Origin of the sequence: Burkholderia sp. AU27893, from assembly GCF_002223205.1 — a bacterium.
Classification (GTDB): domain Bacteria; phylum Pseudomonadota; class Gammaproteobacteria; order Burkholderiales; family Burkholderiaceae; genus Burkholderia.
In genome coordinates, this window is record NZ_NKFD01000001.1 from 112,623 (window position 1) to 227,157 (window position 114,535).

97 protein-coding genes, 1 tRNA gene and 2 riboswitches (2 of these 100 only partly in view) are annotated in these 114,535 nt (G+C 68.1%); of the genes, 46 read left to right on the top strand and 52 right to left on the bottom strand.

Annotated features, from left to right (window positions below):
* From CFB47_RS00505 to CFB47_RS00590, 18 genes are all read left to right on the top strand, one after another.
* Positions 1-260, top strand: the 3' portion of a protein-coding gene (locus tag CFB47_RS00505; RefSeq protein WP_089460240.1) for a branched-chain amino acid ABC transporter permease. Its footprint begins 796 nt before the window's first position; only the last 260 of its 1,056 coding nucleotides appear in the window; its start codon lies beyond the left edge, outside the window; its stop codon occupies positions 258-260.
* 4 nt (positions 261-264) lie between these two features.
* Positions 265-2,049 (top strand): ATP-binding cassette domain-containing protein, encoded by a 1,785-nt coding sequence (locus CFB47_RS00510; RefSeq protein WP_089460241.1) that lies wholly within the window; start codon positions 265-267, stop codon positions 2,047-2,049.
* The gene (locus tag CFB47_RS00515) at positions 2,049-2,804 is read left to right on the top strand and encodes an ABC transporter ATP-binding protein (protein WP_089460242.1); all 756 of its coding nucleotides are present in this window, start codon (positions 2,049-2,051) and stop codon (positions 2,802-2,804) included. Before CFB47_RS00510 ends, CFB47_RS00515 begins: the two co-directional genes overlap by 1 nt.
* Before the next feature lie 591 nt (positions 2,805-3,395).
* A complete protein-coding gene (gene mnmG / locus CFB47_RS00520) occupies positions 3,396-5,366 on the top strand; it encodes a tRNA uridine-5-carboxymethylaminomethyl(34) synthesis enzyme MnmG (protein WP_089460243.1) in 1,971 nt (656 codons plus the stop codon).
* Positions 5,363-6,049 carry a 16S rRNA (guanine(527)-N(7))-methyltransferase RsmG gene (rsmG, locus tag CFB47_RS00525; RefSeq protein WP_089460244.1) on the top strand — a complete coding sequence of 229 codons (687 nt, stop codon included), beginning with the start codon at positions 5,363-5,365 and terminating at the stop codon, positions 6,047-6,049. Before mnmG ends, rsmG begins: the two co-directional genes overlap by 4 nt.
* Positions 6,050-6,105: 56 nt before the next feature.
* Positions 6,106-6,885 (top strand): ParA family protein, encoded by a 780-nt coding sequence (locus CFB47_RS00530; protein ID WP_089438916.1) that lies wholly within the window; start codon positions 6,106-6,108, stop codon positions 6,883-6,885.
* Between the two features lie 31 nt (positions 6,886-6,916).
* Positions 6,917-7,810 carry a ParB/RepB/Spo0J family partition protein gene (locus tag CFB47_RS00535; RefSeq protein ID WP_027788713.1) on the top strand — a complete coding sequence of 298 codons (894 nt, stop codon included), beginning with the start codon at positions 6,917-6,919 and terminating at the stop codon, positions 7,808-7,810.
* A gap of 10 nt (positions 7,811-7,820) precedes the next feature.
* A complete protein-coding gene (locus tag CFB47_RS00540) occupies positions 7,821-8,951 on the top strand; it encodes an SLC13 family permease (RefSeq protein ID WP_089455338.1) in 1,131 nt (376 codons plus the stop codon).
* Between the two features lie 563 nt (positions 8,952-9,514).
* The gene (locus CFB47_RS00545) at positions 9,515-10,039 is read left to right on the top strand and encodes an ATP synthase subunit I (RefSeq protein WP_089438918.1); all 525 of its coding nucleotides are present in this window, start codon (positions 9,515-9,517) and stop codon (positions 10,037-10,039) included.
* 109 nt (positions 10,040-10,148) lie between these two features.
* Positions 10,149-11,000: a F0F1 ATP synthase subunit A gene (gene atpB, locus CFB47_RS00550; RefSeq protein ID WP_089438919.1), complete on the top strand. Its 852-nt coding sequence runs from the start codon at positions 10,149-10,151 to the stop codon at positions 10,998-11,000.
* A gap of 75 nt (positions 11,001-11,075) precedes the next feature.
* Entirely contained in the window at positions 11,076-11,345 is a 270-nt protein-coding gene (gene atpE / locus CFB47_RS00555) for a F0F1 ATP synthase subunit C (protein WP_006482730.1), read from the top strand.
* 129 nt (positions 11,346-11,474) lie between these two features.
* Positions 11,475-11,945, top strand: coding sequence for a F0F1 ATP synthase subunit B (locus CFB47_RS00560; RefSeq protein ID WP_039351436.1), 471 nt, complete (start codon positions 11,475-11,477; stop codon positions 11,943-11,945).
* A 2-nt stretch (positions 11,946-11,947) separates the two neighbouring features.
* A complete protein-coding gene (locus CFB47_RS00565) occupies positions 11,948-12,487 on the top strand; it encodes a F0F1 ATP synthase subunit delta (RefSeq protein WP_011350524.1) in 540 nt (179 codons plus the stop codon).
* A 44-nt stretch (positions 12,488-12,531) separates the two neighbouring features.
* Positions 12,532-14,073: a F0F1 ATP synthase subunit alpha gene (gene atpA, locus CFB47_RS00570; protein ID WP_021160444.1), complete on the top strand. Its 1,542-nt coding sequence runs from the start codon at positions 12,532-12,534 to the stop codon at positions 14,071-14,073.
* A gap of 69 nt (positions 14,074-14,142) precedes the next feature.
* Positions 14,143-15,018, top strand: a complete 876-nt coding sequence (gene atpG / locus CFB47_RS00575; protein ID WP_089438921.1) for a F0F1 ATP synthase subunit gamma — start codon at positions 14,143-14,145, stop codon at positions 15,016-15,018.
* 66 nt (positions 15,019-15,084) lie between these two features.
* Entirely contained in the window at positions 15,085-16,479 is a 1,395-nt protein-coding gene (gene atpD, locus CFB47_RS00580) for a F0F1 ATP synthase subunit beta (RefSeq protein WP_011350527.1), read from the top strand.
* Positions 16,480-16,630: 151 nt separating this feature from the next.
* On the top strand, positions 16,631-17,056 hold the full coding sequence (locus tag CFB47_RS00585; RefSeq protein WP_006477288.1) for a F0F1 ATP synthase subunit epsilon: 426 nt from the start codon (positions 16,631-16,633) through the stop codon (positions 17,054-17,056).
* Positions 17,057-17,311: 255 nt separating this feature from the next.
* Positions 17,312-19,039, top strand: a complete 1,728-nt coding sequence (locus CFB47_RS00590; protein ID WP_089460245.1) for an AMP-binding protein — start codon at positions 17,312-17,314, stop codon at positions 19,037-19,039.
* Between the two features lie 721 nt (positions 19,040-19,760).
* On the opposite strand, the gene CFB47_RS00605 is transcribed toward CFB47_RS00590, so the two are convergent.
* On the bottom strand, positions 19,761-20,561 hold the full coding sequence (locus CFB47_RS00605; RefSeq protein WP_089460247.1) for a transporter substrate-binding domain-containing protein: 801 nt from the start codon (positions 20,559-20,561) through the stop codon (positions 19,761-19,763).
* A 149-nt stretch (positions 20,562-20,710) separates the two neighbouring features.
* Here CFB47_RS00605 and hemE point away from each other — a divergent pair, with 149 nt between their 5' ends.
* From hemE to CFB47_RS00625, 4 genes are all read left to right on the top strand, one after another.
* On the top strand, positions 20,711-21,805 hold the full coding sequence (hemE, locus tag CFB47_RS00610; RefSeq protein WP_278190121.1) for a uroporphyrinogen decarboxylase: 1,095 nt from the start codon (positions 20,711-20,713) through the stop codon (positions 21,803-21,805).
* A 454-nt stretch (positions 21,806-22,259) separates the two neighbouring features.
* Complete coding sequence (locus CFB47_RS00615; RefSeq protein WP_089460248.1) at positions 22,260-24,521, top strand: primosomal protein N'; 2,262 nt, start codon at positions 22,260-22,262, stop codon at positions 24,519-24,521.
* Between the two features lie 391 nt (positions 24,522-24,912).
* Entirely contained in the window at positions 24,913-28,845 is a 3,933-nt protein-coding gene (gene putA, locus CFB47_RS00620) for a trifunctional transcriptional regulator/proline dehydrogenase/L-glutamate gamma-semialdehyde dehydrogenase (RefSeq protein ID WP_089438927.1), read from the top strand.
* Between the two features lie 84 nt (positions 28,846-28,929).
* The gene (locus CFB47_RS00625) at positions 28,930-30,069 is read left to right on the top strand and encodes a branched-chain amino acid ABC transporter substrate-binding protein (protein ID WP_089438928.1); all 1,140 of its coding nucleotides are present in this window, start codon (positions 28,930-28,932) and stop codon (positions 30,067-30,069) included.
* Between the two features lie 109 nt (positions 30,070-30,178).
* Here CFB47_RS00625 and CFB47_RS00630 read toward each other — a convergent pair whose 3' ends face one another.
* The 3 genes from CFB47_RS00630 to CFB47_RS00640 all read right to left on the bottom strand — a co-directional run bounded on the left by CFB47_RS00630 (position 30,179) and on the right by CFB47_RS00640 (position 34,811).
* Entirely contained in the window at positions 30,179-31,444 is a 1,266-nt protein-coding gene (locus tag CFB47_RS00630) for a hypothetical protein (protein ID WP_089460249.1), read from the bottom strand.
* Positions 31,445-31,590: 146 nt separating this feature from the next.
* Positions 31,591-33,099, bottom strand: a complete 1,509-nt coding sequence (locus CFB47_RS00635) for a class I adenylate-forming enzyme family protein (protein ID WP_089460250.1) — start codon at positions 33,097-33,099, stop codon at positions 31,591-31,593.
* A 59-nt stretch (positions 33,100-33,158) separates the two neighbouring features.
* Positions 33,159-34,811: an acyl-CoA dehydrogenase family protein gene (locus CFB47_RS00640; protein WP_089460251.1), complete on the bottom strand. Its 1,653-nt coding sequence runs from the start codon at positions 34,809-34,811 to the stop codon at positions 33,159-33,161.
* A 120-nt stretch (positions 34,812-34,931) separates the two neighbouring features.
* Between CFB47_RS00640 and CFB47_RS00645 the strand changes: the two genes are divergently transcribed.
* From CFB47_RS00645 to CFB47_RS00660, 4 genes are all read left to right on the top strand, one after another.
* Positions 34,932-35,600, top strand: coding sequence for a TetR/AcrR family transcriptional regulator (locus tag CFB47_RS00645; protein ID WP_089460252.1), 669 nt, complete (start codon positions 34,932-34,934; stop codon positions 35,598-35,600).
* A 210-nt stretch (positions 35,601-35,810) separates the two neighbouring features.
* Positions 35,811-36,965 carry a pyridoxal phosphate-dependent aminotransferase gene (locus CFB47_RS00650; RefSeq protein ID WP_089438932.1) on the top strand — a complete coding sequence of 385 codons (1,155 nt, stop codon included), beginning with the start codon at positions 35,811-35,813 and terminating at the stop codon, positions 36,963-36,965.
* Positions 36,966-37,035: 70 nt separating this feature from the next.
* Entirely contained in the window at positions 37,036-37,824 is a 789-nt protein-coding gene (locus CFB47_RS00655) for an ABC transporter substrate-binding protein (protein WP_089460253.1), read from the top strand.
* Positions 37,825-37,839: 15 nt separating this feature from the next.
* Entirely contained in the window at positions 37,840-39,270 is a 1,431-nt protein-coding gene (locus CFB47_RS00660; RefSeq protein WP_089460254.1) for an FAD-binding oxidoreductase, read from the top strand.
* A 45-nt stretch (positions 39,271-39,315) separates the two neighbouring features.
* On the opposite strand, the gene CFB47_RS00665 is transcribed toward CFB47_RS00660, so the two are convergent.
* On the bottom strand, positions 39,316-39,888 hold the full coding sequence (locus CFB47_RS00665) for a PadR family transcriptional regulator (protein ID WP_089424169.1): 573 nt from the start codon (positions 39,886-39,888) through the stop codon (positions 39,316-39,318).
* A 68-nt stretch (positions 39,889-39,956) separates the two neighbouring features.
* Positions 39,957-40,388: a Cd(II)/Pb(II)-responsive transcriptional regulator gene (gene cadR, locus CFB47_RS00670; RefSeq protein WP_011350541.1), complete on the bottom strand. Its 432-nt coding sequence runs from the start codon at positions 40,386-40,388 to the stop codon at positions 39,957-39,959.
* Between the two features lie 81 nt (positions 40,389-40,469).
* Between cadR and CFB47_RS00675 the strand changes: the two genes are divergently transcribed.
* Positions 40,470-43,085: a heavy metal translocating P-type ATPase gene (locus tag CFB47_RS00675; RefSeq protein WP_089460255.1), complete on the top strand. Its 2,616-nt coding sequence runs from the start codon at positions 40,470-40,472 to the stop codon at positions 43,083-43,085.
* Positions 43,086-43,095: 10 nt separating this feature from the next.
* Positions 43,096-43,467, top strand: coding sequence for a zinc ribbon domain-containing protein (locus CFB47_RS00680; RefSeq protein WP_089460256.1), 372 nt, complete (start codon positions 43,096-43,098; stop codon positions 43,465-43,467).
* An 83-nt stretch (positions 43,468-43,550) separates the two neighbouring features.
* Here CFB47_RS00680 and CFB47_RS00685 read toward each other — a convergent pair whose 3' ends face one another.
* On the bottom strand, positions 43,551-44,429 hold the full coding sequence (locus CFB47_RS00685; RefSeq protein WP_089460257.1) for a GyrI-like domain-containing protein: 879 nt from the start codon (positions 44,427-44,429) through the stop codon (positions 43,551-43,553).
* 275 nt (positions 44,430-44,704) lie between these two features.
* On the opposite strand from CFB47_RS00685, the gene CFB47_RS00690 reads away from it, so the two are divergent.
* From CFB47_RS00690 to eutC, 4 genes are all read left to right on the top strand, one after another.
* Positions 44,705-46,168 carry a mechanosensitive ion channel gene (locus tag CFB47_RS00690; protein WP_089438938.1) on the top strand — a complete coding sequence of 488 codons (1,464 nt, stop codon included), beginning with the start codon at positions 44,705-44,707 and terminating at the stop codon, positions 46,166-46,168.
* Between the two features lie 331 nt (positions 46,169-46,499).
* Positions 46,500-47,912 carry an ethanolamine permease gene (gene eat / locus CFB47_RS00695; RefSeq protein WP_089438939.1) on the top strand — a complete coding sequence of 471 codons (1,413 nt, stop codon included), beginning with the start codon at positions 46,500-46,502 and terminating at the stop codon, positions 47,910-47,912.
* Between the two features lie 90 nt (positions 47,913-48,002).
* Positions 48,003-49,400 carry an ethanolamine ammonia-lyase subunit EutB gene (locus tag CFB47_RS00700; RefSeq protein ID WP_089460258.1) on the top strand — a complete coding sequence of 466 codons (1,398 nt, stop codon included), beginning with the start codon at positions 48,003-48,005 and terminating at the stop codon, positions 49,398-49,400.
* On the top strand, positions 49,397-50,191 hold the full coding sequence (gene eutC, locus CFB47_RS00705; RefSeq protein ID WP_089460259.1) for an ethanolamine ammonia-lyase subunit EutC: 795 nt from the start codon (positions 49,397-49,399) through the stop codon (positions 50,189-50,191). The genes CFB47_RS00700 and eutC overlap by 4 nt, the downstream gene beginning before the upstream one ends.
* 72 nt (positions 50,192-50,263) lie before the next feature.
* Here the strand turns inward: eutC and CFB47_RS00710 are convergent, their stop codons facing one another.
* Positions 50,264-51,148: a LysR family transcriptional regulator gene (locus CFB47_RS00710; RefSeq protein WP_039351377.1), complete on the bottom strand. Its 885-nt coding sequence runs from the start codon at positions 51,146-51,148 to the stop codon at positions 50,264-50,266.
* Positions 51,149-51,302: 154 nt separating this feature from the next.
* Between CFB47_RS00710 and CFB47_RS00715 the strand changes: the two genes are divergently transcribed.
* Positions 51,303-52,916, top strand: a complete 1,614-nt coding sequence (locus CFB47_RS00715) for an MFS transporter (protein ID WP_089460260.1) — start codon at positions 51,303-51,305, stop codon at positions 52,914-52,916.
* 99 nt (positions 52,917-53,015) lie between these two features.
* Here CFB47_RS00715 and CFB47_RS00720 read toward each other — a convergent pair whose 3' ends face one another.
* Positions 53,016-53,444: a pyridoxamine 5'-phosphate oxidase family protein gene (locus CFB47_RS00720; RefSeq protein WP_089460261.1), complete on the bottom strand. Its 429-nt coding sequence runs from the start codon at positions 53,442-53,444 to the stop codon at positions 53,016-53,018.
* Positions 53,445-53,766: 322 nt separating this feature from the next.
* Here CFB47_RS00720 and CFB47_RS00725 point away from each other — a divergent pair, with 322 nt between their 5' ends.
* The 3 genes from CFB47_RS00725 to CFB47_RS00735 all read left to right on the top strand — a co-directional run bounded on the left by CFB47_RS00725 (position 53,767) and on the right by CFB47_RS00735 (position 57,415).
* Entirely contained in the window at positions 53,767-55,293 is a 1,527-nt protein-coding gene (locus CFB47_RS00725) for an aldehyde dehydrogenase family protein (protein WP_059528018.1), read from the top strand.
* Positions 55,294-55,609: 316 nt separating this feature from the next.
* On the top strand, positions 55,610-56,164 hold the full coding sequence (locus tag CFB47_RS00730; protein ID WP_089460262.1) for a hypothetical protein: 555 nt from the start codon (positions 55,610-55,612) through the stop codon (positions 56,162-56,164).
* 216 nt (positions 56,165-56,380) lie between these two features.
* Complete coding sequence (locus CFB47_RS00735; protein WP_089460263.1) at positions 56,381-57,415, top strand: helix-turn-helix domain-containing protein; 1,035 nt, start codon at positions 56,381-56,383, stop codon at positions 57,413-57,415.
* 135 nt (positions 57,416-57,550) lie between these two features.
* Here CFB47_RS00735 and CFB47_RS00740 read toward each other — a convergent pair whose 3' ends face one another.
* A complete protein-coding gene (locus CFB47_RS00740; RefSeq protein ID WP_089460264.1) occupies positions 57,551-58,648 on the bottom strand; it encodes a glycosyltransferase family 9 protein in 1,098 nt (365 codons plus the stop codon).
* Complete coding sequence (locus CFB47_RS00745) at positions 58,645-60,348, bottom strand: thiamine pyrophosphate-binding protein (RefSeq protein ID WP_089460265.1); 1,704 nt, start codon at positions 60,346-60,348, stop codon at positions 58,645-58,647. The genes CFB47_RS00740 and CFB47_RS00745 overlap by 4 nt, the downstream gene beginning before the upstream one ends.
* A 345-nt stretch (positions 60,349-60,693) precedes the next feature.
* Here CFB47_RS00745 and vapB point away from each other — a divergent pair, with 345 nt between their 5' ends.
* Together vapB and CFB47_RS00755 are read left to right on the top strand one after the other, a co-directional pair.
* Positions 60,694-60,930, top strand: coding sequence for a type II toxin-antitoxin system VapB family antitoxin (vapB, locus tag CFB47_RS00750; protein ID WP_089438949.1), 237 nt, complete (start codon positions 60,694-60,696; stop codon positions 60,928-60,930).
* A complete protein-coding gene (locus tag CFB47_RS00755) occupies positions 60,930-61,331 on the top strand; it encodes a type II toxin-antitoxin system VapC family toxin (RefSeq protein WP_039351354.1) in 402 nt (133 codons plus the stop codon). Before vapB ends, CFB47_RS00755 begins: the two co-directional genes overlap by 1 nt.
* A 70-nt stretch (positions 61,332-61,401) precedes the next feature.
* Here the strand turns inward: CFB47_RS00755 and CFB47_RS00760 are convergent, their stop codons facing one another.
* The 8 genes from CFB47_RS00760 to CFB47_RS00795 form a co-directional block, all read right to left on the bottom strand.
* Entirely contained in the window at positions 61,402-62,790 is a 1,389-nt protein-coding gene (locus CFB47_RS00760) for an L-serine ammonia-lyase (protein ID WP_089455368.1), read from the bottom strand.
* A gap of 29 nt (positions 62,791-62,819) precedes the next feature.
* Positions 62,820-63,956, bottom strand: coding sequence for an alginate lyase family protein (locus CFB47_RS00765; protein WP_071335544.1), 1,137 nt, complete (start codon positions 63,954-63,956; stop codon positions 62,820-62,822).
* 150 nt (positions 63,957-64,106) lie between these two features.
* Positions 64,107-67,034 (bottom strand): aminomethyl-transferring glycine dehydrogenase, encoded by a 2,928-nt coding sequence (gene gcvP, locus CFB47_RS00770; protein ID WP_089460266.1) that lies wholly within the window; start codon positions 67,032-67,034, stop codon positions 64,107-64,109.
* 57 nt (positions 67,035-67,091) lie between these two features.
* Entirely contained in the window at positions 67,092-67,472 is a 381-nt protein-coding gene (gene gcvH, locus CFB47_RS00775) for a glycine cleavage system protein GcvH (protein ID WP_089430428.1), read from the bottom strand.
* Positions 67,473-67,590: 118 nt separating this feature from the next.
* Positions 67,591-68,709, bottom strand: a complete 1,119-nt coding sequence (gcvT, locus tag CFB47_RS00780; protein WP_089438953.1) for a glycine cleavage system aminomethyltransferase GcvT — start codon at positions 68,707-68,709, stop codon at positions 67,591-67,593.
* Between the two features lie 84 nt (positions 68,710-68,793).
* Positions 68,794-68,927, bottom strand: a riboswitch (glycine riboswitch).
* Positions 68,928-68,960: 33 nt separating this feature from the next.
* A riboswitch (glycine riboswitch) is annotated at positions 68,961-69,062 on the bottom strand.
* 113 nt (positions 69,063-69,175) lie between these two features.
* Positions 69,176-69,538, bottom strand: coding sequence for a hypothetical protein (locus CFB47_RS00785; RefSeq protein ID WP_039351336.1), 363 nt, complete (start codon positions 69,536-69,538; stop codon positions 69,176-69,178).
* 158 nt (positions 69,539-69,696) lie between these two features.
* The gene (locus tag CFB47_RS00790; protein ID WP_089460267.1) at positions 69,697-70,749 is read right to left on the bottom strand and encodes an oxidoreductase; all 1,053 of its coding nucleotides are present in this window, start codon (positions 70,747-70,749) and stop codon (positions 69,697-69,699) included.
* 236 nt (positions 70,750-70,985) lie between these two features.
* On the bottom strand, positions 70,986-71,693 hold the full coding sequence (locus CFB47_RS00795; protein WP_089460268.1) for an SGNH/GDSL hydrolase family protein: 708 nt from the start codon (positions 71,691-71,693) through the stop codon (positions 70,986-70,988).
* Positions 71,694-71,979: 286 nt separating this feature from the next.
* On the opposite strand from CFB47_RS00795, the gene CFB47_RS00800 reads away from it, so the two are divergent.
* Positions 71,980-74,067, top strand: coding sequence for a UvrD-helicase domain-containing protein (locus CFB47_RS00800; protein WP_071335374.1), 2,088 nt, complete (start codon positions 71,980-71,982; stop codon positions 74,065-74,067).
* A gap of 88 nt (positions 74,068-74,155) precedes the next feature.
* Here the strand turns inward: CFB47_RS00800 and CFB47_RS00805 are convergent, their stop codons facing one another.
* Positions 74,156-75,046 carry a cytochrome c5 family protein gene (locus CFB47_RS00805; protein WP_089460269.1) on the bottom strand — a complete coding sequence of 297 codons (891 nt, stop codon included), beginning with the start codon at positions 75,044-75,046 and terminating at the stop codon, positions 74,156-74,158.
* A gap of 251 nt (positions 75,047-75,297) precedes the next feature.
* Between CFB47_RS00805 and CFB47_RS00810 the strand changes: the two genes are divergently transcribed.
* Positions 75,298-75,373 (top strand) — tRNA-Arg (locus CFB47_RS00810).
* 15 nt (positions 75,374-75,388) lie between these two features.
* Here CFB47_RS00810 and CFB47_RS00815 read toward each other — a convergent pair.
* The 6 genes from CFB47_RS00815 to CFB47_RS00845 all read right to left on the bottom strand — a co-directional run bounded on the left by CFB47_RS00815 (position 75,389) and on the right by CFB47_RS00845 (position 81,099).
* Positions 75,389-76,459 carry a site-specific integrase gene (locus CFB47_RS00815; protein ID WP_256946682.1) on the bottom strand — a complete coding sequence of 357 codons (1,071 nt, stop codon included), beginning with the start codon at positions 76,457-76,459 and terminating at the stop codon, positions 75,389-75,391.
* Complete coding sequence (locus tag CFB47_RS41600; RefSeq protein ID WP_089430432.1) at positions 76,372-76,821, bottom strand: helix-turn-helix domain-containing protein; 450 nt, start codon at positions 76,819-76,821, stop codon at positions 76,372-76,374. The genes CFB47_RS00815 and CFB47_RS41600 overlap by 88 nt, the downstream gene beginning before the upstream one ends.
* Positions 76,822-77,198: 377 nt before the next feature.
* Positions 77,199-79,991, bottom strand: a complete 2,793-nt coding sequence (locus tag CFB47_RS00830; protein ID WP_089460272.1) for a toprim domain-containing protein — start codon at positions 79,989-79,991, stop codon at positions 77,199-77,201.
* A 7-nt stretch (positions 79,992-79,998) separates the two neighbouring features.
* Positions 79,999-80,265 (bottom strand): hypothetical protein, encoded by a 267-nt coding sequence (locus CFB47_RS00835; RefSeq protein WP_089460273.1) that lies wholly within the window; start codon positions 80,263-80,265, stop codon positions 79,999-80,001.
* Between the two features lie 189 nt (positions 80,266-80,454).
* Positions 80,455-80,703, bottom strand: a complete 249-nt coding sequence (locus CFB47_RS00840) for an ogr/Delta-like zinc finger family protein (protein ID WP_048251455.1) — start codon at positions 80,701-80,703, stop codon at positions 80,455-80,457.
* 180 nt (positions 80,704-80,883) lie between these two features.
* Positions 80,884-81,099, bottom strand: coding sequence for a hypothetical protein (locus tag CFB47_RS00845; protein WP_089460274.1), 216 nt, complete (start codon positions 81,097-81,099; stop codon positions 80,884-80,886).
* 90 nt (positions 81,100-81,189) lie between these two features.
* Here CFB47_RS00845 and CFB47_RS00850 point away from each other — a divergent pair, with 90 nt between their 5' ends.
* Both CFB47_RS00850 and CFB47_RS00855 read left to right on the top strand, forming a co-directional pair.
* Positions 81,190-81,681, top strand: a complete 492-nt coding sequence (locus CFB47_RS00850) for a helix-turn-helix transcriptional regulator (RefSeq protein WP_143330787.1) — start codon at positions 81,190-81,192, stop codon at positions 81,679-81,681.
* 282 nt (positions 81,682-81,963) lie between these two features.
* A complete protein-coding gene (locus CFB47_RS00855) occupies positions 81,964-82,260 on the top strand; it encodes a hypothetical protein (RefSeq protein WP_089460275.1) in 297 nt (98 codons plus the stop codon).
* Positions 82,261-82,433: 173 nt separating this feature from the next.
* On the opposite strand, the gene CFB47_RS00860 is transcribed toward CFB47_RS00855, so the two are convergent.
* The 20 genes from CFB47_RS00860 to CFB47_RS00955 form a co-directional block, all read right to left on the bottom strand.
* Positions 82,434-83,504, bottom strand: a complete 1,071-nt coding sequence (locus CFB47_RS00860; RefSeq protein ID WP_089460276.1) for a phage late control D family protein — start codon at positions 83,502-83,504, stop codon at positions 82,434-82,436.
* Positions 83,501-83,932: a phage tail protein gene (locus CFB47_RS00865; protein ID WP_069246823.1), complete on the bottom strand. Its 432-nt coding sequence runs from the start codon at positions 83,930-83,932 to the stop codon at positions 83,501-83,503. The genes CFB47_RS00860 and CFB47_RS00865 overlap by 4 nt, the downstream gene beginning before the upstream one ends.
* Before the next feature lie 24 nt (positions 83,933-83,956).
* Positions 83,957-86,518 carry a phage tail tape measure protein gene (locus CFB47_RS00870; protein WP_089460277.1) on the bottom strand — a complete coding sequence of 854 codons (2,562 nt, stop codon included), beginning with the start codon at positions 86,516-86,518 and terminating at the stop codon, positions 83,957-83,959.
* Between the two features lie 15 nt (positions 86,519-86,533).
* Complete coding sequence (locus CFB47_RS00875; protein WP_006484104.1) at positions 86,534-86,647, bottom strand: GpE family phage tail protein; 114 nt, start codon at positions 86,645-86,647, stop codon at positions 86,534-86,536.
* Positions 86,648-86,655: 8 nt separating this feature from the next.
* Entirely contained in the window at positions 86,656-87,024 is a 369-nt protein-coding gene (locus CFB47_RS00880; RefSeq protein ID WP_179258942.1) for a phage tail assembly protein, read from the bottom strand.
* Positions 87,025-87,106: 82 nt separating this feature from the next.
* On the bottom strand, positions 87,107-87,616 hold the full coding sequence (locus CFB47_RS00885) for a phage major tail tube protein (protein ID WP_048251463.1): 510 nt from the start codon (positions 87,614-87,616) through the stop codon (positions 87,107-87,109).
* A gap of 28 nt (positions 87,617-87,644) precedes the next feature.
* Positions 87,645-88,817 carry a phage tail sheath protein gene (locus CFB47_RS00890; RefSeq protein WP_089460279.1) on the bottom strand — a complete coding sequence of 391 codons (1,173 nt, stop codon included), beginning with the start codon at positions 88,815-88,817 and terminating at the stop codon, positions 87,645-87,647.
* Between the two features lie 60 nt (positions 88,818-88,877).
* Positions 88,878-89,558, bottom strand: a complete 681-nt coding sequence (locus CFB47_RS00895) for a tail fiber assembly protein (RefSeq protein ID WP_089460280.1) — start codon at positions 89,556-89,558, stop codon at positions 88,878-88,880.
* A gap of 15 nt (positions 89,559-89,573) precedes the next feature.
* Positions 89,574-92,240, bottom strand: a complete 2,667-nt coding sequence (locus CFB47_RS00900) for a phage tail protein (protein WP_089460281.1) — start codon at positions 92,238-92,240, stop codon at positions 89,574-89,576.
* A 6-nt stretch (positions 92,241-92,246) separates the two neighbouring features.
* Complete coding sequence (locus tag CFB47_RS00905; RefSeq protein WP_089424205.1) at positions 92,247-92,789, bottom strand: phage tail protein I; 543 nt, start codon at positions 92,787-92,789, stop codon at positions 92,247-92,249.
* Positions 92,782-93,696, bottom strand: a complete 915-nt coding sequence (locus CFB47_RS00910) for a baseplate J/gp47 family protein (RefSeq protein ID WP_089460282.1) — start codon at positions 93,694-93,696, stop codon at positions 92,782-92,784. Before CFB47_RS00910 ends, CFB47_RS00905 begins: the two co-directional genes overlap by 8 nt.
* Positions 93,693-94,055 carry a GPW/gp25 family protein gene (locus tag CFB47_RS00915; RefSeq protein ID WP_089460283.1) on the bottom strand — a complete coding sequence of 121 codons (363 nt, stop codon included), beginning with the start codon at positions 94,053-94,055 and terminating at the stop codon, positions 93,693-93,695. The genes CFB47_RS00910 and CFB47_RS00915 overlap by 4 nt, the downstream gene beginning before the upstream one ends.
* On the bottom strand, positions 94,052-94,738 hold the full coding sequence (locus CFB47_RS00920) for a phage baseplate assembly protein V (RefSeq protein WP_089460284.1): 687 nt from the start codon (positions 94,736-94,738) through the stop codon (positions 94,052-94,054). The genes CFB47_RS00915 and CFB47_RS00920 overlap by 4 nt, the downstream gene beginning before the upstream one ends.
* A gap of 665 nt (positions 94,739-95,403) precedes the next feature.
* The gene (locus tag CFB47_RS00925) at positions 95,404-95,853 is read right to left on the bottom strand and encodes a phage tail protein (RefSeq protein WP_089460285.1); all 450 of its coding nucleotides are present in this window, start codon (positions 95,851-95,853) and stop codon (positions 95,404-95,406) included.
* The gene (lysC, locus tag CFB47_RS41555; protein WP_226207559.1) at positions 95,846-96,082 is read right to left on the bottom strand and encodes an Rz1-like lysis system protein LysC; all 237 of its coding nucleotides are present in this window, start codon (positions 96,080-96,082) and stop codon (positions 95,846-95,848) included. Before lysC ends, CFB47_RS00925 begins: the two co-directional genes overlap by 8 nt.
* Positions 95,970-96,410: an Rz-like lysis system protein LysB gene (lysB, locus tag CFB47_RS41605; RefSeq protein WP_089460286.1), complete on the bottom strand. Its 441-nt coding sequence runs from the start codon at positions 96,408-96,410 to the stop codon at positions 95,970-95,972. Before lysB ends, lysC begins: the two co-directional genes overlap by 113 nt.
* Positions 96,407-97,252 (bottom strand): N-acetylmuramidase family protein, encoded by an 846-nt coding sequence (locus tag CFB47_RS00940; protein ID WP_089460287.1) that lies wholly within the window; start codon positions 97,250-97,252, stop codon positions 96,407-96,409. Before CFB47_RS00940 ends, lysB begins: the two co-directional genes overlap by 4 nt.
* A gap of 3 nt (positions 97,253-97,255) precedes the next feature.
* Positions 97,256-97,522: a phage holin family protein gene (locus CFB47_RS00945; protein ID WP_089460288.1), complete on the bottom strand. Its 267-nt coding sequence runs from the start codon at positions 97,520-97,522 to the stop codon at positions 97,256-97,258.
* Between the two features lies 1 nt (position 97,523).
* Positions 97,524-97,868 carry a putative holin gene (locus CFB47_RS00950; protein ID WP_069246837.1) on the bottom strand — a complete coding sequence of 115 codons (345 nt, stop codon included), beginning with the start codon at positions 97,866-97,868 and terminating at the stop codon, positions 97,524-97,526.
* Positions 97,869-97,884: 16 nt separating this feature from the next.
* Complete coding sequence (locus CFB47_RS00955) at positions 97,885-98,091, bottom strand: tail protein X (RefSeq protein ID WP_089460289.1); 207 nt, start codon at positions 98,089-98,091, stop codon at positions 97,885-97,887.
* A gap of 532 nt (positions 98,092-98,623) precedes the next feature.
* On the opposite strand from CFB47_RS00955, the gene CFB47_RS00960 reads away from it, so the two are divergent.
* On the top strand, positions 98,624-100,171 hold the full coding sequence (locus tag CFB47_RS00960) for a TIGR04222 domain-containing membrane protein (RefSeq protein ID WP_089460290.1): 1,548 nt from the start codon (positions 98,624-98,626) through the stop codon (positions 100,169-100,171).
* 70 nt (positions 100,172-100,241) lie between these two features.
* Here CFB47_RS00960 and CFB47_RS00965 read toward each other — a convergent pair whose 3' ends face one another.
* Genes CFB47_RS00965 through CFB47_RS00990 form a run of 6 tightly spaced genes read right to left on the bottom strand, consistent with a single transcriptional unit; the run spans position 100,242 to position 108,374 of the window.
* The gene (locus CFB47_RS00965; RefSeq protein ID WP_089460291.1) at positions 100,242-103,610 is read right to left on the bottom strand and encodes a glycosyltransferase; all 3,369 of its coding nucleotides are present in this window, start codon (positions 103,608-103,610) and stop codon (positions 100,242-100,244) included.
* Between the two features lie 2 nt (positions 103,611-103,612).
* Complete coding sequence (rffA, locus tag CFB47_RS00970) at positions 103,613-104,770, bottom strand: dTDP-4-amino-4,6-dideoxygalactose transaminase (protein WP_089460292.1); 1,158 nt, start codon at positions 104,768-104,770, stop codon at positions 103,613-103,615.
* Between the two features lie 59 nt (positions 104,771-104,829).
* On the bottom strand, positions 104,830-105,477 hold the full coding sequence (locus CFB47_RS00975; protein ID WP_089460293.1) for a class I SAM-dependent methyltransferase: 648 nt from the start codon (positions 105,475-105,477) through the stop codon (positions 104,830-104,832).
* A gap of 10 nt (positions 105,478-105,487) precedes the next feature.
* A complete protein-coding gene (locus CFB47_RS00980) occupies positions 105,488-106,210 on the bottom strand; it encodes a WbqC family protein (RefSeq protein ID WP_089460294.1) in 723 nt (240 codons plus the stop codon).
* On the bottom strand, positions 106,207-107,592 hold the full coding sequence (locus tag CFB47_RS00985) for an FAD-binding oxidoreductase (RefSeq protein ID WP_089460295.1): 1,386 nt from the start codon (positions 107,590-107,592) through the stop codon (positions 106,207-106,209). The genes CFB47_RS00980 and CFB47_RS00985 overlap by 4 nt, the downstream gene beginning before the upstream one ends.
* Complete coding sequence (locus CFB47_RS00990) at positions 107,589-108,374, bottom strand: class I SAM-dependent methyltransferase (protein WP_089460296.1); 786 nt, start codon at positions 108,372-108,374, stop codon at positions 107,589-107,591. Before CFB47_RS00990 ends, CFB47_RS00985 begins: the two co-directional genes overlap by 4 nt.
* A 409-nt stretch (positions 108,375-108,783) precedes the next feature.
* On the opposite strand from CFB47_RS00990, the gene CFB47_RS00995 reads away from it, so the two are divergent.
* The 3 genes from CFB47_RS00995 to CFB47_RS01005 form a co-directional block, all read left to right on the top strand.
* Positions 108,784-110,571, top strand: coding sequence for a tetratricopeptide repeat protein (locus tag CFB47_RS00995; RefSeq protein ID WP_089460297.1), 1,788 nt, complete (start codon positions 108,784-108,786; stop codon positions 110,569-110,571).
* A gap of 241 nt (positions 110,572-110,812) precedes the next feature.
* Positions 110,813-113,011, top strand: coding sequence for a glycosyltransferase family 41 protein (locus CFB47_RS01000; RefSeq protein WP_089460298.1), 2,199 nt, complete (start codon positions 110,813-110,815; stop codon positions 113,009-113,011).
* Positions 113,008-114,535: the 5' portion of a tetratricopeptide repeat protein gene (locus tag CFB47_RS01005; protein ID WP_089460299.1), read on the top strand. The gene runs 959 nt beyond the window's last position; 1,528 of the gene's 2,487 nt are visible here — the first part of the coding sequence; it begins with the start codon at positions 113,008-113,010; its stop codon lies off the right edge, out of view. Before CFB47_RS01000 ends, CFB47_RS01005 begins: the two co-directional genes overlap by 4 nt.

Below are 114,535 nucleotides of genomic sequence, written 5' to 3' on the forward strand. Positions count from 1 at the left end.
GGATCCTCGTCGGCCCGTTGACGACGATCTACTACGACTCGGGCTTCCTGATCGGCCTGAAGGGTTTCGTCGGCGCGATCATCGGCGGGCTCGTCAGCTATCCGCTCGCGGCCGCCGGCTCGCTGCTCGTCGGCGTGCTCGAATCGTATTCGTCGTTCTGGGCGAGCGCGTACAAGGAGGTGATCGTGTTCACCCTGATCATTCCGGTGCTGCTGTGGCGGAGCTTCGTCACGCCGCACGCGGAAGACGAAGAGGAGTGACACGATGAAGACGATGGTACGCAACAAGACCTTCTGGGTGTTTCTCGTGGTGCTGTTCGCGCTGCCGGTGCTGCCGGGCGCGCTGCAGGTGCCTGAATACTGGATCACGCTGCTGAACTACATCGGCCTCTACGCGATCGTCGCGATCGGGCTCGTGCTGCTCACGGGCGTCGGTGGGATGACGAGCTTCGGGCAGGCCGCGTTCGTCGGCATCGGCGCCTACGCGACCGCGTTCCTGACGACGCGCTACGGCGTGTCACCGTGGCTCGCGCTGATCGTCGGCGTCGTGCTGACGGCGCTCGTCGCGCTCGTGCTCGGTGCGGTCACGATGCGGCTGTCCGGCCACTTCCTGCCGCTCGGCACGATCGCGTGGGGCCTCGCGTTGTTCTACCTGTTCGGCAACCTCGAACTGCTCGGCAAGTACGACGGGATCAACGGGATTCCGGCGCTGAACCTGTTCGGCATCACGCTCGACAGCGGCCGCAGCCTGTATTTCCTGATCTGGGCCGTCGTGCTGGCCGCGATCGTGTCGGTGCAAAACCTGCTGAACAGCCGTCCGGGCCGCGCGATTCGTGCGCTGCGCGGCGGCGGCGTGATGGCCGAGGCGATGGGCGTGAACACCGCTTGGATGCGCGTCGTGATCTTCGTCTATGCGGCCGTGCTCGCGGCCATCTCGGGCTTCCTGTACGCACACCTGCAGCGTGCGGTGAACCCGACACCGTTCGGGCTGAACCACGGGATCGAGTTCCTGTTCATGGCCGTGGTCGGCGGCGTGTCGCACGTGTGGGGCGCCGTGCTCGGCGCGGCGATCCTGACCGTGCTGCAGGACTACCTGCAGACGCTGCTGCCGAAGCTGCTCGGTTCGGAAGGCAACTTCGAGATCATCGTGTTCGGCGTGCTGATGGTGCTGCTGCTGCAGTACGCGCGCCAGGGCGTGTGGCCGTTCGTCGCCAGGCTGTTCCCGCGCGGGCCGCGGGCGCATGTGCCCGAGCACGCCGACCCGTTGCCGCTACGCGCGAAGCCCGTGGCCGGCGAGCCGCTGCTCGTCGTCGACAACGCACGCAAGCAGTTCGGCGGGCTCGTGGCCGTCAACGACGTCAGCTTCGACGTGAAAGCGGGGCAGATCATCGGGCTGATCGGCCCGAACGGCGCGGGCAAGTCGACCACGTTCAACCTCGTGACGGGCGTGCTGAAGCCGACGGGCGGCACGATCACGTTCCGTGGCGAGCGCATCGACGGGCTCACCTCGCGCCAGATCGTCCGCCGCGGCATCGGTCGGACGTTCCAGCACGTGAAGCTGTTGCCGGCGATGACGGTGCTCGAGAACGTCGCGATCGGCGCGCACCTGCGTGGCCATACCGGCGTGTGGCGTAGCGTCGCGCGGCTCAATGCCCACGAGGAGGCGCAGCTGCTCGCCGAGGCCGCCCAGCAGATCCGCCGCGTCGGGCTAGAGAAGCACATGTACGACGAAGCGGGCAGCCTCGCGCTGGGCCAGCAGCGGATTCTCGAAATCGCGCGGGCGTTGTGCTGCGACCCGACGCTGCTGCTGCTCGACGAGCCGGCCGCCGGGCTGCGTTACCAGGAGAAGCAGCAACTCGCCGACCTGCTGCGGCGGCTGAAGGCGGAGGGCATGAGCGTGTTGCTCGTGGAACACGACATGGATTTCGTGATGAATCTCACCGACCGGCTGGTGGTGATGGAATTCGGCACACGGATCGCGGAAGGGCTGCCGCAGGACGTGCAGCAGGATCCGGCGGTGCTCGAAGCGTATCTGGGCGGGGTGGAGTGATGACAGACACGACGATGCCAATTCTCGACGTGCGCGGGCTGGCTGTCCGGTACGGGAAGGTGGAGGCGCTGCACGGCGCGGCGATCAAGGTTGGTGCGGGGCAGATTGTCAGCGTGATCGGGCCGAACGGAGCCGGCAAGTCGACGCTGCTGAACGCGATCATGGGCGCGCTGCCGGTGACCGGGCATGCGTCGGGCGCGATCGTGTATCGCGGTCACGATGTCGGTGCATTGCCGGTCGAGCAGCGCGTCGCACGCGGGATGTGCCTCGTGCCGGAAAAGCGTGAGCTGTTCAGCACGATGACGGTCGAAGACAACCTCGTGCTGGGCGCGTATCGGCGCAAGCTGGCAGGTGAAGCGAACTTCCTCGACCAGCTCGATCACGTGTTTGCGCTGTTTCCTCGGCTGAAGGAGCGGCGCAAGCAGGCGGCCGGCACGCTGTCCGGCGGGGAGCGGCAGATGCTCGCGGTTGGCCGGGCGCTGATGGGAAAGCCCGACCTGCTGATGCTCGACGAGCCGAGTCTCGGGCTGGCGCCGCTGATCGTGAAGGAGATCTTTCATATCATCAGCGCGTTGCGTGGGACGGGCGTGGCGACGCTGCTGATCGAGCAGAATGCGCGGGCAGCGCTGCAGATCTCCGACTACGGCTACGTGCTGGAGACGGGCGAGTTTGCGCTGGAGGGGCCAGCGGCCGACCTCGCACAGAATCCGCGCGTGATCGAAACCTACCTCGGGCTGGCGAAGAAAACGGCTTGATCGGTGGCTCGGTGGGAGGGAAACGGGCGGCGTGTTTCACGTGAAACACGCCGCTTTTGTTTTTGAGTCGAGATCCGACCTCCAATGCATCGGCGGTTAGCAATCAGGGGATAAGTACCGGAGGAACAATCAAAAGTGCTGTGCAGTGGCGGCAGGTGGAGGCATCCAGCGTGCAGATGGCGATCTGGTTTGTCGATCGGGGTAGGTTGCCACGCGTTCCACAGAACGATGATGTGCCGGGTCACAGGGGATAAGTGCCGAGCGAACCGATGGAAATTCTGTGAGGAAGAGGTGCAGGGTGTTTCGCCCGGGTGTTGGGCAGGACACAGGCCTCGAACGGGTTGTATGTTCCACGTGAAATTTCCCGACAAATGGATCTCTGCACAGGCGCAACGATGTGCGGTGGGAGGGCCCGGAAGCTTCGCAGGCATGGGCGCTGAACCACGGATTCATCGGTCCGACGTCGAAAAATCGACGAAATGCACAGACCCTACCATTCGGACGGCATTCGGGTGAAAAGCGAACCCGCTATAATTCGCCCCATACATTTCTCTGATAGGTTCGTGCGCAGCCCTGCGTACGGAATCCACCATGCTTTTTCCCACAGAATTTGACGTCATCGTCGTCGGTGGCGGTCATGCCGGTACCGAAGCTGCGCTGGCGTCCGCCCGCATGGGCGCAAAGACACTGCTGCTGACCCACAACATCGAAACGCTTGGGCAGATGAGCTGCAATCCGTCGATCGGCGGCATTGGCAAGGGCCATCTGGTCAAGGAAGTCGATGCGCTGGGCGGCGCAATGGCAGCCGCGACGGACGAGAGCGGCATTCAGTTCCGGATCCTCAATTCGTCGAAGGGTCCGGCGGTGCGCGCGACGCGTGCGCAGGCCGACCGTATCCTGTACAAGGCCGCGATCCGCCACCGGCTCGAGAACCAGCCGAATCTCTGGCTGTTCCAGCAGGCTGTCGACGACTTGATGGTCGAAGGCGACCGTGTGGTGGGCGCCGTCACGCAGATCGGCATCCGCTTCCGCGCCCGCGCGGTCGTGCTGACCGCCGGCACGTTCCTCGACGGCAAGATCCACGTCGGCCTGAACAACTACACGGGCGGCCGCGCGGGCGATCCGGCGGCTGTGTCGCTGTCGTCGCGCCTGAAGGAGCTGAAGCTGCCGCAGGGCCGCCTGAAGACCGGTACGCCGCCGCGTATCGATGGCCGCTCGATCGATTTCTCGCAGCTGACCGAACAGCCGGGCGATCTCGATCCGATCCCCGTCTTCTCGTTCCTGGGCCGCGCGGAGCAGCATCCGCAGCAGCTGCCGTGCTGGGTCACGCACACGAACGAGCGGACGCACGACATCATTCGCGGTGGTCTCGACCGTTCGCCTATGTATACAGGCGTGATCGAAGGCGTCGGGCCGCGCTATTGCCCGTCGATCGAGGACAAGATTCACCGGTTCGCGTCGAAGGAATCGCACCAGATCTTCCTGGAGCCGGAAGGGCTGACGACCAACGAGTTCTACCCGAACGGGATCTCGACGAGCCTGCCGTTCGATGTCCAGCTTGAGCTCGTGCATTCGATGCGCGGCCTCGAGAACGCGCATATCCTCCGCCCCGGCTACGCGATCGAGTACGACTACTTCGATCCGCGTGCGCTGAAGGCGTCGCTCGAGACGAAGGCGATCAACGGCCTGTTCTTTGCGGGCCAGATCAACGGGACGACCGGCTACGAAGAAGCGGCCGCGCAGGGCCTGCTGGCCGGCCTCAATGCAGGGCGCTACGTGCAAGAGAAGGACGCGTGGTGCCCGCGTCGTGACCAGGCCTACCTCGGCGTGCTGGTCGACGATCTCGTGACGCGTGGCGTGGCCGAGCCGTACCGGATGTTCACGAGCCGCGCCGAGTATCGCCTCAGCCTGCGTGAAGACAATGCCGACATGCGCCTGACCGAGATCGGCCGCGAACTGGGGCTCGTCGACGACGCGCGCTGGGACGCATTCAGCCGGAAGCGCGACGCTGTTTCACGTGAAACCGAACGCCTGAAGTCGACGTGGGTTACGCCCAAGACGTTGCCGCCGGAAGAGGCGACCGCGCTCCTCGGCAAGGCGATCGACCACGAATACAGCCTCGCCGAGCTGCTGCGCCGTCCGGGTATCAGCTACGACGGCGTGTGTGGCTTGAAGGGCGGCGAATGCGGCCCCGCAGAGCCGCTGGCCGACGATCCGGTGATGCTGGAGCAGATCAAGGAGCAGGTCGAGATCGGCATCAAGTATCAGGGCTATATCGAGCGTCAGGCCTCCGAGATCGAACGCAACGACGCGAACGAGAACACGCGCCTGCCGGACGGTATCGATTACCGCGAAGTTCGCGGCCTGTCGTTCGAGGTGAGCCAGAAGCTCAACGAGTTCCGGCCGGAAACGATCGGGCAGGCATCGCGCATCTCGGGCGTCACGCCGGCTGCGATCTCGCTGCTGATGGTGCACCTGAAGCGCCGCGGCCTGGGGCGCCGTAATGGCACTGCCGCAGAGGCAACGGAGCAGGGGGACGGCGCCGTCCCGACGCAACAATGACGGTGCGTCGCGCGCCGGCGGTTAATCGGGACGTACTGGAACAGATGCTCGTCGAAGGCACGACGGCGCTCGACCTCACGCTGACGGATGCACAGCTCAACCAGCTGCTCGACTACGTCGCGCTGCTCGGCAAGTGGAACGCGGTCTACAACCTGACTGCGATCCGCGACCCGAAGCAGATGCTGATCCAGCACATCCTCGATTCGCTTTCCATCGTCCCGCATCTGCGCGGCCGTGCATCGGCCCGCGTGCTCGACGTCGGTTCGGGCGGCGGGTTGCCGGGTATCGTGCTGGCGATCGTCGAGCCGGACTGGCAGGTCACGCTGAACGATATCGTGCAGAAGAAGTCTGCCTTCCAGACTCAGATGCGCGCGGAGTTGAAGCTCGCGAACCTGTCGGTGGTCACCGGCCGGGTCGAATCGCTGCAGCCGGGTGTCGAAGTGCCGGATAAATTCGACATGATCGTATCCCGCGCTTTCGCGGATCTATCCGACTTCGTTAAACTTGCTCGACATCTGGTCGCGCCGGGCGGATCGATCTGGGCGATGAAGGGCGTCCACCCGGACGACGAGATTGCGCGATTGCCGGAAGGCAGCCGCGTGAAGCAGACGATACGGCTGGCGGTGCCGATGCTCGATGCCGAACGGCATCTGATCGAAGTGGCCGTCGACGAAGCGAATTGAAGGGCAGGCGCGCAGTAGCGCGCCGTTTGTTTGAAGGTAAAGGGAACACACCAACGATGGCAAAGATCTTCTGCGTTGCGAACCAGAAGGGGGGCGTCGGCAAGACGACGACATCGGTCAATCTCGCCGCAAGCCTTGCAGCGCAGGAGCAACGAGTCCTGCTGATCGATCTCGACCCGCAGGGTAATGCGACGATGGGCAGCGGGATCGACAAGGCTGCTTGCGAAGCGACCGTGTACGAGGTGCTGGTCGACGGCGTGTCGGTGACCGACGCGCGCATCCGTCCGGACGGCGTCACGTATGACGTGCTGCCCGCGAATCGCGAGCTGTCCGGCGCCGAGATCGAACTGATCAGCATCGACAACCGCGAGCGCCGGCTGAAGGCTGCGCTCGAGCACGTGTCCGACGACTACGACTTCGTGTTGATCGATTGTCCGCCGACGCTGTCGCTGCTGACGCTGAACGGACTGTGCGCGGCGCACGGCGTCGTGATCCCGATGCAGTGCGAGTACTTCGCGCTGGAAGGGTTGTCGGACCTCGTCAACACGATCAAGCAGGTTCACGCGAACATGAACCGCGACCTGAAGATCATCGGCTTGCTGCGCGTGATGTTCGATCCGCGCATCACGCTGCAGCAGCAAGTCTCCGATCAACTGAAAGCGCACTTCGGCGACAAGGTGTTCGACGCGGTGATTCCGCGTAACGTGCGCCTGGCGGAAGCGCCGAGTTACGGGCTGCCGGGCGTGGTGTTCGACCGCAGCTCGCGCGGTGCGCAAGCGTATCTCCAGTTCGGAGCCGAGATGATCGACCGCGTTCGCGCGTTCGAGGTGTCGTGATCCGGACATGAGCGAAGCGAGGAAGAAAGACATGAACGCGGTACCAAAGAAGAAGGGCTTGGGACGTGGCCTCGAAGCGCTGCTCGGCGGCAGTGCCGATATCACCGAAGCGGTGAAGATCGAAGGGGCACCGAACACGCTCGCGCTCGGCAAGCTGCAGGCCGGCAAGTACCAGCCGCGTACGCGGATGGACGAAGGCAGCCTGCAGGAGCTCGCGGCAAGCATTCGCGCGCAGGGCGTGATGCAGCCGATCCTGGTACGGCCTATTTCATCAGACAAATACGAGATCATCGCGGGCGAGCGCCGTTTCCGTGCGGCGCGCCTGGCGGGCCTCGATGAAGTGCCGGTGCTCGTGAAGGACGTATCGGATCAGGCCGCCGCGGCGATGGCGCTGATCGAGAACATCCAGCGCGAGGATCTGAACCCGCTCGAAGAAGCGCACGGCATCCAGCGCCTGCTCGACGAGTTCGGTTTCACGCACGAACAGGCGGCCGAATCGGTCGGCCGTTCGCGCAGCGCGGTGTCGAACCTGCTGCGCCTGCTGAACCTGGCTTCGCCGGTGCAGACGATGCTGCTGGCCGGTGATCTCGACATGGGGCATGCGCGCGCGCTGCTCGCCGTCGATGCGGCCACGCAGATCACGCTTGCCCATCAGGTCGTCAACAAGCGCATGTCGGTGCGTGAGACCGAGAAGCTCGTCACGCACACGACGAAGGAAGCGCCGGCGGTGAAGGCGCGCGCGAAGGACGATGGCGGTCGCGATACGCGCCGTCTCGAGGAGGAGTTGTCAGACCTGCTCGCGTCGACGGTGAAGATCAAGCTTGGCCGCCGCGGGCGAGGGCAGGTGACGATCGACTTCGGCAACCTCGACGCACTCGAAGGCATTCTCGTGCGACTGCGCGGCAACGTCGCAACCGAAGAGTAAAGGGCGGCGCATGGCGGAGACGGACGCACCGGCGCCGCGCCGGTGGTTGGGATGGCTTGCGCAGGAGCCCGTGCTATCGGTGCTCGTGGTTGGGCTGATTGTGCTGCAATGGGTGCGTCCGCAACCATTTTCCGTTTTGGCCGATCGCGTCGACTGGCAGACGGTCGCGACGCTCGCGGGCCTGCTGATGCTGACCAAGGCGCTCGAGTTGTCCGGCTGCCTGATGTGGCTCGCACACCGCATCGTGCATCACGTGCACTCCGAGCGCGGGCTCGCGATGCTGCTCGTCGGATTCGCTGCGTTGCTGTCGATGTGGCTCACCAACGACGTCGCGCTGTTCGTCGTCGTGCCGCTGATGGTGTCGCTGCGTGCGCTGACGCCGCTGCCGTTCCGGCGGCTCGTGATCGTCGTCGCGCTGGCCGTCAACGCGGGGTCCGTCGCGACGCCGCTCGGCAATCCCCAGAATCTTTTCCTGTGGCAGTTGAGCGGCGTGTCGTTCGGCCGCTTCGTGGTCACGCTCGGGCCGCTCGCGATCGCGCTGATGGCGCTGCTGCTCGTGCTGACCGCGTGCGCGTTTCGCGCGAAACCGCTCGACCTGTCCGGCGACGTCGTCGCCATTCCCGTACAACGCCTGCACGCGCTGATCGCGGCGGTGCTGTTCGCGGCCTTCGTGCTGCTCGCCGATGCGCACCATCCGCTGCCGGGCCTGCTTGCCGTCGCGATCGTGCTGCTCGTCGTCAAACGTGACGCAGTCCTGAAGATCGACTGGCTGCTGCTGCTGATCTTCGTGCTGATGTTCGTCGTGCTGCGCAGTGCGGCTGCGCTGCCCGTCATTCATGACGCGATTGCGCATGCGAATCTCGATTCACCGCTGCGCATCTTTGCGGCCGGCGCCGTGCTGTCGCAGGGCATCAGCAACGTGCCGGCCGCGATCCTGCTGTCGGAGTTCACGCATGACTGGCGCGCGCTCGCGTTCGGCGTATCGGTCGGCGGCTTCGGTTTCGCGATCGGCTCGCTGGCGAACCTGATCGCGGTGCGTCTCGCGAAGGAGCCGCGCATGTGGTTGCCGTTCCACCTGGTCTCGATTCCGTTCGCGCTCGTGAGCGCGGCACTCGGCGCGTGGCTGCTCGTTCACGGTTGAACGACGTGATGCGTGTGGCACAGACGTGCCATTCGGATGGTGGGGGCGCACAGCATTCGCGCTGGTGCGGGCTGTTGATAAGTGCCGCAATCCACAGTCGATCGACTGTGGTGGCATGACAACTGATTGGATAATTCGCCGCGTCAGCGTCAGTCCGGATTTCGTGCATCGGACGTGGCCGGGTGATCGCAGTGTTTCGGCTGTTCGGGGCTTCGTGCCGAGCCTGAGGTCGGAGCCGCGTCACGGCGCGGGTTCTGGGTGGTGATCGTGCCGCCTCGACGGCGCCCGCGCCGGGCGTCGTTTCCTCGCCATTCCGTCGTCGCCGGATTTTTTCGGGCAAGAAATACCGGTGCAAAAAAGCGACCTTACAACTGTCATCGTACGTCGTCGAATCGCCCGGTTTTTCACATGATGAGGCGTCGTTTTACGCAGGTTTTTGTCGCGTCTAGAGCCTTGAATCACTTGCAACTATCGCTTACAATCGCCCGGATTTGTTAGCTAGGCACCCCTGAAAGCTTTCAGAAAGCTTGGGGCCGGGTTCAAGGATTTTGCGGAAGATTGCGATGGCGGGTCAGGCGCCGGACGACAGGCACGATGATCAGCGCACGCAACGCACCGCTTCAGCGGCCGGCGAGCGGCGCGAATTCGACGATGACTGGGATGCCGAGCAACAAGATAACAACATCGTTCCGCTCACGCGGGCAGACGCCGAAAAGCTGTTCGGCCCGAACGTGAGCAAGCCCTCGCGCGTGACCCCCTATAAGGTGGTGCTCGCGCAAGTGGTTCTGTCCCTGGTTGCAACGCTGGCGTGGTGGCTGTTTTCAAAGTCGCCGGGCGCCGCTGCGCAATCCGCGTTTCTGGGCGGAGCGATCGGCTGGGTGCCCAGTGCGGTATTCGTGGCACGACTGAAGGCAGGTGGCTCGGCCACCGTGATGAGCTGGGTGATGGGCGAAGCCCTGAAGCTCGCTCTGACGATCGGGATGTTCACTGCAGTGGCGTTCGGCTGGTCCGGCGTGCACTGGGTGCCGTTCCTCGTCACGTACCTCGTCGTGCTGAAGACGTACTGGATCGCGCTGGCCTGGCGGTAAGGAACAAGCAGCGTGCGGTTTCGACAACGAACCGCACCAGCCCGTTCCCGCAATAGCGTGTTGCGGAACAGGCAAAACGATTTTCGACAATTTGGGTGGCATTAACGATATGGCAGCTAGCGAAGGCACGCGCGGTCCGGATCCGTCCGAGTACATTGCGCACCACTTGCAGAATTTCTCCACCTCGCATCAGACGTCGATTTTCGACATCCACGTCTGGAATCTCGACACGCTGTTCTGGTCGATCGTTTGCGGCATCGTGACGATCATCGTGCTGCGTCTGGCCGCCCGCAAGGCGACGTCGGGCGTGCCGGGCCGTTTCCAGTGCGCGATCGAGATGCTCGTCGAGATGGTCGAAGACCAATCGAAGGCCATCGTTCACGGCAATCGTGCCTTCATCGCCCCGCTCGCACTCACGGTGTTCGTGTGGGTCGCGCTGATGAACTCCCTCGACTTCCTCCCGGTCGACCTGCCGGGCCGCGTGATCGGCCTGCTCGGTCTGTCGGACGTGATTTCCCACCATCGCATCGTCCCGACGGCCGACCTGAACGGCACGCTCGGCATCGCGCTCGGCGTGTTCGTCCTGATGATCTACTACAGCATCAAGATCAAGGGCGCGGGCGGCTTTGTGCATGAGCTGCTGTCGGCACCGTTTGGCGCCCACCCGCTGCTGTGGATCCCGAACCTCGCGCTCAACATCGTCGAATATCTCGCGAAGACCGTCTCCCTCGGTATGCGGCTGTTCGGCAACATGTACGCGGGTGAGCTGTTGTTCCTGTTGATCGCCCTGCTCGGCAGCATGTGGAGCTTCGGTGGCGACGCAACGTTCCTCGGCTTCGTTGGTCATGTGATCGCGGGTAGCGTCTGGGCAATCTTCCACATCCTGATTGTTCTGTTGCAGGCATTCATTTTCATGATGCTGACGCTGGTGTATCTCGGCCAGGCGCACGACAAGCACTAAGCGCGGCGTGCAACAAAGAGTTTCCGTTTTAGTTTTTTAAATCTCAGTTCCAAGTCTTTTCACAAAGGAGTGATCATGCAAGCTTACATCGCCAACATCCAGGGTCTGACCGCCATCGGTATCGGCATCATCATCGGCCTGGGTGCAATCGGCGCCTGTATCGGTATCGCGCTGATGGGTGGTAAGTACATCGAAGCCTGCGCACGTCAGCCGGAACTCATCAACCCGCTGCAAACGAAGATGTTCCTGCTGGCTGGTCTGATCGACGCGGCATTCCTGATCGGCGTGGGTGTTGCAATGCTGTTCGCGTTCGCGAACCCGCTCCTGTCGAAGCTCGCAGGCTAAGGTTCCTCGGAAATATGCGTCCGGCGCAAGCCGGCGCAGGGCGGAACGGAGACTTGGGGCGCTGATCGAATGCAACTCGATGAGCGCCTTACCGTTTCATTTTTCCGGAATAGCAGATAAGGAAACACCGTGAATCTCAACGCAACTCTGTTTGCGCAAATGGTCGTGTTCCTGGTCCTCGCGTGGTTCACGATGAAATTCGTGTGGCCGCCGTTGATCAACGCCCTCGACGAACGTTCGAAGAAGATCGCCGACGGCCTCGCCGCCGCCGAGAAGGGCAAGGCAGAACTCGACGCAGCGCACAAGCGCGTGGACCAGGAACTCGCGCAGGCCCGCAATGACGGCCAGCAGCGCATCGCCGACGCTGAAAAGCGTGCCCAGGCGGTCGCCGAGGAAATCAAGGCCAACGCCCAGGCTGAAGCCGCCCGCATCATCGCCCAGGCGAAGGCGGAAGCAGAACAGCAAATCGTGAAGGCGCGCGAAGCGCTGCGTGGTGAAGTCGCCACGCTGGCCGTGAAGGGCGCCGAGCAGATCCTGAAGCGCGAAGTCGATCAAACGGCCCACGCCCAACTGCTGAATCAACTGAAAGCCGAGCTCTGATCATGGCCGAACTTGCAACCATCGCCCGCCCTTACGCAGAAGCGCTGTTCCGCGTGGCCGAGGGCGGTGACATCGCCGCCTGGTCCACGCTCGTGCAAGAGCTGGCCCAGGTTGCGCGTCTGCCGGAAGTCCTGTCGGTCGCGTCGAGCCCGAAGGTGACGCGCACGCAAGTAGCCGAGTTGCTGCTTGCTGCGGTGAAGTCGCCGCTCGGAGCTGGCGCCGAAGCGAAGAACTTCGTGCAGATGCTGGTCGACAATCATCGCATCGCGCTGCTGCCGGAAATCGCCGAGCAGTTCGAGGCGCTCAAGAACGAACGTGAAGGTGCAGCCGACGCCGAGATCGTGAGCGCGTTCCCGCTGAACGGCGCGGATCTCGAGAGTCTCGTCTCGGGCCTCGAACGCAAGTTCAAGCGCAAGCTGAAACCGACGGTCGCAGTCGATTCGTCGCTGATTGGCGGCGTGCGCGTGACGGTCGGCGACGAAGTGCTCGACACCTCGGTTCGCGCGCGCCTCGCATCGATGCAGGCTGCGTTGACCGCCTGAGCGCCACGCCGGCACGCAACAGAATTGACTATCAGGAGCGAATAATGCAACTCAATCCCTCTGAGATCAGCGAGCTGATCAAGAGCCGGATCCAGGGCCTTGAAGCGAGCGCAGACGTTCGCAACCAGGGCACCGTGATCTCCGTGACCGACGGTATCGTGCGTATCCACGGCCTGTCGGACGTGATGCAGGGCGAAATGCTCGAGTTTCCGGGCAACACGTTCGGCCTCGCGCTGAACCTCGAGCGCGACTCGGTCGGCGCGGTGATTCTCGGCGAATACGAACACATCTCGGAAGGCGACATCGTCAAGACGACGGGCCGCATTCTCGAAGTCCCGGTTGGTCCGGAACTCGTCGGCCGCGTGGTCGATGCGCTCGGCAACCCGATCGACGGCAAGGGCCCGGTCAACGCCAAGCTGACCGACGCGATCGAAAAGATCGCCCCGGGCGTGATCTGGCGTAAGTCGGTGTCGCAGCCGGTGCAGACGGGCATCAAGTCGATCGACGCAATGGTGCCGATCGGCCGTGGCCAGCGTGAGCTGATCATCGGCGACCGTCAGTGCGGCAAGACCGCGGTGGCGCTCGACGCGATCATCAACCAGAAGGGCAAGGACCTGATCTGTATCTACGTCGCGATCGGCCAGAAGGCTTCGTCGATCATGAACGTGGTTCGCAAGCTCGAAGAAACGGGCGCGATGGAATACACGATCGTCGTCGCCGCTTCGGCTTCGGATTCGGCAGCGATGCAGTACCTCGCACCGTACGCCGGCTGCACGATGGGCGAATACTTCCGCGACCGCGGCCAGGACGCGCTGATCATCTATGACGACTTGACCAAGCAAGCTTGGGCATACCGTCAGATCTCGCTGCTGCTGCGCCGCCCGCCGGGCCGTGAAGCGTACCCGGGCGACGTGTTCTATCTCCACTCGCGTCTGCTCGAGCGTGCAGCTCGCGTGTCGGAAGAGTACGTCGAGAAGTTCACGAACGGCGAAGTGAAGGGCAAGAGCGGCTCGCTGACGGCACTGCCGGTCATCGAAACGCAGGCTGGCGACGTGACCGCGTTCGTTCCGACGAACGTGATCTCGATTACCGACGGCCAGATCTTCCTGGAAACCGACCTGTTCAACGCAGGCATCCGCCCGGCAATCAATGCCGGCGTGTCGGTGTCGCGAGTCGGTGGCGCCGCGCAGACGAAGGTCGTGAAGAAGCTGTCGGGCGGTATCCGTACCGACCTCGCACAGTATCGTGAACTGGCGGCATTCGCCCAGTTCGCATCGGACCTCGACGAAGCGACCCGCAAGCAGCTCGAGCGCGGCCGCCGCGTGACGGAACTGCTGAAGCAGCCGCAGTACCAGCCGCTGCAGGTGTGGGAGCTGGCCGTGTCGCTGTACGCCGCCAACAACGGCTACCTCGACGACCTCGACGTCAAGCAAGTGCTGTCGTTCGAGAAGGGCCTGCGCGAAAACCTGAAGACCAGCCACGCTGACCTCATCAAGCGCATCGAAGACACCAAGGATCTCTCGAAGGACGACGAAGGCGCACTGCGCTCGGCGATCGAATCCTTCAAGAAGTCCGGTGCCTATTGATCCGCGAGTGACACACTGAGGCCGCGCGGGTGCTGATGCGCCCGCGCCGCTTCGGTCAAGGAGCAAGCTATGGCTGGAATGAAGGAAATTCGCGGCAAGATCAAGAGCGTGCAGAACACGCGCAAGATCACGAAGGCGATGGAAATGGTGGCCGCATCGAAGATGCGCCGCGCGCAGGAACGCATGCGCGCCGCTCGTCCGTATGCGGACAAGGTCCGTGCCATCGCCGCGCACATGAGCCGCGCGAACCCGGAGTACCGCCACCCGTTCATGGTGGCGAACGAAGATGCGAAGACGGCCGGCATCATCCTCGTCACGACGGACAAGGGGCTGTGCGGTGGTCTGAACACCAACGTGCTGCGTGCGACGGTGCAGAAGTTCAAGGAGCTGGAAGAGAAGGGCCAGAAGGTCGAAGCCACCGCGATCGGTAGCAAGGGCCTCGGGTTCCTGAACCGCTTCGGCGCGAAGGTGATGTCGCAGGTCGTGCACCTCGGCGACACCCCGCATCTGGACAAGCTGATCGGCGCCGTGAAGACGCAGCTCGACCTGTACTCGGAAGGCAAGCTGTCGGCGGTTTATATCGCTTACACGCGCTTCGTCAACACGATGAAGCAGGAAGCCGTGATCGAGCAGCTGCTGCCGCTGTCGTCGGAACACTTCGAAGCCGACGATGGTACGCCGGCCACGTCGTGGGACTACATCTACGAGCCGGACGCGCAGGCAGTCGTCGACGAACTGCTCGTGCGTTACGTCGAGGCGCTGGTGTACCAGGCCGTCGCGGAAAACATGGCGTCCGAGCAATCGGCGCGCATGGTCGCGATGAAGGCCGCGTCCGACAACGCGAAGACGGTGATCAGCGAACTGCAGCTCGTATACAACAAGAGCCGTCAGGCCGCGATCACGAAAGAACTGTCGGAGATCGTCGGCGGCGCAGCCGCTGTTTAAGCGCGCGCCCGGGACGACAACTGCGCCTTTGCGCGAGTAAAGAATCAGGTATTTAAAGGAAAAGCGATGAGTACTGCTGCTTTGGTAGAAGGCAAGATCGTACAGTGCATCGGCGCCGTTATCGACGTGGAATTCCCGCGCGACAGCATGCCGAAGATCTACGACGCGCTCATTCTCGATGGCTCGGAACTGACGCTCGAAGTCCAGCAGCAGCTGGGCGACGGCGTTGTCCGTACCATCTGTCTGGGTGCATCCGACGGCCTGCGCCGCGGCCTGACCGTGAAGAACACGGCAAAGCCGATCTCGGTGCCGGTCGGCAAGCCGACCCTCGGCCGAATCATGGACGTGCTTGGCCGTCCGATCGACGAAGCTGGCCCGATCGAAAGCGAAACGACGCGTTCGATCCACCAGAAGGCGCCGGCGTTCGACGAACTGTCGCCGTCGACCGAACTGCTCGAAACGGGTATCAAGGTCATCGACCTGATCTGCCCGTTCGCAAAGGGCGGCAAGGTTGGCCTGTTCGGCGGTGCTGGCGTGGGCAAGACCGTCAACATGATGGAGCTCATCAACAACATCGCGAAGGAACACGGCGGTTACTCCGTGTTCGCGGGCGTGGGCGAGCGTACCCGTGAAGGGAACGACTTCTACCACGAAATGAAGGACTCGAACGTTCTCGACAAGGTCGCGCTGGTGTACGGCCAGATGAACGAGCCGCCGGGCAACCGTCTGCGCGTCGCGCTGACCGGCCTGACGATGGCCGAGCACTTCCGTGACGAAGGCCTCGACGTGCTGTTCTTCGTCGACAACATCTACCGTTTCACGCTGGCCGGTACCGAAGTGTCGGCACTGCTCGGCCGTATGCCGTCGGCAGTGGGCTATCAGCCGACGCTGGCTGAAGAAATGGGCAAGCTGCAAGAGCGCATCACGTCGACCAAGAAGGGCTCGATTACGTCGGTCCAGGCCGTGTACGTCCCTGCGGATGACTTGACCGACCCGTCGCCGGCTACGACCTTCGGCCACCTGGACGCAACCGTCGTTCTGTCGCGTGACATCGCTTCGCTGGGTATCTACCCGGCGGTCGACCCGCTCGACTCGACGTCGCGCCAGATCGACCCGAACGTGATCGGTGAAGAGCACTACTCGATCACCCGTCGCGTTCAGCAGACGCTGCAGCGCTACAAGGAACTGCGCGACATCATCGCGATTCTGGGCATGGACGAACTGTCGCCGGAAGACAAGCTGTCGGTCGCGCGCGCGCGTAAGATCCAGCGTTTCCTGTCGCAGCCGTTCCACGTTGCTGAAGTGTTCACGGGCTCGCCGGGCAAGTACGTGCCGCTGAAGGAAACGATCCGCGGCTTCAAGATGATCGTCGACGGCGAGTGCGACCACCTGCCGGAACAGGCGTTCTACATGGTCGGCACGATCGACGAAGCCTTCGAAAAGGCCAAGAAGATCTCGTAAGGGTCGGGTGTAACGCAGCGGGTGCCGTTGGCCGTTGATTCTCCTATAGCGCTGGCGATAGGAGACACGGCACCCACGCACTATGCTCAATCCGCCGTGCATGGGATCGAAGTGGGCGTTTTAGCGCCCGCTCCGATCGACAGGAGTCGATATGGCAACCATCAAAGTAGACGTCGTCAGCGCGGAAGAGCAGATCTTCTCGGGCGAGGCGAAATTCGTCGCGCTGCCGGGCGAAACGGGTGAGCTGGGCATTCTGCCGGGCCACACGCCGCTGATCACGCGGATTCGTCCGGGTGCGGTGCGCATCGAAGTCGAGGGCGGCAACGACGAATTCGTGTTCGTCGCGGGCGGCATTCTCGAAGTGCAGCCGGGCGCCGTGACGGTGCTCGCCGATACCGCGATCCGCGGCAAGGACCTCGACGCGGCGAAAGCCGAGGAAGCACGCAAGCGTGCCGAGGAAACGCTGCAGAACGCGAAGTCGGATCTCGACCTCGCGAAGGCGCAATCCGAGCTCGCGACCGCGATGGCGCAGCTCGAGGCGATCCAGCGTCTGGCGAAGATTCGCAGCCGGCACTGAGCCGCGCCGCGTATCCCGCGAAAGAAAGCAGCCTTCGGGCTGCTTTTTTTTTCGTCCGTCGGGTTCGTCTGATTTTTGCGGGCCGGATCGTTCCGTCCGGTCGTGCTATTTCATCCGTTCGCCGTGATTTGATGTCAGAGTGTCGTCAGCCACGCGCGTCATCATCCGCGTGGAGGCCGTTCGTCGCGAGTGCGCGGCGGAGGCGGGCGCCGAAGGCGCGCGCAGGCCGACCAGACAAAAAGGACGGAGACATTCATGGCAGCAGACCTTGGCGTAGGCGCGCTGATCGCGCCCGAAAACGGCTTGTCGTATGTGCGCGGCACGACCGACGTGCCGCTCTCCGAAGCGACGATCGGCCGGTTCCTGCTCGACACGGCCGGGCGCTTTCCCGATCGTCCGGCCGTCGTGTTCCGCGAGCAGCAGGTGCGCTGGACCTGGCGTGAGTTCGCGAACGAGGTCGACGTGCTGGCCGCGGGCCTGGCCTCGCTCGGCATCGTGAAGGGCGATCGCGTCGGCATCTGGTCGCCGAACCGCAGCGAATGGCTGCTCACGCAGTTCGCGACCGCGCGGATCGGCGCGGTGCTCGTCAACATCAATCCGGCCTACCGGCTGTCGGAGCTCGAATACGCGCTGAACAAGGTCGGCTGCAAGGCCGTGATCGCTGCCGAGCGCTTCAAGACGTCCGCGTACGTCGAGATGCTGCAGACCATCGCGCCGGAGCTCGCGACCGCGACGCCGGGCGATCTCCATGCAGCGCGCGTGCCGAGCCTGCGCACGGTCGTGTCGATGGGCGACGTCGCGCCGGCCGGCATGTTCCGCTTCGCGGACCTGATGGCGCGCGGCCGCCGGGCTGTCGATCCCGCATTGCTCGATGCGATCGGCGCGACGCTCTCGGCCAACGAGCCGATCAACATCCAGTTCACGAGCGGCACGACGGGCAGCCCGAAGGGCGCGACGCTCACGCACCGCAACGTCGTCAACAACGGGCGCTCGATCGCGACAGCGATGCGTTTCACCGAGCAGGACACGCTGTGCATCCCGGTGCCGCTGTATCACTGCTTCGGGATGGTGCTCGCGGTGCTCGCGTGCGTGTCGAAGGGCGCGGCGATGGTGTTCCCCGGTGAAGCGTTCGACCCGGTCGCGACGCTCGCGGCGGTGGCCGAAGAACGTTGCACCGCGCTGCACGGCGTGCCGACGATGTTCATCGCCGAGCTCGATCACCCCGAGTTCGCGAAATTCGACCTGTCGACGCTGCGCACCGGGATCATGGCCGGCTCGCCGTGCCCGATCGAGACGATGAAGCGCGTCGTGTCGCAGATGCACCTGTCGGAGATCACGATCGCGTACGGGATGACGGAAACGAGCCCCGTGTCGTTCCAGAGCTCGACCGACGATCCGCTCGAGAAGCGCACGACGACGGTCGGGCGCATCCAGCCGCACCTGGAAGTGAAAATCGTCGATCCGGGCGGCGCGATCGTGCCGCTCGGCACGACGGGCGAGCTGTGCACGAAGGGCTATTCGGTGATGCTCGGCTACTGGGACGACGACGCGAAGACACGCGAGGTGCTGGTGGACGGCTGGATGCATACGGGCGACCTCGCGACGCTCGATGCGGACGGCTACTGCAACATCGTCGGCCGGCTGAAGGACATGGTGATTCGCGGCGGCGAGAACGTCTATCCGCGCGAGATCGAGGAATTCCTGTTTCGGCATCCGAAGATTCAGAGCGCGCAGGTATTCGGCGTGCCCGATGCGAAGTACGGCGAGGAGCTGTGCGCGTGGATCGTGCTGCGCGCGGACGAGCAGATGACGGAGGACGACGTGCGTGCGTTCTGCAACGGGCAGATCGCGCACTACAAGATCCCGCGCTACATTCGCTTCGTCGACGAGCTGCCGATGACAGTGACGGGCAAGGTGCAGAAGTTCGTGATGCGCGACCGGATGATCGAGGAGTTGAAGCTCGACGTGCAGAAGACCGCGTAGCGCGGCATGAAGGCGGGAAAACGCGGCAGCCTGCGGGCCGTTGCGTTTTCGATGGACGAAAAAAAGCGGGCTTATTAGCCCGCTAAAAACCACACGCTACGGGGTTAGCGCGAGGAGACCAAAGATGAAACCGAATCCGGCGGGGGGCCGGAAACGACTCCAACAGGGATGCCCCTCGGAAGGGCTTCGGTACGTGACCGACTGGCTCGCAGCGCTTCGCGTCCGCTCACACTTGGCACACGAGACCGCATCCGTGTTGAAACCGTTGAGGCCATTGTGGGCGAATTAATGACCCGTCGCGGTAACAAAGTGTTTCAGGTTGTAACGCCCGCCAGATAAGGCTTTCCGGGATTTTTTGCTGTTTTTGAGGGCCTGAAAAAGGTCATTTTTACCCATATTTTCCGCAGCGTTTTCAGCGCATGCGCACGATGCGTTTTTCACGCGTATCAGGCTCGACGAATTGCCGATTTGCACGCGAGAAAATGCGCCGTCCGGCCGATACCGCGCATGACGATTCATTCGTCAGAAAGATTTTGAAACGTGATTGGCAGGCGCGGAAGTCGGCCGTTCGGCCAATTCGGTGGCACCGGGCCGATTTACCGGGCGTCGGCACACCGCAGCGAAGTGTAACGGCGGTGATGAGGCCACCGCCGCGCAGCGATTTTTGCGGGCGTCGGAGGCGGGGTCGGTGCCCGCTATCTGCCGCCACGCACGAGCCTGCTTACTTCAACCATTTATCCGAAATCGCCTGATATTCGCCGGTCGACAGCGCGAGATGCAGCCACTGGTCGACGTACTGCTGGAACGCGACGTCGCCGCGCGGCACCATGTACGCCTTCTCGCCGAACTGGAACGGCTTGTCCGGGTGCACCGAGCACAGGCCCGGATTCAGCTTTTGCTGCAGCAGCGTCTCGGATGCATCCGTCACCATCACGTCCGCCTTGCCGGCGAGGATCTGCTTGAAGATCGTTACGTTGTCCGGATAGACGGTGAGGTTCGCGTGCGTGAAATACTGCTTCGCGAAACGCTCGTTGGTGCCGCCCGGGTTCACGATCACGCGCGTTTCCGGCCGGTCGATCTGCGTGACGCTCTGGTATTTGTCGGCGTCCGCGCAGCGCACGATCGGCGTCTTGCCGTCGACGACGTACGGCTGCGTGAAGAACACGCGCTTCTGGCGCTCGAGCGTCGTCGACACGCCGCCCACCGCGATGTCGCATTTCGCGACGAAATCGCCGGTCAGGTTCGGCCAGCTCGTCTTCACGTAGTCGGCCTTCACGCCGAGCGACTTCGCGAGCGATTCGGCCATGTCGATGTCGATGCCCTCGAAGCGGCCGTCCGCGCGGTAGTACGAATACGGCTTGTAGTCGCCCGTCGTGCACACGCGCAGCGTGCCGCGCGCGAGCACGTCGTCGAGCCGCGAGCCGGCGCCCGATGCGGCGGCAGCGGCGAGCGTGGCGGTCTGCGCGTGCGCGGCGGTGCAGCAAAGCAGTGCGGCCGCGGCGAGCGTGGCGAGTGTCTTCATCGGTCTCCTCCTTCGTTTCGTTCGATATGAGCGTCCGATCATAACGGAGCCATCGCGCGCGTCATATGGCCGCCATCGCGTCGGCATGCGCAGCCTGAGGGCGGCTGTCCGGTAAAATGCCGCTTTGCCCTCGCATCGTCGCTCCTACCGTGGCCCATACCCTGCTCAACGACACCTTCCTGCGTGCGCTTCTGCGCGAGCCGACCGACTACACGCCGATCTGGCTGATGCGCCAGGCGGGCCGCTACCTGCCCGAATACAACGCGACGCGCGCACGCGCCGGCAGCTTCCTCGGTCTCGCGAAGCATCCCGACTACGCGACCGAAGTGACGCTGCAGCCGCTCGAGCGCTTTCCGCTCGACGCCGCGATCCTGTTCTCGGACATCCTGACGATTCCGGACGCGATGGGGCTCGGCCTCGACTTCCAGGTCGGCGAAGGGCCGAAGTTCGCGCATCCGGTGCGTACCGAGGCCGACGTTGCGAAGCTCGCGGTGCCGGACATCGAGGAAACGCTCGGCTACGTGACGGGCGCCGTGCGCGAGATCCGTCGCGCGCTCACCGACGGCCAGGGCCGCCAGCGCGTGCCACTGATCGGTTTTTCGGGCAGCCCGTGGACGCTCGCGTGCTACATGGTCGAAGGCGGCGGGTCGGACGACTTCCGCACGGTGAAGTCGATGGCGTATTCGCGCCCCGACCTGATGCACCGGATCCTCGACGTGAACGCGCAGGCGGTGGCCGCGTACCTGAACGCGCAGATCGAAGCGGGCGCGCAGGCCGTGATGATCTTCGATACGTGGGGCGGGGCGCTGGCGGACGGCGCGTACCAGCGCTTCTCGCTGGACTACATCCGCCGCGTGGTGTCGCAGCTCAAGCGCGAGCACGACGGCGAACGCGTGCCGGTGATCACGTTCACGAAGGGCGGCGGGCTGTGGCTCGAGGAGATCGCGGCGACCGGCGTCGACGCGGTCGGGCTCGACTGGACGGTCAACCTCGGCCAGGCGCGCGAGCGCGTCGCGGGCAAGGTCGCGCTGCAGGGCAACCTCGACCCGACGATCCTGTTTGCGCCGCCGGCCGCGGTGCGCGAGCAGGCGCGCGCGGTGCTCGACAGCTATGGCAACCATCCGGGCCACGTATTCAACCTCGGGCACGGCATTTCGCAATTCACGTCGCCCGATCACGTCGCCGAACTCGTCGACGAAGTGCATCGCCACAGCCGCGCGATCCGTAGCGGAGCCGCCGGCTGAACGCAAGCGCTGTCATGCTGCACTGCGGCGTGACGGCGTTTCGCTATCGGCACTAAACAGGGCGCAACCCCGCACCGGTTGCCGATTCAGTGCTTGTCAAGACTTGACTTATACACATTTTCCACGTTGCAGCGCGGTAGAGCCCTGTATCGGTCAATTTGTCTCGCTATGGTTCGGTAATTTGAATAGCAGCCTTATGGCATAAGGCTTCGCGGGGCACCGCAACAAGCGGGCAAAATCAGCGGAAAGCGCGGCCCGGCGCGCGTTGCGGCCGTCGAGCGGCGAGTTCTCAACAAAGTTATCCACAGGCTGGGCAGGGTATACGGCGATTCCTAATGCGAATCCAAAACTTAGCGCCGAATCTGAAGTTTTACTTTAAGTTCGCTGCCCCGATGCGGGCGCGGATGTCGGCCGTCCATGCCCATGCGGCGCATCCCGCCGCCGGAGCGCCGCGATGAGCGGCACCTATCTGCGCGTCGCGCTCGACCATCCGCTCGCCACCCTGTTCGACTACCGCTGCGACGCGCAACCGGCGCCGGGGCCTGGCACGCTCGTTCAGGTGCCGTTCGGCAAGCGGCAGGCCGTCGGGCTCGTCTGCGAAGTGACGACTCACACCGACGTGCCGCCGTCGCGGCTGCGCGCGATCGACGCGATCTGCACCGACCTGCCGCCGTTGTCGCCGGACTGGCTCGCGCTCGTGTCGTTCGCCGCGGATTACTACCAGCGCGGGCGTGGCGAGGTCGCGCTGCCGGCGTTGCCGCAGGCGCTGCGCGATGCCGGGCGCTGGGGGCGGCTGCTCGCGCCCGAGGTGCGGTACCGGCCGACGGAAGCGGGCCGCGCGGCGCTGCCCGATGCATTGCCCGCGCGCGGCGCCGCGCTGCGTCGGCTCGCGCAGGCGCTGGTCGACACCGGCTCGCTGGCGCTGCCCGACGCGCGCGCGCTGCACCCGAAGGCCGCGGCCACGCTCGACGACTGGGCGGCGCGCGGCTGGGTTGACATCGAGGAGATCGGCTGGGCCGATGCGCCTGTGCCCAAAGCTGTGGATAACCTGTTGGCAGCCGGTGGAAGAACTGTGCCGCCGGCGCTCACGGACCAGCAGGCCGAGGCGCTCGACGCAATCCGCGCCGCGCAGGGCTTCGCGCCGTTCCTGCTGCACGGCGTGACGGGCAGCGGCAAGACCGAGGTCTATCTGCATGCGCTCGCGTCGCTGCTTGACGCGCGGCCGGATGCGCAGGCGCTCGTGCTCGTTCCCGAAATCAACCTGACGCCGCAGTTCGAGGCCGCGTTTCGCGCGCGCTTCGCGGGGGCGCTCGCCGACGACGCGATCGTCACGCTGCACAGCGGGCTCGCCGAGGGCGAGCGTGCGCGCAACTGGCTCGCCGCGCATACGGGCCGCGCGCGGATCGTGCTCGGCACGCGCCTCGCGGTGCTCGCGTCGATGCCGACGCTCGCGCTGATCGTCGTCGACGAGGAGCACGAGCCCGCGTACAAGCAGCAGGAAGGGCTGCGCTACTCGGCGCGCGATCTCGCCGTGTGGCGCGCGAAGCAGCTCGGCATCACGGTCGTGCTCGGCTCGGCGACGCCGTCGCTCGAAAGCTGGTGGCAGGCCGAGCAGGGCCGCTACACGCGGCTCACGCTGTCGCGCCGCGCGGTGGCCGACGCGACGCTGCCGACCGTGCGGCTGATCGATCTCGAAGAGGAACGGCGGCGCGGGCGCGCGTCGATGGGCGGGCTGTCGGGGCCGCTCGTCGCGGCGCTGAAGGCGCGGCTCGAGCGCGGCGAACAGAGCCTCGTGTTCCTGAACCGGCGCGGTTACGCGCCGCAGCTCGCGTGCGACGCCTGCGGCTGGGTCGCCGGCTGCCCGCGCTGCAGCGCGTACGTCGTGCTGCACAAGCCCGAGCACGCGCTGCGCTGCCATCACTGCGGCTGGGAAGCGCGCATTCCGCGGTCGTGCCCCGAGTGCGGGAACGTCGACATCGCGCCGCTTGGGCGCGGCACGCAACGCATCGAGGAGGCGCTCGCCGAGGCTGTGCCGGGTGCGCGCGTGCTGCGGATCGACGCGGACAGCACGCGTCGCAAGGGCAGCGCGCAGGCGCTTTTTTCCGATGTGCACGCGGGTGAGGTCGATATCCTCGTCGGCACGCAGATGATCGCGAAGGGGCACGACTTCCAGCGCGTGTCGCTCGTCGGCGTGCTCAATGCCGATACCGCGCTGTTCTCGCATGACTTTCGCGCGAGCGAACGGCTGTTCGCGCAGCTGATGCAGGTGAGCGGCCGTGCGGGGCGTGCCGGGCTGCCGGGCGAGGTGCTCGTGCAGACGCGTTACCCGCGCCACGCGCTGTACCACGCGCTCGGGCGGCAGGATTACGTCGGCTTCGCGAATTCGACGCTCGGCGAGCGCCGCGACGCGCACCTGCCGCCGTTCGTCTACCAGGCGCTGCTGCGCGCCGAAGGGCGCACGCTGGACGCCGCGCTCGCGTTCCTGCTGCAAGCCGCGGCCGTGTTGCCGGGGCTGCCGGGCGCCGATCGCGTGACCGTCTACGACGCGGTGCCGATGACGATCGTCAAGGTCGCGAACGTGCATCGCGCGCAGTTGCTGCTCGAGAGCGCGTCACGGGCGGCGCTGCAGCATGCGCTGCGCGCATGGCAGCCGGAGCTGCGCGCATTGAAAGGCGTGCTGCGATGGAGCGTCGAGGTCGATCCGCTGGATATCTGAGCTGAGCGGCGGCGCGGCATGCGGCCGTCGTGCTGCGTGCCGCTGCGTTGCATTCCCAACCGCCGGGCCGGGTACCCCCGAACCGTCTCTTGCCGCCCGGCCGCACCGTGGCGTTTCACCTTCCGTCGCACTCAGTGCAACCCGTTTTCGTCCGCCGCGACCCGCGCGGAAGGTTGCGCACGCCTGTCAAACCGGCCCGCTCAGGGAAAACACCGATCCTCCGACCACGGGCAACCCCTAGGTTGCAACCGCATAAGTGGCTGATTATATTGAGTAACTTATGGGTGCAACCTATCTCGCAATTTGGTTGCACCTTTTTATTGCGTGCCGTAGGATTTCGCGCATCCTCTCACACCACATTGCCGGGCTCGCACCGGCGCACGAACCCACCATGGCAAGCACGACTCTCGGCGTCAAAGTCGACGACCTTCTCCGCTCGCGCCTCAAGGACGCCGCCGCGCGTCTCGAGCGCACTCCCCACTGGCTGATCAAGCAGGCGATCTTCGCGTATCTCGAGCGGATCGAGCACGGCCAGCTGCCGCCCGAGCTGTCGGGCCACAGCGGCGTGACGGAGCTCGCCGACGGCCAGTCGGCGGACGGCGACGACGACAACTCGCCGCATCCGTTCCTCGAGTTCGCGCAGAACGTGCAACCGCAGTCGGTGCTGCGCGCGGCGATCACGGCGGCGTACCGCCGCCCCGAGCCGGAATGCGTGCCGTTCCTGCTCGGCCAGGCGCGCCTGCCCGCGAACCTGCAGGCGGACGTGCAGGCGCTCGCGACGAAGCTCGTCGAGGCGCTGCGCGAGAAGAGCTCGGGCGGCGGCGTCGAAGGGCTGATCCACGAATTCTCGCTGTCGAGCCAGGAAGGCGTCGCGCTGATGTGCCTCGCCGAAGCGCTGCTGCGCATTCCCGATCGCGCGACCCGCGATGCGCTGATCCGCGACAAGATCAGCAAGGGCGACTGGCGCTCGCACGTCGGCCACGCGCCGTCGCTGTTCGTGAACGCGGCCACGTGGGGGCTGATGATCACCGGCAAGCTCGTGACGACCAACAGCGAAGCGGGGCTGTCGTCGGCGCTGACGCGCCTGATCGGCCGCGGCGGCGAGCCGCTGATCCGCAAGGGCGTCGACATGGCGATGCGCCTGATGGGCGAGCAGTTCGTCACCGGCGAAACGATTTCCGAAGCACTGGCGAACAGCCGCAAGTACGAAGCGCGCGGTTTCCGCTACTCGTACGACATGCTCGGCGAAGCGGCGACGACCGAAGAGGACGCGCAGCGCTACTACGCATCGTACGAACAGGCGATCCACGCGATCGGCAAGGCGGCCGGCGGCCGCGGCATCTACGAAGGCCCGGGCATCTCGATCAAGCTGTCCGCGCTGCACGCACGCTACTCGCGCTCGCAGCAGGACCGCACGATGAGCGAGTTGCTGCCGCGCGTGCGCGCGCTCGCGCTGCTCGCGCGCCGCTACGACATCGGCCTGAACATCGACGCCGAAGAGGCCGACCGCCTCGAACTGTCGCTCGACCTGCTCGAGGCGCTGTGCTTCGATCCGGATCTCGCGGGCTGGAACGGCATCGGCTTCGTCGTGCAGGGCTACCAGAAGCGCTGCCCGTTCGTGATCGACTACCTGATCGATCTCGCGCGCCGCAGCCGTCACCGCCTGATGATCCGCCTCGTGAAGGGCGCGTACTGGGATACCGAGATCAAGCGTGCGCAGGTCGACGGCCTCGAAGGCTATCCGGTCTACACGCGCAAGATCTACACCGACGTGTCGTACCTCGCGTGCGCGAAGAAGCTGCTCGCGGCGCCGGATGCCGTGTACCCGCAGTTCGCGACGCACAACGCGTACACGCTGGCCGCGATCTACCAGCTCGCGGGCCAGAACTACTACCCGGGCCAGTACGAGTTCCAGTGCCTGCACGGGATGGGCGAGCCGCTGTACGAGGAAGTCACCGGCCGCGACAAGCTGAACCGCCCGTGCCGCGTGTACGCACCGGTCGGCACGCACGAGACGCTGCTCGCATACCTGGTGCGCCGCCTGCTCGAGAACGGCGCGAACACGTCGTTCGTGAACCGCATCGCCGATAAAACCGTGTCGGTGAAGGAACTGGTTGCCGACCCGGTCGACGAGGCATCGAAGGTCGTGCCGCTCGGCGCGCCGCACACGAAGATCCCGCTGCCGCGCAACCTGTACGGCGACGAGCGTCCCAACTCGATGGGCCTCGACCTGTCGAACGAACACCGCCTCGCGTCGCTGTCGTCCGCGCTGCTCGCGAGTGCGCATTTCCCGTGGCGCGCCGCGCCGATGCTCGCCGACGACACGCTCGCCGACGCACCGGCCCGCGACGTGCGCAACCCGGCCGACCAGCGCGACCTGGTCGGCACGGTCAGCGAAGCGACGGCCGAACACGTGAGCGCGGCGCTCGCGCACGCGGTGGCCGCCGCGCCGATCTGGCAGGCGACGCCGGTCGATGCGCGTGCCGATTGCCTGGTGCGCGCGGCCGACCTGCTCGAAGCGCAGATGCACACGCTGATGGGCCTGATCGTGCGCGAAGCCGGCAAATCGCTGCCGAACGCGATCGCCGAGATTCGCGAAGCAGTCGACTTCCTGCGCTACTACGCCGCGCAGATCCGCGACGAGTTCTCGAACGACACGCACCGCCCGCTGGGCCCCGTGGTCTGTATCAGCCCGTGGAACTTCCCGCTCGCGATCTTCATGGGGCAGGTCGCCGCGGCACTCGCCGCCGGTAACACGGTGCTCGCGAAGCCGGCCGAACAGACGCCGCTGATCGCCGCGCAGGCCGTGCGCCTGCTGCGCGAGGCCGGCGTGCCGGCCGGTGCAGTGCAGCTGCTGCCGGGCACCGGCGAGACGGTCGGCGCGGCGCTGGTGGCCGATGCGCGTACGCGTGCGGTGATGTTCACCGGCTCGACCGAAGTCGCGCGCCTGATCAACAAGACGCTGTCCGCGCGTCTCGACCCGGACGGCAAGCCGATTCCGCTGATCGCCGAAACGGGCGGCCAGAATGCGATGATCGTCGACTCGTCGGCGCTCGCGGAGCAGGTCGTCGCGGACGTGATGCAGTCGTCGTTCGACTCGGCCGGTCAACGGTGTTCGGCGCTGCGCGTTCTGTGTCTGCAGGACGACGTTGCGGACCGCACGCTGACGATGTTGAAGGGCGCGATGCACGAACTGGCGCTCGGCAATCCCGACCGGCTGTCGACGGACGTCGGCCCGGTGATCGACGGCGAAGCGAAGCAGACGATCGACGCGCACGTCGCGGCGATGAAGGACAAGGGCCACGCGGTCACGCAACTGCCGATGCCCGACGCATGTGCGCACGGCACGTTCGTGCCGCCGACGCTGATCGAGATCGGCAGCATCGACGAGCTGAAGCGCGAAGTGTTCGGCCCGGTGCTGCACGTGGTGCGTTACCGCCGCAGCCAGCTCGACAAGCTGCTGGAGCAGATCCGCGCGACCGGCTATGGCCTGACGCTCGGCATCCACACGCGCATCGACGAGACGATCGCGCACGTGATCTCGAATGCGCACGTCGGCAACATCTACGTGAACCGCAACGTGATCGGCGCGGTGGTCGGCGTGCAGCCGTTCGGCGGCGAAGGGCTGTCGGGCACGGGCCCGAAGGCCGGCGGCGCGCTGTACCTGCAGCGCCTGCTCGCGACGCGTCCGTCGGGCCTGCCGCGTTCGCTCGCGCAGTCGCTGGTGGCGGACGGCGCGGTGGAAGGCGACGCACGCGGCAACCCGGCGGCGGCGCTCACGACGCTGCGCGACTGGCTGATCGAGCAGCGCGAGCCGGCGCTGGCCGCGCGTTGCGACGGCTATCTGGCCCAGGTGCCGGCCGGTGCGACCGCAGTGCTGACCGGTCCGACGGGCGAGCGAAACACGTATACACTCGGCCCGCGCGGCACGGTGTTGTGTGTCGCGGCCACGCCGGGCGGTGCGCGCGCGCAGTTCGCGGCGGTGCTGGCGACCGGTAACCGCGCGCTGTTCGCGGGTGCCGCTGGCGAGGCGCTGGTTGCCGCGCTGCCGGCATCGCTGAAGGCGCACGCGAGCGTGCGCAAGCAGGCCGACGCGCCGTTCGACGCGGTGCTGTTCGAAGGCGACAGCGACGAACTGCAGACGCTCGTGAAGGACGTCGCGCAGCGGCCGGGCCCGATCGTGTCGGTGCAGGGCGTGTCGGTGGGCGCGTTCGAGAACGGCGATGCGGAAGATTACGCGCTGGAACGGCTGCTGACGGAGCGCTCGGTGAGCGTGAACACGGCCGCGGCGGGTGGCAATGCGAATTTGATGACGATCGGCTGATCATCCTTGCCGTTCGGATCAAACATAGGAAGCGGCAAGGCGATCCCGAAGCCGCTCCATTTACCCTGGTACCAAGGAGATGCTATGCAACACACGATGAAAAAGCTGGCAGGCGCGACGTTTGTCGCGGTCATGTCGCTGGCGGGGACGGCCCATGCGGATGACGTGAAGATCGGTTACGCAGGGCCGATGACGGGCGCGCAGGCGCACTACGGCAAGGATATGCAGAACGGGATCGCGCTCGCGATCGAGGATTTCAACGCGACGAGCCCGAAGATCGGCGGCAAGCCGGTGAAGTTCGTGCTCGACACGCAGGACGACCAGGCTGACCCGCGCACCGGCACGACGGTCGCGCAGAAGCTCGTCGACGACGGCATCAAGGGCATGCTCGGCCACTTCAACTCGGGCACGACGATTCCGGCTTCGCGCATCTACGCGAACGCGGGCATTCCGCAGATCGCGATGGCGACCGCACCGGAATACACGCAGCAGGGTTACAAGACGACCTTCCGCATGATGACGTCCGACACGCAGCAGGGCTCGGTGGCCGGCACGTTCGCGTCGAAGGATCTCGGCATGAAGAAGATCGCGATCGTCGACGACCGCACGGCCTACGGCCAGGGTCTCGCCGACCAGTTCGAGAAGGCCGCGAAGGCCGGCGGCGCGACGATCGTCGACCGTGAATTCACGAACGACAAGGCGGTCGACTTCAAGGCGATCCTGACCAAGCTGAAGGCGGCGAAGCCGGATCTCGTCTACTACGGCGGCGCGGATTCGCAGGCGGCACCGATGGTCAAGCAGATGAAGGCGCTCGGCATCACCGCCCCGCTGATGAGCGGCGAAATGGTGAAGACGCCGACGTTCCTGAAGATCGCGGGCAACGCGGCCGACGGCACGATCGCTTCGCTGGCAGGCCTCCCGCTGGAAGAAATGCCGGGCGGCAAGACGTACGCCGACAAGTACAAGAAGCGCTTCGGCGAAGACGTGCAGACGTACTCGCCGTACGCGTACGACGGCGCGATGGCGCTGTTCAACGCGATGAAGAAGGCCGATTCGACCGATCCGGCGAAGTACCTGCCGGTGCTCGCGAAGACCGACATGGCCGGCGTGACGTCGACGCACGTCGCGTATGACGCGAAGGGCGACCTGAAGAACGGCGGCATCACGATGTACAAGGTCGAGAAGGGCGAGTGGAAGCCGCTGAAGAGCATCGGCGGGAAGTAAGCAGCATGTGACGTGACGCGCGGGCGGCGGCGCATGTCGCCGTCCCGTCGATTATGCGAAAAAGCCACCTGGCCGTCGGGCCGGGTGGCTTTTTCTTTTCATACGTCGCTCAGTGCCACGTGCCGGAGTACACCTGCAGGCGGCCGCCGTCGAACGATAGCCACCCGTCGGCATCCGGACCGCGCAGCGGGCCCGACACGGTGAGCGGACGATACGGCCGGTCACCCTGGTGGCCGTCGAGCAGGTAGAGGTTCCGTCCGCTCAGCGCCAGGTAGTAGTGCTGCCCACCGGCTCCCGCGACCTTGAAATAGACGACATGCTTCGTGTCCACGCCGTCGATGCGCACGGGGGCAGGCCCGCTGTCGAACAACAGTGCGCCGCCGCCGACGGCAACGTGGGTCTGCGTCGCATTGCTGACGTGCGGCTTTTCCTGCAGACACTTCAGGTCGGGATTCCCCGGGACCGGGCAGGCGGGTTGCAGGATCCGGAAATCGGCTGGGTGAAAGCCCGCGGCCAGCTCACCGGTACGCAGGAAGATGTGAGCCCCGTCGGTGATGAAGTCCGGCGACAGCATCTTGAGCGTGGGACGCACGTCCGGTCGCGCGTGGATACCCGCGTAGTCGAAGCCGTAGACGCGATTGCCGACGACGGCCAGTTCGTCGCCGAAAAAATCGACGCGGGCGTCGGGTGCGATGCCCGCGATCGGGTTGCCCCCATAGTAGAGATGTCGCGAATCGCGCGCCCAGTCCGTGCGAAACCGTGCGCCGGCAGGCAGGAACGTGCGGAACGTATCGGGGTCGGCGCCGTCGATCCGCATGACGACGGGGCCGCTGATCGTGCTTGTCCCCTCGAAATCCTCGGTCGCGTGAAAGACCGACACGCCGTCGGTTGCATAGGTGGCGCGCCATCGCTCGTTTCGCTGGGCAGCGTCGCTTGCCGCATCGTCGATCAGGCGGAACTGCGCGCCGCGCTCGGAAATCGGGTAGTAATTGACGTGACGCCTGTTACTGACGACGCGCAACGATTCCGGTACAAAGCAGCCCGGCGGGTCGATGATCGGGCCGCCTCCGACCGTCGTTCGTCCGCATTCCGGTTTGCCCGAAAAGTCGAACGCGCGGACGTAGTAGGCCCGATTGTCGACGACTGCGAAGTCGGCGCCGCGCATGTCCGATGGTCGGACCCGGCATCGGGCCGACGGTCCGGCTTCGAACGTGTCGTGATCATCGTAGAACGTATACGGTCGTGCGGGGTTGGCGGGCCCGATGCGACGATAAAAGGTCTCTTCGCAATGGTTGATCGTCATCCCGGCGTGGGCAGGGACGGTATGCAGACCGAGCAGAAGCAGCAGGCCGAGCAGGCTGGCGCGTGGTGTCATGTCGCTTTCGTATGAGTCGGGGGATGCCCCGGAACGGGTTCGACGCCATTCTAGGGTCCGTCGAATCCCGTCGGCAATTCGCAGCCGGCCCCGGGCCTTGCCGCCGCGGCGCGGAAGCGCAACGCGAGCCTCTCCGGCGCCTGCGCTCAGTCGCGCCGCACCCGCAGCAGGAACTTCTGCAGCTTGCCCGTCGGCGTGCGCGGCAGCGCCTGCGCGAACGTGAATTCGCGCGGGATCTTGTACGCGGCCAGCCGCTCGCCGCAGAACGCGCGCAGTGCATCCGCGTTGGGCACGCTGCCCGCGCGCAGCACCACGTGCGCGACGACCGTCTCGCCCCAGTCGGGATGCGGGACGCCGACGACCGCCGCCTCGGCGATGTCCGGGTGCGCCCCGAGCACGTCCTCCACCTCCTTCGAATAGACGTTCTCGCCGCCTGTCACGATCATGTCCTTCAGCCTGTCGACGATGAACAGATAGCCATCCTGATCTATCCGCGCGATGTCGCCGGTGCGATACCAGCCGTCCGGCGCGAACGCGGCGCGCGTCGCGGCCGCATCGTCGAGATAGCCGAGCATCATGCTGTCGGTCTTCAGCCAGATCTCGCCGGTCTCGCCTGGTTGTGCGTCGAGGCCGTCCATCCGCACGACGCGCAGGTCGACGCCCGGGCCGCCGGTGCGGCCGATCGAACCGGCCTTCGCGATCTGCTCGTCCGGATACAGCGTCGTGCCGGCCGGCCCGGCTTCCGTCATGCCGTACACCTGGAAGAACGCGTTGCTGCGATACGCACGCGTGAGACGCTCGGCCTGCGCGGGGCCGATCGGGCCGCCACCGTACAGCCACGCGCGCACGCTCGACAGGTCGAACGCCGCGAAGCCGTCGACCGTGTCGAGCGGCAGCAGGTACGACACCGGCGCGCCGAAATACAGCGTCACGCGCTCGCGCTCGACGGCCTGCAGGAAGCGCAGCGGATGATATTCGCGCAGCAGCACGACGGTTCCGCCCGCGACTAGCGTGCCGCCGAACCAGTTGTTGAGCGGCGACGAATGCCAGATCGGCATCGCCATCAGCGTGCGCTCGTGGCGGCCGATGCCGGTCGCGAGCGCCGCCTGCATCGCCGCGAGCGTAACGGTGCGGTGGCTGTGCACGCAGCCTTTCGGGTGGCCGGTCGTGCCGGACGTATAGAGGATCTGCGCGATGTCGTCGTCGGCCGGCTCGATGCCCGCGAGGCCGTCCATCGTCGCGCACAGCGTGTCGAAGCACGGCACGCCGTCGAGTTCGCCTTCGGTCACGAGCCGCCGCGCGGGATGCACGAGCCGTTCGACCACCGGCGCAAGCGCCACGTCGAACAGCAGCGCCTTGCTGCGGCTGTGTTCGAGCACGTAGTCGACTTCCGGCGCCTGCAGCTTGTGGTTGACCGGCACGAACGTCGCGCCGAGCCGCCACGCGCCGAACATCAGGTCGACGAACGCCGGCGTGTTGAAGCACATCGCGGCGACGCGGTCGCCGGCCGCGACGCCGAGCGCGCTCAGCACGGCTGCCGCGCGGTGCGAGCGCTCGCGCGCGGCGGCATAGGTGATCGTCGCGGATTCGCTGACGAGGAATGGCTGGTCGGGCGTCGCACGGGCGGCGCGGTCGAGGGCGGCGACGAGGTTCATCGTGACTCCGGGCGGGCGGGCGAAGGCGAACTGGGCCTTACCAAGCTATCCAAAGGGCATCAGGCCGGGTACGCGCGCTGCAGCAGCGCGGCGACGTCGATCGCGTGCGGATCGAAGCCGCCCGCGATGCGGCCCCAGTCGGGCGCGGCGAGCCGCGTCGCAACGAACGCGTCGGCGACGGCCGCCGGCGCATCGCGGCGCAGCAGGCACGCCTGCGCGAGCACCGCGAGCCGCTGCGCGAACACGCGGCCCGACGCCTCGAGCGTGTCGGCCGGCGCCGCGAGCATCGCGCGCAGCGCATCGAGCGCCGTGCGGATGCGCGGTTCGCCCGCGCCGAGATCGGCGAGTTCGGCGAACAGGGCGGCGGCCGCGTCGGGCTCGCGCGATATCGCGCGCAGCACGTCGAGGCACATCACGTTGCCGGAGCCTTCCCAGATCGAGTTGACGGGCGCCTCGCGGAACAGCCGCGCGATCGGGCCGTCGTCGACGTAGCCGTTGCCGCCGAACACTTCCATCACCTCGCCGGTCAGCTCGACCGCGCGCTTGCACACCCAGAATTTCGCGGCGGGCGTGACGATGCGCTTCCATGCGCGTTCGCGCGGCGAGTCGTCGCGCTCGAACGCATCGGCGAGACGCATCGAGAGGGACAGCGCGGCCTCGCTTTCGAGCGCGAGATCGGCGAGCACGGTGCGCATCAGCGGCTGCTCGGCGAGCGCGCGGCCGAACGCATGACGCTGGCGCGTGTACGCGATCGCCTGCACGACGCCCTGGCGCAGCATCGCCGCGCTGCCGAGCACGCAGTTCAGCCGCGTGGTGGTGGCCATCTCGATGATGGTCGGGATGCCGCGGCCTTCGTCGCCGAGCATGATGCCCCACGCGTCGTTCAGCTCGATCTCGCTGCTCGAGTTGCTGCGGTTGCCGACCTTGTCCTTCAGCCGCTGGATCTCGACCGCGTTCTTGGTGCCGTCCGGCCGCCAGCGCGGCACGTAGAAGCACGACGGGCTGCCGGCTTCGGTGCGTGCGACGACGAGGTGGGCATCGCACATCGGCGCCGAGAAAAACCACTTGTGGCCGCGCAGCCGGTATTCGCCGCCGCGTCCGCCCGCGCCGACGGCGCTCGCGAGCGTCGTGTTCGCGCGCACGTCGGAGCCGCCCTGTTTCTCGGTCATGCCCATGCCGAACCAGATCGAGCGCTTGTCGGCGACCGGCACGTCGCGCGGATCGTAGTCGTTGCTGTAGAGCTTGTCGCGCAGCAGGTCCCACAGCGCGGGCTCCTTCTGCAGCACGGGAATCGCGGCCTGCGTCATCGTCGCCGGGCACAGCGTGCCGGCCTCGATCTGGCCATGCAGGTAGAAGCCGGCCGCGGTCGCGGCCCAGCGGCCGCGGCGCGTGTCGCGGAACGCGAGCGACACGAAACCTTCGTGGCGGTACTGGCCGAGCAGCGTGTGCCAGGCCGGGTGGAAGTCGACGCGGTCGATGCGCCGGCCGCGCCGGTCGAAGGTGTGCAGTTCCGGCGTGTGGCGGTTCGCCTCGTCGGCGAGGCGCGCGGTGTCGGCGCTGCCGAGCCGCGCGCCGTACGCGTCGAGCTGCGGCACGGCCCAGTCGGCGCCCGCGCGGGTGAGCGCATCGCGCAGCGCGATGTCCGTCGCGAAGAGGTTATAGTCGACCAGTTCGTCGAACTGGTTCGTGACGGCGTGAGTCGATTCGGTCATCGAGGTGTCTCCGGTCTCATGCTGCGCGGGCGGCCGGCGTCATGCCGCACGGATGACGCTTCGGCGCCGGCTCCGGCCCCCGGTAAAACGCATGCCCTGCTGATTTCCAGAGTAGCAAATATGCCGCCGCGACATGTTCAGGTTCCGGCGCCGCCCGGCCAGCCGGCGGCGCAACCCGCGCCCGCCTTGCGCCGCCGGCCGCGCCAGTCGCGCGCGCAGGCGAGTTCCGACGCGCTGCAGCAGGCGTTCGTTCAGCTTTTGCTCGAACGCGGCTACGCGAAGGCGACGATCCGCGAGATCGCGGCGGTCGCGGGCGTGAGCATCGGCACCTTCTACGAATACTTCGGCGACAAGCAGAGCCTCGCGGCGCTCTGCATCCATCGGCACGTACAGGCGTTGGCCGACCGGCTGCGCGACGCCATCGCGCGATTGCACGGCGCGCCGCGGGCCGAACTCGCCGCCGCGCTCGTCGACCTGCAGGTCGACGCGATCGGCGCCGACGCGGCGCTGTGGGGCGCGCTGTTCGCGCTGGAGCGGCAGGTGTCGCCGCTCACCGCCTACCGCCGGCATTACGACGCGTACGTCGCGCTGTGGCGCGACGCACTCGCGCACGCGGCCGATCCGCCGCCGGCCGCACGGCTCGACGGGCTCGCGCGGATGGCGCATACGATCTGCTACGGCGGGCTTTCGCAGGCGTTGCTGACGCTCGGGCCCGCGTTCGACATCGCCGCGCTGCGCAGCGAACTGCGGGCCGTGCTGCTCGCCTACCTGGCGGCGGCCGGCCGGTAGCAGGCCCTAGGGGAAATGCCTGATTCGCATGTCGCCCCGACAGGCTAGCCTTGCCGCTGCGTACCCCTTCCCACGGGCCATGAGAAAAATGCATGGCCGCCATGACGAACTTTCGATTGTCGACCGATATTGGCTCGGGCTAAATCGTGCGACAGATGCAGGCCGTGCGTGTTGCGCGCGGCCGCCCGAAGGACATCAGAAGGAGGAGTCATGCGAAGCGCGACCGCGCCCCGTTCGAAACTGCCCGACGTCGGGACGACGATCTTCACGGTGATCGGCCAACTGGCTGCCCGGCACGATGCGTTGAACCTGTCGCAGGGGGCGCCGAATTTCGCGCCCGATCCGGCGCTCGTCGAAGGCGTCGCGCGCGCGATGCGCGACGGGCACAACCAGTACGCGCCGATGGCCGGCGTCATGGCGCTGCGCGAGCGGCTCGCCGAAAAGACCGACGCGCTGTACGGCACGCACTACGATCCGGCGACCGAGATCACGGTGATCGCGAGCGCGAGCGAAGGGCTCTATGCGGCGATCAGCGCGCTCGTGCATCCGGGCGACGAGGTGATCTACTTCGAGCCGTCGTTCGACAGCTATGCGCCGATCGTGCGGCTGCAGGGCGCGACGCCGGTGGCGATCAAGCTGTCGCCCGAGCATTTCCGCGTGAACTGGGACGAAGTCGCCGCGGCGATCAACCCGCGCACGCGGATGATCATCGTCAACACGCCGCACAACCCGACCGCGACGGTGTTTTCCGCCGACGATCTCGAACGGCTCGCGCAGCTCACGCGCGATACCGGCATCGTGATCCTGTCCGACGAGGTCTACGAGCACGTCGTGTTCGACGGCGCGCAGCACCAGAGCATGGCGCGCCATCGCGAGCTGGCCGAGCGCAGCGTGATCGTGTCGTCGTTCGGCAAGTCGTTCCACGTGACGGGCTGGCGGGTCGGCTATTGCCTCGCGCCGGCCGAGCTGATGGACGAGATCCGCAAGGTGCACCAGTTCATGGTGTTCGCGGCCGACACGCCGATGCAGGTCGCGTTCGCGGAGATCCTCGCGCGGCCGGACAGCTATCTCGGCCTGTCGGCGTTCTACCAGGCCAAGCGCGACCTGCTCTCGCGCGAGCTGGCCGATTCTCGTTTCGAACTGCTGCCGAGCGAAGGCTCGTTCTTCATGCTCGCGCGCTTCCGGCACTTCTCGGACGAAAGCGACAGCGATTTCGTGCTGCGCCTGATCCGCGACGCGCGCGTCGCGACGATTCCGCTGTCGGCGTTCTATACCGACGGCACCGACGCCGGCGTGATCCGGCTCAGTTTCTCGAAGGACGACGCGACGCTGATCGAAGGCGCGCGGCGGCTGCGTTCGCTGTAAGGCCCGTACGGAAACCGGCGACGGGCACCCGGCGACGGGACGTCGCACCGACCAGACACAGGAGATCACGATGAAGCACACGGCCACCCTGAAACTCGCGTTCGCACTCGCGTGCGCCATCGGCTCGGGCGCGGCGCTCGCCGAGGCGCAGACGCTGCGCTTCGGCCTCGAAGCGCAATATCCGCCGTTCGAATCGAAAGCGCCGAACGGCGACCTGCAGGGCTTCGACATCGACGTCGGCAATGCCGTCTGCCAGACGGCGAAGCTCTCGTGCAAATGGGTCGAGACGTCGTTCGACGGCCTGATTCCCGCGCTGCAGGGCCGCAAGTTCGACGCGATCAACTCGGCGATGAACGCGACCGAGCAGCGGCGCCAGGCGATCGACTTCACGACGATCATCTATCGCGTGCCGACCCAGTTGATCGCACGCACCAGCAGCGGCCTGCTGCCGACGCCGGAATCGCTCAAAAGCAAGCGCGTCGGCGTGCTGCAGGCGTCGATCCAGGAAACCTTCGCGAAGGCGCACTGGGAGCCGGCGGGCGTCGCGGTCGTCGCGTACCAGGACCAGAACCAGGCGTACGCGGACCTCGTGGCCGGCCGTCTCGACGCGACGCTCGTGCTCGCCCCGTCCGGCCAGCGCGGCTTCCTGTCGCGTCCGGACGGCAAGGGCTTCTCGTTCGTCGGCCAGCCCGTGCGCGACGACAAGATTCTCGGCAATGGCATCGCATTCGGGCTGCGTAAAGGCGACAGCGCGCTGAAGGCGAAGCTCGACGCGGCGATCGACAAGCTGAAGGCGGACGGCACGGTGAAGTCGCTCGGCCTGAAGTATTTCGGCGATATCGACATCTCGGCGAAGTAAGCGGAGCCGCGCGCGATGCAGAACGGGAACACGGCCGCCGCGGGTGGCAAACAGGGCCGCGCATCGTTGTCGGGTGACGCGATCGAAGCCGTGCTCGTCGCCGAACTGGGCGATGCGCTCGTGACGCGCGCGGTGGATATCGATCCGCGTTACTTCACCGCGTACAACGAGCCGGCCGGCGTGCGGCCGCGTGCGCTGGTGCGACCGCGCAGTGTCGACGACGTGTCGCGCACGCTCGCGCTGTGTGCGCGGCTCGGCCAGCCGGTCGTGCCGCAGGGCGGTTTGACCGGACTCGCGCGCGGTGCGGTCGCGCTCGGCGGCGAGGTGGTGCTGTCGATGGAGCGCTTCGCGGGCATCGAGGCGCTCGACGCGGCGGCCGGCACGATGACGGTACGCGCCGGAACGCCGCTGCAGACGGTGCAGGAAGCCTCGGAAGCGGCGGGTTTCACGTTCGGCGTCGATCTCGGCGCACGCGGCTCGTGCCAGATCGGCGGCATGCTCGCGACCAATGCGGGCGGCACGCGCGCGATCCGCTACGGGATGATGCGCGAGCAGGTGCTCGGGCTCGAGGCCGTGCTCGCGGACGGCACGGTCGTGTCTTCGATGAACCGGATGCTGAAGAACAACGCGGGCTACGACCTCAAGCAGCTGTTCATCGGCAGCGAAGGGACGCTCGGCGTCGTCACGCGCGCGGTGCTGCGGCTGCATCCGCTGCTGGCCGCGCCGGCCACGGCGCTCTGCCGCGTGCGCGACTACGACGCGGTCGTCGCGCTGTGGAACAGCGTGCGCATGTTGCCGGAGGTCGTCAGTTTCGAGGCGATGTGGCCGGCGTTCTACGACTACGTCGCGCGTCATACGCCGGGTGTTTCGGCACCGTTCGTCGGCGACGATGGTTTCGCGATCCTGATCGAATGCGCGACGAGCGCGCCGGGCGGCGATGCGCACCAGGCGCTGGAAGCCGGTCTCGCGGCGGGGTTCGACGCAGGGCTCGTGGAGGATGCGGTGCTCGCGACGTCGGAGCGGCAGGCGCGTGACTTGTGGACGCTGCGCGAAGGCCTCGCGATCGACGCGCTGCCGCGGCTCGTCAACTTCGACGTGAGCCTGCCGACGGGCGAACTCGGCGCATTCGCCGAGCGTTGCGAGGCGGCATTGCGGGCGCGCTGGCCGGACGTCACGTGCCTGTTCTTCGGCCATGTCGGCGACGGCAACGTGCATATCGGTGTGTCGCTGGCCGTGATGACCGACACGGACCTCGATGCGCTCGATCACTGCGTGTACGCGGTGGTGCGTGACATGGGCGGCTCGGTGTCGGCCGAGCACGGGATCGGCGTGCTCAAGCGCCCCTATCTCGCGCACACGCGCAGCGACGCGGAAATCGGATTGATGCGACGCCTGAAGGCCGCGCTGGATCCGCTCGGCATCCTGAACCCCGGCAAGGTGCTTTGATCGGGGTGACGCACGTTGCCGGCGGGAGCCGGCCGGCGTAATGCGTCAGCCGTCCACCCAGCGCAGCGCACCGATCTTCAGGTGCTCGACGACGCTGCGTGCCCAGTCGAGTTCGGCATTGAGCAGGACGAGCGCATGCTCGTTCTGCAGCAGGAACAGGCGCGGCACCTGATCGGCCTGCGCGGTGGCGCGCAGCGTTTCGAGGCGTTCGCGCTCCGCGTCGAGCCGCGTGATTCGAAGCTCGAGCTGGTGGCGGGCATCTTCGGCGTCGAGCAGCGGCAGGAACGCGAGGCCGGCGCCGAATGCCGGAAATTCACGTGCGGGTTCCGCGAGCAGCGCATGCAGCCACGCCTGCCCGGCCGTGTGGCCGGCCTCGGTCAGCGCATACAGCGTGCGCTCGGGAAACGCGCCGTCGCGCTCGGTGTCGTGCACGGCGATCAGCCCGTCGCGCAGCAGCCGGTCGATCGTCTGGTAGAGGCTCGTGCGCTGGCGCACGTTGACGACTTCGTCGTACCCGCGCGCCTTCAGCTGCTGCAGCATCCCGTAGGGATGCATCGGCGTTTCGGTGAGCGTCGCGAGGACGGCCAGCGCAAGCGGAGACGGACGGCTGGTGGACATGAATAGTTATTCAATATCTAGTAAGAATATAACTATTCTCAACCAGACTATCATATTTCACAAGGGTTTCAGCCGAGGTGCGAGCGCTTCGCGGCCGGGGCGACGGTTTCCATCGTCGCGAGACCATGCACGATCCCGCAATCCTCGACCGAATGCTCGCCGACGCACTGGCGGCGCAATTCGGTGAGCTGGTCGCGCAGATGCGTGAGTTCCGCGAGGCGTGCATCGACGTGTCCGATGTGCTCGTCGAGCAGCGAATTGATCGAATCGCAGGGGTCGGCCGGCGTGTCGGTGAGCTGCAGCAGCGCGCGGATTTCGTCGTGCGCCATGTCGAGCGCACGGCAGTTACGGATGAAGCGCAGCCGCTCGACATGCACGTCGGTGTAGTTGCGGTAGTTCGAGTCGGTGCGCTCCGCATCCGGCATCAGACCCTCTTTCTCGTAGAAACGGATCGTCTCGGGTGTGCAGCGGGCCGCTTTGGCCAGTTCGCCGATCTTCATGACCTTTCTCCCGTGTAAGGGTTGACCTTGTAGTGGCTTCAGGGTGTTAACTCTACACCGTTAGCCATTGAGGAGGTTGTCATGACCGACGCCCAGCGTACCCACGACCCACGACACCGTCATGCCGGCGGCGCCGCTCCGTGCTGCGCCGACGCGCACGATACGGATACGGCGACCGTCGCCGAGGGGGCGCCGACGGCCGGCGAGCACGCGCACGGCGAGGTCGCCGCAGCGCGCGGCGCGCAGTCGCATGCCCACAGCCACGACCACGAGCATGATCACGCGCATGCGGTTCGTGAAGAGGGCCATGCCCGCGGCGCCGGTTGCAGCCACGGCAGCGGCGAGGAACACGACCACGACCATGGTCATGACCATGCACACGAGCACGGCGACGGCCATCTCCATGGCACCGCCTGTGCACACGGCAGCGCCGCACACGACCATGCCGGTCGCGACCACGACCACGACCACGACCACGACCACGCGGCCGGCGACTGCTGCGCGCCAGCCGCGCTGACGCTCGCGCCGCTGCCGGTTGCGCAGGCGACCGCGTCGGGCCACGTGCGCTCCGCGTTCCGAATCATGCAGATGGACTGCCCGACCGAGGAAACGCTGATCCGCAAGAAGCTCGGCGGGATGAGCGAAGTGTCGGCGCTCGAATTCAACCTGATGCAGCGGATGCTGACGGTCGAGCACGTGCCGGACGCCCAGCCGGCGATCGAAAGCGCGATCCGCTCGCTCGGGATGACGCCCGAGGCGGCAGCGCCCGGCGCACCGGCCGCGCGCGTCGCCGACGCGCCCCCGAAGCCGTGGTGGCCGCTGGCGCTCGCCGGTGTCGCCGCGATCGCGTCCGAAGGCGCGACCTGGGCCGGCCTGCCCGTGTGGCTCGCGGCGGCGCTTGCGCTCGCGGCGGTGCTCGCATGCGGGCTCACCACGTACAAGAAGGGCTGGATCGCGATCCGCAACGGCAACCTGAACATCAACGCGCTGATGAGCATCGCGGTGACGGGCGCGATGGCGATCGGCCAGTGGCCGGAAGCGGCGATGGTGATGGTGCTGTTCACGATCGCCGAGCTGATCGAAGCGAAGTCGCTCGACCGCGCACGCAACGCGATCCAGGGCCTGATGCAGCTCGCGCCGGACACCGCGACCGTGCAGGACGCCGACGGGTCGTGGCGCACGATCGAGGCCGCGCAGGTGGCGCTCGGCGCGGTCGTGCGCGTGAAGCCGGGCGAGCGGATCGGGCTGGACGGCGAAGTCGTCGCGGGCCGCTCGACGGTGAACCAGGCGCCGATCACCGGCGAGAGCCTGCCCGTCGACAAGACGACCGGCGACGCCGTGTACGCGGGCACGATCAACGAATCGGGTTCGTTCGACTATCGCGTGACGGCCGTCGCGGCCAACTCGACGCTCGCGCGGATCATCCACGCGGTTGAAGAAGCGCAGGGCGCGAGGGCGCCGACGCAACGCTTCGTCGACCAGTTCGCACGTGTCTACACGCCGATCGTGTTCGCGGTCGCGCTGCTGGTCGCGGTGGCGCCGCCGCTCGTGATGGGCGGTGCGTGGCACGACTGGATCTACCGCGCGCTGGTGCTGCTCGTAATCGCGTGCCCGTGCGCGCTGGTGATCTCGACGCCGGTGACGATCGTGTCGGGGCTCGCGGCAGCCGCACGACGCGGGATTCTCGTGAAGGGCGGCGTGTACCTGGAAGAAGGGCGCAAGCTCGCGTGGCTCGCGCTCGACAAGACCGGCACGATCACGCACGGCAAGCCGGTGCAGACCGACTTCGACCTGCACGCGACCGACGCCGACGACGCACGCGTGCGGCACCTCGGCGCGAGCCTCGCGGCGCGCTCCGATCACCCGGTGTCGCAGGCGATCGCCACGGCTGCCCGCGATGCAGGCACGACGGCATTCGCCGATGTACAGGACTTCGAAGCGATCGTCGGGCGCGGCGTGCAGGGCACGATCGACGGCACGCGCTACTGGCTCGGCAACCACCGGCTCGTCGAGGAACTCGAGCGCTGCTCGACGGCCCTCGAAGCGAAGCTCGACGCGCTCGAGCGGCAGGGCAAGAGCGTCGTGGTGCTGGTCGACGAAGCACGCGTGCTCGGCATCTTCGCGGTGGCCGACACGATCAAGGACACGAGCCGCGAGGCGATCGCGGATCTGCATGCACTCGGCATCCGCACCGCGATGCTGACCGGCGACAACCCGCATACCGCGCAGGCGATCGCGCAGCAGGCCGGCATCGACGACGCGCGCGGCAACCAGTTGCCGGAAGACAAGCTCGCGGCAGTCGAGGAACTGTCGGCCGGCGGCGCGGGCGCGGTCGGGATGGTCGGCGACGGGATCAACGACGCACCGGCGCTCGCGCGCGCCGACATCGGCTTCGCGATGGGCGCGATGGGCACCGACACGGCGATCGAGACGGCCGACGTCGCGCTGATGGACGACGACCTGCGCAAGATCCCCGCGTTCGTGCGGCTGTCGCGTGCGACGCATCGCGTACTGGTGCAGAACATCGGCTTCGCGCTCGGCGTGAAGATCGTGTTCCTCGGCCTCACGGTCGCGGGGCTCGGCACGATGTGGATGGCGGTCTTCGCCGACGCGGGCGCAAGCCTGATCGTCGTGGCCAACGGTTTGCGGCTGCTGTCGTCCTCGGGGGCGTTCGGCGGCGGGCAGGCCAAGCGTTGAGGAGCGGGCGATGAGCTTTCTGAAACGAATCCTGGGCGGCCACGGCGGTAGCCATGGCGGCGGGCACGGCAACAACAGCGGTTACGGTAGCGGGCATCACGGCGGGCAGCGCCGGGACGGGCACGGCGGCCACGAGGCGCGCGGCCGCGATCGCCACGGCTGGGGCTGGCAGGCGCCGGCCGACAGTCGAAGCGGGCCGGCCGGCGGCAACGTGCCGCTGACCCAGCTGGCCTGCGCGGCCTGCGGCGCACTCAATGCGGCGGATGCGCGCTTCTGCGCGCAGTGCGGTGCCGCGCAACGCGGCAAGTCCTGCAGCCGCTGCCACTCGGCGCTCGCGGACGACGCGCGGTTCTGCCCCGGGTGCGGGACGCAGGCTGCGTAAGCCGGTTGGTCCGCGCATTCGCGCCGGCGGCGTGTGAACGCCGGCCGGCGCGCTTCGTTTCAGGCCGCCGCGCAGGCTTGCGATCAGCGCAGCGGCAGGTAGATCTCGGTGCGCAGGTCGGCCGGCGCCGCATCCATCGGCGTATTGAGGTACAGCTCGAACGGCGGCGCGTCGGCGGCTTCACGGCCCGCGTGACGCAGCCAGTCGCCGTAGAGCCACTGGTAGGCGGTCTTCAGGTCCGCATACGGCCCCGTATGCAGCAGCACCGCGTATTCGCCGCCCGCGACCGTCGCACGCTCCACCGGCGGCACGGGTTCGACGTCAGGCGCGCCGTCGGCCGGCACGAAGCAGGCCTTCGCGCGCAACTGTGCTTCGGGCGTCGTGTCCGGGTCGTCGTAAAAGATCCCGATCATCTTCGCGCCCGGCCCGATCAGCCCGTGCTGCCCGACCCACGCACCGATCCGGGCGAACGCGTCGCCGACCTTCAGGTACGAACCGGTGTGCGCCACTGCATAGCCGCGCAATTCCGGCAGCCGCCGGATCTCCACTTCATGCTTGAACATGTCTTCCTCTCCACGCTGTAACGGATAGATGGGCCGGTGGCGGCCCGTGCGCCGGTGCTGCACGGGCGGCACGCCGTAGGCGTCGCGAAACGCCCGCGCGAATGCATGCGTCGAACCGTAGCCCGCGCGTCGGGCGATTTCGTCGATCGGCCGCGCCGTGCACACGAGATCCTCGGACGCGCGCACGATCCGCATCCGCCGCACCGTCAGCACGATCGACTCGCCGTACAGCGCGCGATAGACGCGCTGCCAGTGATACGGCGACAGGCACGCGACTTCGGCGAGCCGGTTCAGGTCGAGCGGGCCGTCGAGGTGCGCGTGAATGTACGCGTGGACGCGCGCCACGCTCGCCGCATAGCGAAGCCAGGCGGGCGGGTCGGGTTTCGTTTCGTTGATCATCGCGTGTCCGGGCAGGAACCGACGTCACGGTAGCACGGCCGGATTGGATAAATCTTGCGGAAATGCGTAGGAAACCGATGAATCGCGCCCTTTTTATTCGGGCGAAATAGGGTCTTGCCCCGCGCAGATCTAGAACTAAAGTTAAAGACGGTGAAATCGGGTGATCGCGTCATTTTTCTCGGGTAAGTTGCTCCGTCGGGGCAGCACGTTTTTCGAAGTACGCAGGTAGTTCGTCGATGTTCAATCGCAACACCACGTTTTCGGGAGAAGAAGAAATGGATGCTTCCAGCTTCATCACGTCGCTGCAGACCACGCTAGGGGGGTATCTGCCAAAGATCGCCGGCGCGATCGGCATCCTGGTGATCGGCTGGCTGATCGCCGTCGTCGTGCGGGCCGGCGCAATGCGCCTGCTGAGCGCGCTGAAGGTCGATCAGCGGATCAACGAAAGTACCGGCCAGGGTGCCTGCGTCGAGCGCATCATCGCGGGCGGCCTGTTCTGGCTCGTGCTGCTCGTCACCGCGGTGGGCATCTTCAACGTGCTCAACCTGTATGCGGTCTCGAACCCGTTCTCGCTGCTCGTCACGCACATCGTCAACTACCTGCCGAACCTGATCGGCGGCGCGGCGCTGACGCTGATCGCGTGGCTCATCGCGTCGCTGCTGCGCAGCCTCGCGAACCGCGCGCTGAAGGCGAGCAAGATCGACGACAAGCTGTCCGAAGGCGCCGGCATGCAGCCGATGAGCGGCTATCTCGGCGACGTGCTGTTCTGGCTCGTGATCCTGATGTTCCTGCCGGCGATCCTCGGATCGTTCGCGCTGTCGGGGCTGCTGTCGCCGGTGCAGGGGATGGTCGACAAGCTGCTCGCGATCGTGCCGAACATTTTCGCGGCCGCGGTGATCGGCATCGTCGGCTGGATCGTCGCGCGCGTGCTGCGCGGCCTCGTGACGAACCTGCTCGTCGCCGCCGGCGCCGACCGCCTCACGCAGCGCCTCGACAGCCCGACGCCGGTGCGCGTGTCGAGCCTGGTCGGCACGATCGTCTACGTGTTCGTGTTCGTGCCGACGCTGATCTCCGCGCTCGACGCGCTGAAGATCGACGCGATCTCGGTGCCGGCCACCAACATGCTGAACCAGTTCCTCGGCGCGGTGCCGGACATCGTCGCGGCGATCGTGATCGTGCTGGTGACGTTCTACTTCGCGCGCTTCGTCGCGTCGCTCGCGCAGAAGCTGCTGGAAGCCGCGGGCGCCGACGGGCTGCCGGCCGTGCTCGGCGTCGAGCGCGTGTTCTCGGGGATCCTGCAGCCGTCGGTGCTGGTCGCGCGGTTGATCGTGTTCTTCGCGATGCTGTTCGCGTCGGTCGAAGCGGCGAACCGGCTCGGCTTCTCGCAGGTGCGCGACGTCGTCACGCTGTTCATCGAATTCGGCGGCCACGTGCTGATGGGTGGCGTGATCCTCGTGATCGGCGTGTGGCTCGCGGGCCTCGCGCGCCGCGTGATCGAGCAGGCCGACCGCGAGCACAGCGTGCTGTTCGCGCGCATCGCGCAATTCGCGATCCTGGGCCTCGTGTTCGCGATGGGGCTGCGCGCGATGGGCATCGCCAACGAGATCGTCCAGCTCGCCTTCGGCCTCGTGCTCGGCGCGATCGCGGTGGCGGTGGCGCTGTCGTTCGGCCTCGGCGGCCGCGAAGCGGCCGGCAAGCTGCTCGACCGCTGGTTCAACCAGCGCGGCGGCGGCCAGTAACGCCACCGTCGCGCATCCGTCCGGCCGCGCGGCATGGCCGGACGGCGCTGCGGCCGCAGGTGGATCCGGCCGGGCGAGAACGGCACGCGATAGCGTCCGCTCGCGCGGCGCCGTCGGCGCCCGGCGGTCGGCGTTCGGCGTTCGGCGAAGGCTGCCGCTGTGCCGCCTGCGGCGTGCCGGCTGCGTCACGCGTTCCGTGTCGGCATTTCTGCAAGCGAAATGTCAGCCGCGATCTTTGCCGAATTTCGATAACACGTCGTTTAATGACTCTCTAGCATCGATTCTCAGTCGCGCAGGCCGGCAGGCATGGCGCCTTTGAGGAGAGAGTCCGATGAAAGCAGAGTCGAATGGCCGGCCCGCCGCCGGCGCCAAGTCGTCCGGCCAGCCCGCGCTCCAGCAGACGCTCGGGACCTGGCAACTGTGGGGCATCGCGGTCGGCCTCGTGATTTCCGGCGAGTACTTCGGCTGGAGCTACGGCTGGGCGAGCGCCGGCACGCTGGGCTTCGTCGTCACCGCGCTGTTCGTCGCGGCGATGTACACCACCTTCATTTTCAGTTTCACCGAGCTGACGACGTCGATCCCGCATGCGGGCGGCCCGTTCGCGTATGCGCGCCGGGCGTTCGGCCCGACCGGCGGCTATCTCGCCGGCGCGGCGACACTCGTCGAGTTCGTGTTTGCGCCGCCCGCGATCGCACTCGCGATCGGCGCGTACCTGCACGTGCAGTTCCCCGGCCTCGAGCCCAAGCATGCGGCGATGGGCGCGTATCTCGTGTTCATGGCGCTGAACATCGTCGGCGTGCAGATCGCGGCGACCTTCGAGCTGGTCGTCACGCTGCTCGCGATCTTCGAGCTGCTGGTGTTCATGGGCGTCGTGTCGCCGGGCTTCGCGTGGAGCAACTTCATGAAGGGCGGCTGGTCGGGCGCCGATCATTTCAGCGTGGGCGCGTTCCACGGGATGTTCGCGGCGATCCCGTTCGCGATCTGGTTCTTCCTCGCGATCGAAGGCGTCGCGATGGCCGCCGAGGAAGCGAAGAACCCGAAGCGCTCGATCCCGATCGCGTACGTGGCCGGGATCCTGACCCTCGTTGCACTCGCGATCGGCGTGATGGTGTTCGCCGGCGGCGCGGGCGACTGGACCAAGCTCGCGAACATCAACGATCCGCTGCCGCAGGCGATGAAGTACATCGTCGGCGCGAACAGCGGCTGGATGCACATGCTCGTGTGGCTCGGGCTGTTCGGGCTGGTCGCGTCGTTCCACGGGATCATCCTCGGCTATTCGCGCCAGATCTTCGCGCTGGCCCGCGAAGGCTACCTGCCGGAATGGCTCGGGAAGGTGCATCCGCGCTTCAAGACGCCCCATCGCGCGATTCTCGCGGGCGGCGTGGTCGGGATCGCGGCGATCTACAGCGACGAGCTGATCCAGTTCGGCGGCCAGACGCTGACCGCGAATATCGTGACGATGTCGGTATTCGGTGCGATCGTTATGTATATCGTGAGCATGGCGTCGCTGTTCAAGCTGCGCCGCTCGCAGCCGAACATGGCGCGGCCGTTCCGCGCGCCGCTGTACCCGATCTTCCCGGCATTCGCGATCCTGGCCGCGCTCGTCTGTCTCGGCACGATGGTGTACTTCAACGGGCTGGTCGCGCTGGTGTTCCTCGGCTTCCTCGCGTTCGGCTACGCGTACTTCCTCGCGACGCGTGCGCAGCGTGCGAGTGCGCCGGGCGACGCGCTGCTGGAGGAGTGAGCAGGGTGACGATGAACGGCCGTTCCTGACGGCATCCGGCGCGCCCCGTCGAACGGGCGCGCCGTCGGCTTTTGGCAAGGAGATTCGCAGATGTCCTATACGGAGACGATCGGTCCGCGCACGTACCGTTTCGCGGACCTGAAGACGCTGCTCGCGAAGGCGAGCCCGTTGCGTTCCGGCGACCAGCTCGCCGGGGTCGCGGCGGCGAGCGAGGAGGAGCGCGTCGCCGCGAAAATCGCGCTCGCGGGCGTGCCGCTGAAGGCGTTCCTGAACGAAGCGGTGATCCCGTACGAAGACGACGAGGTCACGCGCCTCATCGTCGACGATCACGATGCGGCTGCCTTCGCGGAAATCTCGCACCTCACCGTCGGCGAGTTCCGCAACTGGCTGCTGTCGCCGGCGGCCGACGGCGCGGCGCTCGAACGGATCGCGCCGGGGCTCACGCCCGAGATGGTCGCGGCGGTGTCGAAGCTGATGCGCAACCAGGACCTGATCGCGGCGGCGAGGAAGCGCCGCGTGGTCACGCGCTTTCGCAACACGGTCGGGCTGCCGGGCCGGATGTCGGTGCGGCTGCAGCCGAACCACCCGACCGACGACGTGAAGGGCATCGCCGCGTCGATGCTCGACGGGCTGATGTACGGCTGCGGCGACGCGATGATCGGCATCAACCCCGCCACCGACAGCCTCGCGGCGATCGTGAAGCTGCTCGCGATGATCGACGGCTTCCGCGAACGCTACGGCGTGCCGACGCAGTCGTGCGTGCTCACGCACGTGACCAACACGATCGCGGCGGTCGAGAAGGGCGCGCCGGTCGACCTCGTGTTCCAGTCGATCGCGGGCACGGAGAAGGCGAACGCGAGCTTCGGCATCTCGCTCGCGCTGCTCGGCGAGGCGCGCGAGGCCGCGTTGTCGCTCAAGCGCGGCACGGTCGGCAACAACCTGATGTACTTCGAGACGGGGCAAGGCAGCGCGCTGTCGGCGAACGCGCACTTCGGCGTCGATCAGCAGACCTGCGAAGTGCGCGCGTATGCGGTGGCGCGCAAGTTCGACCCGTTCCTCGTGAACACGGTGGTCGGCTTCATCGGGCCGGAATACCTGTACGACGGCAAGCAGATCATCCGCTCGGGGCTCGAGGATCACTTCTGCGGGAAGCTGCTCGGCGTGCCGATGGGCTGCGACATCTGCTACACGAACCACGCGGAAGCCGACCAGGACGACATGGACACGCTGCTGACGCTGCTCGGTGCGGCCGGCATCAACTTCATCATGGGGATTCCGGGCGCGGACGACGTGATGCTGAACTACCAGAGCACGTCGTTCCACGACCAGCTGTACGTGCGCGAGGTGCTGGGCCTGCGCCGCGCGCCGGAATTCGAGGAGTGGCTGGAGACGATGGAGATCGCCGACGCGCACGGTGCGTTGCGCGCCGCGACGTCGCGCGTGCCGCTGCTCGCGGGTGCGAACGACTGGATGGGGATTTCGGCATGAGCGACGCCGTCGAAAAGAACCCGTGGGCGCAGCTGAAGTCGTTCACGAACGCGCGGATCGCGCTCGGCCGCGCGGGCAACAGCCTGCCGACCGCGCCGCTGCTCGCGTTCAACCTGTCGCATGCGCAGGCGCGCGACGCGGTGCACCAGCCGCTCGACGCGGACGCGCTGCGGCGCGAGCTCGACGCGGCCGGCTTCGCGACGCTCGGCGTGCAGAGCGCGGCGCCCGATCGCCAGCATTACCTGCGCCGGCCCGACCTCGGCCGCAAGCTGTCGGATGAAGGGCGCGCGCTGCTGGCGGCGCACGGCGACGCGGTGAGCGGCGACGGGCCCGACGTCGTGTTCGTGGTCGGCGACGGGCTGTCGGCGTTCGCGGCCGCGAAGCAGGCGCTGCCGTTGCTGCAGGCCGTGCGGCCGCGGCTCGATGCGGATGGCTGGCGGATCGGCCCGGTGGTGGTCGCGACGCAGGCGCGCGTCGCGCTCGGCGACGAGATCGGCGAATTGCTGCGCGCGAAGGTCGTCGCGATGCTGATCGGCGAACGGCCGGGGCTCAGCTCGCCGGACAGCCTCGGCGTGTACCTGACGTGGGCGCCGAAGGTCGGCTGCCACGATGCGTTGCGTAACTGCATCTCGAACGTGCGGCCTGAAGGGCTGCCGTACGCGGGGGCCGCGCACAAGCTGCATTACCTGATGACGCACGCGCGCCGGCTCGGGCTGACGGGCGTCGGTCTGAAGGACGACAGCGATGCGTTGCTGCCCCAGGCGGAGGCGGAGCGGATCGGAGCGGATTGAAAAACCCCATGCGCGGGCCGCCGCGTGGCGGTGTTCGAGCCTTTCGAGCCGTTCGAGCGGCCTGACGGGCGCCTATCTGAACAACCGCTCGCACAGAAAATCGACGAACACGCGCAGCTTCGGCGACAGCTGCCGGCTCGACGGCCACACGATCGAGAATTGCCCCGGTGCGATCCGGTAGTCGTCGAGCACGGTGACGAGTGCGCCGTGCTCCAGCGCGTCACGCGCAAGGAAGTCGGGCATGTAGCCGATGCCGAGCCCCGCGAGCACGGTGCCGCGCAGGGCTTCCATGTTGTTGCAGGTCAGCGCGGTGCGCAGCTTCAGCGGCGTGCCGTCGTCGGCCGCGAGCGCCCAGTCCTGCAGCTTGCCGGTGGTCGGGAAGCAGTAGCGCACGCATTCGTGCGCTTCGAGATCGCGCGGCGTGCGCGGCGTGCCGGCCTGCGCGAGATACGCGGGGGTCGCGCACAGCACGAACGCGAACGGGCCGAGCCGCCGTGACATCAGGCTCGAATCCGACAGCGGGCCGCTGCGGATCACCGCGTCGAAGCCGCCTTCGACGACGTCCACCATCCGGTCGTTGAAATCGAGATCGAGTTCGACGTCCGGGTAGCGCTGCCGGAATTCGGGCAGCACCGGCAGCAGGAACCGGTAGCCGATCACCGGCAGGCTCACGCGCAGCTTGCCGCGCGGGCGTTGTGCGGAAGCCGTCACGGTTGCTTCGGCGTCGCGGAAATCCTCGAGGATCCGCTGGCAGCGTTCGTAGAAGTGCCGCCCTTCTTCGGTGAGCGTGACGCGCCGCGTCGTGCGGTTGAACAGCCGCACGCCGAGCGACTGCTCGAGTTTCGCGATCGTCTTGCCGACCGCCGACGCCGAGATGCCGAGCGCGCGGCCGGCCGCGACGAAGCTCAAGGCTTCCGCGGTGCGGACGAAGGCGACGATGCCGGTCAGGTTGTCCATCGAGTCGAAGGCGTGCGTCGACGCACGTGGTCGAGTGAATTGCGGAATTCTAGTCCGTTATATGCGGAGCTTTGCGTGGTTTTTCGCGGATTGAATCGGATTTATCTTCTGTCGCTCTGACGGCGCATCCGCGCCGGCTTTTCGAGGAGCGATGATGGATCACCCTTTTTCAGCCGCTTCGGACCCGTCGGCACGCCGGCGCGCATGGGTGCTGGCCGCCGTCTGCCTGGCCGCCGTCGCGCTGCCGCTGTCGTTTTCGGGCGGCGCCGTCGCGACGCCCGCGATCGGCCGCGACCTGCACGGCGGGACGGTCGCGATGAACTGGATCACCAACGCGTTCATGCTCGCGTTCGGCAGCTTCCTGATGGCGGCCGGCGCGCTGGCCGACCAGTTCGGCCGCAAGCGCCTGTTCGCGAGCGGCGTCGGCGGCTTCACACTGATGTCGGTCGCGCTCGCGTGCGCGCCGTCGATGCTCGCGGTCGACCTGCTGCGCGCCGCGCAAGGGCTCGCGGCGGCCGCGGCGCTCGCGGGCGGCACGGCCGCGCTCGCGCAGGAATTCGACGGCGCGGCGCGTACACGCGCATTCAGCCTGCTCGGCACGACCTTCGGCGTCGGGCTCGCGTTCGGGCCCGTGCTGGCCGGCGCGCTGATCGGGCATCACGGCTGGCGCGCGATCTTCGTGACGAGCGCGGTGGCCGGCGGGCTGTCGCTCGTAGTCGGGCTGCCGCGCATGCACGAGTCGCGCGACCCGCATGCGACGGGGCTCGACTGGCCCGGCACGGCCGCGTTCACCACCGCGCTGACGCTGTTCACGTTCGGCGTGATCGAGGCGCCCGCGCGCGGCTGGTCGAGCCCGCTGGTGATCGCGCTGCTGGCAGGCGCGGCGCTCGGCGCGTGGGCGTTCGTCGCGATCGAGACGCGGGTCGCGCGGCCGATGCTCGACCTGTCGCTGTTCCGGATCGCGCGCTTCGTCGGCGTGCAGGTGCTGCCGGTGTCGACCTGCTGCTGCTACATCGTGCTGCTCGTCGTGCTGCCGCTGCGCTTCATCGGCATCGACGGCTTCAGCGAGATCGACGCCGGCTGGCTGATGCTCGCGATTTCCGCGCCGATGCTGGTCGTGCCGTTCATCGCGGCGACGTTCACGCGCTGGCTGTCGGCCGGCGTGATCTCGGGGTTCGGGCTCCTGATCGCGGCAGCCGGGCTCGTGTGGCTGGGTATTGCGCTGCGCGGCGGCGCGGGGGCCGCGGCGATCGCGCCGATGGTGACGATCGGCGTCGGCGCCGGGATGCCGTGGGGGCTGATGGACGGGCTGTCGGTGAGCGTCGTGCCGAAGGAGCGCGCGGGGATGGCGACGGGAATCTTCAGCACGACGCGCGTGGCCGGCGAGGGGATCGCGCTCGCGATCGTGGGTGCGCTGCTGGCCGGGCTGGCGCGGACGGGGTTGACGCAGGCGGCGGGTGCCGCCGGCACGCCCGACGCGACGCTGCATGCGGCGGCGCGGCTCGCGACCGGTGATCTTGCAGGCGCGGCGGTTGCGTTGCCGGGTGTCGGGCATGCGGCGCTGCTCGCGAGTTACACGCATGCGTTCGATCGGTTGTTGATCGGGCTGGCGGTCGTGACTGTGCTGTGTGCGGGGGTGGTGTTCGCGTTTCTTGGCGGGCGACCGGCGGCGACTGAAACGGATGACGACACCGACGAGCACGCGCACACCGACGTGCCGGTGCGCCGCCGGATCGAACCGGCTTGTGCGGAGACGCCCACGCGTTGAGCCGCGCGTCGTCGCGCACGGGCGCGCCGGCCACGGCGGCGGGCGCGTCGTCCTGGTTCGTCATCGCCGCATTCGTACGCTGACGCTCCGCCTTGCCCCTCAAGCCAGCACCAGCGGCGGCAGCATCGCATCGGCCCGTGCCTGTGCGTGCTCCACCTCAACCACCACATAGCGCCGCGCATCGGGCCACAGATACGCACGGATGCCCGCCTCCTCGTCGATCGTCGCGCGGCCCTGCACGAGCCAGGTCGTCTGCCGCACGAAGTCGACGAACAGCAGCGCGATGGCCGGATTCACCAGCAGGTTGCCGATCGTGTTGAACAGGTTGTTGCCCGCGAAGTCGGGCAGCACGAGCGTGCGGCGGTCGGGCAGGTCGACGAGCGGCTCGAACGAGCCGTCCGCGCGTGGCTGGCGGCCGCGGTACGAGCAGTCGCTGTTGCCGGCCGCGTCGGCGGTCGCGACGATCAGGAACGCCTGTTCGCGGATGAACGCGATGGCGTCGTCGGTCAGGGGGCCGCGGTCGTTCATGGTGTCGGTCGGCGCACACGCCGCTTCATGGGAATGCGAAGGGCGCACGCAAGCGACATGCCACGCGGCACGGCCTGCTTCCGCGCGCAGATGCGCCCGCGCACTGTGGAGATTTCGAACACCGCTCCGGCGCGCTGCGCAACCAGGCTGTTCAGAATCGGTACACCCGCCATGCTGCGTCGGTGAACACGGCACGGTGCGCACGCGGGCCGGCCGTGGTTGCCAGGCTTCCGTCCTGTTTGGCACGCATGTTGCGTAAGCGAGGGCAGCGCAATTCCAACCGGCGCTGTACTCACACAAGCACGATGAACAGGAGACATGTATGAACCCGTTTGACCTGAAGCAACTGGGCCTCGACGTCGAATACCCGTACCGTCAGCAATACGACAACTACATCGGCGGCAAGTGGGTTCCGCCGGTGAAAGGTGAGTACTTCGAGAACGTGTCGCCGATCAACGGCCAGCCGTTCTGTCGGATCCCGCGCTCGGGCGCCGACGACATCGAGCTCGCGCTCGACGCCGCGCACGCCGCACGCCGCAAGTGGGGCAAGACGTCGGTCGCCGAGCGCGCGAACCTGCTGCTCGCCGCCGCCGACCGGATGGAAAAGAACCTGAAGCTGCTGGCCGTGGCCGAGACCATCGACAACGGCAAGCCGCTGCGCGAGACGATGGCGGCCGACCTGCCGCTCGCGATCGACCACTTCCGCTATTTCGCGGGCTGCATCCGCGCGCAGGAAGGCGGCATCTCCGAAATCGACGACAACACTGTCGCGTACCACTTCCACGAGCCGCTCGGCGTCGTCGGCCAGATCATCCCGTGGAACTTCCCGCTGCTGATGGCCGCGTGGAAGCTCGCGCCGGCGCTCGCGGCCGGCTGCTGCGTGGTGATGAAGCCGGCCGAGCAGACGCCGGCATCGGTGCTGGTGCTGATGGAGCTGATCGGCGATCTGTTCCCGGCCGGCACGATCAACATCGTGAACGGCTTCGGCAAGGAAGCGGGCGAAGCGCTCGCGACCAGCAAGCGCATCGCGAAGATCGCGTTCACCGGCTCGACACCGGTCGGCAAGCACATCCTGCGCGCCGCGGCCGACAGCCTGATCCCGTCGACGGTCGAACTGGGCGGCAAGAGCCCGAACATCTTCTTCGCCGACGTGCTCGACCAGGACGACGCGTTCCTCGACAAGGCGCTCGAAGGGCTCGCGATGTTCGCGCTGAACCAGGGCGAAGTGTGCACGTGCCCGTCGCGGATCCTGATCCAGGAATCGATCTACGAGAAGTTCATCGAGAAGGCGGTCGCGCGGGTCGAGCGCATCAAGGCCGGCCACCCGCTCGACCTGCAGACGATGATCGGCGCGCAGGCGTCGCAGCAGCAGCTCGACAAGATCCTGTCGTACATCGACATCGGCCGCGGCGAAGGCGCGCAATGCCTGACCGGCGGCGAGCGCACGGCGCCGGCGGCGGAACTCGGCACGGGCTACTACGTGAAGCCGACGATGCTGCTCGGCAACAACAAGATGCGCGTGTTCCAGGAAGAGATCTTCGGGCCGGTCGCGTCGGTGATGACGTTCAAGGACGAGCAGGAGGCGATCGAACTCGCGAACGACACGTTCTACGGGCTCGGCGCGGGCGTGTGGACGCGCAACGGCACGCGCGCGTACCGGATGGGCCGCGAGGTCGAAGCCGGCCGCGTGTGGACCAACTGCTACCACCTGTATCCCGCGCATGCGGCGTTCGGGGGCTACAAGCAGTCGGGGATCGGCCGCGAGACGCACAAGATGGCCCTGTCGAACTATCAGCAGACGAAGTGCCTGCTGGTGAGCTACCAGGCCGAGGCGCTCGGGTTCTTCTGATCCGTGCGCGGGCGTCCTGGCCGGCCCGCGGTGGTAGGCGTCGGCCGGTCGGGGCGCCGTCTCGAGCGGCAAAGCTTCGGATACCGGACGGTCGTCGAACGCGTATCGCGCCGGTCGACGGTGGCTGTCTGGCCGACGACCGGTGCGCGGAGGCGTGCCGCGCGACCGACCGGCGATCCGGAGAATGACTGTTTCCGCCCATTCGCATTCGCAACCCGGCATCGGTCGCGCATTGCCGCGGCCTTCGCCGGAAACGATACCGATGGTCGTTCGTTTTCCGCGGCAAGTCGAGCCGGCGCGCCGGACGTAAAACCCCATGTCAGAACCGCCCCGATCCTATTCACGCCATCCCGTGTTCCACGCAGGTGAACTCGACGCGCATCACCGCTTCGGCGTCGCCGACGAGGCCGAGCGGATGAGCGACGTCGTGACGACGCGGCTGAGCATGGGCGTGCGGCAGTTCATCGAGACGCAGCCCTTCATGTTCGTCGGCACGGCGTGCGGCGGGCAGGCGGGCGTGACCTGCGACATCGTGCAGAGCCGGCGCGACGCGAACGGCGACCTGCTGCCGGTCGTGCGCGTGGTCGATACGAAGACGCTGCGCTTCGTGCTGCCGGTGTACGGCGAGAGCGACGGCGGCCGGATTGACGCGGCGCGGTGTAATGGCAGCGGCGTCGGGTTGCTGTTCGTCGACTTCGTGCGCGGCATCCGTTACCGGATCAACGGGCGCGCGACGCTGCGGACGGATCTGGCCGATGCGGACGCGGCACCGTGGCCGGCCGGCAGCGCGATCGTCGAGGTGGCGGTGACTCAGGCGTACGGCAATTGCGGCACGCGCGCCGTGCGGCTGCGGCCCGCGAACGGTGGCTAGCCGGTCGCCGCGCAGTGCCAGGCGAGCGCTGCGTACCGGATGCGCCGGCGCGGCGCGTGCCGCACCGACGGGGTGCGTGCGACAACGCGTTCGGGCATGCCCGCATGGCGCTTCCGTGCCGCGCAGCGTCGAATGACGGACTTTGCGCGGGTCGCGCGCCGTTCGGCACGGGACTTGCGTGGCAGGTGCGGTTCCGGGCAGGTGAGGGAGGACACGATGGACCAATACGTGGCGTGCAGCGAAGAACCGACGGCCGAAGACACGCGGCGCAACGCGCAGGGCGACGATGCGCTGGCCGGGCAGGCGGTCGTCAGCGTCGCGCATGACGCCGACGAGCAGGCGCGCAACCTGATCGGCTGGCGGCAGACCTACGACCAGCTCGCGGCCGGCCGCTTCGTCGGCACGCTGACCGAGCTGCCGCTCGACACGATGAAACTGTTTCGCGAATCGACGAGCCACCTGCTGCGGCAGGCATGCGAGGTGCGCGGCGATGCGTACTGGTTCGGCATTCCGCTCGTGAGCGACGGCACCGCGCGCGTCGATGCGTGCCGCATCGGGCCGGGTGCGCTCGCGTTCCGGCCCGGTAACGTGGAGTTCGAACTGGTGACGCCCGCGCAGTTCTCGATCTACGGTGTGGTCGTGCGCGGCGATGTGCTGCGTCACTACGCGGAAGACGTCGAACACCGCGCGCTCGACGAGCGGCTGTTCACGCAGCGCGTGATGCAGGTCGGCGATGCGCGGCTCGCGCGCCTGTGTGCGCTGCTCGGCCGCCGGCTCGACGGCGCGGTGGCGATGGCCGGCCCGCTGGCCGATGCGCAACGCGACGACCTGCAGGCCGAGGTGCTGGCCGCGCTGTTCGACGCGTGCGCGCAACCGGCCGACGAAGATTCGGGCCGTGCGCCGTCGATGCGCCGCTGGATCGTCGACCAGGCTCGCGACTACGTGCTCGCGCACCGCACGCGCCCGGTCGGCGTGCCCGAGCTGTGCGAGCAGTTGCATGTGAGCCGGCGCACGCTGCAGTACTGCTTTCAGGACGTGCTCGGCATGGCGCCCGCCACTTACCTGCGCACGCTGCGGCTGAACGGCGCGCGGCGTGACTTGTGCGGCCGCGCGGCCGGCTCGGTGCAGGACGTGGCCGAGGCGTGGGGCTTCTGGCACCTCAGCCAGTTCGCGACGGATTACCGGCGGCTGTTCGGCAAGCGGCCGTCGGAGACGCTGCGCGATCGCGCGGTGATGGTGGCGGTGGGGTGAGCGTGGGGCGGTAGGCGAAGCGGGTCTGGTTTAGACGCGGCCTTCGGCTCAGGCGCAGGCACCGGCTCCGGCTCCGGCGGCGCGTACACGCATCGACGTTTTCAGCCTCCCAACCGGCCGCCGTACCCTGTTCCCCTATTCGGCCGTAGCCGCCGCTTCGCGCGGCGCGGGCCACGCCAGCGCATCCCAGTCGATCGCGCGATAGGCGGCCTCGACCGCCGCGAGATCGGCCGGCCGCTCGCTGCGATGCATCCCGAACAATTCGGCGGGCACGTCGAGCGCGACCGGCACGCAATGCGGGTAGTCGCGCACGCGCAGCGCCGGCCCGATCGTCGTGAAGCACGCGAGCGTCGGCACGTCGAAACCGTCGGCGAGATGGAGCGCAGCGGTATCGGGCGCGAACAGCAGGGCGGCACCCTTGACCCATGCGATGAACCGGGCCGTATCGTCGGCCGCATCGGCGCTCACGTCGACATAGGCGGGATGGGCGACGGGCCCGAACCCGGCCACCGGCAATCCGTAGCGCTGCGCGAGCTGCTCGACGAACGTTGCCCGCAGCGCGGGCGGCACGCTGCGCAAAGCAGTGCTCGCGGTCGGGCAGAACAGCACGTACGGGCGCCGCCATTCCTCGGGCAGCGCAGGCAGCGGCAGCCGCGCGAGCCAGCGGTTGCGCTTGGCCGACGCCGGTACCGACTCGGGCTCCACGCCGAGTGCGTCGAGGAAGAAATCGACCATCGGCAGCCGCGCGAACGTGGGCCAGTACAGGTGATTGCCGACGTCGATGCACGGTGCATCCGCCGGCAGCGTGTCGGCGCGGTACGGCAGTGCGCGCGACGGCGCGACGAGGTCGGCCGCGAGCGCATACAGCGCCTCGACGTAGCGCGGCGCGCGGGCCGGCCGGTACAGCGTGAAGTGCAGGCCCGGGTGCGCCGCACGCAGCGCGGCGAGGGCGGTGAGCCCGATCACCGAATCGCCGAGCGTGACGCCCATTCCGTTGATCACGTGCACGTGCCGTGCGCGGTCGTAGTCGAACCGGAACGGCCGGTGCGCGGCGTGCAGCAAGCCACGCGCGGACGCGGCCGGCACGTGGCCGACGGCGCGCGCGCCGCCCTGCTCGAGGTCGTATGGCGCGACGAGCGTGCCGTCCGGCGCGAGCAGCGTGCCGGGGAGCGTGAGCGCGTCGTCGTGCGACAGCGCGACGGCGGGCGGCGCGGCGTGCGTACCCATCGTCATCCGCCGCGCGCGCGGCGGCCCTGTTCGCGGATCTGCTCGAGTGTCGCGGCCGGTGTGCTGGCGTCCTGCGGGATGCGGATCTCGATCAGCGCGGGCAGCCCGCAGGTCAGTGCGCGCTCGAGCGCGGGCGCGAAATCGGCGGTGCGCTCGACGGTCTCGCCATGCGCGCCGAACGCACGCGCATACGCGGCGAAATCGGGATTCGTGAGCCCCGTGCCATGCACGCGCCCCGGGTAGTTGCGCTCCTGATGCATGCGGATCGTACCGAAATGCCCGTTGTTGACGACGATCACGACGATGTTCAGCCCGTACTGCATCGCGGTCGCGAGCTCGTTGCCGGCCATCATGAAGCAGCCGTCGCCCGCGAGCGCGACGACGGCGCGCGACGGGTACAGCGACTTCGCGGCAAGCGCGGCCGGCACGCCGTAGCCCATCGCGCCGCTGGTCGGCGCGAGCTGCGAGCGGAAGTGCCGGTACGCGAAGTGGCGATGCAGCCAGATCGCATAGTTGCCGGCGCCGTTGGTGAGGATCGCGTCATGCGGCAGGCGCTCGCGCAGCTGCACCATCACGTCGCCGAGCTGGACGTCGCCGGGCATCGGCAGCGGCGCATGCCATTCGCGGTACGCGCGATGCGCGTCGGCAGCGGTGCCGGCCCACGCCGGGTGTTCGGGCGCCTCGAGCGCGGCGAGCGGCGTGGCGATTTCGGGCATGCCCGACACGATCGGCAGGTCGGCCGCATACACGCGGCCAAGCTCGTCCGCGCCCTGATGTACGTGGATCAGCGTCTGGCGCGTCTTCGGGATGTCGAGCAGCGTGTAACCGCCGGTCGTCGCTTCGCCGAGACGCGGCCCGATCACGAGCAGCAGGTCGGCGTCGCGGATGCGCTTCGCGAGCGCGGGGTTGATCCCGAGCCCGACGTCGCCCGCGTAGTTCGGGTGCGCGTTGTCGATCGTGTCCTGGTAGCGGAACGCGCAGGCCACCGGCAACTGCCAGCGCTCGATGAAAGTGCGCAGGTTCGCGCACGCGTCGGGTGTCCAGCCGCTGCCGCCGACGATCGCGAACGGCCGCTCGGCGCGCGCGAGCCGCTCGCGCAGCTCGTCGATCTGCGCGGCCGACGCCGCGGCGGCGACGCGTTTCGCGGCCGGCACGACCGGCTGCGGCGCGCACGCGTCGGACAGCACGTCTTCCGGCAGCGCGAGCACGACCGGGCCGGGGCGGCCCGACGTCGCGACGTGGAACGCGTGGCTCAGGTATTCGGGGATACGGCGCGGGTCGTCGATCTGCGCGACCCATTTCGCCATCTGGCCGAACATCCGCCGGTAGTCGATTTCCTGGAAGGCTTCGCGGTCGAGGTGCTCGCGGGCGCACTGGCCGACGAACAGGATCATCGGCGTCGAATCCTGGAACGCGGTGTGCACGCCGATCGACGCATGGGTCGCGCCGGGGCCGCGTGTGACGAACGCGATGCCGGGGCGGCCGGTGAGCTTGCCGACGGCCTCGGCCATGTTCGCGGCGGCCGCCTCGTGGCGGCAGACGACCGTCTGGATGCGCGCGGTGTCGTCCGCCAGCGCATCGAGTACGGCGAGGAAACTCTCGCCCGGCACGCAGAACACGCGTTCGACGTGATTGGCGAGCAACGCATCGACGAGCAGTCGCGCGCCGGTGGTGGCGGGCTGCTCGAGATCCTTGGAATGCGACATGGGCTGCCGTCTCCCTGGGTAGCGGGACGTACAGCTTACGCCCGTTGGGCGGCCCCTGAATAGTGTCGGAACACGTAGGGATGCGGGGCATGCAACGCGGTTTCGGCCGAACGGCCAGCTTGTGCGTGCCGCCCCAACGCAGAAGAATTGAACGCTACGAATGTCTCGCCGGCCCGCTCGGCGCGGGGTTACGGAAGGGGCCGCGTCCGCGAAGAAAAGAGCGGCGTGCCGGCGTTCGCGTCCGAATCGATACCGAGGTAAGCGCTGATGTACACACATGGATTTACATCGTCGGCCAAGCGGATATACTGTACATCCACAGTACATCCGGATGTTGGGGGCGACATGCATACGACGAGGGTATTTCGGAACGGCAACTCGCAGGCCGTGCGAATTCCTGCCGACCTTGCCTATGAACGCAGTGATATCGAACTGGAAATCGAGCGCATCGGCGACGAAATCCGCATTCGGCCGGCGCGGCGGCCGTTGACCCGCGTCCTCGAGAAATTCGCGAAATTCGGGCCGGATTTCATGGCCGAAGGGCGCGGCGACCACGAGCAGGCCGAACGCGAGGGTTGGTGATGCCGCGCTACATGCTCGACACCAACATGTGCATCTACCTGATGAAGAATCAGCCGGAGCAGGTTGCGAGGCGGTTTGCGCAGTGCTACACGGGGGACGTCGTGATGTCGGCGATCACGTACGCCGAGCTCGAGTACGGCGTCGCGGCGTGCGCGAGCCCTGCGCGGGAGCGCGGCAATCTTGCCGCGCTGATCGACGACATTCCGGTCGCGCCGTTCGACGTCGCGGCGGCGCAAGCGTATGGTCCGGTCCGCGAGGCAACCCGGGAGCGGAAGAAGGATCACCTCGACAAGCTGATCGCCGCCCATGCGGTGTCGCTCGATGTCGTACTCGTGACCAACAACGAGCGGGATTTTGTGAGCTATCCGGGATTGCGGCTGGAGAACTGGCTGGACGATTGATCAGGGCACGCAGGGCGCCCGAGGGTCATGCGAGACGTCGGATTGTCCCGCATGACGCCCGGATCCAGCATCAGCACTCGACGATATTCACCGCCAGCCCGCCGCGCGACGTTTCCTTGTACTTCGTCTTCATGTCGGCGCCCGTCTCGCGCATCGTCTTGATCACGGAGTCGAGCGACACGTAGTGCGAGCCGTCGCCGCGCAGCGCCATGCGCGCCGCGTTGACCGCCTTCACCGACGCCATCGCGTTGCGCTCGATGCACGGGATCTGCACCATCCCGCCGACCGGGTCGCAGGTGAGGCCGAGGTTGTGTTCCATCCCGATCTCGGCCGCGTTCTCGACCTGCTGCGGCGTGCCGCCGAGCACGGCCGCGAGCGCGCCGGCGGCCATCGAGCACGCGACGCCCACTTCGCCCTGGCAGCCGACTTCCGCGCCGGAGATCGACGCATTCAGCTTGTAAAGAATGCCGATCGCGGCGGCCGTCAGCAGGAAGTCGATCACGCCCTGTTCGTTCGCGCCGGGCGTGAAGCGCGTGTAGTAGTGCAGCACGGCCGGGATGATGCCGGCCGCGCCGTTGGTCGGCGCGGTGACGACGCGGCCGCCGGCCGCGTTTTCCTCGTTGACCGCGATCGCGTACAGGTTGATCCAGTCGATCATCGACAGCGGATCCTGCAGTGCGCGCTCCGGGCTGCCCGTCAGCGTGCGGTACAGCTGCGGCGCGCGGCGCTTGACCTGGAACGGGCCGGGCAGATTGCCGTCGGCTTCCGGGTTGCCGATCCCGCAGCCGCGCGACACGCACGACTGCATCACGGCCCAGATCTTCAGCAGGCCGTCGCGCGTCTCTTCCTCGGTGTGCCACGCGCGCTCGTTTTCCCACATCAGCTGCGCGATCGACTTGCCGGTCGACTCGGTCAGCGCGAGCAGCTCGGCGCCGGTGCGGAACGGATGGGTCATCTGCTCGGCCGCGCTCAGCACCTTCGTGTTCGGCGCGCCGGCCGTCACGACGAAGCCGCCGCCGACCGACAGGTAGGTGCGCTCGACCAGCACGTTGCCGCTTGCGTCGGACGCGCGCAGTTTCATCCCGTTCGGGTGCTCGGGCAACGCCTGACGGTAGAACGCGATGTTCTCCTTCAGCACGAACGGCACCGGATGCGTGCCGAGCAGCGCGAGCTGCTTCGATTTGCGGATGTCTTCCAGCCGCGTGTCGATCGTGTCGGGATCGACGGTGTCGGGCGCGTCGCCGAGCAGGCCGAGCATCACGCCGCGATCGGTGCCGTGGCCCTTGCCGGTCGCGCCGAGCGAGCCGTACAGCTCGACCTTCACGTGGGCCGTCGCCGCGAGTTGCCCGTCACGCTCGAGTCCCTGGACGAACATCAGCGCCGCGCGCATCGGCCCGACCGTATGCGAACTGGACGGACCGATGCCGATCTTGAAAAGGTCGAAGACGCTGACTGCCATAGTGATTCCTGCCTTGCTTTAAGAATGTGCTAGCGCGCCTGCAATGGCAGGCACGCGGCGAGCCATGCGGGCGGCGTTGGGGAAAGCTGCTGCGCGACGCGGGCATAGCGCCCGTCGAGCCGCGCAGCCAGATGAAAGAGTTCGGTGGCGTTTTTCGGGTCCCACTGCCCCGTGTAGCCCGGCAGGCCGGCCTCGCGGCGCTTCGCGTCGAACGGCACCGGCGAATTCACGAATTCCTCGTGGGTTTTTTCGCCGAGCGCGTACGGCACGAGCCAGTCGAGCGCGGCCGCGAGCGTCGCGCCGTTCGCGCCCCGTTCGCGCAGCCAGTTGCGGTTGAAGCGGCGCGCGGCGAGCGCGGCCGTCACCAGCGGCTGCAGGTCGTAGACCGCGTAATGCAGCGCATCGCGTTCCTCGAAATCCCAGGTCTTGCCGTCCGGGCCGATGTTGTCGGCGAGATGCTCGACGAACAGCCGCTGCGCGGCGTTCATCATCTTGCGGTCGCCGAGCGTGAACGCGGACAGCGCGATCAGCTTGATCCGGTGGCTCTGCCAGTTGTTGCGCCAGGTGCCCGTGAGCGGACGCTTCTGCGCGTCGATCTGCGCGACGTAGCCGGCGCCGAGCTTCGCGATGAACGCGGCCGTCGCGTTGCGGGTCTTCACCGGCAGCGCGCTCGCGGTCATGTCGTACGCGACGATCAGGCTTTCGAAACGCGTCTCGTCGATCGGGTTGAAGCTCGGCTGGTAGGTCGCGACCCACGCGGACAGGAAGCGGTCGACGAGCTGCAGGTAGCGCGGCGCGTTCGTCACGCGCCACGCGAGCGCGGCATCGCGCATCAGGTCGAGATCCTTCAGCGCGGCGGCACTCTGGTCGTAGATGCCTTCATGCGGCAGCGTGCCCTCGGTGTGCACGCGCGCCATCGCCTTCGGCTGCTCGCCGATGCGCGCGTCGACGCTGCGGATCAGCGCCTGGATGCCCGGCTCGGCCTGTGTCGTCTCGCTCGCCTGCAGTGCCGGCGCCGCGCAGAAATTCATCGCCGCGCGCGCGCTGCCGGACGCGCCGAGACCGGCGGCGGCAAACGACAGCGACGCGACGAGCATCGGCACGACGCGGCGCGCGCGCGGCCGCCCTTGCATTGCACCATGGCCCGGAAACATCGGACGCACCATGCGGAACTCCTTCATTGGCTGGATCGCGTGTGATGTTAGCCGGATTGGCGGACGAACGTGAACCGGTTCGAGCGGCGAACAAAAAACCGCACGCAACTCCGGGTTGCGTGCGGTGCGGTCACCATCGGGCGGCTCCTGGGCTGGCGCGCGTTATGCGTATTCCGACATCGGCACGCACGAGCAGAACAGGTTGCGGTCGCCGTAGACGTTGTCCGCGCGGCCGACCGGCGGCCAGTACTTGTTCGTGCCCAGCGACGCGACCGGGTACGCAGCCTGCTCGCGCGAGTACGCGTGCGGCCATTCGTTCGCGGTGACGACGGCCGCCGTGTGCGGTGCGTGACGCAGCGGGTTGTCCTCGCGGTCGGCGCGGCCTTCCTCGACGGCGCGGATCTCCTCGCGGATCGCGATCATCGCGGCGATGAAGCGGTCGAGTTCTTCCTGCGATTCCGATTCGGTCGGCTCGACCATCAGCGTGCCCGGCACCGGGAAGCTCATCGTCGGTGCGTGGAAGCCGTAGTCCATCAGGCGCTTCGCGACGTCGTCGACGGTGATGCCGCTCGATTCCTTGATCGGACGCAGGTCGAGAATGCACTCGTGCGCGACCAGCCCGCCCGGGCCCGAATACAGCACCGGGTAGTGCGGCGCGAGGCGCGTCGCGATGTAGTTCGCGTTGAGGATCGCGGTTTCCGTCGCGGCGGTCAGGTTCTTCGCGCCCATCATCGCGATGTACATCCACGAGATCGGCAGGATCGACGCCGAGCCGTACGGGGCGGCCGATACCGCGCCGATGCCGTCTTCTTCACGCGTGTAGCCGGTCGAACGCTGGTTCGGCAGGAACTTCGCGAGGTGCGCGCCGACCGCGACCGGGCCGACGCCCGGGCCGCCGCCGCCGTGCGGGATGCAGAAGGTCTTGTGCAGGTTCAGGTGCGACACGTCGCCGCCGAACTGGCCCGGCGCGGTCAGGCCGACCATCGCGTTCATGTTCGCGCCGTCGACGTACACCTGGCCGCCGTGCGCATGGACGATCTCGCAGATCTCGCGGACGTTCTGCTCGAACACGCCGTGCGTCGACGGATACGTGATCATGATTGCCGCGAGGTCCTTCGCGTGCTGCTCGGCCTTCGCCTTCAGGTCGGCGATGTCGACGTTGCCCTGGGCATCACAAGCGACGACCACGACCTTCATGCCGGCCATGTGCGCGGATGCCGGGTTCGTGCCGTGCGCGGACGCCGGGATCAGGCACACGTCGCGATGGGCTTCGCCGCGCGACGCGTGGTAAGCGTGGATGATCAGCAGGCCCGCGTACTCGCCCTGCGAGCCCGCGTTCGGCTGCAGCGACACGGCCGCGTAGCCGGTGGCCGCGACGAGCATCTGCTCGAGCTGGTCGATCATCTCGCGGTAGCCGACGGTCTGCTCGGCCGGCGCGAACGGGTGGATGCGGCCGAATTCAGGCCACGTGACGGGCAGCATTTCCGACGTCGCGTTCAGCTTCATCGTGCACGAGCCGAGCGGGATCATCGAGCGGTCGAGCGCGAGATCCTTGTCCGACAGGCTGCGCAGGTAGCGCAGCATTTCGGTTTCGGAATGGTGGCGGTTGAACACGTGGTGCGTCAGGTACGCGCTCGTGCGCTCGAGGCCGGCCGGCAGCGCGGGGACGCCGGCGAGGCCGGCGTCCAGCGCGTCGACGGCCGGTGCGGTGCCGCCCGCGGCCTGCGCGAACACGACGAGGAGATCGGCGAGGTCGTCGCGCGTCGTCGTTTCGTCGACCGATACGCCGACTTGCGTGTCGCTCACGCGGCGCAGGTTGATGCGCTTCGCGTTCGCGAATTCGTGAACCTGCGCGGTGCGCGCGCCGGTGTCGATCGTCAGCGTGTCGAAGAACGTGTCGTTGACGGTCGCGAAGCCGAGCTGCTTCACGCCGGCCGCGAGCAGCGCCGCGATGCGGTTCACGCGCAGCGCGATCGTCTTCAGGCCGTGCGGGCCGTGGTACACCGCGTACATGCTGGCCATGATCGCGAGCAGCGCCTGCGCGGTACACACGTTCGACGTCGCCTTCTCGCGGCGGATGTGCTGTTCGCGCGTCTGCAGCGCGAGGCGCAGCGCGGGCTTGCCCTGCGCGTCGACCGTCACGCCGACGAGGCGGCCCGGCATCTGGCGCTTGAATTCGTCACGCACCGCGAGATACGCGGCGTGCGGGCCGCCGAAGCCCATCGGCACGCCGAAGCGCTGCGTGTTGCCGATCGCGACGTCCGCGCCCCAGTCGCCCGGCGGCGTGAGGACGGTCAGCGCGAGCAGGTCGGCCGCGACGACCACGTGGCCGCCGGCTGCGTGGATCGCTTCGGTGAGCGCGCGGTAGTCGCGCACGTCGCCGTTCACGCCCGGGTACTGCAGCAGCACGCCGAATGCATTCGCTTGCGCGGCGTCGGCGGCCGGGCCGGTCTTGACCTCGATGCCGACCGGCAGCGCGCGCGTGCGGATCACTTCGAGCGTTTGCGGCAGCACGTCGTCGGCGACGTAGAACACGTTCGATGCCGGCTTGCCGGTGCGCTGCAGCAGCGTCATCGCTTCGGCGGCGGCGGTGGCTTCGTCGAGCAGCGACGCGTTCGAGATCGCGAGGCCGGTGAGGTCGGCAACCATCTGCTGGAAGTTCAGGAGCGCCTCGAGGCGACCTTGGGAAATTTCGGGCTGGTACGGCGTGTAGGCCGTGTACCACGCCGGGTTTTCGAGCACGTTGCGCAGGATCACGGCCGGCGTGTGCGTGTCGTGGTAACCCTGACCGATATACGAGCGGAACACCTGGTTCTTGTCCGCGAGAACCCGCAGCGCGGCGAGGGCTTCGGCTTCGCTCTTCGGCTGCGCGAACGGGCCGAGCGGCAGCGTTTCGGCGCGGCGGATCGAGGCCGGGATCACGGCGTCGATCAGGGCGGCGCGCGTCGGGAAGCCGAGCGTGTCGAGCATGGCCTGCTGGCTGGCGGCGTCGGGGCCGATGTGGCGTTCGGCGAACGCGTCGTGCGTTTCGAGCGCGGCGAGCGAGAGGGGCGTGCGGTTCATCAGGCGGTCCGGGTGTTCGAGCTTCATGGCGTGACTCTGGTTCCGCGCGCGCCGAGCCGGCGCCGCGCGGATCGGGTAGGGAAATTAGTCGATCAGCTTGCTGTATGCGTCAGCGTCGATCAGCTTGTCGGTCGACGCGCCGGCCGCGAGCTTGATCTTGAACAGCCACACGCCGTACGCGTCGCTGTTCACTTCTTCCGGCGAATTGGCGGCATCTTCGTTGATCGCGACGACCTCGCCGGACACCGGCGAGTAGATGTCGGATGCGGCCTTCACCGATTCGACGACGCCGACGGCGTCGCCCGCCGTCACCGACTTGCCGACTTGCGGCAGTTCGAGGAAGACGATGTCGCCGAGCGTGCTCTGCGCGTGATCGGTGATGCCGACCGTCAGCGTGCCGTCCGCCTCGGTGCGGATCCACTCGTGTTCGTCGGTGTATTTCAGATCGGCCGGGACGTTGCTCATCGGATGCTCCTGGATAAAAGGGTGTGTTCGTTATGCTGGCGCGCCGCCTGGGCGCGCCGGGTGTGGTGTTGCGCCGGGCGCCATCTCCCGGCTTCCCGGGAGGCGGGCCTCCCGGCCGTTACGCAGCGAGGACCTTGCCGTTGCGCACGAACGGCAGTTTTACCACGCGCGCGGGAAGATTCTTGTCTCGAATTTGCACCTGGACCAGGTCGCCGATCTGGACGGCCGCCGGCACGCGCGCGAACGCGATCGATTCCTGCATCGACGGCGAGAACGTGCCGCTCGTGATCTCGCCTTCGCCGTGCGGCGTGACGACTTTCTGGTGCGCGCGCAGCACGCCGCCTGCCTTGCCGTTTTCCTTCTGCAGGATCAGGCCGACGAACGCGGCGCGGGTGCCGTTGGCTTCCAGTGCGGCGCGGCCGACGAAGTCGCGCGGCGCGGAGAGATCGACCGTCCACGCGAGGCCCGCGTCGAGCGGCGACACGGTGTCGTCCATGTCCTGGCCGTACAGGTTCATGCCGGCCTCGAGGCGCAGCGTGTCACGCGCGCCGAGCCCGCACGGGCGCACGCCGTTTTGCTGCAGCGCGTTCCACAGCGCTTCGACGTGCACGGCCGGGACGATCACTTCGAAACCGTCTTCACCGGTGTAGCCGGTGCGCGCGACGGTGAGATCGCCGAACGGCGTGCCGGCGACCTGCGCGGCGTTGAACGGTTTCAGTTCGCTGGTGGCGGCACGCGCGGCGGGCACCGTCGCCCAGGCTTTTTCGCGGGCGTTCGGGCCTTGAACGGCGATGATCGCGAAATCGCGGCGCGGCGCGATCGTGACGCCGAAGCCGCCTTGCTCGTTCAGCTGGTTGAACCACGCGATGTCTTTCTCGGCCGTGCCGGCGTTGACGACGACGCGGAAGAATTCTTCGGTGAAGTAGTAGACGATCAGGTCGTCGATGACGCCGCCCTGCGGATTGAGCAGGCACGAGTAGAGGGCCTTGCCGGGCGTCTTGAGCTTGCCGACGTTGTTCGCGATCGCATGCTCGAAGAATGCGCGCACGCGGCTGCCGGTGAAATCGACGACGCACATGTGCGACACGTCGAACATGCCGGCGTCGGTGCGCACGGCTTCATGTTCTTCGATCTGCGAGCCGTAGTTGACGGGCATGTCCCAGCCGCCGAAATCGACCATGCGGGCATTGAGCGCGCGGTGCGCGGCGTTGAGCGGGGTGTGATTCAGTGCAGTCATCGAGGCCTCAGGCAAGGCGCTTGCGCGCGGATCAGAACGGCCATGTGCCGACCACCGCGGCCGATGGCCTGCGAGCGATCCGGTACATGCCCCTCTGTCCTCGATACCTGAGAGATTGCGCTGCCGGCCAGGCCTGGCGAACGCGCGCCCCTTCGGTGGGCAGCTTGCCCGCGCAGCGGATGCGCTGCGGGCTACTGCCGCTCTCCAGAGTGCGGGGAGAGTGTGGCCCGCGCAATGCGCGGACGGGATTCCCCGACGCGGTCGGTCCTTTTGCCTGAGAGTTTGCGGGTGTGCCCCTTCGGCGGCGCAACCGGCTGAAACAGCCCGGTTACACGCTCTCCCGACGCGTGCGGGCGACTGTACGCGAGCGGGTGGGCCTTGTCAATTTGAGCAAAAGAATGTCGCTTCGCGACAAGCGGCGGCAACCGGTGCCACCGCTTTTTCCGCTCCGGCGGGTGCCGGGGCGTTACTCGCCGATCGCGCGCGCGGCCGTGTCGAGTTCCTGGTTCAGCACGCGCTGCTCGTCGCCGGACAGGCCGCCGCTGTGTTGCGCGGACATGTCGTTCGATTCCTGGCGGATCACGTCGAGGCGATGATGCAGCTGCGCGCCGTACGGCGGCGGGTAGTAGCCGCCGTTCACGCGCGCATCGATGCGGCGGTGCAGGTTGTCGATCCGGCCCTGGATCTGCTGCATCCGCTCGTTCGCGACGACCTGCGGATTCGGCCGCGGCGGGGGCGCCGGGCGGACCGGCTGCTGCGGCTGCACGATACAGGCCGCAAGCGAGGAAACCAGGGCGCAGCACACTGCTGCGCGAATCAACCGTTGCATCAACATTCTCCTGACGGATTGGTGTCGGATCGACTTTTTTGAGAAACGCATCAGACCAGTCTGCCGCTGACTTTCGTTCCCCCGGCATTTGTAACCGAATGTTCCGGCTGATCCCGATGCACCGGCGCCGGCCGGCCGCGACCGGCCGGTGCGCGGTGTCAGATCGTGCGGCGCACGAACGGCAGCCGGCGGCCGTCGTGCTCGCTCTGCGCGGCGAGCTCGATGATCGTCATCACGTCGACGGCGTCCTGCGCGGTGACGGGGAACGGCGCGCCGTCGCGGATCGACGCGGCGAGCGCGCGGTAGAACTCCGCGTACTGGCCATCGAGCGTCGGCACCGGGCGCTCGACCTCGACTTCGCCGTCGAGCACGCGCAGCAGGCCGGGCGGGTTGCCGCCGCCGAATTCGACATCGTCGGCGGTGAGGCCGGCCTTGAGCTGGTCTTCCTGCGTGTCGAGCCCGAACTTCTGATAGCTGCCGCGCGTGCCGTGCAGCGTGAAGCGCGCGGGTTCGATCGCCGACAGCGCGCTCGCATGCAGCGCGACGTCCTTGTCCGGATAGCCGAGCTGCAGGTGCACGAAATCGGGCGCCGTGCCGTTGTCGCGGCGCGTCTTCACGGTCGCGCTCACCGTTTCCGGCAGGCCGAACAACGCGAGCGCCTGGTCGATCAGGTGCGGGCCGAGGTCGAGCAGCAGGCCGCCGCCGCGAGCCGGCTCCTCGCGCCAGCGCGTGCGCGGCGTCGGACGGAAGCGGTCGAAGTGCGACTCGAAACGGGTGATGTGGCCGAGCTCGCCCGACTTGACGATGTCGCGCACGGTGAGGAAATCGCCGTCCCAGCGGCGGTTGTGGAACGGCGCGAACAGCCGGCTGCGCGCGTTCGCGAGCCGCGCGAGCGCGAGCGCCTCGTCGGCGGTGAGCGTCACGGGCTTGTCGACGACCACGTGGCGGCCTGCTTCGAGCACCTGGCGCGCAAGCGCGAAGTGCGTGTCGTTCGGCGTGGCGATCACCACGCACTCGATGTCGTCGAGGCCGAGCAGCGTGTCGAGATCGGGGACGACGCGCGCGCCCGGATACGCCGCCTGCGCGCGATCGGGCTGACCCGTCGCGATCGCGGCGACTTCAGTGCGGCCGCTCGTGGCGATCACGGGCGCGTGGAACGTCGCGCCGGCGAAACCGAAACCCATCAAACCAATCCTGAGCAATGACGACATGGCAATTCCTGGCTGCGAAGGAAACTAAAGGATGGCGCGCCGGGACGGCGCGTAGACGACCGGCTATTTTGGCATGGCGCCGCCGCTTGCACCGGCGCGTTCGGGCGAAATGCGCGATGCGATGCGGCGCTTGCGCAAGGCAAGCCGGCATTTGCGCAGGCCGGGTGGCCGCGCGAGCGGGGTTTGCCCGCCTGCGCCCGTGCAATGAACGGCTGCCGCAGGGGCGCCGCCCGGCGTCATAGGGTTGCCCGCTGCCGCACGGCGGCGGCGACCTGCGCCGCCCACACCGCGCAGGCCGTTGCGCCGGGGTGGAAGCCGTCGGCGGCCATCAGGTGGCGCTCGAGCGGCAGCTCGACGCGCAGGAACGTGCAGTGCGGCTGCGTGGCGGCCCACCCGGCGAGCGCCGTGTTGAGCCGCTTCGCGCGCAGCCCGAGATACCACGCGAGCGGCTGCGGCAGCGCCGGAAAGCGCTCCATCGGCGGCACCGCCGACAGGATCGCGTGCCCGACCCGGAAGCGCGCGGCGAGCAGCCGGACGAGCTCGGCCTGCTGCGCCTGCCAGCGGGCCGGCGGCACGCCGCCCGTCACGTCGTTGACGCCGAGCGACGTGACGGCCACGTCGAACGGCTCGGCCGGCTCGGCGGCGAGCCAGTCGACCAGCTCCCGCGTGGTCAGGCCGGTGCGCGCGAGCAGCTTCCAGCTCACGCGATGGGTGGCCGCGAGCGCGCTCGCCAGCTGCCCGGACAGCGCGTCGCGCTGCGTCGCGACGCCGACGCCCGCCGCGGCCGAATCGCCGACCACCAGCACGCGCAGCGGCGGGCCGTCGCCCGCCACGCCGTCGCGCGGGCCGGCCGCCTCGGGCAGCCGCGGCGTGACGCGGCGCACGTAGCGCCCCTGCGCGAACAGCAGCGGGCCGAGGGCGGCGGTGGCGAACGGGTATCCCATGATGTCGATCCGGTGGTGGTGCAAGTGAGGCAAACGGGCCGGCGCGGGGCGGCGCCGGAGTGGACGTATTGTGGCCGATCGGTGCGCGAACGGGGCCGGATTGGCCGAACGGACAGGGGGCGGCCGGCCGGTCGGCCCGCGCAGCCCCGCCCGGCGGCGCTCCCGAAAAGCGCGCCGCCGACGTGTTAACATGCGCGTCCTGCCCGCGTGTCCGCCTGCTTCGCCAGCCCGCCGCGCACGGCATCCTCCCGGCGTTCCGCCGTCAACCGCAACACCATCCGTCATCATGTCCGCAGGCCTGAATCCCGCCCAGAACGAAGCGGTGCGCTACCTCGACGGTCCCTGTCTCGTGCTCGCCGGCGCGGGCAGCGGCAAGACCCGCGTGATCACGCAGAAGATCGCGCACCTGATCGAAGCGAAAGGCTTCGAGCCGCGCCACATCGCCGCCGTCACGTTCACGAACAAGGCGGCCGCCGAAATGCGCGAGCGCGTGTCGAAGCTGCTCGAGGGCAAGACGCTCACCACGCCCGGCAAGGAAGGCCGCAAGGTGCCCGTCAACCAGCTCACCGTCTGCACCTTCCACTCGCTGGGCGTGCAGATCCTGCGCCAGGAGGCGGAGCACGTCGGCCTGAAGCCGCAGTTCTCGATCATGGATTCGGACGACTGCTTCGGGATGATCCAGGAGCAGATCGGCACGACCGACAAGGGCCTGATCCGCAAGATCCAGAGCACCATCTCGCTGTGGAAGAACGGCCTGATCATGCCCGACGAGGCGATGACGATCGCGGCCAACGAGGACGAGCACCAGGCCGCGCTGGTCTACCGCAACTACGTCGCGACGCTGCATGCGTACCAGGCGGTCGACTTCGACGACCTGATCCGCCTGCCGGCCGAACTGTTCGCGAAGAACGAACAGGTGCGCGACCGCTGGCAGAACAAGCTGCGCTACCTGCTGATCGACGAGTACCAGGACACCAACGCGTGCCAGTACGAGCTGCTGAAGCTGCTCGCCGGCCCGCGCGCGGCGTTCACGGCGGTGGGCGACGACGACCAGGCGATCTACGGCTGGCGCGGCGCGACGCTCGAGAACCTCGCGCAGCTCGGCAAGGATTTCCCGAAGCTGCACGTGATCAAGCTCGAGCAGAACTACCGGTCGACGGTGCGCATCCTGACCGCCGCGAACAACGTGATCGCGAACAACCCGAAGCTGTTCGAGAAGAAGCTGTGGTCCGAGCACGGGATGGGCGATTCGATCACCGTCACGCCGTGTAACGACGAGGAGCATGAAGCCGAATCGGTCGTGTTCCGGCTGTCCGCGCACAAGTTCGAGCGGCGCGCGCAGTTTCGCGACTACGCGATCCTGTATCGCGGCAACTTCCAGGCGCGGATCTTCGAGCAGGTGCTGCGTCGCGAGCGGATTCCGTACGTGCTGTCGGGCGGCCAGTCGTTCTTCGACAAGGCCGAGATCAAGGATCTGTGCGCGTACCTGCGGCTGATCGCGAACGCCGACGACGATCCCGCGTTCATCCGCGCGGTCACCACGCCGCGCCGAGGGATCGGCAACACGACGCTCGAAGCGCTCGGTTCGTTCGCGGGCCAGGCGAAGGTGTCGCTGTTCGAGGCCGTGTACATGGGCGGGATCGAGGCGCGGCTGTCCGCGCGCCAGGTCGAGCCGCTGCGGATGTTCTGCGACTTCATCCAGCGCCTGACCGAGCGTGCGGACAAGGATCCCGCCACCGCCGTGCTCGACGACATGATGGAGGCGATCCACTACGAGGCGTACCTGTACGACGCGTTCGACGAACGGCAGGCGCAGTCGAAGTGGCAGAACGTGCTCGAATTCCTCGAATGGCTGAAGCGCAAGGGCACCAAGCCCGAGACGGAAGCGGTCGATGGCGAGGCGGAAGGTTTTCACAACGCGGACGGGCTCGCCGATACCGGCAAGAACCTGCTCGGCCTGATCCAGACCGTCGCGCTGATGTCGATGCTCGAGGGCAAGGACGAGGATCCCGATGCGGTGCGGTTGTCGACGGTCCACGCGTCGAAGGGGCTCGAGTATCCGCACGTGTTCCTGGTCGGCGTCGAGGAAGGCATCATGCCGCACCGCGGTGGCTCCGAGGACGACGGCCCGATCGACAACGAGCGGATCGAGGAGGAGCGCCGGCTGATGTACGTCGCGATCACGCGCGCGCAGCGCAGCCTGCACCTGAACTGGTGCAAGAAGCGCAAGCGGGCGCGCGAGACGGTCGTGTGCGAACCGTCGCGCTTCATCCCGGAGATGGGGCTCGACGATGCGCCGCCGCCCACGCCGGAAGAGGCGCCGATGTCGCCGAAGGACCGGCTCGCGAGCCTGAAGGCGTTGCTGCAGAAGTGACGCCGAGCGTTCCGGCTGAGCGCCTGCAAAACGAAACCCCCGCGATGCGTGAGCGTCGCGGGGGTTTTTTACTGACGGCCGGGTGCGGTTACTTCGACGCGTTGACCATGTAGTCGACGGCGGCCTTCACGTCGGCGTCCGACGCGTTCGACCCGCCCTTCGGCGGCATCGCGCCCTTGCCGTGCAGCGCGTAGTTGTAGACCGTATCCATCGAGTCTTTCAGGCGCGGCGCCCAGTCTTCCTTGCTGCCGAACTTCGGCGCGCCGAGCACGCCCGCCGCGTGGCAGGCCTGGCAGGTCGACGTGTACAGCGCCTTGCCGGCGTCGGCGCCGGCCGGGGCGGCCGCTGCCGCGGGCGCTTCACCGGCCTTCGGGATCGCGGCGATCGCGGCCTGGGCCGCGGCGACTTGCGCGCTCGCGGCGTCGGCCGCGCCCGACGCGGCTGCGGCGCCGCTGGCGGGTTGCGCCGCGTTGGCCGCCGGCGCGGCCGGTTCGGGGAAGTTCGCGCCGTCGTTGTTCGCCATGTAGACGATCGCACGGGCGATTTCATAGTCGCTGACGTCGTCGGGGCTCGTGCCGCCGCGCGGCGGCATCGCGCCCTTGCCGGCCAGCGCCGTCTTCAGCAGCGTGTCGAAGCCTTGCGAGATGCGCGGCGCCCAGTCGTCCTTGTTGCCGAATTTCGGCGCGCCGGCGGCGCCCGTGCCGTGGCAGGTCACGCAGACGGCCTTGTAGACTTCCTCGCCGGTCTTGAACGTGCGGGGCGCGTTGGCGTCCTTCACGTCGACCTTCGCGAGCGGGGCGACACGTGCGGCGACCTGTTCGTCGGATAGCGCGTCCGTGCCGGCGCCGGAACGGAACGCATGGTTCGCATAGTTGGCGAACAGGACGATCAGGATGATCGGAATCGCGAACGACGCGATGATGACGGCAATCAGCTGCCCGGGGGTTTTGACGGGAGATTCGTGGGGTGCTTCGCTCATGCTTGCCTCGTCTCCGTGAATAGGAATTGTGAGCGCGGTGCAACGGCAAATGGCAGTCCAATGAAGCCCGGTCGATTATAGACGGAACGTTTACATCACGGCGAGCGGTGCGAAGGCGCGTGTTTACCCGCACGCGGCCCGGCCCGGCGGGGATTCGTCGGGCAAGGTGGACGCGTCATGGGAAACCGGGTATCCTTGCCGTCTTGCCAATCGTGGGCGGCCTGTATATTGGGGTCGCTTCACTGTCACAGGCGCCCGTAGCTCAATGGATAGAGTACTGCCCTCCGAAGGCAGGGGTTGCTGGTTCGATCCCAGCCGGGCGCGCCAAGCCTATCAAGGCTCTCAGCGGTTTTCTCCGTTCGTCGCATTGTCTCGTTGCAGCTGAATTGCAGCTGGCACCGGCACGGGCTCGGCCGTCAGCGGCGTGACCCATTGCGCGAGGTGGTCGGCCGACAGGTGCGCGTACCGCTGCACCATTTCCATCGTCTCCCATCCGCCCAGCTCCTTGAGCACCTGCAACGGCGTGCCGCGCTGCACGTGCCAGCTCGCCCACGTATGACGCAGGTCGTGCCAGCGGAAATCGCTCAGGCCGGCACGCTGCAGCGCCTTGGCCCAGGCGGCCGTCGCAGTCTGGTAGACCGGCCGGCCGCGATAGGTGAACACGCTGTCCGCGCATTCCGGCGCCCGCGGGTTCGCGTGCTGGCGGCGCAGCACGGCGATCGCGGTTTCCGAAAGCGGCACCGTGATGGCCTTGCGCGCCTTCGCCTGGTCGGGATGGATCCACGCGACGCGCCGCGCGAGGTCGACTTGCGACCACCGCAGCCCCGTCACGTTGGCGCGGCGCAGGCCGGTCTCGAGACTGAAGCGCGCCATGTCGGCGAGATGCGCGGGCAGTTCGGCGAGCAGCCGCTCCGCTTCGGCCGGGGTCAGCCAGCGGATGCGTTTCGAGACGATCTTCGCGCGTTTCGTGACCGGCGCGCGCTCCAGCCATTCCCATTCGACTGCCGCATTCAACACCGACTTCAGCACGCCGATCACGCGACGCACGGTGCCGTCGCTGACGGCCCGGTCGGTCTCGACGATGCCGTGCCGGGTGCGCACCGTACGCGGCTCCTGGCGCTTCGCGAGCGCGATCGCGTCGACGCGGTTCCGGTCGATATCGACGAGCGCGACGCCGGACAGGTGCCGGTCGAGCCAGCGCAGGTGAATCTTCGACGTTTCCAGGCTGGCAAGCCCCGCGCGTTCGCCGACGTAGCGTACGACCGCGTCGTTCCACGAATGGCGCGGCTTCGTGCCGAGCCGCGCCTGGTTCCACAGGTCGACCTTCAGCCGGTCGTGGAATTCCTGGGCCTGCGCTTTGTCGCGGGTGCCAGTGCTTCCCTGTACCGGCGGTCCGCCGCCAGGGGGGTACAGCTTGTATTGCCAGTTCGGGCTGGTCTTGCGCTTGTAGAGCGACATGGGCGGGTTTCCTCTTGCTGATCGTGATGGGCGACGGGCGGGAGCCATTCGCCGGCGAGGTAGCGCTGCAGGGCGGCGACGGAAAAGATCCAGCGCTTGCCGACCTTGCGGCCGGGCAGCGCGCCGGCCCGGGCCTTCAGGCGCACCGTTTCGGGATGGGCGCCGAGCAGTGCCGCGGCGCCGGCCAGGTCGACGGTGGCCGGATGCGCGCTGTCGGCAGGCCGCGCGCCGGGCGGGCACGCAGCGCAACTCGTGGAAGGGTGGTTTGCGTGTGAAGAGTGCATAACACGTTGATGTTCAAGCGTTTTGTTGGCCATCGGTTGCCATCATTCAGGCGTGGCGGCCGCGTGGAACCCGTGGCGCGAACTCGCTGCCTCGCCGGCGACCGATGGCAATGCGGCTCCGACTCGTGGCGCGCGATGGCGGCTCGTCGCAGCGGCTTCCCGGTTCTCTTTCTTCTTTTTCTTCAATGAGTTGAAGAGAGAGAAAGAAGAAGGGGCTGCCGCCGGCGCGCCAGCCGGACTCGTGGCAAAAGCGGCATGACACGTGGCGAACCCGGCGTGAGGCAGGGCGGCAGTTTCCTCAGGAATCAAGGGCTTGCGAGCCGTCACCCCCGATAACCACCACTCGCGTGCGCTGCCTGCCGGCTCCCGACGGGCGCCGCCGCACGATGACGGGCCGGACAGGGCGCGGCTCATGCGCGGCCGCCCTGCAGCGCGTCGGTCGCCAGGTCCTCGCGCACCGACACGTGCAGGCCGAATGCGGCCAGGCGCTCGAGCGACACCGGCGTCAGGTACGGCACGCGACGCATGTAGATGCGGCGCTCGACCTCCTTCTCGCCGACCACGACGCCCGCGTGCTTGAGCTGCGCCTTGAACACGCGGTCGGACTTCACCGGCAGGCCGTTCCACTTGTCGCGCAGCGCGCTCGTGTGCGCGAGGTGATCCATCACGTGCCCGGTGCGCAGCAGCAGGCAGAATTCGCCGTCGACGGTGTCGAACGTGTACGGATGCTTGTAGTTGCCGCCGTCGATTTCCGACAGCACCGTTTCCATGATCCAGACCCACGGCTCGCGGTCGGCGCTGGTTTCGGCGACGTGCCCGTTCATCTCGGCGATCAGGTCGCGCGGGAACTCGCCTTCGCTCGGGTCCATGCCGGCGAATTCGCACAGGTAGCGCCACGCGAGCCCGATCGCCGCGTAGTTGCCGGCCATGCGCCGCGCGCCGTCGTCCTCGCCGCTCGCGCGGCAGCCGGCGAGCGCCTGGTCGCGCAGCGTCGCGTACTGGTCGAGCGCGGTGCGCCGGTCGAGGCCGGTCAGGAACTCGAGCCATTGGCGGACCGGGAAGCGCGGCAGGTCGTCGGGCAGCAGCGGCCCGCGCTTGCCGGTCAGCGTCGTGCGCACGAGCTTGCCGAGCAGGCTGCGCACCGGCACGTCCTCGCCGGCGAGCATCACCGGCGCGCACAGCAGGTATTCCGTCATGTCGGTGCCGCGCCGCGTCACCGTGTACTGGTAGTTCTCCTGCAGCAGCCCGACCGCCTTGTCGATCACGTCCTGCCGCCGTGCCGACAGCTCTTCCCAGCCGACCGGATGGCTCGTGTGACTGATGCTGGTCAGCAGGCGGAATTCGGTCTGCAGCGACTGCCCCGAGAACATCGTGAACGCGAGCGAGCGCTCGAGCCGCTTGATGAGCGTCGACTTGCCCGCGCCCTTGTTCGCCTGGACCGTCAGATGCGGCCAGAAGCCGAGCAGCGCCTTCAGGTGGCCGCCGAGCGCCCACACGAGCGGGATCGTCGCGGCGTTCTGCCGGAACGTCGTCTGGTAGGCAGCGATCACGCGGCGCGCGTCGCTCACCGGGCCGCCCGGGAACGTGAGGTTGTGATACGGGCACTGCTTGTCCGCTTCGGTGAAGTAGCAGTCGGGGCCTTCGTTGACGATCAGCCGCCCGTCGCGCCATGCGAGGCCGACGAAGTTCGCGGCGCGGCGCGCGCCGAGGTCGGCGCCGCGCTCGAGGATGTTCACCATCCGCTTGAACGGCGCCGGCGCCCAGATCGGGCCGAACTTGCTCCACTGGTCGACGTTGTGCAGCTGGTCGTCGAGCATCACGCGGCGGATCAGCTGCGCACCGTGCCGCGGCGCCTGCACCGACACGGCGAAGTAGACGGTGGGCGCCTGGTCGGCGTCGCCCGTCATCGTCGACGTCGCGCTCGCGACGGCCACGCGGCTGATGCCGGCGATGCGGAAGCCGCACAGGTCGGTCATCACGGGCGTCTCCACGCCGGATTCCTCGTTGCGATCCATCTTGGTGATGTAGTTCGTGAAGTCGGGCCGCACGCGAAACCGCCAGTACTGCGCGAAATCGTGCGCCGGCAGGAAGATGCGCGGCCGGCCGCGGCGCGACGCGTCGCCGGGCAGGCCGGCGACGAGCCACGGCTCGAGCTGGTCGAGCGCGCGCGCGAGGTCGGCCGGGCCGCGCAGCTGCAGGTAGTCGTTCACGTCGTTGATCGGCGTGCGCGCGGCGTCGCCGTCCGCCAGATCCGCCAGCCAGTCCGACTGGTCGACCAGCACCGCGCTGATGTCGAGCGCGGTCAGCCGTTCGTGGAGCGCCCACGCGGCCTCCGGCCCGGGGCGCTGCCCGGCGCGCGGGTGGCCTTCCGCGAACGGCTCGTCGTTGTCCAGGCAGATCGTGACCTGCTTGCCGCGCAGGAACGTGAAGTCGATGCGCTCGACGTTCGCGAGGCCGCGCAGCGCCAGCGCGGCCGTGCCGGGCAGCGCGCACGTGTCGATCGACAGCGCGTTGATCGCGCTTTCGACGATGATCACGCGTTTCGCACGGTCGAGTCGGCGCGCGTCGGCGGTCCAGCCGTAGCCGGCCTTGTCGCCCTGGGTCTGCGTCTTGACGCCGCCGTTGAGCGCGGGGTCCACGTAGCGCATGTCGACCGCGACGACGCCCGCATCGCCCGGCGCGCGCACCACGAACGCGGCGGCGGGGCCGCCGTGACCGACGTCGCCGGCGGCGATCTTCGGGCTCGTCCACGTATTGAAGCCGAGCGTGCGCGCCGCGAACGCCGCGTCGAGCGCCGCGGCGGAGATGCCGCGGCCGCCGAGGTAGTCGCGTACACGCTCGCGTTCGGCCGTGCAGCGGTCGGCGATGTATTCGACGGTGGATTTCTCGCGGCGCTCGGCGGGTGCCGGGCGCTCGGACGGGAGACCGTAAGCGTCGTGGAGATAGCGGACGGCGTCGGCCACCGTGCCGCCGCGCGCGTGGATCACGAGGTCGATGCACGAGCCGCCGGCGTCGGCGCTGTGATCGCGCCAGCCGGTGCCGTACTTCGGGTGATTCGCATAGATCGACAGCGACGGGCTCCGGTCCGCGTGCTGCGGCGAGTGATAGAGCGCGCGGTCGCCGCCGCGGCCGCGTTTCAGGCCGAGGCGGCCGGCGAGGTCATGCAGGTCGATGTGTCGTTTCAGTTCGTCGATCGAGGCCATATCTTCGTCATTGCTGCCGTTCGGGTTGCGGTGATGCGGGCGGCGCGGGATGGCCCGTCGTGGCCGGTGAATGGGCGAGCGCGCGCAGCGCGGCGGCGGATTGCGGGAAACCGAGCGCGAGGCGATCGGCGAGCGCCGACACGAAGCGGCCGAGCGTGCGTTGCCGCTCGGGGCTGTCCGGCGGGGCGTCGAAGCTCAGCGTGTCGGCGGCCGCCGCGATCGCGGCGCGCAGCGCGGCGTCATGCGGCGCGGGTTCGGTGGCGTAGCGGTTCATGGGCGCGCCTCCTGGTAATAGACCCGTACGCATCGCGCAGGGTGGCGGACCATCGCCGGGCGGGCGGGGCATCGAACGGCGCGGCCCGCTTGGATCGGGATCATGAGGTGTCCTTTTCAATGGCAAAGGCGATCCCTCGCGCCGTTCAGGCACGATGCGAGGGAAACGCGGGAACGAGGGGTTAGGGCGTCAGACGGGCAGCTCGAGTTGCGCTGCCAGGCGTTCGCGGACGTGCGGCGAAAGCGGCAACTGCAACGCGAGGTTCGGGACGGCGGACGGCGACAGCGTACGGGCGAATTCCATGTTGACGACGTACGTGTGGCCGCACTCCGGGTTCGCGCACTGGAACGTGATTTCGCGGAACGTCAGCGACATTTCGCGGCTGCTGCGCGCGGTGGCGCGGGTGCGGCAGTGCGGGCAACGGTTCAGGATTCGCATGGGGTCGTGCTCCGGGCGAGAGTCTGCGCAGGGCCGGACGGGCAGCGGGCTGCGCGGGCGATCCGGCTGCATCGCTGGCCGATCGGCGGATGGTTGCGGGCGCGCGCGCAGTTCACAATCGACGTTGCGGGCACGGACGGTCGGGCGCGTTCGACGGTGCGGAACATGAGGGCGCCCGGTTCAACGGCCGGCGGTGCGCGAGCGCGGCGCCGCGATCGCGCGCAGGTGGCTCGTGCCGATGCGGATCAGTTCGCGCGCCATGCTGGAGATCGAGCGATTGCGCTGCGCGGCGAGCTGCTCGAGCTCGCCCCGCTCGACCGGCGTCAGCCCGACGTAGACGGGTTTGTCCGACATCGTGCCGCGCGGCGAACGGCGCGGGCCTTGGGGAGTAGTCATGGTCGGTATACTTTGTCGAGATAGTCTTGCGTTACGGTAAGGCCAGTGTAATGAGCAAAAAACAGCGCGTCAATTGTTAATGGGTAATTTATGACACAAATCGGGAGTCGCTTGCGGGACGAGCGCTTGCGGATCGGGCTCAGCCAGGATGAGTTTGCGACCGTGGGCGGTGTCGCGAGGCGCTCGCAGTCGGCGTACGAGTCGGATGAGCGCTCTCCCGACGCGTCCTATCTGCTGGCCGTTCGCGAGATCGGTGTCGATATCGGCTACGTGCTGACCGGCGAGCGGTCCACGGCAGGCGAACCGGCGTCGGCGGCGGGCGGCCGCGACGCGGACGAAGCCGACGTGCTGGCCATGTACCGGCAGCTCAACGACGCCGGCAAGGCGTCGCTGCACGCGTTTCTCGCCAGCTGCATCAGCACGGGCGCGATGGTGCAGGCAGCGCCGGCGCGGCGCGCGAAGCGCCTGCCGGAGAATCGCCGGGCGGCACTCGATCAGCGCACGGCGGAAAACGTCGAGCGCGCGATGGCCGAGGTCGAACGGCTGAAGTCCGAGCGCGCGGCGAAGCAACCGAAGAAATGAGCGGCCGCGCGGCCCGGCGCACGCGGCCACACGCTGCCCGATCCGGGCCGCAGCGCATGCGGCGGCGCGGGCGGCCCATCCCCTTTCCGTTTCCCTGATTTCACGGCGGTGCGCCGAGCGCGCCGCGCAAGCGCATCGGATAAAATCGGACGAATAACTGTATATCCATACAGTATTGGTTTAGCATTCTGAAAGCCGGAGAGCTGGCGGCGGGGCGTTCCGAGGCGACCCGTCGTGTCAGGCGGCCCCCGGTGGATGACTGAGTTTGCGGAGACCGGAAAAATGGACACCAACAGGAAGCACGACATCGGGACGATCGGCGCGTCGGCGCGCGCCGACCATCGCGCGGACCCGCGCGGATCGACGATGGGCCCGCCGCGATATCGTCCGAACCTGACCGACGACGAGCGGGCCGACGCGCACGCAAAGATCGACAGCGCGATGCTGTCGGTCGGGCAGGTGCTCGAGGCCGCGCTGCAGGCGATGGCCAATCTGCGCGATGCGCGTGCCACGTTGCAGCAATGCGGCGACGCGCGGGACACGCGCATGACGCTCGGCGGGCGTCAGCAATCGAGCTGAACCGCCGCAACGCATCCCCGCCGGCCGGTATTCGCTCCGGCCGCCGCATCGAATCCGAGCCGCGCACCCTGCGCATTGCCTCGCCCCGCCCACCGGGATCCTGAGTTCGTCACCGCGATCGCCGGCACGCGATCGCGTGCCGGGCATCGCGGCCCTGGCCGTTACTTCACCCGTCAGCGCTTGCCGGTTCGACCCGACTGCTTCGGCGCATCGCGTACCTCGAGCTCGAGCGCGGTCGTGAACCCGCCGTCGCCGATCGTGTGCGTCGCCTTCTTCACGAGCCACGGCGTCTCGTCGATTTCCGGCTTGAACCCCGTCACGGTGACGGGCATTTCGGGAAACAGTTCGGGCCGGCCCAGTGCGAGCGTGTAGCTCAGCGTCGACTGGCCGCGCTGCGTGCGCGCATAGTCGGCTTGCGCGGCCGCCCGGGCCTCGGCTTCCGTCGCGTAATCCTCGGGCAGCACCTTGACGTTCTTGCCTTTTGCGTCGCCGACGACCACCGACAGCCGCCGCGCGCTGCCGTTCGAGTGATAGTGCGCGCGCACCGATGTGTAATCGTCGCGCTGCGCGATGTGGTAGCGATGCTGGTCGCCGCTCGCGCGGGTGATGGCCAGCACGTCGAGCGGCTTGCCGCTGACGGTTTTGCCGCTGCCGATCGGCATGAACAGCAGGCGCTTGTCCTTCACGGTCATCACCGCGTCGTAGCGCCTGGCGAGGCGCGTCAGGAACGACATGTCGGATTCCTGCGTCTGGTCGACATGGTCGATCCGCGTCGCGGCGAGCGTGGCGTCGACGGCGGCCGTGAGCCCATGGCGCGTCGCGATGGTGCGCACGATCGCGCCGATCGTCTGCCGGTGCCAGCTTTTCTCGCGGCGCTCGTGCATGCCCTTCGTCATCGATGCCGAGCGCGCGCGGATCGTGATGACGTCCGGTGCGCCGCCGTGCTCGACTTCGTCGACCGTGAACGCGCCCTTGTCGACGAGCGGCTCGCCGACCCAGCCGATCGACAGCTTGATGCTCGCGCCGCGCTTCGGAATCGCGAACGTGCCGCGCGCGTCGTCGAGCACCAGGTCGAGCATGTCGGCCTCGTCCGCGCGCGATTCCGACAGCGACAGGCTGATGAGGTTGGGCGCGATCAGGCGCGACAGGTCGCGGCCGTCGAGCGTGATCCGATAGTCGGCCTGCGGCTGCACGCGGCCCGCGCGGGCCGGCGCTTCGCCCGGCTTGCGTTCCAGCGTGCTCATTGCTCGTCCGCTCCGCTTTCGTCGTCCTGCTGCGGCTCGGCCAGCACGCCGTCGTCGACGCGCTTGAGCGTCAGCGTGAACGCGATCTTGCGCGCGATCCCTTCCTTCGTGTGATACGTGGCCGTCTCGTTGAGGCTGTCGATCACGTACGCGCCGTACACGTTGCCGTTCCCGTCGACGAGCACGTAGGCGTCGCCGGCGTCGCCCATCCGGGCGAGCGCCTCGATCGACGCGATCTCGCCGATGCCGTTGTCGGGGGCGACGATGCCGGACAGCGTGATCGTGTCGTCGCCGGCGCCGGTGAACTGGCTCGCATCGCGCACGCCGATGCGCGAGCTGGTGCGGTGCTTCCAGTTGCGCTGGCGCTGGAGCTCCTGGTACGGCGTGGTCGCCAGGCTGAAAACGAACTGGTCGAGCGACATCATCATGGGCGGGTTTCCTTCTGCGAACGATCAATCGGACAGGCGCGAGCCGGCGCGCGACGCCTTCGCGCGTTCGGCGCGTTCGAGCTCGGCGCGCACCATGCGCGCGATCTCGGCCGCGTCGGCGCCGGGCGGCGGCGCGATGTTGATGGTGACGGGGCCGCTCGCGGGCGCGGCGCTGGCGGCAGCGGCGGCCGGCGCCGTGAGCGGCGCGCGGTAGTCGAGCGACAGGTTGTAGCGCTCGAGCGGAGCGGCGGCGGCGATCGCCGGGCTCGCGGCGAACGCGGGCGGGCCGACCAGCGCGGCGGTGGTCGTGAGCGCGGCGGCGGTGCGGGCCATGAGTGACGGGGCGCCGGCCGTGGCGTCGTCGGGCGTGGTCGAAGCCTTTATGCCGAGTTTTTCCTTGGCCCAGTCGCGCATCGAACTGCCCAGGCCGCCGACCGTCTCCTTCACCGCGACGAAGCGGCTCTTGATGCCGTCGACGAGCCCCGACACCAGGCTGGCGCCGATCTCCTGGAAGCGCGTGCCGATGTCGCCGAACCAGTCGCCGATGCCGCCGATCGCGGTCTTCACCCACTCGACGGTGGCGTCCCATTTCGCGGTGATCCAGTCGCCGGCCGCGCCGAACGCGCCCTTGATGGTTTCCCACAGCGCGATGAACTTCGGGCCGAGCGTGTCCCATTGCTGCCAGACGTAGACGGCGGCCGCTGCAATCAGGCCGATCACGAACATCACCGGATTCGCCATCGCCAGCCGGCCGAGCACCATGAATGCCTGCCCGACGAGCCTGAACGCGCCGACGATCGACGTCGCGAAGCGGAGCACGTTCACCGACCCGAGCACGTTGCCGAAGACGCTTGCCAGCGTGCCCACGACCGTGAGTACGCCACCCAGCCCGGCGAAAGTCGTGGCGAGGATGCGGGTGGCCGTGCCGTGTTCGCGCACGAACTTCACGATCTTCCCGAGCACGGAGGCGGTGACGTCCAGCGCCGCGTTGTACATCGGCGTGATCTTCTCGCCGATCTCGAGCTTCAGGTCGCGCAACTGCGCGAGGACGATGAGCTCGCGGCCCGCGGTCGAATCCGCGGCCTTCGCCCGCATGCCGGTGATGCCGTCGGCGGCGGCGCTCTGCCGCTCGGTGTCGTTGATCTGCTCGCGCTGGTCGTACATCGTGGTGAGCAGGTTCCCCGCGGCCTTGTCGGGAAACAGTTTCGCTAGTTCAGCCTTGACCTTGTCGGGGCTCGTGATGCCCTTGGCGGCGAGCTTCGGCAGCAGCACCTTTTCAAGCCATTCGAACGGCGACGCCTGCAGCATGTCGCTGCCCGCCAGTGCGCCCGGCTTGAGCCCGGCGATCGCACCGTTCTTCCGGTGCGTGAGCCCTTTCGGATCGACGAGGCCGAGCGCCGCCAGCCGTCGCGCGGCGAGTGCGGACGCCTTGCCCTCGAGGGCGCTGCCGGACAGGGCGGCCAGGCCTGCGCCGGCCGATTTGCCGCCCAGCTTTTCGATGAGCGGCTGCATCTGGTAATAGAACGCGTCGGTGCGCAACTTCTTGGCCGCGTTGCCACCCGATTCGGCGAAGTTGTTCCACTCGTCGCCGCTGACCTTGCCGCCGGTCGCCGTCTGCATCTTTTGCACGATGTTTGCCTCGGCGGGGAACGCCGCGTCATCCTTCGTGCCGCCGCGCAGGTCGATCACCTTCACCATGCTCATGAACTGGTCGACGTTCTTCTTCGCGTCCTCCTTGCCGTACAGCGCCTCGTTCGCGAATTTCATGGTCTCGAGCAGAGGCATGACGACCCGTGCGCGTTGCTCGTCGCCGCCCACCGCCGATAGCGACTCGCGCATCAGGCTCAGGTTGTCGATGGTCGACAGCCCCGGGGCCTGCTGCGCGCGCGCGAACTTCACTGCGTCGGCCGACGCACCCGCCGCACGCATGCGCAGTGTTTCGCTTTCGGCCTGCTTCGCGGCGTCGAGCGGATCGGACAGGATGCCGAGCATGTTCTTGCCGACGCCCTTGACCGTCTCGCCGCGCTTCGCCCACTTCTCGCCGACGCCGCGCAGCGCGTCGATCCTGGCGCGCCGGGCGTCGGCTTGCTGCTGGCGACGGGTGTCGTATCCGCGCACCCCCGCGTCGATCATCGACGCACGCGACGCCATCGTCGCGCGGAGGTTGCGCTCGTCCCGCGACAGGTTGCGCGTGTCGATGCCCGCGCCGGCGAGCTGCGTGCGCATGGCTTGTACGCGGCCGGCTTGGTAGTGGTGCGCGGACGCCAGGTTCTCGGCCGCGCGTTGCGCCTTGTTGAAGTCGCTGATCATCTGTTGCGACGGCGAGCGGGTCGCGCGCAGCGACTGGGCGAGCGTGTCGACGCGTGCGCGTGCCGCCGAGAGATCCGATGCCGTCGTGGCGAGGCCCTTGCGCATCTCGCGAAACTCGCCGATGCGCTTCTGCGTCTTCGCCATGTCATCCAGCTCGCGGCGGGTCGCCCGCAGCGAATCGGCCAGCCCCTTGTTGCCGGTCAGCATCATCTGCAGGGGCTTCGTCATGTTGTCGACCATGTCGAACATGACGCGCAGTTTCGTGGTGTTGTCCATCGTCGATCGTTTCGCTCATTGGGCGCCGGCGCGTACTCGGGCGCGCTCGCGCCAGTCCATCAGCTCGGCCAGGCTGAAGGCATCCATCACGGGCGGTGTCCAGCCGAACACCGTCGCGATGTCTGCCATCGGGTCTTCTACGCGGTCTGGGAGGCCAGTCGGGATTTCACGGCCTTCGGCATCAAAAAACCGGCGAAGATGCCTCCCAGCTGCACGAGGTCGGCGGGGTCGATGTTGGCGACGTCGACTTCGGTCAGCATCGGCGAGCTGATGCGCGGCAGCACTTTCGACAGCGCGACGACGTCGAGGCTGACGAGGTCGGACAGCGATACGCCGCGCAGTTCGCCCGATTTCGGCTTGCGCAGCGTGATCGACGTGATCGTCTGATTGCCGCGCACGAGCGGCGTGTCGAGCGTGTGGGTGGCCGGATCGTCCTGGTCGGGCGCTGCGACGGCGGCGGCGGACGCATCGGCCTGCGAGTCGTTCGCGGCCGGGTCGGGTTGCATCGGATTCATGGTGGTCCTGTCGGTGATCAAGCGGGGGAAGGGCGGGGAAGGGCCCGGCCGGGGTGACCGGCCGGGCGGCGGATTACAGGCCGATCGCGTTGCGCAGTGCCGCGAACAGGTCGTTGCCGTTGACCTTCTCGATCATGTTGACGAAGTCGATCTCGATCACGTCCTGGCCGTTCACGGACAGCTTGTAGTAGCTGGCGACGGTCGTGACCTTGAACGCGGTGTCTTCCTTCGACTTCGCGGTGCCCGGGTCGATTTCGCTGTGGCGGCCGCGGATCACGATCTCGATCGCGTCGACGTTGGTCGAATCCTCGGACTGGTAGCCGCCGGCGAAGCGCAGCAGCACGCCGTCGTGCTTCGTGATCGCGTATTGGCCGAGCACGGAGCGCATGAAGCCGCCGCAGGTCCATTCGAGCTGGATCCCTTCCTGCCCGAAGTCGACCTTGATCGGGCCGCTCATGCCGCCGCCCTGGTAGTCCTCCATCTTGCGCGTGAGCTTCGGCAGCGTGACTTCGACAACCTGGCCGACGAAGTTCTCGCCGTTCTGGAACAGGTTGAATCCCTTGAGTTTGCGAGGCATACCCATCGTGTTTGACTCCTGGTGAGGCCGGTCGTTACGCGCTGACGCGCGCGGCGAAATCGGCGAGGTAACGGTCGGTGATGCGCTGGCGCAGCATCAGGTTTTCGAGCGGCGGCACCGGCGTGTATTCGTAGTCGAGATACGCCTTGCCGGACTTCAGCACGTCGGTCGTGTTCGGCTCCGGGTCGTACCAGGCCGAGCCGCCGATCAGGTAGCCCTGCGAGATCCATTCGCGGAACTTGGCGTTGATCGTTTCGATGATGTCGCGCGGCAGCGACGGGTTGAGCGGGCCGTCGATGATGGCCATCTGCGCTTCGGCGATCGAATCGGCGATGACCTGCGCGGTGCGCGTGTAGTTCTCGAACGCGAACAGCGGGTCATCCGAGCACGTGCGCGAACCCCAGAAGCGGAAGCCGTTGCGGTTCACGAGCGTCGTCACGTCCTGCTCGTTGAGGAAGCCCGCGTCCGTCGCCGGATCCTGCAGGTCCCACGACACGTCGGCGCTGATGCCGGTGACGCCGTTCACGCCGACGTTCGACAGCGTCTTGTGCCAGCCCGTGTCGTTGTCGATCTTCGCGCGCAGGCCGGCCGCATACGCGGTGGCCGGCACGACGACCGTCTTGTTGGTCGTGTCGTCCCACGCGAGGAAGTCCGGCCAGACGACCATCAGTTCGCGCTGGCTGAACTGCTTGCGATAGGCGACGGCTTCTTCCTTCGTCTTGCAGCCGTTGGCCGACACGTAGGCGAACGCGCGCAGCGACTGCGCGACCGACGCGAGCGCCGCGGCGACGGGTTGCGTGTCGAGGCCCGGCGTCGCGAGGATGCGCGGCTTCACGCCGAAGCGCGCCTGCGCGCCGAGCAGCGCCTTCATGCCGGTGTACTTGCCGTCGGCGGTGACGGTGCCGATCACGTTGGTCGCCGTCTCGGCGGCGTCCTTGCCTTCGGCGACGCGCACGACGATCGTGACGGGCTTGGTCTGCCGGCCGATCGCATCGAGCGTGCGGCGCAGCGTGCCGTTGGTGCCGGCCTTGCCGAGCGCGGCAACGACGTTGGTCAGCAGGACGGGCGTGTCGAGCGGGAAGGCGGTGGCATCGGCATCGGACGCGGTGCAGACGATGCCGACGACGGCCGTCGACACGGTGCGGATCGGGCGCGAGCCCTCGTTGATTTCGATGACGCGTACGCCGTGGTGATAATCCTGCGGCATGGTGTGTGGCTCCTGTGTGTGCAGATCAGATGAAAGAGAACGGGAGAAATCCCGTGCGGATCAGGCCGCGGGGTCCGCGACCGGAGCTGCAGGTGCGCTGGGTTCGTCGGGCTTCGGCTCAGGCTTCGGTTCCGGTTGGGGATCCGGCTCCGGCTTGGAAGGCGGAGGCGGTACGTACGGCGCCGGCGTAGTCGGCCACGTCACCGCATCGGGGAACGTGTCGGCCTGGACGACCGAAACGAGTGCCATCTGGTAGGCCGACCAGGCCTTGAAGTAATAGACGCCCTCGTCGTCGAGCAGGCCCGCGGCGTAGGCATCGGCCTTGCCGGCGTTCGCCTTGCGGGCGGCTTCGAGTCGTCGCTCGAACTCGGCCATCGCCGCGTCGCGTTTTTCGCGCTCGAGCAGTGCAGCCGGGATCGCCCACGCGCCGTTGATCCACGCATGGCGCGGCGACGGTTGCGGTTCGGTCGTGAGGCCGAGTTCGTCGGGCGTCTTGCCGGCGGTCGCGATTTCGACCGGTTCGCCCGTGTCGGTGCGATAGCAGAGGCGGCCGCGGAAGTCCGGCAGCAGCGTCCACGCGTCGTCGCGATAGAACGGCCAGGTCGTCGGCGTGCGCGCCGGCGGCTCGTCGAACGTCGCCCATGACGGCACGAGCCAGCGTTCGGGGTTGCGCGGATCGGCGTCGGGCTGGCCGCTGCTCAGGTATTCGCCGGTCGACTGGTTGTAGTGGTGAATCAGCATGTTTCGGGGTCCAGGTTAATAAGCGCGGATCAACGCGAGCAGCGCGACGTTGCGCGAACGCGATTCGTTGGCGCCGTCGAGGTTGACGGTGATGGCGTGGCTGTGATTGCCGGCGCCACCGATGCCGACGTTGTGGCCGTGAGTGCCGGCGCCTTCGGTGTTGAATTCGTGGCTGTGACCGCCGGCCGGACTTGTCATCCCCCACACGTTGTCGCCATCGCTGCTGCCGGAGCCCGTGTTGCCGGACCCCCACGTACCCCATGGTGGGCGGTAGACGGAGGGGCTTTCGCCCCACGGCGACACGTGCTGGTGATCGCCGACGCCGGCGGTCCAGCCATGGTGGCCGTGCCAGCCCTGCGAGTCGGTCCACGCGGAGTGCGTGTGGTCGCCCACTGCAGCCGCGCTCGCGATGTGGCCGTGCGAGCGGTTCGCGCTGTCCTGCCACGAGCCGAGGATGCGGTTGGTATCGACACCGCGGGCGTCGTCCCAACACCGGATGAATTCGCCGCGCAGCTCCGGCAGGCGGAACGTCGTCGAGCCGTCGCCGGACGAGAAGTTGGCCCAGAGGCCCTTTGGCCATTCGTCGTCCGTCACCAGCGCACCGCTGGCCTGCGCGTAGGCCCACAGCGCGGGGTAATCGGCGCGCTTGACGAGCGCACCATTCGCCTTCAGGAACCCGGCGCGCACCGACGTGCGCGGCTCGAAGATGATCTGTCCCACAGACGTCGTCGACAGCGCGGCCAGCACCCATTCGGTCGTGGCGAGCGCCTTCGAACGATCGCCCGGTGCAGGTGTCGGGCCCTGCACGGGGGTCTGGAAGACGGTACCGCCCGGCGTGAACGAAACCTGCGGGATCGAGTTGCACGTCACGCCGAACGAGCCGTCGTTGATGTGGTACAGGCCGGTGTCCGGCGCGCCGTCGTTGATGAACGTGAGAGACGGTGCTTTCGCGCTGCCTTCCGACAGGAAAATCCGCTTGCCCGGATCGAACCAGAGATCGCCCGACATCGTGCCGCCCGTCGCGCGATCGAGCGGGGTGAGGTTGCCGGCGTGCCACGCGGGTTTGCCGTCGATGCGGAAAGTGTGGTCTTGCGTGTGAAACGCGAACGAGCCGTTGTCCGCTCCCCACCAGCCAACCGCCTTGTCATTGCCAAAGAGGTAGCCATCGATGGGGCCGAGACGCAGGCGCCCTTCGTCCGGGGAGTTGCCGACCTTCAGCTCGCCGCGAATGGTGGTGTTTCCGCCGATCAAGGTGCCCGCGCCCTGGTCGTCGATCGTGACGCGACCCGTCGCGAGGTTCAGCGTGAAGGGCCGGTAGTCGTTGAACGTGCCGTCCTGATCACCTTTCTTCGTCGACAGCAGATAGACGTTCACGCCGTCGTTGCGCCAGAAGACACCGTAATCACCGTAGACCGCCCGGAAGTGCGCACCACCCGCATCCAGATCGCGCGAGGTCAACCCACCCTTGAAAGTGGCATTTCCTCCGACCTGGATCACGTTCCGGCCGTCGTCGCCCACATCGCCAACGACCAGGCGCTTGGTCACGCTCACGGTTCCCGTGTCGCGTCGAATGAACAGGCGACGCGTTTGGTTGCCGCTGTCGTCAAACGAGTTGATGCCGAAGTGGGAGCCAGCATTGCCGGCGCCCTCCACCGAATCTTCCTTGTATACCGTCCAGCGTACTTTTGACGAGTCCAGATTGGTGAAGAACAGGGTCGCGTAGCCCGTGCCAGAACCCGCTGCCTGAATCGATGATGCCGTGGAGTAGAACGTTCCCGACGCCTTGGCGTTGCCTGCGACCTGTAGCGTCGTGTTGCCGTCGTCCACGCTGCCATTGCCCACGATCACCCGGCCGCCGTACGCGACGCGCACCGCACGCGCCTGGTTCGCGTCGGTCTCTGCGTCGTTGCCGGTCTTGTTGACCCACAGATCGACGTACTCGCGTCCCCACGCGCCGTTGTCGAAGCCCGCCCGCACCGTCGCGATCAGGCGCGTCCCGGTATCGGCGTTGCCGCCGCCGAACGTGCCATGCAGGCGCACGCGGCTTTCCCGCCCGTTCTTGCCGGTCGGCGGACGCACCGTGACATGCGCCGTATCCGGACCCGCATCGAACTCGGTGACGACCGGCCCGGTGAACTTCGCCCCGGTCAACGCCGCATATCGCGACGCCGCGGTTTTCGGCGTCACGGCGCGCGCATCGTCCGCGCCGGCGTTCACTTCCGCCTGCGTCGCCAGCTCGACCACGCCTTGCCGCTCGGTCGTCGCCGGCGGATTGAGGAACGACGCGTCGCCGAACACGAGTTTCGTCGCGTCGATCGCCGTGAACTGCATGTCGGACGACAGCAGCAGCATCGCGGCCGGCGACTTCTCCATGATCGGCGTCGCCTGGCCATAGCTGGCCAGCAGCACGCCGTTCTCGAGATAGAGGCCGAACCCGTACAGCGAGTACTGGTCCGCGGTATCGTCCTTCAGCGTCGTATGAATCGTGTCCGGCGCGACGTTGGCGCCGCCGAAGGACTTGATCCGCTTCAGCTCGTTCGGCAGCTTCGTGAGCCCCTTGTCGGCGACGAACGGCGCGTTCGCCAGGCCGATTTCCACGACCTGGTGGGCGTTCGTGCCGCCGTTGCCGGCAGCGACGAGCGCGGCACGGCCGGCGTCGGTAATGATGATCTGGGTTGCCATGTGCGATCAGTAGTCGGTGAGGTTCAGGCGGCGATAGGCCGCCACGCGCGCGGCGGCGCCGACCGGTTGTCGGCCCCGCATCTCGAAGCCCTGCGTGAACGTGTAGTGCGCCCGTACCGGCTTGGTCCGGTCGATTTCCGCGAGGATGTCGGCGACGTATTCGGCGGTCGGCGGCTGGCCTTCCTGGCCGCTGACGGTCATCACGAGGTCGAACGTGCCGGGCTGGCCCGGCGGGCGCTGCTCGAACCATTCACGCAGGACGATGTTTCCGCCGAAGGCCGCGACGACTTCGCGCACCGCGGCGGCGGTGCCCTTGCGGCGGGCGATCGGAATCGCCTGGCCGACCCGGGCGCGCTTCACGTACTCGGGCCAGTAGTCCTTCCACGCATCGACGCCGAGGTGCCACGCGAGCCACGGCAGCAGGTCGGACCGGATCGCGTCCGGATTCATCAGCGTCGCGAGCGGCGTCGGCACGTCGTCGATGCGCGCGTTCGTCGCGGCGAGCCGGCGCTCGAGCCGCGTCGCGTTCGGCGGGAGGACGTCATTCATTGCTGTACACCCCGCCGTCGATCAGCTCGATTCCGGTGCAATACGGCGCCTGCTGCTTCGTCGCCGGCAGGCCGGCGAGCGGGCTTTCGAGGATCACCTTCTGCACGCCGGCCGCGCGGGCGGCCGCGTAGATCCCGTCGAGCGTGACCTCCATTCCCAGGCGATGCATGGATTCGGTGTACTTCTTCATCGCGCGGTTGGCTTCCGCGAGCGCCACCGCGCGATCCGGGCCCGCAAAGAACACGAGCCGCGCGCGCACCTGGTAGCGCAGGATTTCCGCGCCGCGCACCGTGACCTTGTCGGTGAGCGGCCGCACGTCATCGGCCTGCAGCGCGGCCGCCACCGCGGCGATCAGCGCCGGGTCCGCCGTGCCGTCGCCATCGCGCGCCAGCACCGAGACGAGGACTTCGCACGGCGCCGGGCTGACGGCCGACGCGTCGAGCACGCGGCCGTCCGCGTTGCGTGCGTGCGAAACGTACGCGCCTTCGGGGCCGGCGACGGACAGGCTCTGCGGCGCGAGCTGCGTGCGGGCGCGCAGGTCGGTATCGCTTTCCATGACCGCCGCGACGTCGTGTTCCGGATCGGCGGGCGTGATCGTCAGGCGCCGGATGCCGAACAGCGCGGCGAGATGATCGAGGTCCGTGCCGACCGCATAGGCCAGCATCACGGCGCGCGCGGCGTCGTTCACGCGCTGCCGCAGCACGATCTCGCGGTACGCGTTCTCCTGGAGCAGCTTCACGACCGGCTCCGATTCGAGCGCGAGCGTCGCGGCGATCTCGGCCTGTTCGTCGGCCGGGTAGAGCGACACGAAGCGTGCCTTGCGCGCGGCAAGCAGGGTTTCGTAGTCGATCGTTTCGACGACGTCGGGGGACGGCAGCTGCGAGAGGTCGATCGGCGTCACGCTCATGCCGGGCTCCCGGTCGTCATCGGCACGCGGGTCGACACGGACGTGCCGTTCTCGCCGGTCCAGCCTTCGATGTCGAGATAGACCGACCCGGCGGCCGCATTCGCGTCGTCGGAGGCGAGCACGACGCGGGTGAGCGTCAGGCGCGGCTCCCAGCGCATGAGCGCCGTCGCGACGGCCGCGTACAGCCGGGTGCGCACGGTGCCGTTGCCGGGTGCGTCGATCAGGTCGGGCAGCTCGGAGCCGAACGTGCGGCGCTTCACGCACGACGCGAGCGGCGTCGTCACGATCCTGCCGATCGACTGGTAGAAGTGGTCCAGGCCCGAGATCGAGCGGCCGGTGTTCGCGTTCATGCCTTTCATTGCGGTGCGCTCACGAGTTGTCCATCGCCCTGTTCGCGATGCGTGTGATGCGGGAGGCTGATGCCCTGGGATGTCACTTCGCGGGTGAAGGTGGCCGCGCCGTCGATCTGCATCGTGGCGCCGCCGCCGGCGCCGCCGGTGCCGGTCATGCCCGACTCGAATGCGAACGGGCCCTTGACCGTCATCGCGCCGGTGCAGGTCGTCTGCGGCGCGTCGAACGTGATGCGCTCGGCCTTCACCGTGGCGTCGCGGGTCTGCACGACGACCGAGCCCGGCGCGACGATGCGCACGGTCGCGCCGGCGGGCAACTCGGCCGTGAGCGCATGCGCGGCGTGGTCGTACGTGATGCTCGCGCCGTCGGGGTAGACGCGTGCGTGGGTGTCCGGGCTCGATGCAGGGGCCGGCGCGGCATTCGAATAAACGCCGCGCAGCGCGACGCCCTGCGCCGGATCGCCCATCGGGCAGAGCAGCACGACCTGTTCGCCCGGCGTCGGCGGCAGCCAGTCGCGGGTGCCCCCGGCGGTGCCGGCGACCCACGGAATCCAGTTGGTCTGCAGGCCGCTGCCCTCGGCGTCGGCGTCGCCGACCGAGACGCGGCACAACGCGGCCGCATGGTCGACCGCGAGGATCGTTCCCTTGCGCACCGCGTTGCGTGCCTGCCGTTGAATTTCATTTGCGTCCATGCAGCCATGGTGACGGTCGGGCAGCCACGGCGCGAGCGATGGCCTGTGTCGTCGCGACGAGGACAGCGCGCACCGGATGCCGGCACGAACGCATGCGTCGAGAATCGCATCACCGGTTGGCGTGAGGATGGCGTCGTGCGCCCCGGCGATGGGGTGGCGAGGCTGGAATGCGTGAGCGGAGCGACGTCGCCGCGGCGGCTGGGCGGAGGTGCGACGGGTTGCGTGGCGACGAAATGCAGAGGGGCGTTGTGCGGCGGGACACGAGGATGGGGCGCGCATGGAGGTGTTGCCACGGGCGACGACGTCGACGCGGCGCGCGTCGCCGATGCCGGTCGATTCGAGGGCGATGCACGAGCAGGCGATCGGCGTTGCGATCGCGACATGCAAGTTCGCCACGGCGCGCGAAACGAAGAGGGGGAGACGAGATGTCCGGTAGCGACGCGCAGCCGTTGCGGCGGTGAATGCGGCGGAACACTGCGCACGCACGGTGTTCGTTCGATAGCACGCGGCGTCGATGCCACACGCAGGAAGACGGGCGGCCGCCCGCCGGGCTTACCTGGTGAATGAACGCTGCAGAACACCGTGCACGCACGGTGCACGGCGGTCGTTCGATAGCACGCGGCATCGATGCCGCGTGCAGGAAGACGAGCTGCCGCCCGCCGGGCCTACCTGATCTGCGGCAGCGCGACCCAGGTGAGCGTATTGGCCGGATCGACCAGCGTGTCGTCGACGTGGGTGATCACATGCCTGCCGTCAGGCCCGGTTGCGACATTGACGCTTTCCGTCAGCGCCAGCCGGATCGACAGGTCGACTGCCGCCTGGTCGCGAACGCCGACCTCGAAGGTGATGCCGCTCGTGCGTGCGGCGGGATTCGTCACGAGATCCGGCTGGTTCTGGCGGACCCATTCGACGACCGCGACGAACACCGGATCCGTGTCGCCGGAGAAATTCGTCGCGAGCACGTGGGCCGTGTACCGGTATTCGAACGACGGCGTCAGCGTGCCGGTGGTCGCAATCGATCCTTGCTCGACGAGCACGGTCAGCGCGCCCGGTTCGGTCCCGAGTGACGGGATGGCGGCGACGAGGGCCCGCCGCAGGCTGTCTGGCTTAATCATGCGGATGGGCTCCGTGGCGGGTTGCGGGTGTGCCGGCCTGGCAGGCCGCGATCATGTCGACTTGCGCCGCGCAGGTCGCCCAGGCCGCTTTCGCGAGCGTGAGCGCGGCATCGAGCTCACCGTTGGTGCGGGGCGCGAGCATCGGCAGCGTGCAGGGGCTCACCGCCTGGCACGTATTCGACGTAAGCGTCGGCGCCGGTGAGAGCGGGATGGGCTTGCAGGCGGACAACGTCGTCAGGCAGACGAGTGCCAGCCCAGGCGCGAAGCGCGGCGTTTTCATCGGTCAATCTCCGGTTTTCAAGTCGGGTGGCGTCGAGCTTCGAGGCGATCGCGGCCTGCGAACGGTCGAGCCGCGCCTGCTGCCGCGCGCGCTCGGCGGTGTCCTGGCGCAGGCGCGAGATGACGTCGTCGCGCTCGGCGAGCGCCTGTCGTGCATCGACGAGTTGCTGCCGTGCGGCGCCCAGGTCGGCGCGCAGCGCATGCACGACCAGGGCCGCGGCGGCGCACGCGGCAAGCGCGGCGATGCAGGCGGCGAATTTCGCGGCGAGCCCGTTCATGCGGCGGACGGGGCGCCGGTCGATGAGGATCCGCCCGGCGTCGACGCGGACGGTTGCGACGCATAGCGGTCATAGGCGCGTGCGAGCTTCACGTCGTAGAGGTTCGCCGCGTAGTCGGGGCCGTTGTACGCGCGTGCGAATGCGGCCCACTGGCGGGCGGCGAGCGCGCGGCGCAGCGCGTCGTCGGCCGCGATATAGCGGACGAAGGCGTCGAGATGCCGGGCTTCGCCGCTTTCCATGCACGCGACGAATTCGTCGATGCCGGCATAGCCGAGACGCTCCCAGTGATAGCCCATCACCTGGAACGCGCCCCAGCTCGCAGATTCCCACGCGGCGCCGGCATCGATCGCCTCGGCCGTCGCGAGGCGCGTGTATTCCGCGGCGCCGCCGCTGTAGCCGCCGCGCGTGCGCGACACGATGTCCGGCTGCCGTGCCGCGAACGGTGCGGGATCGATGCCGCGTGCCTGCAGCCGCTTCCAGAACACGTGGCGTTCGAACAGGATCACGGGCCGGCCGTCGGGCAGGAACCCGGCGCCGCGCGACTCGACCTCGTTGACCGCGCGAATGCACGCGAGCGGCACGTCGAGTGTGCGTGCGGCGCGTTCGAGATCGGCGAGCGCGAGGTGGGTCGGATCGCGCCGGCCGGTGGCCAGCGCGGCGCAGGTCTTCGGGCCGGCGATGCCGTCGTCGACGAGGCCGGTGTTCCGTTGCAGCGCGATCACGGCGGCTTCGGTCGCCGCGTCATAGAGGTGCGTGACCTGCACCGGATAGCCGGCGCGGATCAGCCGGCGTTGCAGCAGGCCGACGTCGTCGCCGTGGTCGCCGAGGCGGCGGGTCTTCATGATTCATTCACTCCTGAGCAGGCGGGCGACGTTGCCGCGCGTGCCGCAGACGGACATCGCCAGCAGGACGGCGGTAGCCGCTTCGAAGAAGCCGACGGAGCCGGCATGCAGCAGCAATTCGATCGATGCGCCGCCGGCGACCGCCACGACGATCCACGCGAACCAGGACGCGCGATGCCGGTGCCGCGCGCCGTTGCGCCGGTAGGTGAGCACGCGCACGAGCACGGCGACGTGGGCGCAGAGCGCGATCAGCACGAGCGGGATCGGCATGTCATCCCCCCTTGCGGAACAGCGCGAGCAGGTCCAGCGTCTTGACCCGTTCGATGAGCTGCAGCGTGACGGCGATGACGAGCGCGGCCGCGAAGAACGCGGCGACGCCCGTCGAGTGGATCGGCGTGGCGCCGACGATTTCCGGCGCGGCGAGATAGCCCATCACGAGCGAGATCAGCAGGTACGCGGCGCGCCGTGCGACGCCGATTTCCTTCGACGTGACGACCACGAGCGCGGCGCCCGTGAACGCGCCGATCAGCGCATTACCGTCGATGCCGGGCGCGAGCCCGGCGACGCCGATCGCGGCGGACAGCATCGCGGCGGTGGTGAGGTTCGGTTCGGCCATGCAGGCGATTCCAGGGTCAGTCAAACAGTTGCAGCAACGGCCGTGCGCGCGTGGCGGTGTCGAGCGGCGGCAAGCGGACGGGCGTGCCGGCCGGCAGCACGACGCCGAGGCCGGCGAGCCCGGTATTGGCTTCGAGCACGGTTTCGACGGTGCCGTCCGTGCGGCCGTAGTGGCGCCAGCACAGCGCGTCGACGGTGTCGCCCTGCAGGGTGCGCACGATCATGGCCGGCGCTCCCGATGCGGGAACGCAACGCAGTCGCCGGCCGGCGCGTGGTGGAGGCTTGTCGATGTCGTGCTGCTTGCCATGGCGAGGTCACGGGCAGTGAGGCAGTGGAGAGGGTTCCCATGGTCGAGCTTCGCCGGGCGGCGTTCAACGACACGCATGCGTGGCCTGTGCGGAGACGCAGCGCGGCGCGTGTCGCGGCGGGCATCGGGCCTTACGCTTTCCGTGCGGGTGTTCGATCGTTGCTTGATGGGCGCGTCGCGGGCGGGTGCGCCGTGCGCCGTGCAGCCGGATTGCAGCTGGCGTGAGCCGGGGCGGCCTTGATTGACCTTGTGCAGCCTTGGTTTTGCGCGGTGCGACGCGTGCCGGGCCCTTGCGGGGCAAGGGCGGGGGGAGCGTAGGTAAAACTCCGAAGGCAGGGGTTGCCGATGCACAGCATGCGCCTGCCGCCGCACCGTCATGCGAGAATCCCCCGCAACGACCACTCCAAGCGACGATCGCGGCGGCCGTCCGCGCATCGCGCCGACTCTCGATGGCTGACATCCTGTCTACCCCGACCGCAGTCGATGCCCGCGCGCTGACCGATGCGCAGCAGGCACTGCTCGCGCGTCTGCACGCCTATTCCCCCGACGATCCGACCGCGCCGCTGCCGTACAGCCGGCGCCTGGCCGAAGCCGAAGGCTGGTCGCATGCGCATGCGCTGGCCGTGATCGACGAATACAAGCGCTTCGCGTTCCTCGCGCAGGCGGCCGGACACCCGGTCACACCGTCGCACGCCGTCGACGCCGCTTGGCACCTGCACCTCCAATACACCCGCGAATACTGGGACGTGTTCTGCGCGGACGTGCTGCGCGCGCCGCTGCATCACGTGCCGGGCGCGGGCGCGCCCGACGAGGCCGCGCAGTACGCGCGGCACTACCGGCAGACGCTCGACAGCTACCGCAGGCTGTTCGGCTGCGCGCCGCCCGAAGCGATCTGGCCGCGCCCCGTGACCGAGCCGGACGTGCCCGCCGACGCCCCGATGCAGCGCGCAGCACTGCGCGACGGCCCGTCGAGCGAGCCTGCCGCGCGCCCGCGACGCTGGCGGCGCATCGCGAAGTTCGCGTGGCCGACGGCGGCGATCAGCGTCGCGGCGACCTGCGCGAGCGCGAGCGATTTCAATGTGCTGGACTTCTCGGGGCCGGACTTTCTCGGGTTGTTCTACGTGCCGCTCTGCATCGCCGCGCTGCTGCTGATCGCCGGCCTGCAATGGATCGAATACCGCCGCCGTGCGTGGGGAACGCGCGCCCCCGAATCGGCGCCCGACCTGAGCGCGGAGGAAGCGGCTTATCTCGCGGGCGGCGGTGCGCGGATGGCGCAGGTCGCGATGCTGTCGCTCGCGCATGCCGGTGCGATCGAGCTGCGGATGAGCAAGGGCCACGACGCGCGGGTGCGGATCGGCGATCCGCTACACGCAGGCGCGTATGGCGCCGACTGGGAATGGCTGAGGCGGCAACCCGGCGGCGAGACGAGCTGCCACGCGTTTCGTCAGCGTCTCGCGTGGCGCGAAGCCGACTGCGCCGCAGCGTTGCAGCGCAAAGGCTGGCTCTGGGCGCCGGGCGAGATGCGGGCGACGCGGATGGCCGCGCGCGCGATCCTGCTGCTCGTGTTCGGCGCGGGCGCGGCGAAGCTCGCGGTCGGCCTGAGCCGCGGCCGGCCCGTGCTGTTGCTGATGATCGTCATGGCGGCGTTCATGGTCGCGTACCACTTCATGGTCGAACGCCTGCCCGGCGTCGGGTGCGGCGGCATGACGCGCGGCGGCGAGGCGGCGCTCGACGCGCACCGCGACCAACGCCGGGGCGACCGCGCGACGCCGGACGGGCTCCTGTGGACGGCCGCACTATTCGGCGCCGGCGCGCTCGCCGGCACTGTGTGGGCCGCGCATTCGAAAGTGCTGATGGCGCCGCCGCCCGTTGCCGTGAATACCGGCGGGTCGAGCGGTTCGTTCGACTCGGGCGCCGGAGACAGCAGCAGTTCGAGTTCGTGCAGTTCGTCGAGCTCATGCAGCTCGAGCAGTTGCGGCGGCTGTTCGAGCAACTGAGCACAGCGCACGCTGCCGGGATAGCGCGCCGGGCCGCCAGCGTCAGGCAGGCGGCACGGCGCGCGCCGACTTACGCGATCTCGGCATCGGCGGGCGTGCATGCCAGCGCGGCATGCACGTCGCCCGCCTCGACGATCAGCGTCCAGTCGAACGCCGGCAGTGCGCAGACCTGCTCGACGGTGGCCGCGTACTCGTGCGCGGGCGCGTGCAGGTAGCGCACCTTGTCGGTCCATTCGGGCAGCGGCGCCTGCGACGAGGTCACCACGACCGCCAGCAGATCCTGCTCCGGCCGCCGTGCGATGTCCTGCAGGCTCAGCCGGACCTTGTCGAGGTCGCCGTCGGCGTCCAGGATCAGCGCGCCGGGGATCGGCACATCGGGGCGGCCGGGCGGGTTGCCGATCGCGCCTTTGTCGATGCACTGCTGATACACATGGCGATAGCGCGGCAGCGCCTGCTGCAGCGCGTGATGCTTGCGGACCTTCGCCTGCGCCGTGCGCGCGAGCCTGCGACGCAGCGCCGGGTTCGCGATCAGCCGGTCGAGCGCGTCGACCCACGCCTGCGGCGCATCCGGGACCAGCAGGCCGTCACAGCCGTCGTGCAGCGCGAAGCGATAGGCCGGCCGGTCGCTGACGATCGAGGCGATGCCGGCCGCCGCGTATTCCTGCCACTGGATCGTGCTCGTACCGGCGTTGTAGTCGTGGTCGGCGAGCGGCAGCAGCGCGATGTCCCAGCGCCGTTCCGGCAGGCGTTGCGCGTGCGTGTCGTAGTCGTGAAGCTCGGGCTCGCACCCGGCGGCCGGGTGGCCGGCCCAGCCCGGCGGGACGTCCGCGCCGACGAAACTCACCCTGACCTTGCCGGGATGGCGCGCGCAGATCGCGTGCAGCGCTGCGTCGACGAGCGCGAAGTTGTCGGCGCGCAGCGACGCGCCGGCGATGCCGATCGTCACGCAGTCGTCGCCGCGCGCCGTCACGGGCCGGTAGAACCGGTCGAAGTCCACGCTGTCGGGCAGCACGTGAACGCGCGGGTGCGACAGCCGGTAGCGGCTGGCGATGAACGGCGTGGATACGATCACGGCGTCCGCGTTGCGCAGCACGAGCTCGATCCCCGCGCGGGCCATCCCGCCTTGCGCGGCGAGCGGATGCGTGGCCGGCAGGGCGGTCAGCAGGTCGTCGGTCTCGTAGATCACCGGCTTTTCATGCTTGAAGATCGTGTACAGGTCGTTGCCCGTCAGCATGCCGGGCGTCAGCCGGTGCAGCAGGATGGCGTCGGCCGTGGCCAGCACGCTGCTGTCGATCTGGCCGTCCCGGATGCCCGGGACGAGTTCCCATTCGTCGTTCAGCAGACCGAACGGCAGCGTGAGGCGAATTCGCGACGACGCGGATGCGTCCGGGTCGATCGAATACACGATCAGGCGTTTGCGGCGCGGTGCGGCGTCGGCAGTCGCGGCGACGGGCGCCAGCGTCCGGTTCTCCGCCAGCAGCCGCGCGTACAGCGCACCGTGGCGCGCGGCGTTGCGGCCGATGTCGTGCTGCGCGCGGATCGCATCCTGCGCGGCCGCGACGAGTTGCGCGCGGGTGTCCGGATGCTCGATCAGGTGCGCGATCGCGTCGATCCACGCGTCGGCGGTGTCGGCGACGAGCCAGCCCGTGCTGCCGTGGACAACCGGGCCGCCTTGCGCCGGCGTGGCGACGAGCACCGTGGCCGCGCCGGCCGCCGAGCATTCGAGCCATGCGCGCGGCGGCGCATCGTCGTGCAACGTGACCGGCGCCGCGACCAGCGCGATGTCGAGGTCCGCGCGCTTCAGCGCGTCGGCGTAGCTACCGTAAGGGGCAGGCTCCGCGATCAGCGTGACGTCCGGTTCGAGGTCCCAGCCGGCCGGCAGCGCCGCGCCGACGAACGACACCCGGAGCTTCCCCGGAAACCGCCGGCGGAGCTCGGCCAGCGCGTGGCGGACCTGCTCGAGACGCGCGCCGTCGAGCCCGGTGCCGGAAACCGCGAGGTTCACGTGGTCGCGCATGCCGGGCGCCGCGCGGTGCAGACGCTCGAGATCGACGCCGGTCGGCAGCGCGTGGACCGAGGCGTTGACATGACGGTACTCCCGCACCAGCGCTTCCGACGGCACGACGATCGCATGCGCACGCTGCACGGCGCTGCGGATGCCTGCCTTGCGGCGCGCGTTGTCGGCCGCGCCGGGGAGGTCGGCGAGCAGCGTGTCGAGCGGCACGTCGATGTCGAGGATGACTGGCTTGCCGAGCGAGAACAGGTGTTCCAGCGTGGCGGCGGACAGCAGGCCCGGCGTGTCGCCCTGCAGCACGATCAGGTTCGCGCGCTGCAGCGCGTCGGGATCGATGCCGGCTGGCGTGACCGGGAACGTCAGTGCCCATTCGCGGTCCAGCCGCGCGAACGGCTGCGCGAAGCGCAGGCTGGTGCGCGCGTGATCGGCCGGTTCGGCGGTGACGACCGCGATGCAAGAGCGTGACGCGGACGCGGGCTGCCCCTGGGCGGCGGCGCCCGTCGCGACGGCCTGCGCATCCAGCTTGTCCGCGTGGGCCTGGGTCCGCTCGACGAAGTGCTGCAACTGCTGCCAGAACGTCTCCTCTTCCTTCAGGTAGACGCTGCGCGCTTCGTGGACGGTGGCCTTTGCGTGGGCGATCTCGTGTTCGTCGAGTCCCCACGCGATGCCCTTGCCGTCCATCACCCACCGGGTCGGCTCCGACAGCGACGCGTCGTTCATGATGCACACGACCGGGCAGCCGCACAGCAGCGCTTCGAACACGGCCGTGGACCATTCGTACGTGTACAAGCACTCGACCTGTCGGAACAGCGCCGCGAGTTCGTGCGCCGAACGTTCCGGCACGCGGGTCGAGATTTCGATCGACTCGGCGGTGACCGGATGCAGCGTGCCGCCGCGCCGCAGATGGCGATTGATGAAGACGGCCGTGCCGTTGCGGCGGGCGTCGTCGACACCGTCGCTGTTGAAGATGCGCGTGTCGACCAGCGGCATGCGCAGCAGGTCCGCCTGCCATTCTTCGGGCACGAGCGACGGCCCGAACGTGAAGACGAGGTCGTCCGGCTGCAGCGTGATCGGTTCGCCGTTGATGCGGCCGGGCTCGGCCAGCAGGTAGCGCACGACGCAGCGCGCGTTGAGCGGGTTGCCGGTGACGACGTCCGGGTAGACGACGATCGGGCTGCGGTTCGCGCGGGCATGCATCTGTGCGATGTCGTTGGTCAGCGGCGGTGTGCGCAGCTCGGGATGCACGACCGCCGTGCAGACGTACGCTTCGTGGCCGAGCTGGTTCAGCACGTGGCACAGGTAGTGCATCGCGCGAATCCCGCCGGAGGTTTGCCGGAAATTCGGCGCGAGTATGTAGTACGGGTGGTCGAGTCGCGTAAAGATGCGCGAACCGCTGTGCGCCACGCCAGGTGTGGGAGTCGTCATCGTTATCGGGTGCGGTAGAAATCGAAGACCACGTCGAGGATGCGATCCTGTTCGGCTTCGGTCATGTCGTGGTACAGCGGTAGCCGGACGAGCCGGTCGGCGACGAGGTCCGTCACCGCCATGCCGGACCCGCAGCGCCCGTAGCGCTGGCCGGCCGGCGAACTGTGCAGCGGCACGTAGTGGAACACCGCGTTCACGCCCACCGCGCGGATCTGCTGCAGCAGCGCGGTGCGTTCGGCGAGGTCGCGTGCGAGGAAATAGAACATGTGGCCGTTGCCGCGCTCGGCGAGCGAAATCGCGGGCAGCTCGATCAGCCCGTCCGCGTGCAGCGGCTGCAGCGCGTCCTGGTAGCGCTGCACGGTCGCGCGCCGCTGCGCGGTGATCACGTCCGCGTGCTCGAACTGCGCGTACAGGAATGCCGCGATCAGCTCGCCCGGCAGGAACGACGAGCCGACGTCGACCCAGGTGTACTTGTCGACCTGCCCGCGGAAGAACTGACTGCGGTTGGTGCCCTTCTCGCGGATGATCTCCGCGCGCTCGACGAGGCGCGGGTCGTTGACCAGCAGCGCGCCGCCTTCGCCCGAGATCACGTTCTTGGTCTCGTGGAAGCTGAGGCACGCGAGGTGGCCGAGGCTGCCGAGCGGCTTGCCGTTCCACGTCGACTGCAGCGCCTGGGCGGCGTCCTCGATCACCCACAGGTCGTGGTCGGCCGCGAGTTGCCCGATCACGTCCATGTCGCAGGCGACGCCCGCGTAGTGCACCGGCACGATCGCGCGCGTGCGCCGGGTGATCGCGGCGGCGATCTGCGTCTCGTCGAGATTCAGCGTGTCGCGGCGGATGTCGACGAACACCGGCGTCGCGCCGCGCAGCACGAACGCGTTGGCGGTCGACACGAACGTGTAGGACGGCATGATCACTTCGTCGCCGGGCTGCACGTCGGCGAGGATCGCGGCCATCTCGAGCGCGGCCGTGCACGAGTGCGTGAGCAGCGCGCGCTGGCAGCCGATGCGCGCTTCGAGCCAGCGGTGGCAGAGCTTCGTGAACGCCTGATCGCCGGCGAGGCCGCCCTGCTCGACCGCTTTCGCGATGTAGTAGAGCTCCTTGCCGACCACGAACGGGCGGCCGAACGGAATGCAGTCGAGGTTGGGTGGGCCGAACATGGTCAGGCTCCGCATCAAGGGGTGGGACGTCCGGCCGCGCGGCTCGCGCGCGGCGCCGCTCAGGTGTCCTTGCGGACGAGAATCGTGAATTCGTACAGCCCGTAGTCGTGCAGCAGCGCGACGTGGCGCGAATAGCGGCGCTTGCAGCGATCGAACAGCGCGCACGGGTCCGCGTAGTACAGGAGGTCCGGGCGCATGAACGGCGGATCGGAATACGACGTCAGGCAGTTGAACGAGAAGCCCAGTCGGCTCGTCGCGTGCAGCGTGTCGAGCGTCGCGTGGATGTAGTCGAGCCACGCGTCGTCGCCGTGACCGCGCCTGACGTTGAAGATGCCGGATGCGATCCCGTAGTCCGACGCGGCCTGCGGCACCGCGCCGACATGAAACGCGACGTTCGCGTCGTCGCGGTAGCGCTGCCGCGCGGCGTCGACCATGTCGGACGAGATGTCGTAGCCCGCATACGCGAAGCCGTCCGGCAGCGCGCGCGCCTTCAGGAAATCGACCAGCGCGCCGTAGCCGCAGCCGATGTCGTTCACCGAATGGCCGCCGGACGCGGGCAGGATCTTCGTCAGTTGTTCGAAGCGCAGGAACTGGCCGGTTTCGCCGTTCCAGTCGACGCCGCGCGCGGTCGCGCCGTGCTCCGCCAGCCGCGCGCTGTAGTACGCGGCCACTTCTTCCAGCAGGCTCGCATGCGGGGATTCGCTCATGGACATCGCCTCAGTCTTTCGAGGTCAGCGCGTACCGGCGCGCTTCGGGACCGCAGTTGAACAGCACGTCGAGCACCGTCACGCCGTGGACGAAGTCGCCCCACTGCTGCGGATACTCGGGATAGGCCGGATAGTCGAACCAGCGCACCGCGACGCCGGCATCGGCGAACAGGTTCTCGTCGAGGTAGCTGCGCGCGGCCGGGCCGGACAGGTACTCGGTCGCGCCCGCCTGCACGCACAGGTTCAGCAGCTTCTCGGTGCGGTCGCCGTGCAGCGCATAGTCCGACGTCGACGACACGCGCGTGCCGATCTCCAGTTGCCGGAGGACCCACGTCAGCATCGCGACATTCAGCTCGCTCAGCATCCCGTAGGTGCGGCCGGTGTAGAGCGCTTCGAGCTCGTCCGCATAGCGGGCGAAGTGCGGCGCGCGCGCGTAGTTCTGCTGCAGGGCCTTCCAGTGCAGCGGCGCCCAGTCGGCGCCGTCGATCTCGGTTTCGCGGATCGACTGGTGATACTTGCCCTTCACCTTCACCGGCACGCTCAGCCATTGCACGCCCTGCGGCGTCTTGATCTGGTTGCGGTTGCGCCAGTCGCGGCGCGTGTACTGCGCGTCGTCGTAGAGGATGAACTCGTCGCTGGCGGCGATCAGGTCGAAGTAGCCCTTCCACGGAATGTAGTTGGACTGGACGATCGCCACCCGCTTCGCGTCGCGGTTCATGGTCGCACCGCTCATGCTGGAATGTGGCCGTACCGGTACATGTCGACGAGCTCGGGCGGAATGCCCCAGTCCGTCGCGCCCAGCTTGTCGTGCAGCGCCTCGAGATCCGTACGGATCGCGTTCTGGAGCTGTTCGACCATGCGGTTGCGCGCCGGCACGAAGTCGTGCTGGTACGCGGCGTTGATCTGATGGCGTACCGTCTTCGCGATCGCGGCCTCGCGCGTCATGTTGCGGATCAGCTTGCGTTCGGGCGCGAGTTCCGCGTAGCGCGGATCGATCGGCTCGCCGCGCATCGCCGCGACGAGATCGCGGCACAGCACCGGCGACAGGTGGAAGCCGTCACGCTTGGTGCCGCCGAGAATCCACAGGTCGCGCACGCTGGTTTCGCCGAACAGCGGATACAGGTCGGACGTCGTCGGCCGCCAGCCGACGTTGACGTTGAGCAGGTTCGCGCGCGAGAAGCGGGTGTTGATCTGGTCCATCGCGGACTTCAGCAGCGTGTACGCGCTGCCGGCGTGGCCGTGGTCGTGCGGCACCGGGCTGATGTAATTGCTGGCGCCGACGAGGGTCCGGTCAGGCCCGTGCGGCGCCGAATACACGCCGCACGCGAGGCCGCGGTTGGTCGTGCGCACGCAGTGTGTGTGCACGTTCTCCGCGCTCTGCAGTTCGATCGACATGCCGATGCCGTAGAACATCCGCTGCACCGGCAGCTCGGGCAGGCTCGCCTGCAGCACGCGCGTCACGTTGGCGCCGTTGCAGAGGATGAAGCGGTCCGCGCCGAGCACGCTGCCATCGGACAGGCGGGCTCCGGTGACGCGTCCGGCCGCGGTGTCGAGCCGCTCGACCTCGGCGTCGACGAAGCGCACGTTGCCGGCTTGCGCGACCGACTCGGTCAGCGCGTCGAGAAACTGTTTCGGATTGACCCAGCCTTCGCGCTTCAGGAAGACCGCCTTCAGCGCGCGATAGCGCGGGTCCGGATGATAGTTCGGGATGCCTGACGGATCGACTGCCTCGCAGGGCTCCTCGAATTCGCGACAGAACCGCTGCATGGCCGCGAAGTTCTCGTCGTCGAGCGCGTCGGTCGCCGCGTTGTTCAGCACGAAGGTGCCGAAGCCGTACGCGATCGCGCGCGCCGGCGTGCAGATTTCGGCGAATACGGCGGGCCAGGCCGCCGTCGCGCCACGGCTCAGCTCGAACTTGAAGCGGTCGATCGGCGTGCCGAGCGAATCGCCTTCCAGCTCGGTAAACGAATTGAGCATCGCCGCCGCGGCGCGCGTGGCCGAGCCGGGCCGATGCGCGTGGCCGACGATCACGAGCTCGACGCCCGGGTCCGCCCGCTGCCATGCGCGGGCCGTCATCAGGCCGAGAATGCCGTTGCCGAGGATCGCGATTTTCATTTGCGTGTGCCTCCACCCTCGGGGAATGACAGGTAGCACAGCGACGGATAGGCCGCCGCCTTGTGGATCTGGTGCGGACGGTTGCCGAGCAGGTCGCGCAGGTAATGGATGCCTTCCGCGGGCAGCTGGCCGCCGCGGGTGAGCTGCCAGAACGCGACGATGCCGCCGGGCACCAGCCGCTCCATCACCGCGTCGAACGCGTGCCGGGTCGGCTCGATCACGTTCAGGTCGAACCACGCGAGCGCGACCATCTCGCCGGGATGCGCTTCGCCGAATGCCGCCAGCGTGTTGCGACAGTCGCCTTCCCACACGTGGTGCTTGTCATGCACGTGCCCCATCGCGTTGCTGCGCTCGTGCAGGTTCAGCAGCTTGCGCAGCAGGTCGGCGTACTCGCCGGACAGCGAGTACGTGCCGTCGGAGAACAGCTTGCGGTCGCGCGTGTCGTGTTCGGCGAAGCCCGTGTAGCCGGTGAACGTATCGAATGCGTGGATGCGGCGCTGGAAGTTCAGCGGCTCGAGAATCGCGCGGAAGTTCTCGCACAGCACGGCGGTCTGCCCGCGCCACGTGCCGAGATCGAGGATCGCGCCCGGCAGCGGCACGATTTTTTGATAGATCTCGAAGGTCGCGAGAATGCGTGCGAGGAGCGAGCCGCGCACGAACAGGCCGAGCGACCGTTCCAGTTCCTCGCGCGTCGCGGGGTAGGTCTGCATCAGGTCGAACAGTTCGCGGCGCGCCGCGAGCTGATCGCCATCTGCGTTGGTGATGATCGCTGATTCGTGCATACACAGGGCTCCAGGCACAAAGGGTGTGACCGGACGAGCGCGCGTCGGCGCGGCGGCATCGGAATGCGCAACCGTTCGAGCGTCGCAGGTCGGTCATCTTTCTGCGATCAAGTCTAGCGAGCGCCGCCAGGATCGAATGTCGGATTAGCGGGTGGTTTCACCCCGCATTTCGATGGATTCGCGGGTGTCCGGCGCGCATTCAGGGCGGCCGCGGGGTGCGGCTCGCAGTCGCGGGAATTGCGACCAATTCCAGCACCTGCTCGCCCGATTGGAACGCGGCGTGCGCGGGGAGAATTCGGACACGTCGGAGACCGTCGGTGCGTGCGTCCGCGAGCGAAGGCGTGCGCCGACGCAGCGGTGCCGGCCGCGATTCGAATCCCGTATTGGCTACCAGGACGACCTAAGCATCATGATGCCCACCTCCCCCGCCGCCGCCACGATCGAACAGGCGCTGGCGCACCATCAGGCCGACCGGCTGGAAGAGGCCGAGACGCTGTACCGGCGGATCCTCGACACCGATCCCCGGCACGCGGACGCGCTTCACCTCCTCGGCCTGATCGGCCATCAGTACGGGCGCTATCGGGAGGCATCCGACCTGATCATGGCGGCGATCGAGGTCAAGCCCGACGCGATCTATTACTACAACCTCGGCAACGTGATGCAGGCGGACAACCGTCACGCCGCCGCCGCCGAGTGCTTCCGGCTCGCCATCGAGCTGCGACCCGATTACGTCGATGCGTACAACAACCGCGGCAACGCGCTGCGGCTCGCCGGCGACGCCCGCGCGGCCGTCGATGCGTTCTGCCAGGCCATCGCACTGAAGCCGGACAACGGCCAGGCCTACAACAACCTTGCGAATGCGCTGTTCGACCTGAACGAGATTCCGGCCGCGCTCGAGGCTTACCGGCACGCGGTCGCGCTGCGCCCCGAACTGCCGGAGCCGCGCAGCAACCTGCTGTTCGCGAGCCACTGCAGCGAAGCGTTCGACCACGACGCTTATCTCGCCGAGGCCGCGCGCTATGACGAAGTCGTCACGCGGGGCGCGACGCCGTGGACGGACTGGCTCGTCGACCTGACCGCCCGCGCCGGGCGACCGCTGAAGGTCGGCATCGTGTCGGGCGACCTGAAGGCGCATCCGGTCGGCTATTTCATCGAGAGCATGCTGAAGCATCTCGACGCGAATCGGATCGAGATGCATGCGTACCCGACCCGCGACGTCGAGGACGACGTGACCGCCCGCCTGAAGCCGGCCTTCGCGACGTGGACCTGCATTGCCGGCCTGAGCGACGAAGCGGCGGCCGCGCGGATCCGCGCGGACCGCATCGACGTGCTGCTCGACGCGGCGGGCCACACGGTCCACAACCGCCTGCCGCTGTTCGCGTGGAAGCCGGCGCCGCTGCAGGCGAGCTGGCCCGGTTATTTCGCGAGCACCGGCGTGCGCGCGATCGACTATGTGATCGGCGACCGTCACGTGCTGCCGCCCGCCGAGGCCGCGCATTTCACCGAGCGGCCGTGGCATCTGCCGGACAGCTATCTGTGCTTCACGCCGCCGGCCGAGCCTGTCGACGTCGGCGCGCTGCCGATGCTCGCGAACGGCCATCCGACCTTCGGCTATTTCGGCAAGCTCGCGAAGATCACCGATCGCGTCGTCGCGGTCTGGTCGCGCGTGCTGCAATCGGTCGCGGGCGCGAAGCTGTTCGTGAAGGCGGAGCATCTCGACGATCCACGCGAGCAGCAGGCGCTTGCCGCGCGCTTCGCGGCGCACGGCATCGACGCGCGGCGCCTGATCCTCGAAGGCCGCTCGCCGCGCGCCGAGTACCTGGCCGCGTACCGGCGCGTCGACCTGATGCTGAGCCCGTTCCCGTATCCGGGCGGCACGACGACCGCCGAAGCGCTGTGGATGGGCGTGCCCGTGCTGTGCCGGCGCGGCGAGCGCTTCCTGTCGCACATCGCCGAGAGCCTGCTGCATGCGGCGCGGCTGCCCGAGTGGATCGCGGACGACGATGACACATATGTTGCGCAGGCCGTCGCGCGGGTCGGCCAGCCTGCCGAGCTGGCGGCGCTGCGCACGACGCTGCGCGCGCAGGTGCTCGCGTCGCCGCTGTGCGACGCGCCCCGCTTCGCGCGCCACTTCGAGGATGCACTGCACGGCATGTGGGCGCAGCACGTCGAAGCCGCGCCGGGCGCCTCCGTGTGAGGCCGCTCACGACGTGACGCGCGTGGGCATTTCCACGCCGGCGGCAAGCGGAACATCGCGCCCCTCGCGCTGAACACCGCGCCGGCCGACGTGATCGTCATTCCGGCCGGTGGCGCGTGCGCGACACCGTCGTCGGGATGGTGCGCGATGAGACGGCGGCATCGGCCGTGACGATCGGGCACGGCCGCCGGCTGATCGACTTCGGACGCGAACCGCATCCCTATTGAGCAGAGCAGACGAGATGGACGGAACAGGACAGGCATTGCAGGCGGCGCTCGCGCATCATCAGGCCGGGCGTCTCGCGGAAGCGAAGACGCTGTACGACACGATCCTCACCGCGCAGCCGGGCCAGCCGGATGCGCTGCATTTCCTCGGGTTGCTGGCGTGCCAGCTGAAGCAGTACGACGCGGGGCTCGCATTGATGGAGCAATCGCTCGTCGCGCGGCCGGACGCGTCGTACTTCAACAACCTGGGCAACATGCTGCGCGAAAGCGGCCGGCTCGACGACGCCATCACGCACTACCGTCGCGCGGTGGCGCTGCGGCCGGATTACCCGGAGGCGCACAACAACCTCGGCAACGCGTTGCGCGACGCGCGCGAGCCGACGGCTGCCATGGCGAGCTGCGCACGCGCGATCGAGCTGCGGCCCGATTATGCGCAGGCGTACAACAACCTCGGCAACGCGCTGCAGGATCTGGGCGACCTTGACGGCGCCGCCACGCATTACGGCCGCGCGATCGAGCTGGACCCGTCGATGGCGATGGCCCACGCGAACCTGAGCGCCGTGCGTCACAAGCAACTGCGCTGCGCGGAAGCGCTCACGCATGCGCAGGACGCGATCCGGCTCGCGCCGAACCTCGCCGAAGCGCACAACCACGCGGGCAACGCGTATCACGGACTGGAGCGGCTCGACGCGGCGCAGGCGAGCCATCGCACGGCCGTCACGCTGAATCCGGCGGACGCCGGCGCGTGCCACAACCTGTCCGTCGTGCTGCTGAAGCTGCAGCGGCTCGACGAGGCGCTCGTGTATTGCCGGCAGGCGTTGCAGGCCGGCCCGCCGGCCGTGTTGATGCACGTCAATCTCGGCGACATCCTGCGCGCGCAGGGCAACGTCGATGCCGCGGTCCACGCGTATCGCGATGCGCTTGCGCTGGTGCGCGACGACGCCGACGACGTCGCGGCGACCGTGCTGAACCGGTTGCTGTTCAGCGCGGCGGCGTCCGCTTGCGTAAACCCCGCCGACTACCTGGCCGACGCGCGGCGCTACGGCCGGCACCTGGCCGCGCGTTCGACGCGCTTTACGCACGATCCGCGCGAGCGGGCCGCGCGCGCGGGGGGGCGGCCACTGCGTGTCGGCTTCGTGTCCGGCGACCTGCGCCTGCATCCGGTCGGCATCTTCCTGGAAAGCGTGCTGGCGCACCTCGAGCGCACGCGCATCGACCTGCGCGTGTACGTGACCACGGACGTGGAGGACGCGATCACCGCGAAACTGAAGCCGCACGCGAGCGGCTGGCGCTCGATCGCCGCGCTGGGTCCGGACGCGGCCGCGCGGATGATTCACGACGACGAAATCGACGTCCTCGTCGACCTCGCGGGCCATACGCAGTCGAGCGGGTTGGCCGTGTTCGGCTGGAAACCCGCGCCGGTACAGGCGAGCTGGCTGGGCTTTTTCGCGTCGACCGGCTGCGATGCCATCGATTACTTCATCGGCGACCGCTACACGCTGCCGGACGCCGAAGCGCATCACTTCGTCGAGAAGCCATGGCGGCTGCCGGACAGCTTCCTGTGCTTCACGCCGCCGGCCTGCGACGTCGAGGTCGGCCCGCTGCCGATGGCGGCGAGCAGCCGTCCGACGTTCGGTTGCTTCGGCCAGCTCGTGAAGGTCGGCGACGACGTCGTGCGCGCGTGGTCGCGCATCCTGCACGCGCTGCCGGACGCGCGGCTGCTGCTCAAGGCGCACGAACTCGGCCGCGAGGGCGTGCGCGACGCGACCGCCGCGCGCTTCGCGCGGCATGGCATCGACGCGGACCGGCTGATCCTCGAGGGCGGTTCGCCGCGCGCGGAATACTTCGGCGCCTATAACCGCATCGACGTCGCGCTGAGCCCGTTCCCGTACCCGGGCGGCACGACCTCCGCCGAAGCGCTGTGGATGGGCGTGCCGGTGCTCGGCATGAAGGGCAGCCGGTTCGTCACGCACATCTGCGAGAGCGTGCTGCACGCGGCGGGCATGGGCGAATGGGTTGCTGACGGCGAGGACGCCTACGTCGCGAAGGCGATCGCGGCGGTGCGCGATCGCGAGCAGCTGGCGACGCTGCGCGCCGGGCTGCGCGCGCAGCTGCTCGCGTCGCCGCTGTGCGACGCGCGCCGGTTCGCCGCGCATCTCGAAGCGGCGTTCATCGGCATGTGGCAACGCTATACGAACTCGGAACACGAAGCATGAACGATATCCACGACACGCTGCAGGCGGCGCTGGCGCATCACCAGGCAGGGCGTCTCGCCGAAGCGAAGACGCTGTACGACGCGATCCTCACCGCGCAGCCGGGCCAGCCGGATGCGCTGCATTTCCTCGGGCTGCTGGCGTGCCAGCTGAAGCAGTACGACGCGGGGCTCGCACTGATGGAGCAATCGCTCGTCGCGCGGCCGGACGCGTCGTACTTCAACAACCTGGGCAACATGCTGCGCGAAAGCGGCCGGCTCGATGACGCGATCGCGCACTATCGTCGCGCGGTGGGGCTGCGGCCGGACTATCCGGAAGCGCACAACAACCTCGGCAACGCGTTGCGCGACGCGCGCGAACCGACGGCTGCGATGCAGAGCTGTGCGCGCGCGATCGAGCTGCGGCCCGGTTACGCGGAGGCATACAACAACCTCGGCAACGCGCTGCAGGATCTCGGCGAGCACGAAGCGGCGGCCGCGAGCTACGCCAAGGCGGTCGCACACCAGCCGCAGTACGCGGATGCGTACTGCAATCTCGGCAACGCGCTGCATGCGCAGGAGAAATTCGACGATGCCGCGGAGGCCTATCGTCGCGCCATCGCGCTGCAACCGGGCTTCCGCGTCGCGCACCAGGGGTTGAGCGCGACGCTGCGCGCGGCAGGTGATCTGCGGGGTGCGGTCGACCATGCGCGCGAGGGGCTCGATCCGGGCGACGCGGACGCGCACTGCGTACTGGCCAGGCTGCTGCAGCGCATCGGCGATTTCGACAAGGCGCTCGAACTGCTCGAGCAGGCGGTCGCGATCGACCCTGCGCATGCACGGGCATGGGCGTGGCTCGGCGATGTGCGCAACCAGCAGGGCGAATACGGGCAGGCGGTGCAGGTGTGCCGGCGTGCGATTGAGCTTGATCCCGAACTGGCCGACGCATACAACTTCCTTGGCTTCGCGTATCACAACCTCAACTTGCTGGCCGCCGCGGAGTTGAGCCACCGGCATGCGATCGACCTGAACCCGGACGATGCCGACGCGCATCACAACCTCGCCGCCGCGCTGTTTCGGCTCGAGAAGCTCGACGAGGCGATGAAGCACACCGAGATCGCGCGGGAGCTCGGCATCGATCCGCTGAAGGTCCAGATGACGCTCGGCGACATCCTGTGGGCGAAAGGCGATCTCGCCGGCGCGCTGGACGCATTCCGCACGGCGATCCGGTTCGACCTGCATCGCGCGTACTCGCGGATGCTGTTCAACATGTCGAGTTCGCCCGCGTTCGAGCCGCAGGAGTGGGTCGCCGAAGCGCGCCGCTACGGCGAGCATCTCGAGCGCGACGCGCGTCCGTTCGAGCACGACCGCGCGCAGCGCATCGCGCAGGCGCAGGGGCGGCCGCTACGCGTCGGCTTCGTGTCGGGCGACCTGCGCCAGCACCCGGTCGGCATCTTCCTGGAAAGCGTGCTCGCGCGGATCGACCGGTCGCGCATCGAGCCGCACGCCTATGTGACGTTCGTCGGCGAGGACGATGTGACCACGCGGC

What these genes read in the sequence shown, in the direction of transcription:
- CFB47_RS00905 (WP_089424205.1), bottom strand. Translation starts at nt 92,789, where the DNA reads ATGAATGACGTCCTCCCGCCGAACGCGACGCGGCTCGAGCGCCGGCTC.
- eutC (WP_089460259.1), top strand. Translation starts at nt 49,397, where the DNA reads ATGAGCGACGCCGTCGAAAAGAACCCGTGGGCGCAGCTGAAGTCGTTC.
- CFB47_RS00960 (WP_089460290.1), top strand. Translation starts at nt 98,624, where the DNA reads ATGGCTGACATCCTGTCTACCCCGACCGCAGTCGATGCCCGCGCGCTG.
- CFB47_RS00880 (WP_179258942.1), bottom strand. Translation starts at nt 87,024, where the DNA reads ATGCAACCCGACCCGGCCGCGAACGACTCGCAGGCCGATGCGTCCGCC.
- gcvT (WP_089438953.1), bottom strand. Translation starts at nt 68,709, where the DNA reads ATGACTGCACTGAATCACACCCCGCTCAACGCCGCGCACCGCGCGCTC.
- CFB47_RS00735 (WP_089460263.1), top strand. Translation starts at nt 56,381, where the DNA reads ATGGACCAATACGTGGCGTGCAGCGAAGAACCGACGGCCGAAGACACG.
- CFB47_RS00745 (WP_089460265.1), bottom strand. Translation starts at nt 60,348, where the DNA reads ATGTCGCATTCCAAGGATCTCGAGCAGCCCGCCACCACCGGCGCGCGA.
- CFB47_RS00885 (WP_048251463.1), bottom strand. Translation starts at nt 87,616, where the DNA reads ATGGGTATGCCTCGCAAACTCAAGGGATTCAACCTGTTCCAGAACGGC.
- rsmG (WP_089460244.1), top strand. Translation starts at nt 5,363, where the DNA reads ATGACGGTGCGTCGCGCGCCGGCGGTTAATCGGGACGTACTGGAACAG.
- atpB (WP_089438919.1), top strand. Translation starts at nt 10,149, where the DNA reads ATGGCAGCTAGCGAAGGCACGCGCGGTCCGGATCCGTCCGAGTACATT.
- CFB47_RS00985 (WP_089460295.1), bottom strand. Translation starts at nt 107,592, where the DNA reads ATGAAAATCGCGATCCTCGGCAACGGCATTCTCGGCCTGATGACGGCC.
- CFB47_RS00565 (WP_011350524.1), top strand. Translation starts at nt 11,948, where the DNA reads ATGGCCGAACTTGCAACCATCGCCCGCCCTTACGCAGAAGCGCTGTTC.
- CFB47_RS00660 (WP_089460254.1), top strand. Translation starts at nt 37,840, where the DNA reads ATGCAGAACGGGAACACGGCCGCCGCGGGTGGCAAACAGGGCCGCGCA.
- CFB47_RS00605 (WP_089460247.1), bottom strand. Translation starts at nt 20,561, where the DNA reads ATGAAGACACTCGCCACGCTCGCCGCGGCCGCACTGCTTTGCTGCACC.
- CFB47_RS00615 (WP_089460248.1), top strand. Translation starts at nt 22,260, where the DNA reads ATGAGCGGCACCTATCTGCGCGTCGCGCTCGACCATCCGCTCGCCACC.
- cadR (WP_011350541.1), bottom strand. Translation starts at nt 40,388, where the DNA reads ATGAAGATCGGCGAACTGGCCAAAGCGGCCCGCTGCACACCCGAGACG.
- CFB47_RS00840 (WP_048251455.1), bottom strand. Translation starts at nt 80,703, where the DNA reads ATGCGAATCCTGAACCGTTGCCCGCACTGCCGCACCCGCGCCACCGCG.
- CFB47_RS00785 (WP_039351336.1), bottom strand. Translation starts at nt 69,538, where the DNA reads ATGCAACGGTTGATTCGCGCAGCAGTGTGCTGCGCCCTGGTTTCCTCG.
- CFB47_RS00940 (WP_089460287.1), bottom strand. Translation starts at nt 97,252, where the DNA reads ATGAAGACCCGCCGCCTCGGCGACCACGGCGACGACGTCGGCCTGCTG.
- CFB47_RS00760 (WP_089455368.1), bottom strand. Translation starts at nt 62,790, where the DNA reads ATGGCAGTCAGCGTCTTCGACCTTTTCAAGATCGGCATCGGTCCGTCC.
- CFB47_RS00590 (WP_089460245.1), top strand. Translation starts at nt 17,312, where the DNA reads ATGGCAGCAGACCTTGGCGTAGGCGCGCTGATCGCGCCCGAAAACGGC.
- CFB47_RS00900 (WP_089460281.1), bottom strand. Translation starts at nt 92,240, where the DNA reads ATGGCAACCCAGATCATCATTACCGACGCCGGCCGTGCCGCGCTCGTC.
- CFB47_RS00855 (WP_089460275.1), top strand. Translation starts at nt 81,964, where the DNA reads ATGGACACCAACAGGAAGCACGACATCGGGACGATCGGCGCGTCGGCG.
- CFB47_RS41600 (WP_089430432.1), bottom strand. Translation starts at nt 76,821, where the DNA reads ATGGCCAACAAAACGCTTGAACATCAACGTGTTATGCACTCTTCACAC.
- CFB47_RS00925 (WP_089460285.1), bottom strand. Translation starts at nt 95,853, where the DNA reads ATGATTAAGCCAGACAGCCTGCGGCGGGCCCTCGTCGCCGCCATCCCG.
- atpD (WP_011350527.1), top strand. Translation starts at nt 15,085, where the DNA reads ATGAGTACTGCTGCTTTGGTAGAAGGCAAGATCGTACAGTGCATCGGC.
- CFB47_RS00585 (WP_006477288.1), top strand. Translation starts at nt 16,631, where the DNA reads ATGGCAACCATCAAAGTAGACGTCGTCAGCGCGGAAGAGCAGATCTTC.
- CFB47_RS00955 (WP_089460289.1), bottom strand. Translation starts at nt 98,091, where the DNA reads ATGATCGTGCGCACCCTGCAGGGCGACACCGTCGACGCGCTGTGCTGG.
- vapB (WP_089438949.1), top strand. Translation starts at nt 60,694, where the DNA reads ATGCATACGACGAGGGTATTTCGGAACGGCAACTCGCAGGCCGTGCGA.
- CFB47_RS00645 (WP_089460252.1), top strand. Translation starts at nt 34,932, where the DNA reads ATGCCGCCGCGACATGTTCAGGTTCCGGCGCCGCCCGGCCAGCCGGCG.
- CFB47_RS00510 (WP_089460241.1), top strand. Translation starts at nt 265, where the DNA reads ATGAAGACGATGGTACGCAACAAGACCTTCTGGGTGTTTCTCGTGGTG.
- CFB47_RS00535 (WP_027788713.1), top strand. Translation starts at nt 6,917, where the DNA reads ATGAACGCGGTACCAAAGAAGAAGGGCTTGGGACGTGGCCTCGAAGCG.
- eat (WP_089438939.1), top strand. Translation starts at nt 46,500, where the DNA reads ATGAAAGCAGAGTCGAATGGCCGGCCCGCCGCCGGCGCCAAGTCGTCC.
- CFB47_RS00530 (WP_089438916.1), top strand. Translation starts at nt 6,106, where the DNA reads ATGGCAAAGATCTTCTGCGTTGCGAACCAGAAGGGGGGCGTCGGCAAG.
- CFB47_RS00990 (WP_089460296.1), bottom strand. Translation starts at nt 108,374, where the DNA reads ATGCACGAATCAGCGATCATCACCAACGCAGATGGCGATCAGCTCGCG.
- CFB47_RS00870 (WP_089460277.1), bottom strand. Translation starts at nt 86,518, where the DNA reads ATGGACAACACCACGAAACTGCGCGTCATGTTCGACATGGTCGACAAC.
- CFB47_RS00665 (WP_089424169.1), bottom strand. Translation starts at nt 39,888, where the DNA reads ATGTCCACCAGCCGTCCGTCTCCGCTTGCGCTGGCCGTCCTCGCGACG.
- CFB47_RS00725 (WP_059528018.1), top strand. Translation starts at nt 53,767, where the DNA reads ATGAACCCGTTTGACCTGAAGCAACTGGGCCTCGACGTCGAATACCCG.
- CFB47_RS00950 (WP_069246837.1), bottom strand. Translation starts at nt 97,868, where the DNA reads ATGGCCGAACCGAACCTCACCACCGCCGCGATGCTGTCCGCCGCGATC.
- CFB47_RS00690 (WP_089438938.1), top strand. Translation starts at nt 44,705, where the DNA reads ATGGATGCTTCCAGCTTCATCACGTCGCTGCAGACCACGCTAGGGGGG.
- CFB47_RS00650 (WP_089438932.1), top strand. Translation starts at nt 35,811, where the DNA reads ATGCGAAGCGCGACCGCGCCCCGTTCGAAACTGCCCGACGTCGGGACG.
- CFB47_RS00730 (WP_089460262.1), top strand. Translation starts at nt 55,610, where the DNA reads ATGTCAGAACCGCCCCGATCCTATTCACGCCATCCCGTGTTCCACGCA.
- CFB47_RS00915 (WP_089460283.1), bottom strand. Translation starts at nt 94,055, where the DNA reads ATGAAAGGCATGAACGCGAACACCGGCCGCTCGATCTCGGGCCTGGAC.
- CFB47_RS00715 (WP_089460260.1), top strand. Translation starts at nt 51,303, where the DNA reads ATGGATCACCCTTTTTCAGCCGCTTCGGACCCGTCGGCACGCCGGCGC.
- CFB47_RS00625 (WP_089438928.1), top strand. Translation starts at nt 28,930, where the DNA reads ATGCAACACACGATGAAAAAGCTGGCAGGCGCGACGTTTGTCGCGGTC.
- CFB47_RS00640 (WP_089460251.1), bottom strand. Translation starts at nt 34,811, where the DNA reads ATGACCGAATCGACTCACGCCGTCACGAACCAGTTCGACGAACTGGTC.
- CFB47_RS00680 (WP_089460256.1), top strand. Translation starts at nt 43,096, where the DNA reads ATGAGCTTTCTGAAACGAATCCTGGGCGGCCACGGCGGTAGCCATGGC.
- CFB47_RS00865 (WP_069246823.1), bottom strand. Translation starts at nt 83,932, where the DNA reads ATGATGATGTCGCTCGACCAGTTCGTTTTCAGCCTGGCGACCACGCCG.
- CFB47_RS00860 (WP_089460276.1), bottom strand. Translation starts at nt 83,504, where the DNA reads ATGAGCACGCTGGAACGCAAGCCGGGCGAAGCGCCGGCCCGCGCGGGC.
- CFB47_RS00895 (WP_089460280.1), bottom strand. Translation starts at nt 89,558, where the DNA reads ATGCTGATTCACCACTACAACCAGTCGACCGGCGAATACCTGAGCAGC.
- CFB47_RS00980 (WP_089460294.1), bottom strand. Translation starts at nt 106,210, where the DNA reads ATGAGCGGTGCGACCATGAACCGCGACGCGAAGCGGGTGGCGATCGTC.
- gcvH (WP_089430428.1), bottom strand. Translation starts at nt 67,472, where the DNA reads ATGAGCAACGTCCCGGCCGATCTGAAATACACCGACGAACACGAGTGG.
- gcvP (WP_089460266.1), bottom strand. Translation starts at nt 67,034, where the DNA reads ATGAAGCTCGAACACCCGGACCGCCTGATGAACCGCACGCCCCTCTCG.
- CFB47_RS00755 (WP_039351354.1), top strand. Translation starts at nt 60,930, where the DNA reads ATGCCGCGCTACATGCTCGACACCAACATGTGCATCTACCTGATGAAG.
- CFB47_RS00800 (WP_071335374.1), top strand. Translation starts at nt 71,980, where the DNA reads ATGTCCGCAGGCCTGAATCCCGCCCAGAACGAAGCGGTGCGCTACCTC.
- CFB47_RS00850 (WP_143330787.1), top strand. Translation starts at nt 81,190, where the DNA reads ATGACACAAATCGGGAGTCGCTTGCGGGACGAGCGCTTGCGGATCGGG.
- CFB47_RS00675 (WP_089460255.1), top strand. Translation starts at nt 40,470, where the DNA reads ATGACCGACGCCCAGCGTACCCACGACCCACGACACCGTCATGCCGGC.
- CFB47_RS00830 (WP_089460272.1), bottom strand. Translation starts at nt 79,991, where the DNA reads ATGGCCTCGATCGACGAACTGAAACGACACATCGACCTGCATGACCTC.
- atpE (WP_006482730.1), top strand. Translation starts at nt 11,076, where the DNA reads ATGCAAGCTTACATCGCCAACATCCAGGGTCTGACCGCCATCGGTATC.
- CFB47_RS01000 (WP_089460298.1), top strand. Translation starts at nt 110,813, where the DNA reads ATGGACGGAACAGGACAGGCATTGCAGGCGGCGCTCGCGCATCATCAG.
- CFB47_RS00790 (WP_089460267.1), bottom strand. Translation starts at nt 70,749, where the DNA reads ATGTCGTCATTGCTCAGGATTGGTTTGATGGGTTTCGGTTTCGCCGGC.
- CFB47_RS00975 (WP_089460293.1), bottom strand. Translation starts at nt 105,477, where the DNA reads ATGAGCGAATCCCCGCATGCGAGCCTGCTGGAAGAAGTGGCCGCGTAC.
- CFB47_RS00910 (WP_089460282.1), bottom strand. Translation starts at nt 93,696, where the DNA reads ATGAGCGTGACGCCGATCGACCTCTCGCAGCTGCCGTCCCCCGACGTC.
- CFB47_RS00740 (WP_089460264.1), bottom strand. Translation starts at nt 58,648, where the DNA reads ATGACGATGGGTACGCACGCCGCGCCGCCCGCCGTCGCGCTGTCGCAC.
- CFB47_RS00965 (WP_089460291.1), bottom strand. Translation starts at nt 103,610, where the DNA reads ATGACGACTCCCACACCTGGCGTGGCGCACAGCGGTTCGCGCATCTTT.
- CFB47_RS00655 (WP_089460253.1), top strand. Translation starts at nt 37,036, where the DNA reads ATGAAGCACACGGCCACCCTGAAACTCGCGTTCGCACTCGCGTGCGCC.
- CFB47_RS00765 (WP_071335544.1), bottom strand. Translation starts at nt 63,956, where the DNA reads ATGGTGCGTCCGATGTTTCCGGGCCATGGTGCAATGCAAGGGCGGCCG.
- atpA (WP_021160444.1), top strand. Translation starts at nt 12,532, where the DNA reads ATGCAACTCAATCCCTCTGAGATCAGCGAGCTGATCAAGAGCCGGATC.
- CFB47_RS00805 (WP_089460269.1), bottom strand. Translation starts at nt 75,046, where the DNA reads ATGAGCGAAGCACCCCACGAATCTCCCGTCAAAACCCCCGGGCAGCTG.
- atpG (WP_089438921.1), top strand. Translation starts at nt 14,143, where the DNA reads ATGGCTGGAATGAAGGAAATTCGCGGCAAGATCAAGAGCGTGCAGAAC.
- rffA (WP_089460292.1), bottom strand. Translation starts at nt 104,770, where the DNA reads ATGTTCGGCCCACCCAACCTCGACTGCATTCCGTTCGGCCGCCCGTTC.
- CFB47_RS00845 (WP_089460274.1), bottom strand. Translation starts at nt 81,099, where the DNA reads ATGACTACTCCCCAAGGCCCGCGCCGTTCGCCGCGCGGCACGATGTCG.
- CFB47_RS00945 (WP_089460288.1), bottom strand. Translation starts at nt 97,522, where the DNA reads ATGCCGATCCCGCTCGTGCTGATCGCGCTCTGCGCCCACGTCGCCGTG.
- putA (WP_089438927.1), top strand. Translation starts at nt 24,913, where the DNA reads ATGGCAAGCACGACTCTCGGCGTCAAAGTCGACGACCTTCTCCGCTCG.
- CFB47_RS00995 (WP_089460297.1), top strand. Translation starts at nt 108,784, where the DNA reads ATGATGCCCACCTCCCCCGCCGCCGCCACGATCGAACAGGCGCTGGCG.
- lysB (WP_089460286.1), bottom strand. Translation starts at nt 96,410, where the DNA reads ATGAACGGGCTCGCCGCGAAATTCGCCGCCTGCATCGCCGCGCTTGCC.
- CFB47_RS00720 (WP_089460261.1), bottom strand. Translation starts at nt 53,444, where the DNA reads ATGAACGACCGCGGCCCCCTGACCGACGACGCCATCGCGTTCATCCGC.
- CFB47_RS00890 (WP_089460279.1), bottom strand. Translation starts at nt 88,817, where the DNA reads ATGCCGCAGGATTATCACCACGGCGTACGCGTCATCGAAATCAACGAG.
- CFB47_RS00515 (WP_089460242.1), top strand. Translation starts at nt 2,049, where the DNA reads ATGACAGACACGACGATGCCAATTCTCGACGTGCGCGGGCTGGCTGTC.
- CFB47_RS00920 (WP_089460284.1), bottom strand. Translation starts at nt 94,738, where the DNA reads ATGGACGCAAATGAAATTCAACGGCAGGCACGCAACGCGGTGCGCAAG.
- CFB47_RS00635 (WP_089460250.1), bottom strand. Translation starts at nt 33,099, where the DNA reads ATGAACCTCGTCGCCGCCCTCGACCGCGCCGCCCGTGCGACGCCCGAC.
- CFB47_RS00700 (WP_089460258.1), top strand. Translation starts at nt 48,003, where the DNA reads ATGTCCTATACGGAGACGATCGGTCCGCGCACGTACCGTTTCGCGGAC.
- CFB47_RS00795 (WP_089460268.1), bottom strand. Translation starts at nt 71,693, where the DNA reads ATGGGATACCCGTTCGCCACCGCCGCCCTCGGCCCGCTGCTGTTCGCG.
- mnmG (WP_089460243.1), top strand. Translation starts at nt 3,396, where the DNA reads ATGCTTTTTCCCACAGAATTTGACGTCATCGTCGTCGGTGGCGGTCAT.
- CFB47_RS00875 (WP_006484104.1), bottom strand. Translation starts at nt 86,647, where the DNA reads ATGGCAGACATCGCGACGGTGTTCGGCTGGACACCGCCCGTGATGGAT.
- CFB47_RS00835 (WP_089460273.1), bottom strand. Translation starts at nt 80,265, where the DNA reads ATGAACCGCTACGCCACCGAACCCGCGCCGCATGACGCCGCGCTGCGC.
- CFB47_RS00540 (WP_089455338.1), top strand. Translation starts at nt 7,821, where the DNA reads ATGGCGGAGACGGACGCACCGGCGCCGCGCCGGTGGTTGGGATGGCTT.
- CFB47_RS00685 (WP_089460257.1), bottom strand. Translation starts at nt 44,429, where the DNA reads ATGATCAACGAAACGAAACCCGACCCGCCCGCCTGGCTTCGCTATGCG.
- CFB47_RS00545 (WP_089438918.1), top strand. Translation starts at nt 9,515, where the DNA reads ATGGCGGGTCAGGCGCCGGACGACAGGCACGATGATCAGCGCACGCAA.
- CFB47_RS00710 (WP_039351377.1), bottom strand. Translation starts at nt 51,148, where the DNA reads ATGGACAACCTGACCGGCATCGTCGCCTTCGTCCGCACCGCGGAAGCC.
- CFB47_RS00630 (WP_089460249.1), bottom strand. Translation starts at nt 31,444, where the DNA reads ATGACACCACGCGCCAGCCTGCTCGGCCTGCTGCTTCTGCTCGGTCTG.